We start from the raw sequence: 113,554 nt of genomic DNA, 5'->3' as shown, positions 1-113,554 counted from the left end.
CGGCCGGCGCAAGGACGGCTCGCTGTCCTGGCTGATCAATCCGTCCTATCGGATCAGCGACGCGGTCCTGGCCTATGCCAGCGTCAGCTATGGCGAGAAGTCCGGCGCGGCCAATCTGGGCGCCCGGCCCGGCGACCGGATCATCATCGACCCCGAGAAATCGACCGACTACGAGCTGGGCCTCAAGACCACCCTGGCCGGCGGCCGTGCGACGCTGAACGTCAACCTCTATCGCAACACGATCGACGGCTATCAGGCGCCCTATATCGACCCGAACGGCGCCACGACCCGCTCCTACCTCGCCAATGTCGGCAAGGTGCGGCTGCAAGGGATCGAGGCCGAGGGCGCGGCCCAGGTCACTCGGCATCTGAACCTGTCGTTCGCCACCGCCTGGGGCGAGTCGATCTACGTCTCGTACAAGAACGCCCCGCCGCCGACAGAGCTGACCTATGCCGGCGCCCCGGTCACGGCGGACCTGTCGGGCAAGCAGATGCCGTTCGCGCCCAACTGGACCGGCAATATCAGCGCCCGCTGGGAGCAGCCGATCGCCAGCGGCCTTTCGCTGTTCGCCTACGCCAACGAGACCTGGCGCAGCCGCACCTACCTGAATCCGCTGTCAGCCTATGGCCGCCAGGAGGGCTACGCCCTGACCAACGCCGGGATCGGCCTGCGCGGCCAGGACGACCGGTGGTCGGTGACGCTGTGGGCCAAGAACCTCTTCGACAAGCGCTACGCCATCGCCTTCACCACGGCGACCGCCGTCACGCCCTACACCGCGATCCTGGGCGACCCGCGCACGGTCGGCGTGACGCTGACGGCGCGGCCGTTCTGAGGGGGAGCGTTTCGACCGGTTCGGACATCTCACTAGACCGACCTCCCCGGCGAACGCCGGGGCCCAGATACATCCGGTGCGGCTGGCGATGACGCGACACAGCTCCGGCGCTGAACGGACGGGCCTGGGTTCACAGGGGTCGCTTCATGTAGTCCATTGGCGCAGCGACGTGGCAGTGGGATAGAGGAACCCTGGGATGGCTGGTTGGCTGGCGGCACTGCGGCGTTCGTTCAAGAAATCATCCGAACTCCGCCGGATCAGCAAACAGATTGGCGGCCCGCCTCCTCAAAGCCCTCTTGACCTCCTGCGAGGCCGTCAGGCGGAGCAGGAGGGATTGTCAAAGCTATGGGATATGGTTGAGGGCGATCCTGATCTCGGGCGCATTCTCCTTGCACATGGAGCAGATCGAGGACGCTTGAACAAGCTAATCAATCAACTGCGCGCCGTGGGTGCTGGTCAATGGACAAGTGGCCATTATGTGCCTGTGAGCACCTTCGCCTTTGGCCCCACTCTCGATTACGTTCTCAGACGAACCTCTGGTGCCGACCTTTCACGCAACGACTTTCTTGATGTCGCATATACGCTCGTTGATTATTTCGAGAAAGGACGAACGGGCCTCGTAGACTGATCGTCTGCAACGACGTCTTTCTCAGCCCGCCCCCGTAGGCGGTATACTCTGATCGGCAAACGCCCGTAGCCCAGATGAGGATAGCCACAGTCGGCGCTCCGTCCGACGCCTTACCCCCTTTCACCTCACCCCTCCCATCGGAGGGGGCGCCACGTCCGCGATCCACACGACGCACGCCAGAGCCGAGCGAGCCAAAGGCCCACGCACGGTCAGACTAAAAAAGGAAGGGGGAATGGTGGACGCGACAGGGATTGAACCTGTGACCCCTACGATGTCAACGTAGTGCTCTCCCGCTGAGCTACGCGTCCGCCGAAGCGATCCGAAGCGCCTTCGTGAAGACGTCCCGGCCGGGAAGGTGTGGGGGTATAGCGGCGGCTTGGCCGGCGCGCAAGCCGCCCGAAAACTTTTTCGAGCGGTTTTTTAGGCCGCCATCATCTTCTCCACCTCGGCGACCAGGTCGCGCAGGTGGACGGGCTTGGACAGCACCTTGGAACCGGCCGGCGCGCGGTCTTGCGCCGACAGGGCCACGGCGGCGAAACCGGTGATGAACATGATGCGCAGACCAGGGTCGCGAGCGGCCGCCTGGCGAGCGACCTCGATACCGTCCATGCCGGGCATGACGATGTCGGTCAGTAGCAGGTCCCAGTTGGTGTCGAGATGCTGGACGGCTTCCTCGCCGTCCGCGCAGGCCTGGACTTCGAATCCGGCGCGTTCCAGCGCGCGGGCCAGGAAGCCGCGGAGGGAGTCGTCGTCTTCGGCGAGAAGGATGCGGGCCATGAGGTCACGTGTCCTGAAGATTAAGAAGTCGTAGCTTTCGGCACCTTAGCAAGTTCAGCGTAAATCGGGGATGAACCTAAACGTCGCGGCTGTGGACGGATCGGCGCGCGGCTTGATCCCCGACAAATCGCCGTTTGACCCCGGGGGCGCGCGCTTCGATGATGGGCCATGAGCGCTGCGCGGCCGATCTCTTCCGAGACGCTGGAAACCCTTACCGGGCCAGCTTTTGAGGTGCTGCGCGCGGCGGCGGCCGGCGCGCCGCCGCCCACGCCCCTGGTGTTTGCTTCGCCGCATTCGGGCGGGGTCTATCCACCGGACATGGTCGAGGCCGCCCGCCTGCCGGTCGAAACATTGCGCGCTTCGGAGGACGCTTTTGTCGACCGGATCATCGCCGGCGCCCCCGCCCTGGGCGCGGGGGTGATTCTCGCGCGCCTGGCCCGCGCCTATGTCGACCTGAACCGCGAGCCGTGGGAACTGGACCCGGCCATGTTCGACGAGGACCTGCCCGACTACGCCCAGGGCCGCACGGCGCGGGTCGCGGCGGGGCTGGGGGCGATTCCCCGCGTCGCCGGCGAAGGACGCCCGATCTACGCCCGCAAACTGACCTTCGCCGAGGCCCGTGACCGCATCGAGCTGGCCCACCGCCCCTATCACGACGCGCTCGACCGCCAGCTGGCGGCGGCGCGGGCGGCGCACGGGTCGGCGATCCTGATCGACTGGCACTCGATGCCGGCCGCCGCCGCGCGCGGCCTGCGCGGCCGCAGCGGCTCGTGCGACATCGTGCTGGGCGACCGCTTCGGCGCGGCCTGCTCGCCCAAGCTTACCGGCCTGGTCGAACGCGAGCTGGAGGCCCTGGGCTACCGCGTCGTCCGCAACGCGCCCTATGCCGGCGGCTACACCACCGAGCACTACGGCCGCCCGGCCAAGCGCACCCACGCCCTGCAGATCGAGATCAACCGCGCGCTCTATATGGACGAGGAAACGCGCGAGCCCACCGAGGGCCTCGTGAAGCTGACGGCCGACGCCGAGACCCTGACGCGGGCGCTGGCGGCGCTGGATGTGGATGAGTTGAAGTAATACCTTCTCCCCTTGCGGGAGAAGGTGTCGCCGTAGGCGACGGATGAGGGGTCGAAAGATCTCTCCGGCAAGGGCGGCGCACCCCCTCACCCGGCGCTGCGCGCCACCCTCTCCCGCAAGGGGGAGAGGGAAATCCCCCCAGAACCCCTCCGCCCACGCCGTGTTGTCATGGATCAACGACGCTCGCCGCCGCTCAGGCCAAAAAAAAGCCCGGCGAAACCGCCGGGCTAGTTCATTAGGGAGGAAACGCCCAGGAAGGGCAGAAGCGGCAGCGCCGCCTCACGAGGATGTTTATAGGGTGCGACGCAAAATTGGGCAAGTAGAAAAATGCAGACCAATCCCTATTTTTTTACAGGGGATTAGAGAAACCCTTTACGTGGCAAGGGTTATACAAGGTCGCTTCAAGATGGTGCGTGATTTTTAGTCATGTTGCGCTGCACAATTTGTTGCGACTGAAACCGTCTCTATCGAGAACACCTCGCAAAGCCAAGTCCGGTAAGGGTTTGGCGATGACACCGGTTACCCGCGACAATGCTTTCCTAGGGGTGGGGGTGGATAAATGCAGCGCAGTCGCGTAAAAGCCGCGCGCCTGACGCTTGACTCGTCATCCCTATTTCTCCCGAAAGTCCGTCCGTTCCCATGTCCATGCGAAATATCGCCATCATCGCGCACGTCGATCATGGCAAGACCACCCTCGTCGACCAGCTGCTGGCTCAGTCCGGCGTGTTCCGCGCCAATGAAGCCACGACCGAGCGCGCCATGGACTCCAACGACCAGGAGCGCGAGCGCGGCATCACCATCCTGGCCAAGTGCACCAGCGTCCTGTGGAACGGTGAAGCGGGCGAAACCCGCATCAACATCATCGACACCCCCGGCCACGCCGACTTCGGCGGCGAGGTCGAGCGGATCCTGGGCATGGTGGACGGCTGCGTCCTGCTGATCGACGCCGAAGAAGGCGTCATGCCGCAGACCAAGTTCGTGCTGACCAAGGCGCTGAAGATGGGCCTGCGCCCGATCCTCTGCATCAACAAGGTCGACCGCGCCCACGCCGATCCGGATCGCGTCCACAACGCCGCCTTCGACCTGTTCGCCGCCATCGGCGCCACGGACGAGCAGCTGGACTTCCCGCACATCTACGCTTCGGGCCGCTCGGGCTGGGCCACGCTGGACATGAACGTGCCCAGCGACAACCTCGGCCCGTTGTTCGACCTGATCGTCCGCCACGTGCCGGAACCCAAGCAGATCGCCAAGACGGACGCACCGTTCCAGATGCTGAACGTGCTGATCGAAAGCGATCCGTTCCTGGGTCGCCTGCTGACCGGCCGCATCGAGAGCGGCAAGGCCGTCCCGGGCATGGCCATCCACGCCCTGGACCGCGACGGCAAGGAAATCGAGCGCGGCCGCATCACCAAGGTGCTGGCCTTCCGCGGCCTGAAGCGCCAGCCGATCGACGAGGGCGCCGAAGCCGGTGACATCGTCGCCATCGCGGGCATGTCCAAGGCGACCGTGGCCGACACCCTGTGCGCCATGGACGTCACCGACGCCCTGCCGGCCCAGCCGATCGACCCGCCGACCATCTCGATGACGGTCTCGGTCAACGACAGCCCGCTGGCCGGCCGCGAAGGCGACAAGGTCCAGTCGCGCGTCATCCGCGATCGCCTGCTGAAGGAAGCCGAGAGCAACGTCGCCATCAAGGTGACCGAGAGCAAGGAAGGCGACGCCTACGAAGTCTCGGGCCGCGGCGAACTGCAGCTGGGCGTGCTGATCGAGAACATGCGCCGCGAAGGCTTCGAGGTCTCGATCTCGCGTCCGCGCGTCGTGTTCCAGCAGGACCCGGAAACCGGCAAGCGCCTGGAGCCGATGGAAGACGTCATGATCGACGTGGACGACGAGTTCTCGGGCATCGTCATCGAGAAGCTGTCGCTGCGTAAGGCCGAGCTGAAGGACATGGGTCCGTCGGGCGCGGGCAAGACCCGCATCCAGCTGACCGCTCCGTCGCGCTCGCTGATCGGCTACCAGGGCGAGTTCCTGACCGACACCCGCGGTTCGGGCGTGCTGAACCGCGTGTTCAGCCACTACGAGCCTTACAAGGGCGCCATCGACCAACAGCGCAAGGGCGTGCTGATCTCGAACTCGGACGGTGAAACTGCGGCCTACGCGCTGTGGAACCTGGAAGAGCGCGGCGTCATGTTCGTCGGCGCCGGCGAGAAGACGTACCAAGGCATGATCATCGGCGAAAACAGCCGCCAGGATGACATGGACGTCAACCCGATGAAGGCCAAGCAACTGACCAACGTCCGCGCCTCGGGCAAGGACGAGTCGATCCGCCTGACCCCGCCGCGCAAGATGACCCTTGAACAGGCCATCGCCTATATCGAGGAAGACGAGCTGGTCGAGGTGACCCCGAAGAACATCCGCCTGCGCAAGCAGACCCTGAACCCCTCGTTCCGCAAGAAGCGCGTCAAGGAAGACTAGTCTTCCGAGGTTCATGATTGAGGCCGCCGTTCGCAAGAACGGCGGCCTTTTTCGTTGGGCGATTACGGGGCTTCCACGATGCGCCGAAGGGCGTCGAAGCGCGATCGCCACAGCGAACGCTGTAGCTGCGCGAAGGCTTCCAGACGTTCAAGCCCAGCGGGATCAATCGCGCATCGCCGCTCCCGCCCCACCTTCCGGCTACTGACGAGCTGGGCGGCCTCGAGCACCCTGATGTGCTGGCCAAGGCCAGTCAGGGTGATGCCCAAGGGGGCGGCGAGCTCCTTGATCGACTGCTCGCGCTCCATCAGCGAAAAGAAGATGCTGCGCCGGGTGCTGTCTCCCAAGGCGACGAAAATCCCTTCGACAGCGCTGGGTGAAAGGGTTTGGACGTCGAGCGCCATGGTCAGCCGGCCAGATGGCGTCGCAGTTCGGCCAGCAACTGCTCGTGGCCGCGCCGGCGCAGCTCGGGACCATCCGAGCCGTCCAGATAGGTGCCCTGCTGGGTCAGGCGCAGGCGCGCCCCCGCGCCGTCGCTCATGAACTCGAAGGTCTCATTGGTGATGGAAACCACGTCGCCGCGCGCGATCATCCGCGAGGAATAGACCAGCAGCGCATTGTCGACACGCGCCACGCATTCTCCCATCATTTCGATCTCCAGGCCTGGAACGGGAGTCTTGTCGTTCAGGACGACGCGAAAGACCTCTTTACCGCCGACCTCCGGATCGAGCGTGTACTCCAAGGTGTCGTGCGTCGGGGTGTGGGCGCCGTCGGCGTACCAGGCTCGCTTCGTGACGGGGTCGGTGAACGCCGAGAAAAGCTTCTCCAGCGGACAGGCGAATGCCTCCTCCATCTCGAAACTGTCGAACTTAATGACCATGACGTCCTCGCGGGTTAGTGAAGTTTGTGCTTCACTAACCCGTCCGCTGAAAAACAGTCAAGTACAGACTTCACTTTATGGGCAAACAAGGCAGCGGCGGCTCGGCCTCACCTTGGTCGCCTCTTGGTCGCCCCGGCGCCGAGACGGTCTGCGGGCGTCGCGCAAGCGCCTGCCGCGCGGCCGGTCCGCGCGGTCACACTTAACCGCCAGTTTACATAAACAACCGATATCTCTTCGCTTGGGGAGCGGACCGCCCCCGGGGGATCAGGGCACTTGCGTTCCACGATCAGCTTCGTCGGTCGAGAAACGACCGCGCTTATGTCTCGACTGCTGCCGGCGCCGCCCGAGGCGATGGCCGGCCGCGTCCGCATGGAGCAGGTGCAGAGCATCCTGCGCATGACGCCCGTGATGATGGGCGCCAACATCATGATCGCCATACTGGTGGCCCTGGCGGGATATGGCAGCCCTCGCGCCGACGCCCTGATCATCTGGGCGTGCCTGGTGGTCAGCTATGCGCTTCTGGGCCTGCGCGGCTGGGTCGCTTCACAGCGCCGCCGCGGCCCCAACAAGGCCGTGTCCGCGCGCGGCGTGCGCCGCATCACCTGGCAAGCGGGCCTTCTGGGTCTTCTGTGGGCCGCCCTGCCGATCATGACCATGCCGGCCGAACAAGGCTTCAAAGACTCCATGCCGATGATGGTCGCCTCGGTGATCGCCGGCATGATCGGTTGCGGCGGCTTCGCCCTGCTGACCCTGCCCGCCGCCGCCATCGCCTATTCGACGCCGATGGCCCTGGGCGCGCTGTGGGCCCTGTCGACCAGCCACGACCCGATTCTGTACGCCCTGGGCGGCCTGCTGATGTTCTGCCACGCCGTGGTGGTGGCCTCGTGCCTGTCGCACGCCAAGATCTTCGTCGACCGCCTGATCGCCTCCGAAGAGCTGGAGACCCAGCGCCAGGTGGTCAGCCTGCTGCTCAGCGACTTCGAGGAAGGCGCCAGCGACTGGCTGTGGGAGGTCGATTACCAGGGTCGCCTGACCTATGTCTCCGAGCGCATGGTCGCCGCGGCCGGCGTGGAGCGCTCCAAGCTGCTGGGCCAGCCGATGTCTGACCTGTGCGGCGCGGCCGAGGGGCCCGACGGTCCGGTCGCCGCCCTGTCGGCCCTGTTCACCGAACAGAAGACCTTCCGCGACGTCGTCGTCTCGATCGAGGTCGGCGAGCAGACCCACTGGTGGTCGCTGTCGGCCAAGCCCGTCCACGACCTGGACGGCCACTTCACCGGCTTCCGCGGCGTCGGCGCCGACATCACCCAGGCGCGCGAGGACCAGGCCCGCATCTCGCGCCTGGCCCACTACGACGTCCTGACCCAGTTGCCCAACCGCTTGTCCTTCCTGCAGGCCCTGAGCCGCGCCTGGACCGAGCATGGCCGCGCCGACCGCGAGCCGCGCGGCGCCGGCTGCGCCGTGCTGTGCCTGGACCTCGACCACTTCAAGGGCGTCAACGACAGCCTGGGCCACCCGATCGGCGATGATCTGCTGGTGCAAGCCTCGGCTCGCCTGCGCGCGTGCGTGGGCGAGATGGGTCTGGTCTCGCGGCTGGGCGGTGATGAATTCGCCGTGGTCGTGGCCCCCTCCCCCGGCGCCGAGGCCCTGGGCGAGCTGGCCCGCGAGATTGTCGATAGCCTTTCGCGTCCCTACGACGTGCGCGGCAACCACGTGCTGATCGGCGCCAGCGTCGGCATCGCCGAGGCGCCGCTGCACGCCGACGACCCCGACGGCCTGCTAAAGAACGCCGACCTGGCCCTCTACCAGGCCAAGGGCGACGGTCGCGGCGCCTATCGCTTCTTCGAGACCTCGATGGATCTCTGGATCCAGCAGCGCCGCGAGCTGGAGATGGATCTGCGCGACGCGTTGGAGAACGACGAGCTGAAGCTGTTCTTCCAGCCGCTGATGGGCCGCGACGGCGAGCAGATCATGGGCTTCGAGGCGCTGCTGCGCTGGCAGCATCCGCGCCGGGGCCTGGTCGCGCCGAACGAGTTCATCGAGTGCGCCGAGCAATGGGGCCTGATCGGCAAGATCGGCGAATGGGTGCTGAACCAGGCCTGCCGCACGGCCGCGGCCTGGCCCGCGCCCATGACCGTGGCCGTCAACCTCTCGCCCCATCAGTTCGTGTCCGGCGACCTGGTGGCTCAGGTGCGCAAGGCGCTGAAGGCCTCGCGCCTGGTGCCCGCCCGCCTGGAACTGGAGATCACCGAGGGCCTCTTGCTGCAGGACAGCGCCAAGATCCTGAAGCAACTGTCGGAACTGAAGCGCCTGGGCGTGAAGATCGCCATGGACGACTTCGGCACCGGCTATTCCAGCCTCTCGTACCTGTGGCGGTTCCCGTTCGACAAGATCAAGATCGACCGCTCGTTCGTGGCCGAGATGCAGGATAATCCGGCCATCGCCGACATTCTGCGCACCATCGCCCTGCTGGGCCGCACCTTGAACCTGGAGGTCACGGCTGAGGGCGTCGAGACCGTCGACCAGGCCCGGATGCTGACGGAGATGCGCTGCGACCGCTTCCAGGGCTTCCTGTACGGCCGCCCGATGCCGGTCAGCGACATCCCCAGCTTCCTGATGGCCGCCACCGCGCGCCGCCTGCGCGGCGATGACGATTGGGACGACGGCGACTGGGGCGACGAAGTGGCGGTGGGGTAGACGCGGAGCAAGATGCTCCCCCGCGATGCGGGGGAGGATATGCATCAAACGCCGTGCTAACCCTCCCTCCCATGGCCCATCCCGTCTTCGACAACCTGCCGACCACGATCTTCGAGCGCATGAGCGGCCTGGCCCGCCAGCATGGCGCGATCAACCTGGGCCAGGGCTTTCCCGACGACCAGGGCCCCTTGCCCGTCCGCGAGGCCGCCGCGCGGGCGCTGATCGAGAGCTCGAGCCAATATCCGCCGATGCGCGGTCTGCCGGAGCTGCGCGCCGCCGTCGCGGGGCACTATGGGCGGACGCAGGGCCTCTCGCTCGATCCTGACGCGGAGATCACCGTCACCTCCGGCGCGACCGAGGCCCTGGCGGCGGCGTTTCTGTCGCTGATCTCGCCCGGCGACGAGGTGGTGCTGTTCCAGCCGCTGTACGACGCCTATCTGCCGCTGGTGCGCCGGGCGGGCGGGGTTCCGCGTCTCGTGACGCTCAAGCCCCCACACTGGCGCTTTGACCGCGCCATGCTAGAGGCCGCCTTCTGCGACCGCACGAAGATGGTGGTGCTGAACAGCCCCCTGAACCCCGCCGGCGTCGTCACACCCGACCAGGACCTGGCCCTGCTGGCCGAGTTCTGCGTCCGCCACGACGTGCTCGCCGTCTGCGACGAGGTCTGGGAGGCCGTGGTGTTCGATGGTCGCCGCCACCGGCCGCTGATGAACTTCCCCGGCATGCGCGAGCGGACGGTCAAGATCGGCTCGGCCGGCAAGCTTTTCGGCATGACCGGCTGGAAGGTCGGGTTCCTCTGCGCCGCCCCGCCGCTGACGCGCGCCCTAGCCGCCGCCCATCAGTTCCTGACCTTCACCACGCCGCCCAACCTGCAGGCGGGCGTGGCCTGGGGCCTTGAGCACCACCGCGCCTGGTTCGATGAGATGCCCGCCGCCCTGCAGCGCTCGCGCGACCGCCTGACGACCGGTCTGCGGGCCGCCGGCTATGTCGTGCTGGAAAGCCAGGGAACGTACTTCCTGAACGTTGATCTGGCCGCCTCGGGCCTAGCGATCGACGACGTCACCTTCTGCGAGCGCTGCGTCACAGAGTTTGGCGTGGCGGCGATCCCGGTCTCGGCCTTCTTCGCGGAGGACTCGGTCAGCACCGTCGTCCGCCTGTGCTTCGCCAAGGCCGACGCCACGCTGGACGCGGCGATCGAACGCCTGGCGAGGGTGCGGACGGCGATGGCGGCCTAAACCCGGCGCTTGCCCTAGATCGCGAAGCCGTGCTCGCCGGACACCCGGATCTGGCAGGCCTGGCCCTGCTGGATGTGTTCGCGCGCACGCCGGGCCGCCGAGGCCTTGGCGATGTCCTTGTCGGCCGAGGCGCCGAAGAACACCCCGCCCTCCTCGGCCGCCCATAGGCCGTCGCTGCGGCAAACGGTGATGACGATGCGATGGATGTCGGGCTTGCTCATGGGGTGCTTTCTAGGATTGGAGGCGCGTCGCGAGCTTGCCAGCCGCGTGGCGCGAAGGATTTTCGATGTCAGGGCTTGGACGCGTCGTCGTCCGGCGAAGCCTCGGGCCCGCCTCGCTGCAGATAGGCCAGCCCCTCGGGCGTCGGACGCCAGCCGCCGGGTCCATGCCGCGCGAGGCCAAGCTGGGCCAGAGCCTGGGCGTCGCGGATGTTCACCGCGTCCAGATCGCCGGTGCGGGTCCGCCGCTCCAGCTGGCGCAGCGCCCGCAACGCCTCCACCGACAGGCCGCGATCGCCAAGGTCGCGCTCCGGCGCGGAGACAAGGCTGAGCCCAACGGGGCGGGCGCGGTCGTCGTCGGGGTTGGACATCATGGCTTCCGGCGTCGGCGTCAGGCCGTCGCCGATGCGCTGGGCAGGGCGCGGAGCCGCGCGGCCATGTCCAGGCGCAGGCCGCTCTCCCGGTCGGCGGGCGAGCGCGCGTCAGCGGGCATGGCGAAGGCGCTCATCAACGTCTCGTGCACGAGGAAGCGAGAGGCGTTGCCGTCCAGCTGGAAGCCCTCGGCGAGGCAATGCAGATCCCGCGACAGGCGCACGATCTGCAGAGGGTCTTGATGACGGGCCAGCATGGTCGGTTTCCTTCAATCGCCTACCATTGCGGAGTTTTGTCCGCACAATCTTCGCGGCGTCGAAACACTCTCGGCTTCGGCGCGGGAAAATTGTTCCGCGAAAGCGGAAAATAATCTGGGGCGTAAATTCTCAAGAACCATGCGCCCTATTGCGCCAGAATGATACCTAAACCCATCCGGGCGACGTTTTTATTTGGCTTTGAACCTTGAAGCGCCTGATGAATTGATGAGGGACGTCGTCGCGATTGACACTCCCTTTTCCCGGATACGCCATGCTCTTCGAGGTCGAAGCTTCGCTGACCTATGATTTCCCAGAGCCCTGCGAGGTGCTGCTGCTGGTCGAGGCCGCGCAAGGGTCCGGACAGACCGTGGTGTCGGACGCCCTGACCTTCTGGCCGCCGGTCCAGGCCGTGCGCGTCGACGATCCGGTGACCGGCGAACGGCGCACCGTCTTCTCCGCCTCGGGCCGGGTGAACGCCCTCTATCGAGGCAGGATCGAGGTCGCGCCGGACAGCCAGCCCCTGACGGACGCGGCCGAGATGGCGATCCGCGATCTGCCCAGCGACGTGCTGCCCTTCCTGCGCGCCAGCCGCTACAGCCCCTCGGATCGGCTGCTGAGGTTCGTCGAGCGCGAGTTCGCGACCTTGAGGGGCGGCGCCAAGGTCGAGGCGATCCTGGCCTGGATCGGCCAGCACGTGGACTACGAGGCCGGCGTCAGCCACTCGGGCACCACCGCGATCGACACCTTCATCGACCGGGCCGGCGTGTGCCGTGACTTCAGCCATCTGGTCATCGCCCTGTGCCGGGCGGCCAATGTCCCGGCCCGGGCGGTCAGCGCCTATGCCTGGAAACTCGACCCGCCCGATCTTCACGCGGTGGCCGAGGTGTTCGTCGGCGGGCGCTGGCGGCTGGTCGACGCGACGGGCCTGGCGCCCATCGACGGCCTGGTCCGCGTCGCCACGGGCCGCGACGCCGCCGACATCGCCTTCATGACGATCTTCGGCGGCGCGCTCCTGGTCGAGCAGCACTTCAGGATCGACAAGGTCGGCGGCTAGGCCATGACCCGGCGCCCCCAGGAAAAGCACGATCCGCTTCTTGGCCTGGGCCCCTTCAGCTACAGTTTTCGGCCCAGCCCCGCCGGCCGGTTCGGCACGATCCTGATCAAAGGCCCCAAAGGCGCCCCCGCCCCCGCGCGCGGCGACCTCCTTACCCTGACCCTAGACGACGACGCCGCCGCCCAGTTCGAAGTCACCAAGGTCGCGCGCGCGTCCGAAGGCTGGTGGGCGAGCTGCGAGCGCCGGGGGCAGACGGGGGAGGATGGCGACTGAGCGGGCGGCGGGCGGGCTTGGGGGGAGTTAGCGGACTTTGGCCTAGAAGCGCCCCCTCCGTCTCGCTGCGTATCCGCAGCGATCCACCTCCCCCGCAAGCGGGGCAGGAGGATGCGGCTTCCTCCTCACCCGCGTCGCGGGGGAGGTGGCGCGGCGCCGATAGGCGACGTGACGGAGGGGGCGCTACAAGGTCCGCAACGGGGCGAAAGCGACCGTCGCCCTCCCCCTACCCCGCCGCCGGCTCGCGGGTGCGGCTGAGGCAGCGGTCCATCGCCGACAGCAGGTTGCGCAGGTCGATCGGCTTGGCGACGTGGGCGTCGCAGCCGGCGTCGAGGCAGGTCTTGATCTGGGCCGACATCACGTCGGCCGTCAGGGCGATCACCGGCAAGCGGTAGAAGCGCGGATGCATGCGCAGGCGGCGCGTGGCCTCCAAGCCATCCATCACCGGCATGTTGACGTCCATCAAGACCAGGTCGATCGGCTGCTGGGTCAGGATGTCCAGGGCGATCTGGCCGTTCTCGGCCTCGATCAGCTCGCAGTCGAACGGCTCGAGGAACAGGCGGATGACGCGACGATTGACGGGGTGGTCGTCGACCACCAGCACGCGGCGTCCTTGCAGGGCGGCGAAGCCCTCGGGCGCCTCGGCGGCGTCCTCCGCGCCCGCCGGCGCGTCCGCCGGTTCGGCCGGGTCGACCAGCATCTCGATCGTGAAGACCGAGCCTCGGCCCTCCTCGCTCTCCACCTTGATCTCGCCGCGCATCATCTTGACCAGGCGGCGGGTGATGTTGAGCCCAAGCCCCGTGCCGCCGAAGTTGCGGGTGGTCGAGGCGTCGGCCTGGGTGAACGGGCGGAAGAGCTTGGCGATCGTCTCCTGGCTCATGCCGATGCCGGTGTCGGAAACACGAAGCCGCACCCGCACCCGGCCGTCCTGTTCCGGATAGCAGGCCAGGCCCACCTCGACCTTGCCCTCGTTGGTGAACTTCAGGGCGTTGGAGACGAGGTTGGTCAGGCACTGACGCACCCGCACGCCGTCGAACATCAATGGGCCGGGCGGCTCGCTTTCCAGCCGGAACGACAGGGCCACGCCCTTCTCCCGTGCGGTGGGCTGGTAGCCGCCAACCAGTCGCGCGCAGCTGCCGATCAGATCGCCGGTCGTGGGCGCGATCTCCAGCTTGCCGGCCTCGATCTTGGAGAGGTCCAGAATGTCGTTCAGCAGCACCAGAAGGGTGTCGCCGCTGTCGAGGATCAGGTCGATCTGCTCGCGCTGCTCCGGGGTGAGCGCGTCGGTCCGCAGGGCCTGGGCCAGGCCCAGCATGCCGTTCAGCGGCGTGCGCAGCTCGTGGCTCATCACGGCCAGGAAGGCGGACTTGGCCTGGTTGGCGGCCTCGGCCCGCTCCTGGGCGCCTTTAAGCCGCTGCGAGGCCCGTCTCTGGTGCAGCGCCCACCCGATCCCGCCGGCCACCAGCACCGCCAGTAGCAGGACGATGATGACCGAGGCGCGGACCAGACTGCGCGACAGCTGGACCTGCTCGGCCAGACGCCGGCTTTCGTCGCGCTTGGCCCGCAGCTCGCCATCCAGAGCCGCCGACATCTCGGCGACGTTGCGGGCGTTCTGCCGGGCGACGCGCAGGGCCTCGGCCTTGCGCCAGGCGTCGAGATCGCGGAAGGCCTGGGTCGAGCGCCCCTCGGCCTGATCGACATAGGCCTTGATCAGGGCCTCGCCGGACAGGTCGCGCGGCCCCAGGGCGTCGGGGATCGACTGCATCCGCGCAAGGTCTGCGCGCGCCGCGGACGCTTGGCCCAGCTGAGCCTGGGCGGTCGCGCGCAGACCCAGCATAACCACCTGCAGTCGTCTTTCCGGACGGTCGATCAGCGCCCGGGCGCCAGCCAGGCAGCTCAGGACCTCTCGAGGCTGGTCGGCGAGATTGGCGATCTTGGCGCACAGATAGCGATCCCAGGTCACCAGGTCCGCATTGCCCGAACCGGCCACCCACCGATGGTGCAGGGCCGCGAACCGGCGCGCCTGCTCGATCGCTCCGAGGTCGGCGGCGGTGTAGGCGATGTCGTAGAGCCGCTCGGTCTTGCGCAGAAAGAAGGTGTCGCCCTCGTCCAGCTCGGCCGCGCGGGTCATGTGCTCCAGCGCGCCTTCCTTGTCGCCCATGTCGGCCAGCGTGTAGCTGTGAATTTGGTGCAGTTCGGCCAGGACCGGCTGGGCGATCTTGTCCTGGCGCTCGGCCTCGTTGGTCAGTTCGGTCGCCAGCCGCGCCGCCTCGCGCCAACGCCCCACCTGCCCCAGGTGCCGCACCTGCTCGATCCCGGCCATCAGGCGGATGTCGGGACCCGAGCGATCCATGAACCGGGTCCAGTCGGCGTCGGTGAAGGCGCGGAAGCCTTCTGTCTCGTGCCGAAGGGCAAGGGTCTGCAGATCGACCAACGCCGCCAGGGCCGGATCGTTGTCGCGTCGCGCCACCACGCGCGCGCGCTCGGCCCAGGGCTCGAAGCGGCGTCGGATCTGGTTGCTCTTATAGGCGTACAGCACCCGCCAGGCGTCATAGAGCCGCTGGCGGCCGCGCTCTTCCAGCGCCGCCTGACCGGCGCGCTCGACGTCCTGATTGTCCGAGTTCGGGCGCAGCGCGTCGACGCCGATCTTGCGGCTCAGCTGGTCGAGGCGCTGATCCAGGGACGCGCCTGACTGAGCCTGGGCGGCGCTCGCCGCCAAGGCCCCGATCAGGACGAGAAAAAGCAACAAACGCCGCACGACCGACTTCCCCGGAATCCCGGGCCACCCTTCGCGGGAACTGATGTAGGACGCGTTAAGCCTAGCGATCCGGACAGGCGTCAGATGGTCGCCCCGCCGTCCACCACCAGCGCCTGCCCCGTCATGAAGCTGCCGGCCTTCGAGGCCAGGTACACCGCCGCGCCCGCCAGCTCGTCCGGCTCGCCGATCCGGCGCAGCGGCACGCCCTGGGTCGAGCGCTTCAGGGTCTCGGGATTCTCCCACAGCGCGCGAGCGAAGTCGGTGCGGATCAGGCCCGGCGCGATGCAGTTGACCCGCACATTGTCGGGGCCGAACTCGTGGGCGAGGTTCCGGGCCAGCTGGAAGTCGGCGGCCTTGGAGATGTTGTAGGCGCCGATGATGGTGTTGCCGCGCAGGCCGCCGATCGACGACACGATGATGATCGCCCCGTCCTTGCGCGCCCGCATCTCCGGCGCGACCATGCCGATCAGCCAGTGATTGCTGATGATGTTGTTGTCCAGGATCTTGCGGAACTGGTCGTCGGCGATCCCTTCCATCGGCCCGTAATAGGGATTGCTGGCGGCGTTGCAGACGCAGATATCGACCTGGCCGAACGCCGCGCGGGTCTTATCGACCAGGTTCTGCAGCTCTTCCTTCGAGGCGATATTGGCCGCAACCGCGATGGCCGTTCCCGCGCCATGCCGAGCGTTGATCGCCGCCGCCACCTCCTCGCAGGGCCCCGCCTTGCGCGAGGAGATCACCACCTTGGCGCCGTGCTCGGCCATCCGCTCGGCGATCGCCTTGCCGATCCCGCGCGAGGACCCGGTGATGATCGCCACCTTGCCGGAAAGGTCGAAGAGGTTCACGGCGCGCTCCATAAACACTTGTTTGAATTACGGGCACACTGCGGCCGGGCGCGGCGAGGGTCAAGCGTGCCGCAAATCCTCCCCCCAGCGGGGGAGGTGTCGACGCGAAGCGGCGACGGAGGGGGAAGAGGCAAGGCCGGTAAGGCTTCCCCCTCCGGCCTTCGGCCACCTCCCCCGCTGGGGGGAGGATTTTTCTCAACGCCGCTGTCGGCTCTCGCGCCAACGTCGCGTCCTTGAGGAAAGATCGCCCTCAAGCCGGAGAAGCCCATGCCCCTCGACACCGCCCCCGCCGCCCCAAACCTAGACCTCGTTCTGGAGCGGATCATTGATGCGCCGCGCGAGACCCTCTACCGGTGCTGGACCACGCCCGAGCTGCTGCCCCAGTGGTTCTGCCCCAAGCCCTGGTATGTCTCGGACGTGCGGCTGGACGTGCGCGCCGGCGGGCAGAACGCCATGGTCATGAACGGCCCGAACGGCGAGCGCATCCCCCAGGCCGGTGTCTATCTGGAAGTGGTCCCCAACCAGAAGCTGGTCTTCACCGACGCCTTCACCGAGGCGTGGAAGCCTTCGGCCAAGCCGTTCATGGTCGGGATCGTCACCTTCGAGGACCTTGGCGGCGGCAAGACCCGCTATCGCGCCGTGGCCCGCCACTGGACGGTCGAGGACCGCGACACCCACGAGAAGATGGGCTTCCACGAAGGCTGGGGGATCGCGACCGACCAGCTGACGGCGCTGGCCAAGACGCTTTAGCCGCGCCGCGCGAAATCCCCTTGGCTCGGGCGGTGAAAGCGGCCATGTGGCGCGCCATGACCGTCCCTGCTCCGTCCGCGCGCCTGATCGACAAGGCCTTGGCCCCGCGCTTCGCCCTGCTGTGCCTGGGCATCTGGCTGAACGCCGCCGACACCCTGGTGACGGCGACGATCATGCCCAGCGTGGGCGGCTACGCCTATTTCGGCTGGTCGGTGGCGGCCTATCTGACCGGCTCGATCGTGGCCGGCGCCTGTTCGGGCAAGCTGTCCCTGGCGCTGGGGCTGCGGGCGGCCACGGCCCTGGGCGGGCTCGTCTACGCGATCGGCTGCGCGATGAGCGCGCTCGCGCCCGAGTTCGTGACCTTCATCGTCGGACGCCTGGTCCAGGGGCTGGGCGCGGGAGCCGTGGTGGCCCTGTGCTACGTGGCGATCACCGCCCTGTTCCCCGAGCGGCTGTGGCCGCGCGTCTATGGCGCGGTGGCGGGCGTGTGGGGCGCGGCGACGCTGCTGGGGCCGACGCTGGGAGGCCTGTTCGCCGCCGTCGGCTTCTGGCGCGGGGCGTTCTGGATGTTCGTCATCCAGGCGGCGATCTTCATCGGCGCGGTGATGGTCATGCTGCCGGCCGAGCGGCGCGAGGCGGGCTCGGGCCGCATCCCGGGTCGGCAGCTTGTCCTGCTGACGGTGGGCGTCAGCCTGATCGGCGCGGCCGGCGTCGTGGCCTCGCCGCGCCTGGCCATCCTGCTGGCGCTGGGCGGCCTCTTGGGCATGGCCGCCATGCTGGCGGTCAACGCCAAGACCCACGATCGCCTGCTGCCGAAAAGCGCTGCTGACCTCTCGACGGCCACGGGCCTTGGCCTGCTGACCATCTTCGCCACCGAGGCGGCGGTGATCGGCTTCACCGTCTATGGCCCCGCTTTCATCCAGGCCCGGCACGGCGCCTCGCCGCTGCTGGCCGGCTATGTGGTTGGGGCCATCGCCGCAGGCTGGACGACCTGCGCGATCCTGGTGGGAAAGGTCCCCGCCCAGAAGGACGGCGTCTTGGTGCGGGCCGGCGCTGTCGTCATCCTGCTGGGCGCGCTGGCCAGCGCTTGGGCGACGCCGCGCGGGACGCTGGTCGAGACCGCCCTGGCCTTCGCCGTACTGGGGGCCGGCTTTGGCCTGTGCCACGCCTTCATCGCCCGCCGGACCATCGGCGGCGCGCCGGCCGACGAGCAGGCCATGGCCTCGGGGGCGGTGCCGACCTCGCAGCTGATCGGCGGCGCCATCGGCGCGGCCGGCGCGGGGGCCCTGGCCAACCTGCTGGGCTTCAGCCACGGCATGGACCCGTCGCTGGCCTACAGCCAAGGCCCGCTGCTGTTCGCCGCCTTCGCCCCGCTGGCGATCATGGGCGTGCTGGCGGCGTGGCGGCTGGGGCGGCGCTAGGCCTAAAGGCAGGCGGCGATCCGCTCGGCCGCCTGACGCAGGGCCGGCAATTCGACCACCACGATCGACCAGACGATCGAGAAGCTGATGCTGCTATAGCCGTGGGCGATGCGATTGCGCAGGTCGATCACCGCCCGCCAGTCAATGTTCGGCTCCAAGTCGCGAATGGGCGCTGGCAAGCGCCCCGCGCTTTCGCCGATCACCAGCAAGTTCATCGCGACCGCGTCGCGCCGCATCCGGTCCGCCAGGAAGCCAGCTTGGTCGACGCCATCGACATAGGCCTCAATCTGCCCGATCGCCTCCAAAAGCTCGGCGACATAGGTGACGGCCGATGCCTCAGGCAAAGACCACTTCCCGCAGGACGGGCTCCTTGATCAGGCGGTACAGGCCGTCTTCGGTGACGAGATCGACCGGCCGCCCCAGCACCTCGACCAGATCCCGCTCGAGCCGGAAGAAGCCAAAGCCAGGCAATACCTCCGGCGCGAACTCGACCAGCACGTCCACGTCGCTGTCCGGCCCCGCCTCGCCCCGCGCCGTCGAGCCGAACACGCCGACGCGCGCTACGCCGTAGCGGTCGAGCAGCGGCTTGGCCGCGCGCAGTTTGGTCAGGGCCTCGTCGAGGGTCATGGGGTGAGCATAGCACGAAAGGGTTTATCGTCGCGCAAACGCGCTTCAGGCGAAGACTGGCGACCAGCCCCATGGCTCCGGATCACCGCTCGCCTCTTGCTTCCGTGGTGGACGCGGACTGGACCTCCGCTCGCGCGGCGCAATTCTCCGCGCCAGCCAGGCGGCTCCGCGCTGGAACGCGCGCCTGACCAGAAGCCCCGTATCGCGCAGGCGGGTCGTGGTCGCGATGGCGATGCTGATCATCAGCGCGTCAAGGAACAGCGAGACTTCGAACATGCCAAGCCAGATAGCGATCTCCGGCGCCATCATGCCGAAAAGTCGAAGGCCTTCGGCCTCGAACAACCAGAACATGATAACGCCGCAGCCCCCCAACAGGCCGAAAAGAGCGATCTTTCCGGGCGTGATTTCGTTGAGGCGACGGGCTGGAAACTCCACCAGGTATCGGCGCAGCAGGCGTCCGATAGACGACGCCGGAAACGCCACGAGGGCCAGCACACAAGCCAAAACGAAAAGCAGCATCCCAAAGCCCCTGCCCGAACAAGTTTCACTTGGGGACTTGGCAAAGGCTTCACAAGCGCCGCTTGGGCAAAGACCACTTCGCGCAGGACGGGTCCCTCGACCCATTGATGCGCGCCGTCGATAGTCGCCCGGAAAGCCCTGTCAGCCGTAGGTCTCCACCTTGCCGACGTCGGGCAGATCCGTCGCGCCTCGGATCGGCAGGACGACGCCGTTCGAGATCCAGGGCCGGATCGGAAGCTCTGGCCTGAACGCGCGCAGGGCGGCCAGAGCCTCGTCCGGAAACAGCCCCGTGGGCGGGAGCGCGACGGTCAGCAACGCGCCGCGCCCCGCAGCCTCGGCGGCCTCGTCGGTCAGCGCGAGACGAAGCTCCCGCGATCGGCTGGGCTGGACGGCGAAGGCGATCTCGTCCCAGGCATAGGTCCGCCGCCAAGAGGGAGCGAACACCCCCGTCGCGTCGATCCGCAGTTCGACGCGCGAGCGCCAGGTCCGCCAGGCGTAGGAGACCATGGTCGCGAGCAAGCCGGCGGCGATCGACAGCGACACCGCCACGCGAAGAAGGTCGCCGATCAACCAGAGCTCCCAGCTCAGCCTCAGGAGCGGTTCCAGCCCGCAGCACAAGATCACCAGCGGTCCCAGGCGACGAATCCGATCGGCCCGCGTCGTGCGCCAAGCGCCCGTGTCATCCAGATTGACGCGCCCCAGCCAGTCCTCGACCCGCTGCCAGGACGCCAGTCTCCAGACGCCCCAGATCGCCACCAGCACCCAGAAAAATGGAAACGCCTGGCGCGTCTTCAGCGGCCACTGCAGCCAGTTGGAGACGATCGTCACGCCGATCAGCGCCGCGAGCAGCCTCGCCCAGCCTAGCCGATCAGAAGCCAGGAACGTCCAAAACTGAGAGAACCGGCGTGCCATGCCCTCAATCTAAGCGCGTATCGCCGCCCTTGTCACGCTTCCGCCAGCGCCGTCGATTCCACCAGCCGCACCACATCCCCCATGATCTCCGTGATCCTGAAGTCCTTGGGCGTGTAGATCCGCGCCACGCCCATCTGCTTCAGGATCAGGGCGTCGGCCTCGGGGATGATGCCGCCGGCGACGACGGGGATGTGGCCCAGGCCCTCGGCGCGCATCACGCGGATCACCTCCTGCACCAGATCCAGGTGCGAGCCCGACAGGATCGACAGGCCGATCACGTGGGCGCGGGTCTCCTTGGCGCGGCGGACGATCTCGTCCGGGGTCGAGCGGATGCCGTCATAAACGACCTCCATGCCGCAAGCGCGGGCGCGGGTGGCGATCTGCTCGGCGCCGTTGGAGTGGCCGTCCAGGCCGGGCTTACCGACCAGGTAGGTGAGCGTGCGGCCCAGCACCTGAGAGACCCGCTCGACCTCCTTCTTCACCGCCTCGACGTCCTCGGCCTCGCCGGTGGAGACGACCACCGCCACGCCCGTCGGGCCGCGATATTCGCCGAACACCTCGCGCAGGGCCCCGGCCCACTCGCCGGTGGTGACTCCAGCCTTGGCGGCAGAAATCGAGGGTTCCATGATATTCGCGCCAGACGCGGCGGCGGCCTTCAGGGCGGCGAGCGCGGCCTCGACGGCGGCCGGGTCACGGGCCTCGCGCCAGGCCTTGAGGCGGGCGACCACCTCGGCCTCGAGCCGGGGATCGACCGTCTCGATCGCGCCCTCACCCGCGGAGAGCGGGGAGACCTCCGTCTCGGCCCAGCGGTTGACGCCGACCACGGTCAGGTCGCCGGTCTCGACGGCCCGCACCCGCTTGGCGTTCGAGGACACCAGCTCGCCCTTCATGTAGTCGATGGCGCTGGCGGCCCCGCCCATCTCGTCGATCAAGGCGAGCTGCGAGAGCGCGCCTTTCGACAGCTCGGCGACCTTGGCCTCGACCACGTGGGAGCCGTCGAACAGGTCCTCGTATTCCAGCAGGTCGGTCTCGTAGGCCAGCACCTGTTGCAGCCGCAGCGACCACTGCTGGTCCCACGGGCGCGGCAGGCCCAAAGCCTCGTTCCAGGCCGGCAGCTGCAGGGCCCGGCAGCGGGCGTCCTTGCTGAGCGTGACGGCCAGAGCCTCGATCAGGATTCGGTAGACGTTGTTCTCGGGCTGCTGCTCGGTCAGGCCCAGGCTGTTGACCTGCACGCCATAGCGGAAGCGGCGGGCCTTGGCGTCCTGGACGCCGTAGCGCTCCAGCAGGATCTGGTCCCAGAGCTTGGTGAAGCTGCGCATCTTGCAGAGCTCGGTGACGAACCGGACGCCGGCGTTGACGAAGAAGCTGATCCGCGAGGCGACGATCTCGAAGTCCTCGTCGGGGACCTGACCGCCGGCCTTGACGGTGTCGAGCACGCTGATCGCGGTGGCCAGGGCGAAGGCCAGCTCCTGCTCGGGCGTCGCGCCGGCCTCCTGCAGATGGTAGCTGCAGACGTTCATTGGGTTCCACTTGGGAACCTCGCGATAGCACCAGGCGATCATGTCGCCGATCAGCCGCAGGGACGGGCCCGGCGGGAAGATGTAGGTGCCGCGCGACAGATACTCCTTGATCAGATCATTCTGCGTCGTGCCCTGCAGTTTCTTGCGGTCCGCGCCCTGCTCGTCGGCCAGGGCGACGTACATCGCCAGCAGCCAGGCGGCCGGCGCGTTGATGGTCATGGAGGTGTTCATCTTCTCCAGCGGGATCTCGCTGAAGAGGGCGCGCATGTCGCCGAGGTGGCTGATCGGCACCCCGACCTTGCCGACCTCGCCCCGCGCCAGGATATGGTCGGGATCGTAGCCGGTCTGGGTGGGCAGATCGAAGGCCACCGACAGGCCCGTCTGACCCTTGGCGAGGTTGGCCCGATACAGCGCGTTCGACTTCTCCGCCGTCGAATGTCCGGCATAGGTGCGGAAGATCCACGGCGGATCGGGCGCATGCTGGTGCGGCGTGGTGGTCATGATCGCTCCCGGGTTGGCTCTGGCGGCCTTTGATTATCGGCGATCATGATCCCGGATTTGCTGCGATGCAATATCCGTTTCGCGGGTGCGAATTCCCTCGCCCCTTGCGGGAGAGGGTGGCCGCCGGAGGCGGTCGGGTGAGGGGTCGCGCCGCGTCGCCGAGAAACCCCTCATCCGGCGCTTCGCGCCACCTTCTCCCGCAAGGGGAGAAGGATCACCGCCCCACAAACACCGCCGCGCGCTTGCCCACGAACGCCTCGCGCGCCTCTCGGTGATCGGCCGTCGCGGCCAGCGCCGGGATCTCGGCCTCGGTCGTGGTGAGCCCCGACGCCACGCGCTTGGTCGCCGCAACGGCGTGGATCGGCCGCGAGGCGATGACCCGCGCCATCCCCAGCGCCGCGTCGAGCAGCGCCCCCGCCGGATGCACCTCCGCCACCATCCCATCGGTCAGCGCCCGCGCGGCGTCGAAGGGCGCGCCGGTCAGCAGGTGGACCTTGGCGCGGCTCTCGCCGATCAGCTTGACCAGCCGCTCGCCGGAGGCCGTCAGCCCCATCCGCACCGCCGAGCAGGCCAGGCTGGCGCGGTCGCTGGCCAGGCGGATGTCGGCGGCGAGCGCCAGCTCCAGCCCGCCGCCGATGCACCAGCCGTCGATCGCCGCGATCACCGGGACACGGCAGGCGGCCACGCGATCGCACATCTCAAGGAAGTTCAGGATCGCCGCCGTCTGGGCCGCGACGTCTCGCGTCAGGGACTCCACGAGGTCATCGCCGGTGCAGAACGCCCCGTTGCGGCCCGTCAGCACCACCGCCCGGATCGCCGGATCGGCCTCGATCACGGCGAAGGCCTCCAGCAGCCGCGCGCGCTCGGAGAGAGCCAGGACATTGGCCGGCGCGACGTCGAGCTCGACGAGGGCGATCGAAGGTTCGGGATGGGAAAGATGGATCATCGGCCGCTACCCTGGCCCGCTCGCGCGGCCGCCGCAACCTTCCCCGCGCGGCGCCCGCGATGTCGATGCTGCGCCGCACAAGATTCCGCTTGCCAGTTTCAAACATCTGTCTCAGCGTAGGGGTCTTCCCGGACGTTTTTTGCGCCAGGAAGCCAAAAATGACCCGAAGGGGAGGTGTTTTTCGCGCCTTTACCACTCGGGCGCGCAGCCGAGTTTGGCCTTCATGCGTTGTTGCAACGCGGAAGAACGGGGAGTGAGATGACGTTTCAGACGCTTGAGAAGACCGAGCTGAAGGACCTGTACGAGATCGGTGAGATCCCGCCGGCCTTCCACGTGCCGAAAACCATGTACGCCTGGAGCATCCGCAAGGAGCGCCACGGCCCGCCCGCCACGGCCATGCAGGTCGAGGTGGTTCCCACCTGGGAGATCGGCGAGGACGAGGTGCTGGTTCTCGTGATGGCCGCCGGCGTCAACTACAACGGCGTCTGGGCCGCGCTGGGCGAGCCGATCAGCCCGCTGGACGGCCACAAGCAGCCCTTCCACATCGCCGGCTCCGACGCCTCGGGCATCGTCTGGAAGGTCGGCGCCAAGGTCAAACGCTGGAAGCTGGGCGACGAGGTCGTCATCCACTGCAATCAGGACGACGGCGACGACGAGGAGTGCAACGGCGGCGACCCGATGTTCTCGTCCAGCCAGCGCATCTGGGGCTATGAGACGCCGGACGGCAGCTTCGCCCAGTTCTGCCGGGTGCAGTCGCGCCAGCTGCTGCCGCGTCCCAAGCACCTGACCTGGGAAGAGGCCGCCTGCTACACCCTCACGCTCGCCACCGCCTACCGCATGCTGTTTGGCCACAAGCCGCATGAGCTCAAACCCGGCCAGAACGTGCTGGTCTGGGGCGCTTCCGGGGGCCTGGGCGTCTTCGCCACCCAGCTGGCCGCCGTCGCCGGCGCCAACGCCATCGGCGTGGTCTCCAGCGAGGACAAGCGCGAGTTCGTGCTGTCGATGGGCGCCAAGGCGGTGCTGAACCGGGGCGACTTCAACTGCTGGGGCCAGCTGCCCAAGGTCAACGGCCCCGAGTTCAACGACTACATGAAGGAGAGCCGCAAGTTCGGCAAAGCCATCTGGCAGCTCACTGGCAATCGCGACGTGGACATGGTGTTCGAGCACCCGGGCGAGCAGACCTTCCCGGTCTCGGTGTTCCTGGTCAAGCGCGGCGGCATGGTCGTGATCTGCGCCGGCACCAGCGGTTTCAACCTGACCATGGACGCCCGCTTTCTGTGGATGCGCCAAAAGCGCGTGCAGGGATCGCACTTCGCCAATCTGATGCAGGCCAGCGCCGCCAACCAGCTCGTCGTCGACCGCCGCGTCGATCCGTGCCTGTCGGAGGTGTTCCCCTGGGACCAGATCCCGGCCGCCCACGAGAAGATGCTGGCCAACAAGCACCTGCCCGGCAACATGGCCGTTCTGGTCTGCGCCCAGCGCCCGGGCCTGCGCACCGTCGAGGAGGTGCAGGAGCTGAGCGGGGCGCGCTGACCCCGCCGCCAAGTTTCCCCCGGCCAAAAGACCGTGTTACGGTTTCACCCTAAGAGGCGACCCAGGGAGCGCTCGCGATGGCCTTGAAGCTTTCCACCTCGTTCGTCGCCTTGGGCGCCGCCGCCTTGGGTGCGGCCTGCCTGGCCACCACCGCGCCGGCCTTCGCCGCCGCCCCGCCCAGCCTGGAGGGCGACTGGCTGCAGAAGGTCAGCTGCCCCGCGCGCGGCACGGTCTTCAACAACCAGATGCGGATCTACCGCGAGGGCGACGGCCTGAAGTTCGTGGCCCGCGCGCCCGTCCTCAACATCGCGCCGACGGACGAGAACCCCGCCTTCCCAAGCGTCTATTACGGCAAGGCCGATCTGAACGGCGATCTTCTCACCCTACGGATCAGCGATCGGTACAAGCGCCAGTACCAGGAAGAGCGCTTCGGTCAGAGCGGCCAATTCGTCGCCCAGGACGCCACGTTCCGGGTGACGCCGCAGGGCGAACTGGTCGCCTTGAGCCAGGGCGCCTGCACCGCCACGCCATTCCGGGCGGTTGGCCGCCCAGTCGACCGCCCAGTCGACCGCCAAGGCTGAGCCCTCGGGCTATTTACGAAATACTCAACTCCGACTGGCATGGTCGCGACGCCTCGCCCGGAGGCTCATAGGGGGCTGCATCCGGGTCGCGAGACAGGGACAGAACCATGAAGATATCCATCGAGACCTTGACCGCCATAGCCAAGGCCGGCGGCGGCTTCGAGATCGACGCCAAGCACTATAGCCCGGCGGCGCTCATGACCTTCATCGGCCAGATGAACGTGACCTCGGTGCTGCGGATCCGCAATGCAAGCTTGTGGACCCCGGAAGACCTTGAGTCCGTGGCCCGGACCGCCCCTCCCGGGGTCACCGAGTTCGTTTTCTAGACAGAGAATAGTCACCCGCTGGAGCGGTGTGGGGTCGCGGCTCTCCTATGAGCGCGACCCTGTGTCGGGCCGTCGTTAGAGTGCGATGCTCCCGGGGCGCGGGGGTCGCGCCTGACGACGCGCCTCGCGGCGCGATTGCGCCGCCAACGTCTTCCCGATCGGCGTCAGACAGCCATCGGACCAACGAGCGCCAACCCTTTGCGTTAGAAAGCTACAATCGCCCTCGCGCGCCACCCTTCAGGCGGTGCAGGGCCCGCATGGGCGGGGCATCGCCCTGCCCTTCCGAGGCCGGAGCCGGAAGCGAAAGCCCCGCGGAGGGCCTCGCAAGCCGGGGCGCGGGGGTCATGGCGGCGATCCTGCGGGCCTGGGCGGCGAACTCGCCGCAGGCCTTGGCTCGCTCGCGGGCGCGCTTGATCATGGCGGGATCGTCGCTGGTGGCGATCGTCTCCCAGGCGGCGTCCAGGGCGGCCATCAGCTTGGCTTGCAGGCGGTCGCACCAGGTTTGGGCTTGGACTTGGGTCATGCCCCGAGTTTGAGGTCGCTTCAGACCCCCGTGCGTAGAAAACCTGCGTTTTCCTATAAGACATTGAATAAATGAGACTTGATCTCGAAAACTACGGGAATTGAGCCGCTAGCGCCTCCCACCCTGTGGATAAATTTTCGCGTTCTCCCAATTGCCAGAGCGCGCGCGCGACCCCACAGTCGCCCTCGATCTTCGGGGGAAGATCGCGGGGGTGATCGTCATGGGCTGGGGTGGAAGGGTCGCTTTGACGGCCGTGGGTCTGTTGCTGGGCGTGGCGGCCGTCGTCGCCGTGCGCACCGCGACGTTCGAGGCCCCAGCCCAGGCCGATCCGGCCTCGGCGCGCCTGGCGGCCGCTCGGCCGGTCGATGTGGCCAAGGCCGCAGACCACCTGGCCCAGGCCGTGCGCTTCCAGACCATCAGCCACCAAGAGCAGGCGCAGGACCAGCCGGCCGAGTGGGACAAGCTGCACGCCTGGCTGCAGGCGACCTACCCCGAGACGCACAAGGTGATGACCCGCGAGGTCGTCGCCGACCATACCCTGGTCTACACCTGGACGGGTTCCAACCCCGCACTGCCCCCGATCCTGCTGATGGCCCACCAGGACGTGGTGCCCGTGACGCCGGGCAGCGAGAGCCAGTGGAAGCACCCGCCGTTCGCCGGCGTGGTCGCCGAGGGCGCGGTCTGGGGCCGGGGCGCGATCGACGACAAGGGCTCGCTCGTCACCCTGTTCGAGGCGCTGGAGGCGGTGGCCGCCGGCGGCTTCAAGCCGCTGCGCACGGTGATCATCGTCAGCGGTCATGACGAGGAGGTGCGCGGCGTCGGCGCACGGGCGGCGGCGGCCTTGCTGAAGTCGCGCGGGATCAAGGCTCAGTTCGTGCTGGACGAGGGCATGATCGTGGTCGCCGACCATCCGGTGACCGGCAAGCCCGCGGCCATCATCGGCACGGCCGAGAAGGGCTATGCGACGATGAAGGTGGTCGCGCCGGCGACCGGCGGCCACTCCTCGGCCCCGCCCAAGGACGGCGGCGGCGTCGTGACCCTGGCCCGCGCGGTCGAGGCCATCCACGACGATGGCTTCCCGATGAAGTTCCAGGGCCCCGGCGCCGACATGCTGAAGGCCCTGGCCCCGCACGCCTCGCCGGTGGTCAAGGTCTTCGCGGCCAACACCTGGCTGTTCTCGCCGGTGCTGGTGCAGGTCACCGCCAGGAGCCCAGCCGGGGCGGCCATGCTGCACACGACGATCGCCCCGACCATGATCAAGGGCTCGCCCAAGGAGAACGTCCTGCCCCAGGACGCCACGGCCTGGATCAACTACCGCATCGCGCCGGGCGACAGCTCGGAAACCGTGATGGCGCGAGCCAAGGACGCGGTCGGCGGCCTGCCGGTCGAGCTGTCCTGGACCAAGACCCCGGACGAGCCCACCGCCGTCTCCTCGACCAGCTCCGACGCCTGGAAGATGCTGGCGGGCCTGGCCGGAGACGAGAGCGAGGCCCCGGTCGTGCCAGGCCTGGTCACCGCCGGCACCGACAGCCGCTACATGGGCGGGGTGGCCAGCGACGTCTACCGCTTCCAGCCGCTGGTGCTGAAGGTCGACGACACCAAGATGATCCACGGCACGAACGAGCACCTGACCCTCGCCAATGTCGAGCGGATGGTCCGCTTCTACCAGCGCCTGATCGAGACCGCCGCGTCCCGCTAGTATCCAGCGTCAGCACGATTGTCGCATTGCTCCGCCAATAAGACCTCTGGAAACCCGCCGATGCCCGCCGACGACGCCCAGATCCTGCCCCGCACAGCCAAGCTTCCCGACCGGTTCGGCGAAGGCTTCGTCCGCGACGCCTGGTACGTGGCGGGCCTGTCGCCCGACCTGAAGCCCGGCAAGACGGTCCGGCGCGAGTTCTTGGGCGAACCGGTCCTGATGGGCCGCACCCGCAAGGGCGAGGCCTATGCGCTAGGCGACCTGTGCCCGCACCGCGCCGCCGCCCTGTCGGCCGGGCGCGTGCATCGCGAGGCCGACGGAACCGACAGCATCGAATGCCCCTATCACGGCTGGCGCTTCGGCGCGGACGGGGCCTGCAAGGCGATCCCGTCCCTGACCGCCGACAGCGAGTTCGACATCTCCAAGGTGCGGGTGCGGCGCTATCCGGTGGTCGAGAGCCAGGGCCTGGTCTGGATCTGGATGGCCTCGGATCCGCGCCGCGCGACGTCGCCGCCAGAGCCCCCGCCGACCATTCCCGGCGTCGTCGGCGGCCGCCCCAAGCTGGTCGACCACCTGGACTACGACGCCCATATCGACCACGCGGTGCTGGGCCTGATCGACCCCGCTCACGGGCCTTACGTCCACCAACAGTGGTGGTGGCGAACCAAGGCCAGTCAGCACGAAAAGAGGAAGACCTTCCGCCCCTCGGAGGCCGGCTTCACGATGGTCCGCCATGAGCCCTCGAAGAACTCCAAGGCCTACGCCATCCTGGGCGGCGAGCCGCTGACCGAGATCACCTTCCGCCTGCCGGGCCTGCGCTGGGAGCATGTGACGGTCGGCAAGCGCCAGGTGCTGGCCCTGTCGGCCATGACCCCGATCAACGCCGGCAAGACCCGGATGAACCAGATCATCTGGTCCGACCACTGGGCCTTCGTCGCGCTCTATCCGATCATCCGCCTCGCGGCCCGCGCCTTCCTGCGCCAGGACGGCAAGATCGTCGACTGTCAGAGCCCAGGCCTGAAGCACAATCCGCCTCTGATGTGGGTGGGCGACGCCGACGCCCAGGCCCGCTGGTACCACCAGTGCAAGCGCGAGTGGGCCGGCAGCCGGCTCGAGGGTCGTCCGTTCCGCAACCCGGTGCAGGAACAGACGCTGCGCTGGCGGACGTGACATCCCTCCCCCCCTTGTGCGCGAGGGGAAGACGCGATTGATCGGGGACATGGTCCAGAGCCCCAAGATCTACGCGACGAGGCTGGTGAGCAGCCTGCGCGCCGTTCCCTCCGCGCGGGGCTGGGCGTCCTGCCTCGCCGTCTCGCTGGTCACCCTGGCGGCGATGGCCGCCCTCGGCTTTTCCACCGGCCTCTACCACATCACGCCGACCCAGCCTGGCCTGCCGCTGCGGATGCTGACCGTGCTGTTCATCCCGGCGCTGGGCGAGGAACTGGCGTTTCGCGGCCTGCTGACTCCCGGCCCGGGCGAGAGCCGACGCCCCTGGCTGGAGATCGGCGCGGCGACCGGCCTCTATGTGCTCTGGCATGTGGTCGAGGCCCTGACCTTCCTGCCCGGCGCGGCGGCGGTGTTCCTGCGGCCGGACTTCCTGGCCTGCTGCGCGATCCTGGGTCTGGGCTGCGCGGTGATGAAGCGCCGCACCGGCTCGGTCTGGCCGGCCGTGGCCCTGCACTGGGCCCTGGTGGTGGTCTGGCAGACCTGGCTGGGCGGCGTCAGCGCGCTAAAGCCCCCACCGCTCTGATCGGCTGAACGCGCGAAAAAGCCCGCCCAGCTTGGGGCTGGACGGGCTTCCTCCTCGGAACGCGCCTTGAGGGACGGGTTGGTCGCGCCCCGAAAACTCACGAGGGTGACAGCCGAAAGTGGAAGCCGGTTTCGGCGGCCGTCACCCTCGCAATACTCGCGATCTCTAGACCGCGTTAGGCGCGGTAGACGTAGGCGCTGGAGACGTAGCCGACGCCGACGCCGTCCTGTCCGACCAGGATCCACTTGCCGTCACTGGTGCGGCCCAGGGCCTGGAAGGTCTGGCCCGAGCTGACAGCGCCCAGACGGGGAGCGCGGGTCGTGGCGGAGGCGCGCAGGTTCAGGGTCGAGCGGGCGACGTACTTGTGGTCCATCTTGACCAGCCGCTCGGCCTCGACGTTCTGGGCGTAGCGGTAGCCGCCCGACTTGTAGATCCCGCCGACCGCCTGAGCCGCCTCGGTCTTCTGCATGTTGCAGCCGACCGCCGAGCCGGCGCCCGCACCGATCACCGCGCCGATGGCCGTGCCCGTCCCGCGATCGCCCTTGCCGGCGATCTGATTGCCGGCCAGGCCGCCGATCAGGCCGCCCACCAGAGCGCCGACTTCCTGCTTGCCGCCAGAAGCCTTGCAACCGGTGACGCCGGCGCTGGCCTGCGGGGCGGCGGCCATGCTCAGGGCCGCAGCGGCGGCGCCGATGGTCAGGGTGATGATCTTGGTCTGCTTGAAAGCCATTTGGCCAAACATGAGAAAACTCCTTCGTCCCTTGGAATGCGTCCGGGGTCATCAACCCCGTGAGACAGACCATGGCAGGGTGAAGCTGAACGGTGTCGGCGACAGGGCTGACAGGGTTCGTTCATCTTCGACATCGCGCGCCGGCCGTCGCAAAATCCGGGCGGACAGCCAAGCCTTAGCCAGCGATCATCGCGTCATGACCCATCCCGCCCGCCTCTTTCTGGACCGCGCGCCCTCGCCGATCGGCGAGCTTTTGCTCGTCACCGACGAGACCGGCCTGCTGCGCGCGGTCGACTTCCACGACTTCGAGTCCCGGCTGCGCCGGCTGCTTCGTCTGCACTACGGCGATCTGGCGCTGGAGACGGGCGAGGCGCCGCGCTCGACCAAGGTGGCCTTCGCCCGCTACTTCGCCGGCGAGGTCAACGCCCTTTCAGCCCTCGCCTGGGACACCGGCGGCACACCGTTCCAGCGCGCGGTCTGGCGCGCCCTGACCGCCATCCCGCCCGGCCAGACGGTCACCTATTCGGAGCTGGCCAGGCGCGTGGAGCGCCCCGCTGCGATCCGCGCGGTCGGCGCGGCGAACGGCGCCAATCCGCTGAGCCTGGTCGCCCCCTGCCATCGGGTGATCGGCATGGACGGCGCCCTGACGGGCTATGCTGGCGGGATCGAACGCAAGCGTTGGCTGCTCGCCCACGAGGGTGTGGTTCAGGCGAAGCCCATGCCCCTGGCGACATAGGGACCGACATTGAAGAACGGCAGGCTGAGCGTAATCCCGATCAGAGCGTTGAAGACGATCGAGCCGGCGTTGAAGCGGCCCGCCTCGCCGTCGATGACCGCCGACACCGCCCGCGCCGCCGCCGCGCCGATCCAGCCGACCGCCAGAACCAGGGCCATGGCCGCGCCAAGCCTGGGCTGATAGCCCAGATAAAGGGCCGCGATCCCGTGCGAGGCGATCAACATGCCGCCGAACGCGCGGCCTTCGGCGAACAGCGGCGACTTCGCCGTCTCTTCGTCGGCCAGCCCCGCCAGGCCCAGCATGGTCTGCGGCCGCGCCAGGATCATGCCGCCCAGCGCGCCGCCGAGGATGCAGGCCACCACCGCCAGGAACAGGGACAGGACGTAGCTGGACATGCTTGGAGCGCTCCTTCGTTCCGGCGCGGACGCGTCGTCATAGTCTTAATCCAGATAAGGGCGAAGTCCGGCCGCGTCATGGTCGGCTGCGCCAAGCTCTGGAAATCGCCGCGCGAGCGCCCCATGTTGAAGGCCATCGGAGGCCTCCCGCCCATCCCGCCGAAAAAACTTCATCCCCGGCGTTCTTGACTCCCCGAAGGGCGGCGCCTAACTGACGCTCGTCGTTAGCACTCGGAGGGAGCGACTGCTAACAGCACCGCTCCCCCTGCTGACGAAGCCTTTAATTCAAACCGTTCCGACGGAGAACCACAATGAAGTTTCGTCCCCTGGGCGACCGCGTCCTCGTGAAGCGCGTCGAAGAAGAAACCAAAACCAAGGGCGGGATCATCATCCCCGACACCGCCAAGGAAAAGCCGCAAGAAGGCGAAGTCGTCGCCGTTGGCCCGGGCGCCCGCAACGACAAGGGCGACGTCGTCGCTCTGGACGTCAAGGCTGGCGACCGCATCCTGTTTGGCAAGTGGTCGGGCACCGAAGTGAAGGTCGACGGTCAGGACCTCCTGATCATGAAGGAAAGCGACGTCCTGGGCGTGGTCGAGGCCTAAAGCGCCTCCCTGTTCCCAACCGCTTTTCGAACGCAACTCTCTTTTAGAAGGGCTCCAACATGGCCGCTAAAGACGTCTATTTCTCCTCCGACGCGCGCGACAAGATGCTGCGCGGCGTCAACATCCTCGCCAACGCGGTGAAGGTCACCCTGGGTCCGAAGGGCCGCAACGTCGTCATCGAAAAGTCGTTCGGCGCTCCGCGCACGACCAAGGACGGCGTCTCGGTCGCCAAGGAAATCGAACTGGCTGACAAGTTCGAGAACCTCGGCGCGCAAATGATCCGCGAAGTGGCCTCGAAGACCAACGACAAGGCCGGCGACGGCACCACGACCGCCACGGTCCTGGCCCAAGCCATCGTCCAAGAAGGCCTCAAGTCGGTCGCGGCCGGCATGAACCCGATGGACCTGAAGCGCGGTATCGACAAGGCCGTGCTGATCGCCATCGAGGAAATCAAGAAGTCCTCGAAGAAGGTCACCACCAACGCTGAAATCGCTCAGGTCGGCACCATCTCGGCCAACGGCGACAAGGAAGTTGGCGAGATGATCGCCAAGGCGATGGACAAGGTCGGCAACGAAGGCGTCATCACCGTCGAAGAAGCCAAGACCGCCGAAACCGAACTCGACGTCGTCGAAGGCATGCAGTTCGACCGCGGCTACCTGTCGCCGTACTTCATCACCAACGCCGACAAGATGGAAGTTCAGCTGGAAGAGCCGCTGATCCTCCTGTTCGAAAAGAAGCTGTCCTCGCTGCAGCCGCTGCTGCCGGTGCTGGAAGCCGTCGTCCAGTCGGGCCGTCCGCTGCTGATCATCGCTGAAGACGTCGAAGGCGAGGCCCTGGCCACGCTGGTCGTCAACAAGCTGCGTGGCGGCCTGCGCGTCGCCGCCGTCAAGGCTCCGGGCTTCGGCGACCGCCGCAAGGCCATGCTGGAAGACATCGCCATCCTGACCGGCGCTCAAGTCGTCAGCGAAGACCTGGGCATCAAGCTCGAGAGCGTTTCGCTCGACATGCTGGGCCGCGCCAAGAAGGTCTCGATCACCAAGGACGACACCACGATCGTGGACGGCATTGGTGAGAAGGAAGCCATCGAAGCTCGTATCTCGCAGATCAAGCGCCAGATCGAAGACACCACGTCGGACTACGACAAGGAAAAGCTGCAAGAGCGTCTGGCCAAGCTGGCCGGCGGCGTCGCGGTCATCCGCGTCGGCGGCTCGACTGAAGTCGAAGTGAAGGAAAAGAAGGACCGCGTTGACGACGCCCTGAACGCGACCCGCGCGGCCGCCGACGAAGGCATCGTCCCGGGCGGCGGCACGGCTCTGCTGTGGGCTTCCAAGGCCCTGGCTGGCGTGGTTGGCGACAACGACGACCAGACGGCCGGCATCGCCATCGTCCGTCGCGCCCTGCAATCGCCGATCCGCCAGATCGCCGAGAACGCCGGCGTCGAAGGTTCGATCGTGGTCGGCAAGATCCTGGAAAACGCCAGCAGCTCGTTCGGCTTCAACGCCCAGACCGAGCAGTACGTTGACCTGGTCACCGACGGCGTCATCGACCCGGCCAAGGTTGTCCGCACCGCTCTGCAGAACGCCGCTTCGGTGGCCGGCCTGCTGATCACGACGGAAGCCGCGATCGTCGAAGCCCCCAAGAAGGGCGGCGGCGCTCCGGCCGGCGGCGGCATGCCGGGCGGCATGGGCGACATGGACTTCTAAAACTGTCATCCCGGCCCACGGAGGGACCGCGCAGCGGTCCCGAAGGCCGAGCCGGGAACAGTTCGAAGTGCTGATCGAGGGCGGGGCCGAGAGGCTCCGCCCTTTTTCTATCCACCGCCTATCCACCGGAATTCGCGGTAAATGCGAAACCGCACGCATTCAAGCGCCGCCATCGGCGTTAAGCTACGGCTTTACTGGCATGGAGGCTGTTATGTCGTTCGTGCGTGAGTACCCCGCCCCGCGTCGTAAGCGCGCGCCGCGGACACCCCTGAGTATTGTTGTGCTGGGCTTGTCGGCTTGGCTTGTCCTCGGTCTGCTGAGCCAGGCGGCCTTCCAGCTGATCGGCTGATCGGCGCCGAAGGCCCTTACAGTTTCCGCCGGAACGCCCTAAGTGCGGAGCCATGTTCCGCCAGCGCCCCGACGCCGATCTGATCGTTCAAGGCTGGGTCATCGGCGTCATGGTCGAGGTCCCGGGCGAGCGCACACCTGTCCGCCACTACTTCGCCGTCGGCAAGGCCGACCGCGCCCAGGCCGAGTGGACCGCCACGGACCTCGCCCAGGCCGACGGCGCCATCGCCTCCAGCCCTGTCAAAGGCCAAGAGCCCGTCGAGGCGGTGCGCGAGTTGGTCGCCTATCGGATGCGGGACCTGGGCCTCAAGTCCGGCGAGGCGCGGCGGCTGGGCGACAAATATCCCCGCCGCTGGCTGTTCTGACGCGGAATATCCCTCCATTTCAAAGGGGTAATACCCGCGCCCCATTTTACGGCTAGAGCGGGGCCATGCCTCAAATGTTCTCCGCCAATCGCCGTCGCGTGCTGGCCTTGGCCGCCCTGGCGCCCGCCGTCGCCCTGCCCGTTTCGGCCCACGCCGACGCCCTGGTGCTGACGCCGCAGGTCACCCAGGGACCCTACTGGTTCGATCCCAAGCTGCTGCGCGCGGACATCACCGAGGGCCGCCCCGGCGTGCCAGCGCGCGTGCGTATGACCGTGCTGGACCAGGCGGGTGCGCCGATCCGAGGCGCGCGGGTCGAGATCTGGCACTGCGACGCCTCGGGCCTCTATTCCGGCTATGAGGGCCAGGGCGATGACCGCAAGGCCGGGACCAAGGGCCAGACGTTCCTGCGCGGCGGCCAGCTGACAGACGCCAGCGGCGTCGCCGTCTTCCGCACCATCTGGCCAGGCTGGTACGAGGGCCGCACCCCGCACATCCACGCCAAGGTCTTCCTCGACGCGCGCACGGCCCTGACCTGCCAGCTGTTCGTGCCCGACGCGCTGAGCGAGTACCTGTACGAGAACGTCCCGGCCTACCACCGCCCCCGCAAGCGCGACACGCTCAACAGCAATGACGGCATCGCCCTCCAAGGCGGCGAGGCCATGGTCGCGGCGGTGAAGGAGGGCAAGGACGCCTACGAGATCGCGCTGACCGTCGCCATTGACCCCCGCGCCGACTGGAAGGACATGGGCTTTGGTCCGGACCGCCCCGGTGGCCCGGCCGGAGGACCCCCGCCTGGACCACCGCCAGGCGGCATGGGACCGCCCGGCGGGCCGCCGCGCGCGAACGCCCTGACCGGCGAGGCGCGGCTGAAAGCGATCATCCCGGGTCTCTAGGATGTTCCCCCTTGGCGCGGGCGCCGGTTTGAGGCCATGCTCCGCGCCAAACGGGCGTTCGAACGCCGCGCGAGGGGAAGAGCATGACCAGGATGAGGCTGGCCGCCATGGGCTTGGCGGCGATCTTGACGATGAGCGCGTCGGCCTGCGCCCAGACGACGCCCGTCCCCACCACGCCGAACGACTACGCCAAGGCCGACAACTGGCTATGCCTGCCGGGCCGCCAGGACGCCTGCGCCTCGGACCAGACCACGACCATCGTCGAAGCCGACGCCAAGACCTCGGTCGAGCCCTTCAAGGCCGCGGCCGCGCCGGCCTATGACTGCTTCTACGTCTATCCCACCGTGTCGACCGACTCCGGCGGCAACAGCGACATGGTCATCGACGCGGCCGAGCGCCGGGTCGTCGACCAGCAACTGGCGCGCTTCGCCTCCACGTGTCGCGTGTTTGCGCCGATGTATCGCCAAGTCACCCTGGCGGCGCTGCGATCGGTCATGCTGGGACGCCCGTCGCCCGGCGACGCCGAGCTGGCCTACGCCGACGTCCGCGACGCCTGGCGCTGGTATCTCGCCAACGAGAACAAGGGCCCCAATAACCAGGCAAGAGGCGTGGTCCTGATCGGCCATAGCCAAGGCTCGCGCATCCTGCTGAACCTGCTGAAGGGGGAGATCGACGGCCAACCGGTTCAGAAGCAGATGATCTCGGCCCTGGTGTTGGGCATGAACACGCCGGTGGACGCGGCCGGAAAGTACGGCTCGATCCCGCTGTGTACGAAGGCCGATGAAGCCGGCTGCATCGTCACCTATGTCTCGTTCCGCGCCGCGAGCCCGCCGCCGGCGAACAGCCGCTTTGGCAAGACAGATCCGGAAGGCCATCGCGCCGGCTGCGTGAACCCCGCCGCCCTGCTGGCGGGCAAGGCCTCGTCGGACGAGGCGCCGCTGCACGCCTATCTCAGCAGCAAGGGCTTCGGCGCCGTTGAAGGACAGTCACCCAAGCCGTTCGCCAAAGGCCTCCAGGTGACGACGCCGTTCGTCTCTACGCCCAGCCTGCTGTCGGGACGCTGCGTCAACGACGGCGAATTCACCTACCTGTCGGTGAAGGTCAACGCCGACCCGGCCGACCCGCGCGCCGATGACATCAGCGGCGACATCGCGGTCGCGGGCGTCGTGCTGAAGGATTGGGGGCTGCACCTGATCGACGTGAACCTGGCCATGGGCGACCTGGTGGCGCTGGTCGATCGGCAGGCGGCGACCTACGGGGCCAAATAGATGCTCCCCCGCATCGCGGGGGAGCATCTTGATTGAACCCTACTTCGGCCCCGCCACGGTCTTGAACACCGTGGCGCCCAGCACCAGCACGATGACGAAGCCGATCAGGAACAGGAAGAACAGCAGCTTGGCGACGCCCGCGGCGGCGCCGGCGATGCCGGTGAAGCCCAACGCGCCGGCGATGATGGCGACGATGGCGAGAATGATGGCCCATTTGAACATGACGGTTTCCCTCCGTGAGCGCCCAAGCGGCGCATTCGGAAAATCAACGCCGCTTCAGCGCGCGGCGTTCCTTGTCTTCGCCGCCCGAGGTCGGTAACCCAGTCGCCATGGCCTCCAAGCCCGAAAGCCCGACCGAACCCTTCAAGCGCGCGCTGGCCCACGCGGCCCGTTCGCTCGCCGAGACGCCTGACCTGGAGGTGGTGTTCTCGGGCGATGGTCCGCAGCTGTTGGGCAACCGCGCTGTGCTGCCGCACCCCCCGCGAGACCTGTCCTCCAAGGAAGCTGCGCGTATCCGGGGCCTGGCCGACCAGATGGCCCTGCGCCTGGCCCACCACGACCCCATCGCCCACGCCCGCGCCCGCCCCGCCTCGCCCGACGGCCAGGCAGCGTTCGAGTCGATCGAGCAGGCGCGGCTGGAGGCCATCGGCGCCAACGCCCTGGGCGGCGTGCGCGCCAACCTCACCGCCGCCCTCGAGACCCGGCTGGAAAAGCAGGGCCTGACCCGCGCGGTCGCCACCGACACCCAGTCGGCCCCGATGGCCGAGATCCTGGGCCTGCTGGTCCGCGAGCGCCTGACGGGCGATGCGCCGCCGGACGGCGCCAAGGCCCTGGTCGACATCCTGCGCGCCGACATCGAGGCCAGGGCTGGCAAGGACCTGGACCGCCTCGCCGCCGCCATCGACGACCAGGCCGCCTTCGCCCGCGTCAGCCGCGACATCCTGCGCGACCTGGACCTCGGCGAGGAGATGGCCGACGCGACGGAGAGCGCCGACGAGGACGACGGCGAGGAGGACGACTCCCCGACCGAAGGTTCCGACGACGAACAGGGCGAGGGCGAAGGCGAACAGCCCGAGGGCTCCTCGCCGCAGGAGAGCGAGAGCTCCGACCGCGAGTCCGAGGCCGGCGACGAGGAGATGGTCCAGTCCGACCAGGACGGCGAGGTCGAGGAGACCGACGAGGCGCCCGACATGGGCGACGGGGCCAAGCCCGCCCGCCCCGACCCCGGCCAGGCCCAGGGCGGCGAGCCTCTGTACAAGATCTTCACGACCGAGTTCGACGAGATCGTCCAGGCCGAGGACCTGTGCGACGCCGAGGAGCTGACGCGCCTGCGGGCCTATCTGGACCAGCAGCTCTCGGCCCTCTCCAGCGTCGTCTCGCGCCTGGCCAACAAGCTGCAGCGCCGCCTCTTGGCCCAGCAGAACCGCGCCTGGACCTTCGATCTCGAGGAAGGGATGCTGGACGTCGCCCGCCTGACGCGGGTGATCATCGACCCGACCGCGCCGCTGTCCTTCAAGCAGGAGGAGGACCAGGAGTTCCGCGACACGGTCGTGACCCTGTTGATCGACAATTCCGGCTCGATGCGCGGGCGGCCGATCATGGTGGCGGCGATCTGCGCCGACATCCTGGCCCGCACCCTGGAGCGCTGCGGAGTCAAGACCGAGGTGCTGGGCTTCACCACCCGCGCCTGGAAGGGCGGCTCCAGCCGCGACGCCTGGATCAAGTCCGGCAAGCCCGCCGCCCCGGGCCGCCTGAACGACCTACGCCACATCGTCTACAAGGCCGCGGACGCCCCCTGGCGGCGCGCGCGCAAGAACCTTGGCCTGATGATGCGCGAGGGCCTGCTGAAGGAAAACATCGACGGCGAGGCCCTGATGTGGGCGCACCAGCGCCTGATCGGCCGGCCCGAAGCTCGCCGCATTCTGATGGTGATCTCCGATGGCGCTCCGGTGGACGACAGCACCCTGAGCGTCAATTCGGGCCACTATCTGGAGCGCCACTTGCGCCAGGTCATCGGTGAGATCGAGGGCAAGAGCCCCGTGGAGCTGATCGCCATCGGCATCGGCCACGACGTCACCCGCTACTACCGCCGCGCCGTCACCATCGTCGACGTCGAGCAACTGGGCGGCGTGCTGGTCGAGCAGCTGGCGGCCCTGTTCGAGGAAGAGCCGCGCCAGATCGCGCGCGCGCGCGGGTTACTGGCGCCGCTTCCCGTGGTCACCCCGCAGGCGGCCAAGCCCGCCAGGACGCCCGCGTGAGGGCTCGGCTGGCGCTGGCGCTTATGCTGGCCGGCGGCCTGGTCGCCGGCTGCGCCGAGCGCGCCGCGCCGCCGCCCGTCGTCCCCGCCGCGCCGGTCAAGGCCGGGCCCGAGATCACCGTCGTCGCCACGCCCATCCCGATGGACGCCGCCGATCCGACCAAGGTCACGGCCGAAGGCGGCTTTAGCTATGCCGGCGGCCTGGTGCTGACCAGCCCCGACACCACCCGGCTGCACGGTCTATCGGACCTGCGCATCGGCGCCGGCGACACCCTGACGGCGATCACCGACGAGGGCGACGTCTTCGAGGCCAGGATCCAGCTGGACGCCGCCGGACGCCTGGCCGGCCTGGCCGACGGCAAGCTGTTTCCGCTGCCAGGTCCCGACGGCTTGCCGCTGCAGGGCAAGCATAACGCCGACGCCGAGGGCCTGACCGTGATGCCCAACGGCGACCGCCTGATCAGCTTCGAGCGCGACCACCGCATCTGGCTCTATCCCGCCCAGGCCGACGGCGGCTGGCGCGCGCCCCGCCCAGCCCCCAAGCCCGCCACCATCTTGCCCGACAACGAGGGCCTGGAGGCGTTGAGCGCCTATCCGGCCGCCGGCCCCGACGCCTACATCGTCGGCGGCGAGGAGGGCGAGGTCTGGCTGTGCCGCCTGTCGACCGACTGCAAGTCGCTGCCGCCGCAGTCAGGCCCGGACTTCACCTGGGGCCTGACCGCCTTCGCCCCCTTCCAGGGGACGGCCGTCGCCACCCTGCACCGCGGCTTCGACCCGGTCCGAGGCTGGCGAGCCATTGTCCGCTTCATCTCCGACCCCACCCTGCCGCTGGCTCGTCAACGCACGGCCGCCTCGCTGCATGTCGACGGCGCGATGCCGCGCGACAATTTCGAGGGCCTGGCGCTGTCGACCTCGCCGTCTGGCGCGATCCGCGTCTACCTGATCTCGGACGACGGGGCGGTCAGCGCCAAGCAGCGCACACTGCTGCTGGCCTTCGACTGGACGCCGCCCCCACCGCCGCCGCCCGCTCCGGCCAAGCCGCCCAAGAAGCCCGCCCGTAAGCGGTAGGTCTTCGCGGCGCAGCATGAACAACGATTTAGCAACCGCTTGAAATCGTTTCGTTGGCAACGATATGTTACCGCTAACATTTTTTCGTTTGCGTGCGTTTTCGCACTTGCAATAGACACCGGTGTCAGTCATTCGTAAGGCGACGGTCGAGGAGGCGAGAACCCGACGACCGTCAGAGGAACGCGCCGGGAGGCGGTTGAACCCAACCTCCTTTCCGGGACTATCAACATGATCCGTCTGCTCGTTATCGCCGTCAGCGCTCTGATGGCCACCGCCGCCGCCACCTCGGCCAGCGCCGGCGAAATCACCATCAAGGTGCGCGGCCGAGCCGCCGCCGAAGTCCACGCCGACATCGTCCAGGCCGCCAAGCAGCTGTGCCAGGAAGACCTGGTCGGCAATCCCGCCGCCAGCGAGCTGGCCCCCTTCTGCGTGCGCGAGATCACCCGCGACGCGGTGGCCCGCACCAACAGCGCCGAACTGGCCGCCTTCAACAAGACTCAAGGCCGCTCGGTCTACGCCCTGCGCGTCGCGAGCCGCTAACAAGGCAAAGGACCCGCGAGCCCAACGCGCTCGCGGGTCTTTTTCACGCCCGAAAACAGGTTTGCGGCGCGGGCGCCACGATACCGACCCAATTTAGGGTGCGCCGCAACATTATCGTTGATCACCCAATAGAACGCCGCTATATCGACACGGACGGATCAAACGAGCGGAAGACCTCGACGACCGTCAGAGGAACGCGTCTGGAGGTGGTTGAACGCAACCCCCTTTCGGAACATCGACATGATCCGCTCCATCGTTCTGGCCGCTTCGGCCATCGCCCTGGCCGCCGCCGTTCCGGCCTCGGCCACTGAAATGCGCGTCAAGGTCGCCGGCAAGTCGGCCGCCGAAGTCCGCGCCGAAATCGTCAAGGCCGCCTCGACCGTCTGCTGGCAGGACATTCGCGGCGAAGCCCTCGCCGGCTACATGTACCCGGCCTGCATCCGCGCCTCGGTCAACGACGCCATCGCGAAGATCAACAACCCGGCCCTGAGCGCCTACAACGCGGCCAACCCGGCCTCGACCGTCGCGCGCTAAGCCGCAAAAGCTTTAGTACCCCGCGTAACAGTACAGCGTTCCGAGTACCTAGCGTACCAGTACCCAAGCTTACCAAACCCGCCGCGGCCCAAGCCGCGGCGGGTTTTGCTTGTGGGGGTGGGGGCGGCTTCCAGGACGACTGGAAATCCCCAAAGGCCAAGAGCCCGCCGGCTTTCCAACAGGCGGGCCTTGAAGGGCGGTTCAGCGTGGACGGGACGCCAAGGCGCCCCGCCCACCCCAGATCAGAAAGTGTACCGCAGCGTCGCCGAGGCGGTGCGACCCAGGTAGGCGCGGCCGAGCACGACGCCGCTGGCCGGAATCGCGGGCTGTTCGGAGTCGATCAGGGCCAGCTTGTTGAACAGGTTGTTGACGTTCAGCATCAGCTGCACTCGCTCGGTCGGGCGAACCTGCACGAAGGCGTTGACCAGCTTATAGCCGGGCAGCTTCAGCTGGTTGGTGTCCTGCGCGTAGCTGCTGGTGGTGCCGATCACATTGGCGCCGAAGGTCACGGACTTCAGCTCGACCTGCGGGGTCACCGAGTAGATGAAGTCGGCCTGGTGACGCGGCTTGTTGCCGACCAGTTCGGGACGGGAGGCGTCGCTGGTGATCTTGGCGTCCGTATAGGTGGCGCCAGCGGTCACGCTGAACGGGCCCTTGCGAACGGCCGCTTCCAGCTCAACACCCTTGGCCTCGTAGCCACGCACGATATTCACGACCTGAGCCTGGCCATCGGCGCCGCTGCTGACCTGGGTGTTGCGTTCGCCGGTCTTGGCCGAGAAGCCCGTGGCGTTGAAGGTCAGGCCCGCGATCCGGTACTTCAGACCCAGTTCGAGCTGCTTGACGGTGTCGTAGGCGCTCGCGTCGTCCACCAGCTTGCCGGTCTTGTAGTTGACCGCTGGCGTGAACAGGATCCTGTCGGCCGAGGCGCGGCCGCCGCGGCTGTAGCGGCCGAAGACGGCCAGCTGCTCGGCGACGCGGTAGTTCAAGCCCGTCGAGTAGCTGAGGTAGTTGTAGTCGTAGTCCACGTGGCCCGGCTGGCCGAGGGGGAGGTACGACACTTTAGTCTCGGCCGTCGAAATCACGCCGTCTCGGTTCATGTCGAAAGACGTCGTGGCAGGAAGACCGCCGCCCAACTCGGCCCCGTACAGCGTGCCGCGAACCTTGCCCATATCGTAGCGCAGGCTACCGCCCACGGCGATCTTGCCGATGCGGTAGTTGATCGACGCGTACGGCGCGTTGACGCCGTAGTTCATGTCGTAGTTACGACGGTGGGTGTTGCCGATACTATAGGCGATATAGCCGTCCTGCGTGAACGGCACGCCGGCCGCCGTCTTGGTGTTGATCAGCGTCGACTGGCCGTTGCCGGCGACGCTGGCCAGGACGTTGAGGAACGCCATGTCCATCGCGTAGTCCTGAGATGACGCGTAGAACCCGGCGGTGGTGGTCAGGTCGCCGCCATTGATATCCCAGACACGGCTGGCGCGGATGTCGTTGGTGACGTTGTCCAGGCTCTTGATCTTGGTGCCGAACTGCAACGAGGAGGTCAGCAGGCCGTTGCCGTTCAGGGTCGCCGGGCTGGTGATGGCCTGACCGGCTTGCGGTCCGGTGGCGTAGCTAAGCATGCTGCCGACGCCGCCGTTGGCCACGGCCAGCACGGACGCCTGGTTCACCGCGATCGGGCGAACGGTCTGGTTGCTGCCACCCACGTCGGAGAAGCGGAACTTCTCGGTGATGGTCCAGCCCTTGACGTCGAACTGGGCGTCCAGGCCCACCGACTTGACCACGGCGTGCTGGCCGCCGCGCGCATCGCTCTGGGTCAGGTTGTTGTTCTCGTCCAACCTGATGACGTTGGTGGTGTAGCGCGACAGCAGCGAGTCGGTCTTGGGGTCGAAGTTGGCGGGCGCGCTGTACGTCGGATCGGCGTTCGTGCCCGAGACCTTGATCGGAACGAACTGGTAGTTGGGCGTACGGTCGTTCAGATACTTGCCGTAGATCCGCACATAGCCGTTGTCGAAGGTCTTGGTGATGTTGGCCTTGAGCTGCCCGCCCTTGTAGGCGGTGTAGCCGACGTCGCGCGGTCCTTCACCTTGGCGGTAGAAGCCGCCGACGTGGAAACGCAGCGTGTCGCTGATCTTGCCGCCGTAGGCGCCATCGACGCGCTTTTCGCCGTAGCCCAGGCCGTACGTGGCCTGAACCGCGCCGCCTTCGCTGTCGCCGGTCTTTGAGATCAGGTTGATCACGCCGCCTGGCGAGTTCGAAGCGAAGGTCGAGGCCGAGCCGCCGCGGATGGTCTCGATCTGCGAGATGTTGAGATCGGCGCGCATGAACATGTCCGTGCCGAACAGGTACAAGTCGCCGAACTCAAGGACGGGCAGGCCCTCTTCCTGGAGCTGCACGTACTTCGAGCCGGTGCTCGACAGCGGCAGGCCGCGGATCGAGTAGTTCGCATTGCCTTCGCCGATCGCGTACTCGGCGCGAATGCCGGGGATGTTGCGTAGGACCTCACCCAGCGAGCGGGCGCCGTAGGTCTCGAATTCGGAAGCGCGCAGGGCGCTGGTGGACGTGGCGCTGTCCAGGCGGTCACGCCCCTTGGCGACGCCGGTCGAGAACACCGCCTCACCCTGGGCCTTGCCGCCCGCGCTCTGAATGGCCTTGTCGGCGGGTTTCGCCGCATCCGCAGCCTGAGCGGCCGCGGGCATGATCAGCAGGAACGGCGCGATCGCCGCTGACAGGTACAGATGCCTCACTAGAAATCCCCGTTTTCTGGAAATTGCCCACCCTCAGTATATCTTATGTATTCTTCGTGATTGATGAGTATATAGTGCATGCAATACAAATGTAATGTGCGACATATTGCGCCTCAGCCTGCGACATATTGTCTCTGAGGGCGTGAGCTCGCTAAAAGGTGCGCCCCAAAACCAGAAATCGAAATCAATTTTACTGATGGCTCGCCCCAGCCTACGCCGCGGGCGTTGTGAGACGTGACAATAGGAGCGACCGCCCGAGCTTCAGCCGCGCCGATCCAAGCCTTCGCGCATCGCACCGGCGAGGCGGCTATCGCGACGGCAAGGCTTCAACCGGTGCTGGGGATTTCGATGATCGCTATTGGGCTTCTGAAGCGCTTCGCGCTTTCAAAGCCAGCGCTCTGGCGTGAGGCCGGGCGGCCCTACTTCGCCATCCCACCGCCAGCGACGAGCGCGGAAACCAAGGCCGAGAAGTTTTGCGCGGAGCGTCCGCCCCCTGAATGCCGGCCGAGGTCCGCCCATGGCGCTGGCCGCCATGATTAGCCGCCTCCGCCCCCACGACGAAAAGCCCGCCGGGGTTGCTCCCGGCGGGCTTTCAAATCTTCAGCCTTGAAGAGCCTTAGGCGGCCGACAGCCTTAAGCAGCCTGAGCGGCGGCCTTGGCCTTGGCCTTCACCTGGGCCTTGATCTTCAGGGCGCGCGGCGACAGCTGCTCGTCCTTGGCGCCCAGCAGGAACACGTCCAGGCCACCCTTGAAGTCCAGGGTGCGCAGGGCCGCGTTGCTGATGCGCAGCTTGAAGGTCTGGCCCAGCGACTCCGACTGGAGCGAGGCAGGCGACAGAGCCGGCAGGAAGCGGCGCTTGGTCTTGATGTTCGAGTGGCTCACATTGTGGCCGACCATCGGACCGATACCGGTAAGTTCGCAACGGCGCGACATGGTGGTTACCTTGGCTTGGGCGAAGCCCCGCCCCCTTGAGAAGAGCCTGGCCCGCTAAGATACGAATTCGGACACGCGAGCCGGACGAGCTGGCCGCGCGAGAGCGGGCGATATAGGCGAAGGCCGCCCCCTGAGTCAAGGCGGACCTGGCTGTTTGTTGGCGCCCTCCAGGGGACCCCGCCGCCCAACCTCCGCCTTCAAGCACGGTTCATCTGGCGCTCTATATATAGGGCCGCATGAAGGAGACCCGCTGTATGCGTTCGACCGCCCTCGCCGCTTCCGTCCTGGCCCTGGCGGCCGCCCTGCCGCTGACCGCCGCAAGCCAAACGCGCCCGGCGACCGCCGCCGCGCCGGCGCGAACGATTCTGCCCGGCCACTGGGTCTACGACTATCGCGTGGGGCCGATTCCCGCCGGCAGCGAGACCAAGTGCCTCAAGCCCGCCGACGCCGAGCAGTTCTCGCGCGGCATCTGCACCCGCAAGTACCGCTGCGACTACACGACCAACGTCGTCTCCAACGGCAAGATCAAGCTGAAGGGCACATGGACCGACAAGAAGGACCGCGTGGCCCCCGTGACCGCCGACGGCTCGTACACGCCCGAGAGCTTCACCCTGAACATCCACATGAAGACCATCAACGGTCTGTCGCTGGCCGGCGTGATGAGCGCCAAGCGCGTCGCGGCCGAATGCCCGGCCGAACAGGCGGCGAAATAGCGCCACAGCCAAGCTTCCGTTTGTGGTTAACGCAAATTGAGATACAATAGATAGTAGGGAACAAACACTGAATCGGCGAACGTCGCTGATTCGGTCCTGATTCGTTTCGCCCCTGTTCGACTAAGGGTTAGCGGGCGTTAAGGGGTGCGAACCCCTCCCCTATATTTCTATCGTCATCCCGGCCGGAAGGCCGCGCAGCGGACTGTAGAGCCGGGAACCAGGGCCGGCGCGCTGCGGTCGCCCCTGGCTCCCGGCGCTCCGCTACGCTTCGGCCGGGATGACGATGCTGTTTAAAGGTGACGCTAAGGAAGCCGCCTCACCCGCCCTTCGGCGGCGCGACCGAGAACTCCAGATCAAACAGCGTCGGGACGGCGTCGGTCTTGGCCTTTTCCAGCGTCAGCAGCCGGGCCTTGGTGGCCGCGCCGCCGGACGCCGAGAACCCGCCGATCCCGCCCGAAGCCGCCAGCACCCGGTGACAGGGCACGACGATCGGCCAGGGGTTCTCGCCCAGGGCCTTGCCCACGGCCCGCGCCGCGCCCGGCTCGCCCATGGCCTTGGCGACCTCGCCATAGGTCGTGGTTTCGCCCGGCGCGACGGCTCGGGCGATCTCGTAGACCCGCAGGTTGAAGGCCGACTGGCCGCCCAGGTCCAGCGGCACGTCCGCAAGATCGTCGTGACCGCCGGACAGCAGGTCGCGGATGCGCTCGATCACGACCTCGACCTCGGGCGGCGGCTCGGACTCGACCGCCTCGGGAAAACGCCGCCGCAGCCGCCCCCAGGCCGCGCCAGGCGTGCTCTCGGGCAACTGCAAGCCGATCAGGCCGCTGGGTCCCCAAGCGAGGCCACAGCGCCCGATGCTGGTGTCGAAAAGGGCGAAACCCTGGGTCGGCATGGGGAAAAACTAGCAGGCCTGTTGCCGCTGGCGAAGAACCGCCCATACGATTTTCCGAAACTTGCTCCGGAGATCGCCCTTGCGCCGCCTCGCTCTCGCCGTTCTGCTCGCCGCCGCATCTCTTTCGACCGCGAAAGCCGGCGACCTGCTGATCCATGGCGGCCCGATCCACACCGGCGTCGACGCCGCGCCGACCGCCCAGGCGGTGCTGATCCGCGATGACCGCATCCTGTTCGTCGGCGACCTGGCCAGCGCCAAGGCCAAGGCGGCCAAGGACGTCCGCGCCATCGACCTGAAGGGCGCGGCCGCCTATCCCGGCTTCGTCGACGCCCACGCCCACCTGACCGGCATCGGCCTGCGCGAGCTGACGCTGAACCTGGACCAGGTGAAGTCGGTGGCCGAGCTGGTCGCAGCCGTGAAGGCCTACGCCGCCGCCCATCCCGAGGGCGCGATCCATGGCCGGGGCTGGATCGAAACCCACTGGCCCGAGAAGCGCTTCCCGACCAAGGCTGACCTGGACGCCGCCGCGCCGGAGCGGATCGTGGTGCTGGGCCGCTCGGATGGCCACGCCAGCGTCGCCTCCAGCGCCGCCCTGGCCAAGGCCGGGATCACCGCCACGACGCCCGCCCCGGCCGGCGGCCAGATCCTGAAGAGCGCCGACGGCCAGCCCGACGGCATGCTGATCGACCACGCCCAGAGCCTGGTGGAGGACGTGATCCCGCCGCCCAGCGAGGCCCTCAAGCGCGAGGCCCTGCGCAAGGCCGGCCAGCTCTACGCCTCGCGCGGCTGGACGGGCTTGGGGAACATGAGCGTCATGGCCGACGACCTGACCCTGCTGCGCGACGAGGCGGCCAAAGGAAGCTTCCACATCCGGGTCGACAACTACATGGACCCCAGCGGCGCGGCCGAGGTGCTGGCCAAGGGGCCGCAAACCGACGCCACGGGCCTGATCCGGGTGCGCGGGATCAAGCTCTACATGGACGGCGCCCTGGGCTCGCGCGGCGCGGCGCTGCTGGAGCCCTACAGCGACGCCGAGGGCCTTGGCCTGCAGCTAACCCAGCGCGACAAGGGCTTGGCCCTGATGAAAAAGGCCAAGGCCGTGAACGCCCAGGTCGCCATGCACGCCATCGGCGACCGCGGCAACCGCATGGTGCTGGACTGGTTCGAAGAGGCCCTGGCCGGCGACACCACCGCCCGCTGGCGCATCGAGCACGCCCAGATCGTGGCCGACACCGACCTGCCGCGTTTCGCCAAGCTGGGCGTCATCGCCTCGATGCAGCCCAGCCACGCGATCGGCGACCTCTATTTCGCCCCCGCGCGCCTGGGCAAGGACCGCCTGCACCAGGGCTATCGCTGGAACGACTTTCTGAAAGCCGGCGTGGTGGTCGCGGCGGGCTCGGACGCTCCCGTCGAGGTGGGCGATCCGCGCATCGAGTTCTACGCCGCCGTTTACCGTCATTCGCTGGACGGCTTCGCCAACGCCGACTGGCATCTGGAAGAAGCCGTCAGCCGCGCCGAGGCGCTCAAGATGCTGACCCTGGCGCCGGCCTACGCCGCCTTCCGCGAGAAGGATTTGGGAACACTGGAAGCCGGGAAAAAGGCGGACCTGACGGCCTTCGACAAGGACCTGATGACCATCGAACCCAAGGCGATCCTGACGGCTCAGCCGGTGCTCACCGTGGTGGACGGAAAGGTGGCGTTCGCGCGCTGAACCGCTTCATCCACAGGCGCTTGAAAAAGGTTCACATCCGGCGGGGGAATTAAGGATTCCTGGTTACGCGGTGGCAACCAGAGTTTTCGAAAAAGTGCGGACCGAAGTGATCCAACCCTAGGGTTTAGCGATGGACCTTACTGAAGAAGCGCACGCGCACGCCAGGATCTACAACGAGCTCGTCGACGCGGTCGCCGACAAGCGCCAGGTCGACGCCGCCAAGCTGCGCGCCGACCGTCAATGCAATACGGGTCAGTGGCTGCACGGACCGCTCCAGCAACGCTGGGCCGGCAACCACACCTATCTGAACTGCGTGGAAGCGCACCGCGAGTTTCACCAGGCCGCCGCCGAGGTGGCTGATCTGATCAACCGCGGCGAATACGCCGAGGCCAATCGCCGGCTGCGCAATGGCAATCGCCTGTCGATGGCGAGTTCGGGCCTGACCACCGCCTTCCGTCGGATACGCCTGGCGCTGGACACAGTCACGGCCTAGCCTACCGGCGTCGGGTCGCCTAGAGCCTGTCCGTTTCTGATGGAAACATCAGAAACGGATAAACAGGCTCTATCTCTATAACTTAGAGCGTGGCGGGCGCCGAAACCGCTCACACTTTCGGCTGCCACGCTCTACGCCTCGTTGGGAAACCGCGCGTGCCGAGGCAGCGACCCGATCGTCTCCCACCAGGTGGGCGCATCGGCGACCTGAATTATCTCTGTCGGCGAGAACGCGCTGGGATCATCGAGCGTCCCGGTGCTGACATCGACCTCACCCGGGAACAGCGACGCGCTGCGATAGAACAGCCCCGTCCCGCAGCGCGGGCAGAAGGCGCGCTCGATGTCGCCCGAGGAATTGTAGCCGGCGGTCTGCCCGGTGATCGTCAGCGACGCTTCGGCCACCGACGCCCAGCCCACGATCGGCGCGCCCGCGCTGCGGCGGCAGTCGACGCAGCAGCACAGCGAATGACGGCGCGGCGGCGCGGCGACCACGTAGCGCACGGAGCCGCACTGGCAGCCGCCGGTCAGCGGCGTGAAGGCTTCTGGGTTCGACACGCTCATGGCGACCTCCATCGACGAAAACCATAGCGCCATCGCGCTCTGGCCTCCACGGCCGCTGCGCCGCTTGCCCCGGCACGATTCCCGCCCCACTTTCGGTCCATGAGTGACCGTTCGACCGGCCTGGCCCCTTCGAAGCTGACCGCGGTCTTGGGGCCAACCAACACCGGCAAGACGCATCTGGCCGTCGAGCGGATGCTGGGTCACGCCTCGGGCATGATCGGCCTGCCGCTGCGCCTGCTGGCGCGCGAGATCTACGACCGGGTCGTCAAGCTGCGCGGCAAGGCCAGCGTCGCCCTGATCACCGGCGAGGAGAAGATCGTCCCCGCCCGCGCGGCCTATTTCGTCTGCACCGTCGAGGCCATGCCGCTGGCGCGCGAGGTTGAGTTCCTGGCCGTCGACGAGGTCCAGCTGTGCGCCGATCCCGAGCGCGGCCACATCTTCACCCACCGCCTGCTGCATGCGCGCGGCAAGTTCGAGACCATGTTCCTGGGCGCGGGGACCATGGCCCCGCTGGTCCGCCGCCTGCTGCCCGACGCCGAGATCGTCAGCCGCGAGCGGTTCAGCAATCTCTCCTACGCCGGCTCCAAGAAGCTGACCCGCCTGCCCCGCCGCACGGCGATCGTCGCGTTCTCGACCGACGCGGTCTATGCGATCGCCGAGCTGATCCGGCGCCAACGCGGCGGGGCCGCCGTGGTCATGGGATCCTTGAGCCCCCGCACCCGCAACGCCCAGGTGGCGCTCTACCAGTCCGGCGAGGTCGACTTCCTGGTCGCCACCGACGCGATCGGCATGGGCCTGAACATGGACGTCGACCATGTGGCCTTCGCGGGGCTTCGCAAGTTCGACGGCAAACGGACCCGCTGGCTCTATCCGCAGGAGGTGGGCCAGATCGCCGGCCGCGCCGGCCGCTACACCCGCGACGGGACATTCGGCGTCACCAGCGACTGCGAAGAGATTGACGAGGACCTCGTCGAGGCGGTGGAGAGCCACACCTTCGAGCCGATCGTCGCCGCCGAGTGGCGCAACGCCCGCCTGGACTTCGGCTCGCTGCCGGGCCTGCTGCGTTCCCTGTCCGAGACGCCCCAGCGCGGGGGCTTGAAGCTCTCCGACGAGGCGCTGGACGAGCGCACCCTGCGAGCCCTGGCCAAGCAGGAAGACATCGTCAAGCGCTGCAAGGCAGACCGCTCGGCCCTGATCCGCCTGTGGGAAGTCTGCCAGACGCCGGACTTCCGCAAGACCACCGACGACGACCACCAGCGCATGGCGCGCACCCTGTTCGACGACCTGACCACGGGCCGCAAGCGCCTGCCCGAGGACTGGGTGAACAGCCAGTTCAAGGCCCTGGACCGCACCGACGGCGAGATCGACAGCCTGGCCGCGCGGCTGTCGGGGGTGCGCACGCTCAGCTACATCGCCAATCGGCCGGACTGGGTGGCCAATCCCGCCCACTGGCAAGGCCTGACCCGCCAGCTGGAAGACCGGATCAGCGACACCCTGCACGAGAAGCTGATGGCCCGGTTCATCGACCGGCGCACCAGCGTGCTCCTCAAGCAACTCGGCGAGCGCGAGACGCTCTATGCCGGCGTCGGCCAGGACGGCGAGGTCACGGTCGAGGGCCATGTGGTCGGCCACCTGTCGGGCGTGGCCTTCACCCCGGTCAAGGCCGCCTCCCCCCTTGAAGAGAAGGCCCTCCGAAACGCCGCCCAGCGCGCGGTCGGCCCCGAGATCGCCCGTCGCCTGGGCCTCCTGGCCAGCGAGGCCGACGACGCCTTCGCCCTGACGCCCGATGGCGCGATCCTGTGGCGCGGCGAGGTGGCCGGGGCGGTGCGCCGCGACCTGCCCCTGCTGTCGCCCCGCGCCCGCCTGCTGGGCGAGCTGGGCCCCGCCGCCGTGCGTGAGCGGGCCGAGCGGCGGCTAGACGCCTTCCTGGCCGCCGAGGTCGACCGGCATCTGGCCCCGCTGCGCAAGCTGGAGCGCGCCCTGGCCGGCGGCGAACTTCGAGGCTTGCCGCGCGGCATCGCCCACCGCCTGCTGGAAGCCGGCGGCGTGCTGGACAAGCGCCCGGTCGATCCGGAGCTGAAGGCGCTCAGCCAGGCCGAGCGGCGAACGCTGAAGAGCCTGGCCGTGCGGATCGGCGCCTTCAGCCTCTATTGCCCGGGCGCGCTGAGGGCCGAGGCGGTCGCCTGCGCGCGGGCGCTCAACCCCTCCGGCTGGCGCGGCGCCCTCACGACGCTGGAGAAACTACCCTCGCCCGAGCCCAGCGCTCGCGAACTGTCGGCCAGCGGCCTGCGCGCCGTGGCTGGCTTCAGCGTCCCGGTCGAGCAGCTCGAGAGCCTCGACGCGCTGTTGCGGGCCGAGCAGCGCCCAGGCGGCGTGGTGCTGACCGATGCGGCGCTGGAAAAGCTGGGCTGGACCGCCGCCCAGGCCTCCACCGTGCTGCGCGCCCTCGACTACACCCCCGCCATCCGCGCCAAACCCGACCAGCCGATCGTCTGGAAGCGGCGGGGCGCGGCCAAGCTGGAACAGAAGCCGGTCAAGGCGCGGCCGGACTCGCCGTTCGCGGCTCTCGCCAAGCTGACCGAGCCGCCGCCTCCGCCCGCGCGCCGCAAGCGTCCTCGCCGCCGGAAACCCGCCGCGCCCAAGCAGGCCGCGTCGTGAGCGAGGCCGGCGCCGACGCCGCTCGCGCCGACGTCTGGCTGTGGCGCGCCCGCTTCTTCAAGACCCGCTCGCTGGCCGCCAAGTTCGTCGACGAGGGCCGCATCCGCCTGACCCGGGCGGGAACCGAGAGCCGCATCGACAAGCCTTCGCGTACGCTGAAGCCGGGGGATCTGCTGGTGTTCGCCCTGGCCGGCCGGCTTATCGCGATCCGCGTCCTCGACTGCGGCGAACGGCGCGGGCCGGCGAGCGAGGCGCGCGGGCTGTACGAGGCGGTGGAGGGGTAAGGATCACTCGCCCCCTCCGGGCCTTCGGCCCTCCTCCCCCAGAGGGGGAAGGAGACACCTTCCGCCCCCTCTGGGGGCGGACGACCTGCGAAGCAGGTCAAGTGGGGGCCTGCTGAGTTAGCCGTCAAACCCCGCCAAAAACCCCGCCACCTCGTCCGCCGGCATCGGCTTGCCGAAGTGGTAGCCCTGGATCTGGTCGCAGCCGTAGCGGACCAGGGCGCCCAGTTGCTCGGCGTCCTCGACGCCCTCGGCCACCACCTTCATGCCCATTGAAGAGCCTAGCGTGATCACGGCCTTCACGATGGCCTCGTCCTCGGCGTTCTGGACGAAGGACTTGTCGATCTTCAGGCGGTCGATCGGGAACTGGCGCAGGTTGGCCAGGCTGGCGTAGCCGGTGCCAAAGTCGTCCAGCGCGATCATGACGCCCGCCGCGTGCAGCTTGCGCACATTCTCGCTGACCAGCTCCGAGCCCCAGCCCATATAGACGTTCTCGGTGACCTCGATGGTCAGGCGCTGGCTGGGCACGTTCCAGCGCGCCAGCCGCTCCTGGATCTCCTCGGCCAGGCGCCCGCTGCGGAACTGGGCGGCCGAGATGTTGACGGCGACGCGGCCGAACTCGACGCCCTGGTCCAGCCAAGCCCGCATCTGGCGCAGCGCCTGCTCCAGCGCCAGGTCCCCCAGGCGCAGCGACAGCTCCTGATCCTCGAACGCCACCAGGAAGCGGGCCGGCGTCAGGACGCCCTGCTCGGGATGCGCCCAACGCATCAAGGCCTCAAAGCCGGCGACGCGGTGCTCGCGGATGTCGATGACCGGCTGATAGAACAGCGTGAACTCGTTGGCCGACACGGCCGCGCGGATGTCGCGCAGGAGCTCGATCCGCCGCTCGACCTCGGACCGCATCGACGGCTCGAACAGGATGCTGCGGTTCCGCCCCGCCTCCTTGGCGCGATAGAGCGCGATGTCAGCGTTCTTGATCACGTGCTCGGGATCGGCGTCAGGATCGCCGTGCAAGACCGCGCCGATGCTGGCGCTGGCGGTAAAGCTGCGGCCGCCATGCTCGATCGGACGACTGAGCAGCCCCTGCAGGTTCTGGATCGGCCGCATCATGTCGGCCTCGCTGTGCAGGCCGCGCAGGATCACCGCGAACTCGTCGCCGCCCAATCGCGCAACCGTATCGCCCGAGCGGAAGGCGTGCTGAAGCATCCCCGCCAGGCGCTTGAGCAAAGCATCGCCCGCGTCGTGACCCAGGGTGTCGTTGATGTCCTTGAAGTGATCGACGTCGATCATGATCAGGCCGAACTTCTCGCCCAGCGTCTCGGACGCGGCGGCCGCCTCATGGAAGCGGTGTTGGAAGAGGGCCCGGTTGGGAAGGCCGGTCAGCGGATCCCTGAAGGCCAGGGTCTCGATGGCCTCGGTCTGGCGGCGGCGATCGGTGATGTCCTTGAACAGGTTCACCAGCTTCTCGGGCTGGCCGTCCTGGTCGACGAAGACCTTGCCGACCGCGCGGATCCAGGTCTCGATCCCGTCGTCGCGTTTCAGGCGGAACTCGAACACCCGCGCCTCGCCGATCTTGCGCGTGGCCATCACGTCGGCGCACCGCTGGCGGTCGTCGGGATGAACAATCTCGAGCGGATCGTCCTTGAACGCGCACCACTTTCGCAGCTCAGGCGCGGTGTCGGAGAAGTACATCTCGCCGGTGCGCAGATCGTACTCACGCACCAGCAGGTCGTCGAGCTCCAGCGCCATGCGCAGGCGCTGCTCATCGCGCTCGGCCCGCAGGACGCTCTCGGCGTAGCCGGTGACGTCGCGGACCGAGACCATCACCGCATAGACCTCACCGTCCGGGTCCTTGCAGGCGTTGAACTCGGTGCGCCAGAACTGTTGCGACCCGTCCTGGGCGAGGGTCGGCAGGAAGCGCGAGAAGTCCGCGCCCTCGTGGACGCAGGCCAGCAGGGCGACACGATCCTCGGGCGCCACAAGGCCGCCCGCGTCGCCGCCGACCGCCACCGCTGGCGCGATCGCCTGCGCCGTCCAAGCCGGGCTCACCGCCAGCAGGCTCAGGTCGCGATGCAGCAAGGCCGCCGGGAATGGAACCTGACGCACGAAATCGCCAAACGCCCGCGCGCGCGCTCGGGCCTGAGCGCGCGCTTGCGTCTCGTCCTTGATACCGGTCGGGACAACCAGGGCGTCACTCGTCATTCAGTCGGCTTTCCGACGTTGTTTTTGCTTAGTGTTTCAGATCAACGATAGTCGCGTTGGTTCCATAAGAAATGGTTTGCGGCCGGTCGCCCGCGACCAAAAGGCGAGCGCCCTGGCCACACCTTCAGAATTCCTGGGGCCCACGCGATCACGCCGCATTGACAAGCCGCCCCCAGACTTCGAAAACGCGCGCGCCGAACTCCGTCCCGATCTCATTCGAGTTTTCGATGACCTATATCGTCACCGACGCCTGTGTCCGCTGCAAGTTCATGGACTGCGTCGAGGTGTGCCCGGTCGATTGCTTCTACGAAGGCGAGAACTTCCTCGTCATCAATCCCGACGAATGCATCGACTGTGGCGTCTGCGAACCCGAATGCCCGGTCGACGCGATTAAGCCCGACACCGAGGACGAGGCGGACGGCAAGTGGCTGCGCGTCAACGCCGACTACGCCAAGGTCTGGCCCAACATCACGGTCAAGGGCGTGCCCCCGGAAGACCGCGAACAGTTCGAGCGCGAGACCGGCAAGTTCGAGAAGTACTTCAGCGAAAAACCCGGCAAGGGCTCCTGATCCCTCGCGAATTCTGAGGCTTGCAACCCCGCCGCGATGCGAAAGCTTGACGGCGCGCGTCCGCGTGTCTGGACGCAACCCTTTCTTCGGGCTGAATTTTATGCTATTGTCTTCGCCGACGTGACGGTTGCGGCTATTCGCGATGGTCCGTCTTGGCGAACAGGCCGGCTTCAGAGTTCATTCTGGCCGGCTCGCCCGATGAAGGCGAAGGGTGTCTTAGAGCTCTATTCCAAATCCTGACAGGCTTGGCCCCGCGACCAGTATTCCGCGGAGCGGGAAGCTGTCGCCTTTGGTTTGGGACAGAAGACGGCGTTCGGACCCCGTGGGTCCGTATTGATGAGGACGAACATGAGCAAGACTGGTCTGGAATTCTCGGTCGGCGATCACGTCGTTTATCCCGCGCACGGCGTGGGCACCATTCAGGCGATCGAGACCCAGGAAGTGGCCGGTATGTCGCTCGAAGTCTACGTCATCACCTTCGACCACGAGAAAATGACCCTGCGCGTGCCGACCAAGAAGGCCAAGACGGCCGGTCTGCGCCCGCTGGCGGAAGGCAATGTCGTCAGCCAGGCGCTGACCACCCTGAAGGGCCGCGCCCGCGTGAAGCGCACCATGTGGTCGCGTCGCGCCCAGGAATACGAAGCCAAGATCAATTCGGGCGACCTGATCTCGATCGCCGAGGTGGTCCGCGACCTGCACCGCGCCGAGAACCAGCCGGAACAGTCCTACTCGGAACGCCAGCTGTATGAATCGGCCCTGGACCGCATGGCCCGCGAAGTCGCCGCCATCGAGCGCATCGACCGCGAAGCCGCCATCGGCATCCTGACCAAGTCCCTGGTCAAGGCCGCCTAAGACCTCCGGCCCACCGGATCGAAAACGCCCCTCCCTCGCGAGGGGCGTTTTTGTTTGTGGAACAGTCATCGCCGCGACGCCTTGGACTCTTGGCGCGGCGCGCCAAGGCGCCCATAAGAGCCTGACCGCCCTATCGCCGCCGAGAGTCGATCGCCCGTGCCAGACCCGCAGGACCCGATCTCCGCCCCGAAGATGTCGCGCCGCAAGTGGCTGGCGGCTGGCGGGCTGAGCTTGCTGATCGCCTGTGGGGCCGTGGCATTCCATTTCCGCGCCGCGACGCCGGTCGCCACCCTGACCTCGGCCCACGCCTCCTCGCCGACGCCGATCGTGCTGCCGACCAAGCCCGAGGACTGGCGCGGCCGCATCGACTATCGCGCCTTGGATCAGCGCCTTGCGGACCTGACGGCCCACCACTCGATGGAGGGCCTGGCGGTGGCGGTCGTCGAGGACGGTCGCCTGTCGTTCGTGCAGGGCTACGGCCTGACCTCGGCCAAGGACGGCGAGCCCGTGGACGCTCACACCGTGTTCCGCTGGGCCTCGCTGTCGAAGACGGTGGCGGGAACCCTGACCGCCAAGCTCGCCGCCGACGGCCTGCTGTCTCTGGATGAGCCTCTGGAGACCTTCCACACGACCTTGCGCCTGCCGCGCGACGCTCAGCGCGAGCTGACCGTCGAGCAGCTGCTGTCGCAGCGCACGGGCCTGCCCAAGAACGCCTATGACGACCGGCTCGAGGATGGCCAGGACCCGGCGCAAATCCGACACGCGCTGGGCGACGTGCCGGTCGCCTGCGCGCCCGGACGCTGTCACACCTACCAGAACATCGCCTACGACACGATCACCGAGATCCTGGCGACCCGCACCCACGAGGCCTATGACCAGACCGTCCAGCGGCGGCTGTTCCAGCCGCTGGGCATGACCAGCGCCACGATCGGCCAGGCCGGCCTGGTCAGCGCCGCGCGTTGGGCCAGGCCGCATCGCGAAGGCCGGCTCCTGCCCATGTCCGACGCCTATTACCGGGTGCCGAGCGCTGCGGGCGTCAATTCGACCATCGTGGACCTGGCCATCTGGATGCAGGCGCAGATGGGGCTGCGGCCCGACGTCCTGCCGCCGGCGGTGCTGGACGCCGCCCAGCGCCCGCGCATCGGCACTGCCCCTCCCTACGGCCGCGCGCCGTTCGCCCGCGAGATCAAGCACGCCGGCTATGGCCTGGGCATGCGCAGCTTCGCCTATCGCGGCCATCGCGTGATCGGCCACAGCGGCGCCGTCTCGGGCTATCGCTCGACCATGGTGTTCGATCCGGCGACCAAGACGGGCATCGTGATGCTGTGGAACAGCGACGCGGGCCTGCCCTTCCGCTTCCAGGCCGAGTTCCTCGACCGCGCCTACGGCCTGCCCTTCACCGACTGGCTGGACCTGAAAACCGTCTCCGATCAGCGGCTGGCTCAGGCGCGCCATCTCCGATTGCGGGGGATCGACGAAGCGGGCTAGCTGAAGGTCGCCAGAAGCTGCTGGAGACGAAACACGCATGGACGTCACGGCCGAAACCCCATCGACCGGCGGCCGTGTCACCCGCTACCTCGCCTCCGCGCCGCCCTGGCTGTTCGCCCTTTACGGCGGGCTGTCGTCCTTCGCGGTCTATTTCGCGATGTTCGGCTATCGCAAGCCGTTCACGGCCGCCGCCTACGCCCACGCGGCGGGCTGGCCCTTCGCGTTCGACTTCAAGATCGCCCTGGTGATCGCCCAGGTCGCCGGCTACGCCACGGCCAAGTTCATTGGGATCAAGGTCATCTCGGAGATGCGCCCCGGCCGTCGCGCCGGCGCCATCCTGGCCCTGATCGCTGGAGCGGAGCTGTCGCTCGTGCTGTTTGGCGTCGTCCCCGCCATGGCCGGACCGCTGGCCCTCTATCTGAACGGCCTGTGCCTGGGCATGATCTGGGGCCTGGTGTTCGGCTTCCTCGAGGGCCGCCGTCTGACCGAAGTGCTGGGCGCGATGCTGTGCGCCAGCTTCATCCTGTCCTCGGGCGTGGCCAAGTCGGTCGGCAAGACGCTGCTGCTGGCCAATGTCGACGACCGATGGATGCCCGCGCTGTCGGGACTGATCTTCGCTCCGCTGATGCTGGTCGCCGTGGCGGCTCTGGCCCAGTTGCCACCGCCCAACGCCGCCGACGAGGCCGAGCGGGTGCGCCGCGCGCCGATGAACGCCAAGGACCGCGCCGCCCTGTTCACCACCCACGCGCCCGCCCTGATCCTGCTGATCGCGGTCTATGTGATGCTGACGGCGCTGCGCGACTTCCGCGACAACTTCTCGGCCGAGATCTGGGCCGAGCTCGGCTACAAGAACGCCGCCGGAATCTTCACCCTGTCGGAGCTGCCGGTGGCGGCGATCGTGCTGGTGGGCCTGGCCGCCCTTATGGGGGTCAAGGACAACCGGCGCGCGGTGGCCTTCAACATCGGGTTCGTGGCCTTGGGCTTCGTCCTGCTGGGCGGCGCGACCCTCGCCTATCAGCTGCACGTGCTGCCGCCGGTCTGGTGGATGATCCTGGCCGGCGCGGGGCTCTATATGGGCTACACCCCGTTCAACGCCATGCTGTTCGACCGGATGATCGCGGCCACCGGCAAGGTCGGAACGGCCGGCTTCCTGATCTATGTCGCCGACTCATTCGGCTATATAGGCAGCATATCGCTGCTGCTGGCCAAGTCGTTCGCTCGCCTGGACATCCCGTGGGAGCAGTTCCTGGCCGGTGGCGCTTACGTCGCCTGCGGGCTTGGCCTTGTCGGCCTGATGGCCGCCCATCGTTTCCTGAAGAGGCTTTAGTGAGATGGCGTTACGAGTGATCCGTCGCCGCGCCCGCGAGGCGCTGGCGCAGTTTCTGAAGAACGAGGCCGCCGGCGGCTACGTGCTGATGGCCGCTGCGGCGTTGGCGCTGATCGTCGCCAACTCGCCGCTGGCGCCCGCCTACTTCAAGGCCCTGAACGCCCACTTCGGCTTCGCGCTCGGCCCGATCCATCTGGACGAAAGCGTCCTGCACTGGATCAACGACGGACTGATGGCGCTGTTCTTCCTGCTGGTGGGACTGGAAATCAAGCGCGAGGTGCTGGACGGCCAGCTGTCGCGCCCCGCCGACGTGATCCTGCCTGGCGCGGCCGCCCTGGGCGGGGTGATGATCCCGGCGGCGATCTATCTGGCCTTCAATCTTGGTCATCCCGAGAGCGTCGCCGGCTGGGCGATCCCTGCGGCCACCGATATCGCCTTCGCCCTGGGCGTTCTGGCGCTGCTGGGATCGCGCGTGCCGACGTCCCTGAAGGTGTTCCTGACCGCCATCGCGATCATGGATGACCTGGCGGCCATCGTGATCATCGCTCTGTTCTACACCGAGCAGCTACACCTCGTGGCCCTGGCCGGCGCTGGCGGGGTGCTGGCCCTGCTCGTGATCCTGAACCGTCTCAAGGTCATCAGCCTTTGGCCCTATCTGCTGCTGGGCCTGGTGCTGTGGTTCCTGGTGTTGAAGTCGGGGGTTCACGCCACCCTGGCCGGCGTCGCCCTGGCCCTGACCATCCCGTTGCGGGCTGACGACCGCTGCCCGCTGCACCGGCTGGAGCATGCCCTGCACAAGCCCGTCGCCTTCGGCGTCACCCCAATCTTCGGCTTCGCCAACGCCGGCCTGTCGTTCGCGGGGATCGGCCTTGCGGCCCTGCTGGATCCCGTGCCGCTGGGCGTCGCGCTGGGCCTGTTCCTGGGCAAGCAGCTGGGGGTGTTCGGCGTGTCGTTCAGCCTGGTCCGACTGGGCTGGGCGCGCCTGCCCGCCGGGGCCTCGCTTCTCCAGCTCTATGGCGTGGCGGTACTGTGCGGGATCGGCTTCACCATGAGCCTGTTCATCGGCGGCCTGGCGTTCGGAGACCCCAAGCTGGTCGACGAGACCAAGATCGGCGTGCTGGTCGGATCCGTGACCTCGGCGCTGCTGGGCCTGATGATCCTGCGCCTGGCGAAACCGGCGCCCCCCGCGGAGGCTTGAGCCGCAGGCGGTTTGGCGCGGAATCTCGCCCCCCGGGGGCCTCGCGGGTTTGGGCGCGGGTCTATTGCGGCCTGTCGCGCAGGGCGTCCAGGATCACGCGATTGGCGGCTTCGCATCGGCTCTCGCCAAACTCGCGCTCGATCTTGATGGTCGGCGCCAGGCGAGCCTCCAGCTCGGCGGCCGTCGCTTGCGCCCGGCCAGCCGCCTGACGCGTCTCGGCCAACCGCGCGCGGGTCAGAGCCAGCTCGGCCAGGACGCTGTCGCGGTGCGCCGCCATGCCGTTGGCCTCCTGGAGAGCCTCGGCCAGCTGTGCGCGCAGGCGCAGGACATAGGCGCTCAGCCACCCGGCCATGCCCGCAGCGATGAACGCCAAGACCACGGCGGCCGTGAAGACCACGGGGCTGTCCAGGACGGTCAACAGGGCGGACATGTCGTTCTCCAGCAATAAGATCGTTCAGCCGAGCTGCGAAGAACCCGGACGGCGCGGCCGCCCAGGCTCTCCTTGACGAACATCACGTCGCAGCGCGAGCGATGGCGTTCGTCGACTACCGCCCCAATCCCCACCAGGGCGGCATGTCTCAAAATGGGTGAACTAGGCCCGCCGGCCCACACCCGAGCGGTTTCAGGCGCTCAACGCTTGACGGTGATCGCCGTCGCGAACGGTCGCTTGCGCGAAGTCCAGGACATCGCGGCTGACGGCGGAAAGGTTGGCTTCGGCCACCCCCTGCTCGCGCGCCCAGATCATCAGGGCGTGCTTGAGAAACGTGTTGCCGACTTCAGTCTTGGCGAATGGCGCATCGCTCAGAGAGAGTTTGTTGAAGGACATCGCGCGGCTCCCGATCCGACCGGGACGCGAGCCCCGGAAAGGTTTGAGAAAATGGACCCGACCGGCGGGTGGCCGGGCCCCAGTCTGTTCACGCGGCCGGTGGCTGCAGGGCAAAAGCGCCTGACGCCGCCGGTCGACACGCGGAACATCTCCGCTGCGGCGCTGTTTGGATGTGCGGATTTTCACATCGAGAAAAATAGCGGTTTTTCTTTGGGCCTCGCCGAGCCCTTCAAGCCCGAGAAAGGTTGAAGATCGGCGTCGCCGGGAAGCCCTTCCGTCCCTGTGTTCGGCCCACATAGCCGCACCGCACGCGATCTCCGTGGAACGTCGCCAGAGCGCCAGCGAGCGCCTCGCTGACATAGGCTGATCCCGGCGCGGCGTCCGGCTCGATGCGAGCGGCGACAACCACGTGCGCGCCAACCACCGCAGGGGCCTTGGTCAGGGGATTGGTCCGCAGGTGCACCGGACCGTAATGCCCCCCGATGCGGAGGCCCAGGCTCCGCGGCAACCCAAGACCGCGGAGATCCAAAGCGCGATAGGCCTCAAGCAGGGCCAGGGCCGCGAGCGCGGCGTCAATCGGCTGATCGAAAACAAGGAACAGACCGTCGCCCCAGGTCTCGATGTGACGCGGCGCGGCCTCCAGCGCCTCGACCACCTGAGCCAGCCGCCCCATCACCGAGTCCATGAAGGCGGGAATCTGGTCGTCCCTCAGCGCTCCGAAGCCCTGGACGTCCGCGAACAGCATGGCTTTCATGGCTCGCGCGCCGGTATCCGGCGGCTGGGAGACGCGCACGGCGGGCTGCGGTCGCTCGACCGGAACCACCAAGCCCCGACGCCCGCTGAGCGCCCAGTAGGCCATATCGGCGGCCACTCCGGCGGGGCCGCTCGCAGGACGGCCGTCCCACGCCGCCACCTGCACCGCCTCGGTCGCCAGGGTCTGGGCCCGCAGCACCGCGCAGCCCATGGCGAACTGGCTGGCGTAGGCGAACACCTGCTCGTCGCCGAGATACGGATCCTGCGAGGCGTAGCGGATCGAGGCCGCGCGGGCCATGCAGCGCTCGAAGCGCTCCACCCAGGCCTGGCCAAAGGGCGCGACCGAGACCTCGACGAAGGCGGCGCGGTTGATGGGCAGAACGACGTGCAGCTCCCCGCCCGCCTCCAGCAGCGCCTCGGCGAAGACAATGTCGGCGCCGGCCGCCAGGCCACAGTAGCCAAAGCTGATCCGCTCGGCGCGAAGCGTCTCTTCGAACTGCGGGCGAAGGGCCTGGTCGCGGACATTCTGGATGTGACCGGTGAAATGCGCGCAGACCGGCGGGCGAAACGGCTCGAGCCAGGCCATGTCGGCGCCGACCTCGCGGCACAACATCTCCATCTGGCGGAGCGTCGAGGCGTGGGCGGCGTAGGCCCGAGGCGCGAAGGCCAGGGCTCGCTCCATGCGCTGGCGCGCGGCCTCAAGGTCGCCGACAAGGAACAATGCCTCGGCCTGACTGGCGGCCTCGTAATAGGCGGCCTCCCCGACCGATCCCTGCGGGGGGGCCTGCAGCACCGTGGCGGCGCGCATCGCCGCGCCCGCGAGGTCGCCCGCGACAAGGGTCATGGTGGCGGCGTTGATCGCCCCGTAGACGCCGCCAAAGCGTTGCGACAGCGCTTCGTATCGCCGCCGGGACGCCTTGGCGAAAGCAGTTCGCCGCGCGCCCTTGCTGGCCAGCGCGACATCCTTCAGCAGACGCGCGCCCAAGGCGATCGTATCGGCGTCTTCGGCGGTGGCCAGGCCAAGCCGGACATACTCGGCGCGGGCGAAGTCCAAGGCCCCCGCCCGCGCCAGACACAGCACCGCCGCATAGGCCGCCCCGGGCGGCGCCGAGGCGGCGCTCAGGGCGGCATGGGCGATGTCGTAGGCCGCGAGAATCTCGCCGCGCCGGATCAGCGCGGCGATCTCCTCGCGGTCAAACGGTTGGCCCGTGATCAGGGAACCACGCCCGTACCGTTCTCGACGTCGGGGTCGAGCGTGATCTTCTGGAGGAGGGAGTCGAGCATGAACAGGCTGTAGGTGTAGATGCCCATCCGCGCGCACTCGTAGATAATCTTGAAGCCCGTGTGAGCGGGAAGAGCCTCGCCCGAGGGTCCGGTGGTGACCCAAAGATAGCTAGAGAAATTCACCCCATAGTCGTTGTCGACCTTGATCGGCCGGGACTGGAACTTCCAGCCGGACGCGATCAGCTCGTCGCTGAGCCGGAAGAACAGCTCGCAGCGCTCGGTCAGATCCAGCCTCAGCGGCACCGGATTCTCCGGGTCGCGGACGTTCATGAAGTTGAAGTTGTCGCAATGGTTGATACCGATCACGATCTCGACAAAGGTTGTAGGTGTAGGTTCGGTCAATTTTGCGCCTCCCGAGTGGAAGCTCCACCAGAAAGAGAGTCTCTCCAAAACGCAAGGAATCCGGGGTGCTGATAGCCGTGTTTTGCAAGATCGCGCACGATCGCGGCGGCGTCTTCCTTGCGACCGACCGCCGCCAGGGCGCGGGCCAGGATATCGCTGCTGCTGGATGAGAGCGCCGCTCGCCAAGGCCAGAGAACCTCGACAGCCGCAGCGGGTCGTCCCGCCGCCCACTCGGCGAAGCCGTAGAAGGTGGCGACATTGGCGTCCTTACGCCAAGCCGCGCTCTTCAAGCGGGCCGCCAAGGCGTAGGCCAGCGCCCGCGCATCCTGCGCCCGCCCAGCCTGTCGCGCCAGAATGATCGCCTGCTGTTCAAGGCGTCCATCGAACTGCTCGCTCCAGGCCCGCGCCTCGGGACCCGAGCTCAGACCCGCCACGATCCTACCAGCCTCGGCATGAGCCGCTTCAGCCTGGGCCGAGCGCCCGGACCACAGCGCCAGATCCGCAGCGTCGATCAGGCTTTGGGCCAGATACTCGCGCCAGCGCGCGTTCGTCGGGTCCAGCGCCGCCAGACCGCGCAACCGGGTGATGTTCTGCTCGGACAGGGCCTGGGCCGAACTCGCCCGGCCAAGGTCGAGCTCCAGCCGGGCCAGCGCGACCTGCGCCGCCACGACGCGGGCGGTCAGAGGTTTGTCTGCGGTATTATGGGCGAGCGCGCTCTCCAGAAGGCTGACGGACGCTTCGCGGTCGGCATAGGCGTCCTGGGGGCGCCTCATACGCAGCAAACAGTCCGCCGCCCACGCGTGGGAATTGGCGAGCCCCTGGACCAGTTTCTGGTCTCCCGGCTTTCCGGCCAGCTCCGCCTTGAAGACCGAGGAGGCGACGCGGAAAGCCGCCAGAGCCTCGGCGGGCCTGGCCTGTTCGTGCAGCAGCGTGCCGAGGTTGTTCTTGGCGTAGGCGACTTCGATCCGCCAGTCGGAGCGGCTGGGATTTAGCGCCACCAGCCGATCGGCCAGCTCGCCATAGCGCTTGAAGCCGCGCTCGGCGCCCGCCACGTCGTCCCGTCGCCACTGGACATAACCCAGCCAGAAGACGTTCTGGGCCTCGTCGAACACATAGTCGCCGTTCTGGGGATTGCGCTCGACCAGCGTATGGGTGGTCGCCGCCGCCTGCGAGAAGGCGTGCTCGGCCCCGGCGAGGTCGCCGCGCTGCTCGCGGATCGTGCCCAGCAGGGTCTGGGCCTTGGCGCGCTGGAGCAGGGCCTTGTCGTCGAGGCGATCCGCCTGCGTCTTGGCGTAGTAGGCCAGGACCTTGGCGCTGACGCTGTCGAGCACGTCCAGGCGTCCGACGGGTTCAAGCTGCTGGCGCAGGTCGCCCAGCATGAAGGCCACCAGGGCCTCGGTCTCGTCGCGTTGCTGCCGGGCGATCTGGCGGGACTTGAGGGTCACCACCGTCATCGCGCCCATGCCGATCGCCAGGACGACCGCCGCCGTCGTGAAGGCCGCCATGATCTGAAGACGCCGGCGCGCGTCGCGCTGCACCAACTGATCAAGGGCGACCCCCAGCAGCCGCGCGGCGATCTTCAGCCGCGCCAGACGCCGGCCGTCGCCATCCTCGCGGGGGTCTACCGCCAACGGCTCGACGCCGGGCGGCAACGCCGCGCGTAGCGTTGGAGGCAGGATCGTCGCCAGATCGGCCTCTGGCGGGACATCGGGCGAGATCACGCAGATGATCCGCTCGGGCGAGCTTGCCTTCAGGAAATATTCGACCTCCTGATCCACCCAGCGAGAGGCTGCGGCCGCTTCGGAGCAGAGCACGATCAGGGCGTCGGAATGTTCGAGCGCCGTCCGGATCGCGCCGTTGAGGTCGAGGGAGGCGCTTAGCTCGTCCCGGTCCCGAAAAATGGGACGCAGGGTGGCTTTTGAAAGATCAACACCCCCCTTGGACAGCAGGCGCGGCGGGCGATAGGTCTCTAGCGCGCGATGAAGCCATTGAGCGGCTTTGCGATCGCGGTGACTATAACTGATAAAGGCCTTGTACCGCTGTCGGCTATCCATCCATCGCCCCCGATCGACAGCAGGAGCGTCTCTCGATGAAAACGATTTCTCCATCGCTCGCCCCCTCGCCGACCCATACGCCGAAAGAAGCTTGGCCTAAAGACTATCGCGCAAATCGAGTGTTTCGGCACATGTGCATATCAGAGGTGGAATCGCTAAGCGCCTCCATCGAGCAACTGAGCTATGGCAAGGGCGAGATGATCCTCCAGCGCCACGACCAGGAGGGCGGCATCTACCTGCTGCTGGAAGGGGTCCTGCTGGCCAATCAGTACGCCAAGTCCGGCCGTGAAGTCGGCTACAGACGCATCACGCCGGGCAGCTATTTTGGCGAGATCTCGGCGATCGACGGCCTGCCCCGGTCGGTCAACATCGTGGCGCTGGAAGACGTCCGTATCGCCCGTCTGCCCCAGTCGCTGGTGCGACGCCTGTTCGAGGAGTCGCCGCGTTTCATGAAGGCGCTGCTGGAAGACATGGCGAGCCTGGCGCGATCATTGACCGACCGCCTCTTCGAGCTGACCGCCGTGTCCGTGGCCTGTCGCGTCGACATCGAGCTGTTGCGGATGGCCAGCGCCGCCAGCCCCGACGGGCGGCAGGCGGTGATCAACCCCTGCCCCACCCATGCCGAGCTGGCCGCCCTGCTGGGCAGCCAGCGCGAGCCGGTGACCCGCGAGCTGAACCGCCTGGCGAACCTTGGCATTGTCCGCCAGACCGGCCGGACCCTTCACGTCATCGACCTGCCGGCCCTGGCCGACGAGGTCGAACGCATCGGCGGCGAGGTTTAGAGCGCGCTCTCGGCCTTGAGCCTACGCTGGCGGTCAATGGTCAGCGCCACCAGGGTCGCGATCGCGCCCGACGCCAGATAGAGACCGATGGCGGGCAGCCCCCAGAGGGTGGCCAGGCCCAGCGCCACCAGGGGCGCGAACCCGGCGCCGATCAGCCAGGAAAGATCCGAGGTGAAAGCCGCGCCGCTGTAGCGGTAGCGTCTTGAGAAGCCGGAGCTCACCGCGCCGGCCGCCTGGCCGAAGGACAGGCCCAGGATGATAAAGCCGACGATCACATAGATCGTCTGCCCAGTCGAACCGCCGTCCAGAAGGCTCGGCGCCAGAAGGCTGAAGACGCCGATCAGCAGGGCCGAGAGGGCCAGCTGGTTCTGGCGCGTGATGCGGTCGGCGATCCAGCCCGAGGCCAGGATGCCCGCGACGCCGAACAATGCGCCGATCACCTCGATACGAAGGAACGCGAGAGCCTGGCGAGGATCATGCAAGGCCACCCAGGACAGCGGGAAAACCGTCACCAGGTGGAACATGGCGAAGGTGGCCAGCGGCGCGAACGCGCCAATCAGGACATTGCCCCCTTCGGCCCGAAGCAGGCTGATGATCCGGACCGGACGCAGCTCGCCCGCTTCGAACAGCGCCCCGAACTCCTCGGTCGCAACGATGCGCAGCCGCGCGAACAGAGCCACGACGTTGATCGCGAAGGCCGCGAAGAACGGATAGCGCCAGCCCCAGTCCAGGAAGTCGCCCGGCGCGAGGGTCGCGACGAAATAGGCAAAGAGGCCGCTGGCTAGCATGAAGCCGAACGGCGCGCCCAGCTGGGGCAGCATCGCGTACCAGCCGCGCTTGTTTTCGGGAGCGTTCAGGGCGAGCAGCGAGGCCATGCCATCCCAGGCGCCCGCCAGGGCCAGACCCTGGCCGATCCGGCAGATGGCAAGCGCCCAAATCGCCAACGGGCCGATCACGGCGTAGCTGGGCAGGAAGCTGATGATGGCGGTTGAGCCGCCGAGCAGGAAGAGCGCGATGGTCAGCTTGACGCCCCGGCCATAGCGCCGGTCGATGGCGCCGAAGATCACCGAGCCGAAGGGCCGGGCGATGAACGCCAGCGAGAACAGCCCGAAGGCCAGCATGACGCCCGTCAGCCGATCGACGAACGGAAACACCAGCTGCGGGAACACCAGCACCGAGGCGATGGCGTAGACGAAGAAGTCGAAGAACTCCGAGGTGCGACCAATGACCACACCTAGGGCGATCTCGCCGGGGCGCGCGCCCTTGTGGTCGACGTGAAGTCGACGCGCGTCGCGCTCAAGCCCTGATGATGTGGGGACTGCGAATTCGTGGGCCATATGGTAACGCGCCTCTATCCTTGGTTTCCGTCCCAGCATTTCGCCGCCTTGACGGCGGTCTAAAGACGAGAATGCAACCAACGGAGCTGTCTGACAAACGCCTTTCAGGGCCTGCCGGCTCCGCCTCGCCGCCCTGCTCGCCGAACAGGCGGCTTGATCACGGTCAAACACGCGATTGACCTAGGACAAACGGTCCAATGTTGCGCCGCGGCGCCCGAGCGTATGAGCGCGCTCATGCGACCAAATTCCAGGCCCCAATCACGCTCGACCCCGCTGAAAATGCTCGCCCTGGCGCCGCTGTTGCTGGCGCTGGGCGGTTGCGACTGGGTCGTCATGAACCCCTCCGGCGACATCGCCGCCCAGCAGCGCGACCTGATCATCCTCGCGACCGTGCTGATGCTGCTGATCATCATACCGGTGATCGCGCTGACCCTGTTCTTCGCCTGGAAGTACCGGCGCTCTAACGAGCAGGCCAAGTACGACCCCGAGTGGCACCACTCCACGCGCCTGGAGATCGTGATCTGGGCCGCACCGCTGGTGATCATCACCATCCTGGGCGCGGTGACCTGGACCAGCACGCACATGCTGGACCCCTACCGGCCGCTGGATCGGATCGCGCCGGGCCGCTCGGCCGAGAACATCAAGCCCCTGAGGGTCCAGGTCGTGGCTCTGGATTGGAAATGGCTGTTCATTTATCCGGAACTCGGGATCGCCACGGTCAACGAGCTGGCCGCGCCGGTCGATCGGCCGCTGAACTTCGAGCTGACCAGCTCGTCGGTGATGAACTCGTTCTACTTACCGGCCCTGGCCGGGCAGATCTACGCCATGCCCGGCATGACGACCAAGCTGCACGCGGTGATCAACAAGGCCGGCGTCTATGACGGTTTCTCGGCCAACTACAGCGGCGGCGGCTTCTCGCACATGCGCTTCAAGTTCCGCGGCATGAGCGAGGCTGATTTCGCGCGCTGGACTGAGGAGGTCCGCAAGGGCGGCGGACGCCTGGACGGATCGCGCTACCTCGTCCTGGAAAAGCCCAGCGAGAAGGTCCCGCCCCAGCGCTTCGCCGCGGTCGACGCCGATCTCTTCCACAAGGCCGTCAACCGCTGCGTCGAGCCGGGCAAGATGTGCCAGCACGACATGATGACGATCGACGCCAAGGGCGGCCTCGGCATGGCCGGCGTCTACAACGTCACGACCCTCGAATACGACAAGCGCACCCGGCGCGGCGAGCAGGGCGGTGGTTTCCGCTCGTTCGTGGCCGCCCTGTGCGCTCCCTTCACCGGCTCCACGGCCCGCTGATTTCCTCCTAGAGACGCCAAATGTCCCCGGACCTCGTCAAATTCATCTTCGGCCGTCTCACCTGGGACGCCATTCCGCTCCACGAGCCCATCCTGCTCGTCACCTTCGGCATGGTCGCCTTGGGCGGCCTGACGGTGCTGGCGTTGCTGACCCGCTACAAGCTGTGGGGCTATCTGTGGCGTGAGTGGCTGACCAGCGTCGACCATAAGAAAATCGGGGTGATGTACATCATCCTGGCCATCGTCATGCTGCTGCGCGGCTTCGCCGACGCGCTGATGATGCGCGCCCAGCAGGCCATGGCCTTCGGTGAGGCGGCTGGCTATCTGCCACCGCACCACTACGACCAGATCTTCACCGCCCACGGCGTGATCATGATCTTCTTCGTGGCCATGCCGCTGGTCACGGGCCTGATGAACCTGGTCGTGCCGATGCAGATCGGCGCCCGCGACGTCGCCTTCCCGTTCCTGAACAACTTCAGCTTCTGGATGACCGTGGGCGGCGCGGTGCTGGTGATGGCCTCGCTGTTCGTGGGCGAGTTCGCGCGGACCGGCTGGCTGGCCTATCCGCCGTTGTCGAACATCGCCTACAGTCCAGGTGTCGGGGTCGACTACTACATCTGGGCGCTGCAGGTCGCGGGCGTGGGCACCACGCTGTCGGGCATCAACCTGGTCGTGACCATCATCAAGATGCGCGCGCCGGGCATGAGCCTGATGAAGATGCCGGTCTTCACCTGGACCTCGCTGTGCACCAACGTCCTGATCGTGGCGACCTTCCCGATCCTGACCGCCACCCTGGCCCTGCTGACCGCCGACCGCTACCTGCTGACCAACTTCTTCACGAACGACTTCGGGGGCAACCCGATGATGTACGTGAACCTGATCTGGATCTGGGGTCACCCAGAAGTCTACATCCTGATCCTGCCGGCTTTCGGCGTGTTCTCCGAGGTGGTCTCGACCTTCTGCGGCAAGCGCCTGTTCGGCTACAGCTCGATGGTCTACGCCACCGTCGTCATCACGATCCTGTCGTACATCGTCTGGCTGCACCACTTCTTCACGATGGGCTCGGGCGCGAGCGTGAACTCGTTCTTCGGGATCACGACGATGATCATCTCGATCCCAACGGGCGCGAAGATCTTCAACTGGCTGTTCACGATGTACCGCGGCCGCATCCGGTTCGAGGTCCCCATGATGTGGACCGTCGGCTTCATGGTCACCTTCGTGATCGGCGGCATGACCGGCGTGCTTCTGGCCGTCCCGCCCGCCGACTTCGTGCTGCACAACAGCCTGTTCCTGATCGCTCACTTCCACAACGTGATCATTGGGGGCGTCGTGTTCGGCATGTTCGCCGGCATCGTCTACTGGTTCCCCAAGGCCTTCGGCTTCAAGCTGGATCCGTTCTGGGGCAAGGTCTCGTTCTGGTGCTGGCTGGTCGGCTTCTGGGTCGCCTTCACCCCGCTCTACGTGCTGGGCCTGATGGGCGTGACCCGTCGCGTCAGCCAATTCGAGGACCAGTCCCTTCAGATCTGGTTCGTGATCGCGGCCTGCGGCGCGGTGATCATCCTGTGCGGCATCGTCGCCTTCCTCGTCCAGATCGTGGTCAGCATCATGAACCGCGAAGCCCTGCGCGATGAGACCGGCGATCCCTGGAACGGCCGCACCCTGGAGTGGTCGACCTCGTCGCCGCCGCCGGCCTACAACTTCGCCTTCACCCCGGTGGTGAACGAGCTCGACGCCTGGTGGGACATGAAGCAGCGGGGCTATCAGCGCCCGACCAGCGGCTTCATCCCGATCCACATGCCCGCCAACACCGGCGCGGGCGTGGTCCTGGCGGGGATCAGCACCCTGCTCGGCTTTGCGTTGATCTGGCACATCTGGTGGCTGTCGGCCGTCGCGTTTATCGCCCTCGTGGCCAGCGCGATCGCTCACACCTTCAACTTCAAGCGTGACTACTACATCCCGGCCGAGGAGGTCGTCCGCGTCGAGGACGCGCGCACCGAAGCCCTGCGGAGCCTGACCTGACCATGGCCTCTCAAGCCCATGCCCTGACGGAAGCGGACAAGAACCGCTTCTACCTGACCAAGGAGCATCATCCGGAGAACGGGACCCTGCTGGGGTTCTGGATCTACCTGATGAGCGACTGCCTGATCTTCGCGGTGCTGTTCGCCTGCTACGCCGTGCTGGGCCGCAACTACGCGGCCGGCCCGTCGGGCGCGGACCTGTTCGACCTGCAGCTGGTGGCCATCAACACGGGCCTGCTGCTGTTGTCGTCGATCACCTACGGCTTTGCGATGATCTCGGCCCAGGCCAAGAAGGTGAAGCCCGTTCTGATCTGGCTTGGGATCACCGGCCTGCTGGGCCTGGGCTTCCTGTCGCTGGAGCTCTATGAGTTCCATCATCTGATCCAGGAGGGCGCGGGCCCGCAGCGCAGCGCGTTCCTGTCCTCGTTCTTCGTGCTGGTCGGCACCCACGGCCTGCACGTGACCTTCGGGATCATCTGGCTGGTGACGCTGATGGTCCAGGTCGCCCAGCGCGGCCTCGGCGCCGAGATGAAGCGTCGCCTGATGTGCCTGTCGATGTTCTGGCACTTCCTGGACGTCATCTGGATCGGCGTCTTCTCGTTCGTCTATCTGCTCGGAGTCCTGAAATGAGCGCGGCCAGCCACGACGCGCACCACGCGCACGAGGAACACGAAGATCATGGCGAGGCTCACGGCTCGCTGAAGGACTATGTGATCGGCTTCGTCCTGGCCGTGATCCTGACCGCCATCCCGTTCTGGCTGGTCATGGGCAACGTCCTGCCCAACGCCCAAATGACCGCCGTGGCGGTGATGGGTCTGGCGGTGATCCAGGTGCTGGTCCACATGATCTACTTCCTGCACATGAACTCGCGTTCGGAGGGCGGATGGACCCTGCTGGCCCTGATGTTCACCCTGATCCTGGTGATCATCACGCTGAGCGGCTCGCTGTGGGTGATGCACAATCTGAACACCCACATGATGCCAACGACGGCGCACGACATGCAGCAGATGCCGTGACCCAGGGCCTGCGCGGGCGGTCGATCCTGCTGATCGGCCTCTGCCTGGCCTTCACGGCAATCTTCTCCGTCCTAGGCGCGTGGCAGATCCAGCGGCGCGCCTGGAAGCTCGACCTGATCGCCCAGGTCGAGCAGCGCATCCACGCAACGCCCGTCCCGGCGCCCGGACCGGCGCTTTGGGCGGGCCTCTCGAAAGAGGCCGACGCCTATCGCCGCGTCCGCCTGAGCGGCGCCTACGACCACGACCGCGAGGTCCTGACCCAGGCTGTCACCGACCTTGGTCCGGGCTTCTGGGTCATGACGCCCTTGCGGACCGAGCAAGGCTTCACGGTCCTGGTCAACCGCGGCTTTGTTCCCACGGCCCTGAAGACCCCCGCCGCGCGCGCCGCCGGCCAGCGTCCGGGCTCCGTCACCGTCGTCGGACTTCTGCGTCTGAGCGAACCGGGCGGAGGCTTCCTGCGGACCAACCGGCCCAGCGAGGGACGGTGGTACTCCCGCGACGTCCAGGCCATCGGCCAGGCGGAGCGGATCGCGACCCTGGCGCCCTATTTCGTCGACGCCGACGCGACGTCCAATCCCGGCGGATGGCCCCGCGGCGGATTGACCGTCGTGCGTTTCCCCAACAGCCATCTTATCTATGCCTTGACCTGGTTCGGCCTTGCTGTGCTGACAAGCGGCGCTGCGGCCTATGTTGTGATCGACGCGCGCCGAACCCAGCGGAAAGAGGACGAATGACGCCCAGCGCCAGCATCCTGATCTCCGGCGTCTCAGGCTGGCTGTCGGGCGCCCGCGCGGCCGAGAACGCCAACGGACCGTCTGACGCGATCGCCCGCCAGAACATGCTGCAGTTGATCCACCTGCGCTGGATCGCGGTGGTCGGCCAAGTGATGACGATCCTGGCGGTCAATTTCGGCCTCGGCTTTAAGCTGCCGCTGATCGAAATGATGCTGGTCCTGGCGGCGCTGGTGGCCCTCAATCTCTTCAGCCTGCTCCGGCTCAAGCGCCCCGAGCCCCTGGGCCCCTACGACCTGTTCGCCGCCCTGGCCCTGGACGCGGTGGCCCTGACCGTCCAGCTGTATTTCAGCGGCGGCGCGACCAATCCCTTCACCACCCTCTATCTCCTCCACGTGATCCTGGGCGCGGTCCTGCTGGAGGCCTGGGCGACCTGGGCGATCGTGGCTCTGATCAGCTTCTGCTTCGTGGGGCTGATCGCCTTCAACCGCCCGATCATCGCCTGGGGCCTCAGCGACCAGGCGTTCTTCGAACTGTTCATCATGGGCATGCTGATCGGCATTGTGCTGGACGCGCTGCTGCTGGTGACCTTCGTCAGTCGGATCAACGCCAACCTGCGCCAGCACGACGCGAGGCTGGCGGAGCTGCGGCAACGGGCGGCCGAGGAAACCCATATCGTCCGGATGGGCCTGCTGGCCTCGGGGGCCGCCCACGAGCTGGGCACGCCGCTGGCGACGTTGGACGTGATCCTCGGCGACTGGCGGCGCATGCCGTTGTTCGCCTCCAACCCCGAACTGGCCCAGGAGCTGGAGGACATGCGGGGCGAGGTTCGGCGGTGCAAGTCGATCGTGACGGGCGTGCTCCAGTCGGCCGGCGAGGCGCGCAGCGGTGAGGTTCGCGTCAGCACGCTGCGCGGCTTCATGGACGAGGTGATCGCCGAGTGGCGCGAAACCCGGCCCGACGTGGCGCTGAGCTACGAGACCGCCCTGCTGACGGCGACGCCCATCGTGGCGGAATCGACCTTGAAGCAGGTGATCCACAACGTGCTGGATAACGCGCTGGAGGCGCCCGCGCGGAACATCCGGCTGACCGCGACCGTGCGAAACGACTGGCTGCGGATCGAAATCGAGGACGACGGTCCGGGCTTCTCGCCCACCGCGCTGGCCGATTTCGGCAAGCCCTACAACTCGACCAAGGGACGCGCGGGCGGGGGCCTTGGCCTGTTCCTGGTGGTGAACGTGCTGCGTAAGCTCGGCGGGGGAGCCGAGGCCGAGAACCGGCCCGTCGGCGGCGCGCGGGTCGCGTTGGCTCTGCCGATCTCCACGCTGGAGGTAGCGCGGAATGGCTGAGCGCAGGCTGATGCTGGTCGAGGACGACGCCAAGTTCGCCGCTACACTCAAGCGGTCCTTCGAGCGGCGCGACTATGTGGTGCGGCACGTTCGTGGCCTCGACGAGGCTCAGGAGGCCCTGAAGGACTTCGCGCCGCGATACGCGGTGGTCGACCTGAAGTTGGCCGGAGAGTCGGGCTTAGCCTGCGTGCGGGCGCTAGCGGCGCATGATCCCGAAATGCTGATCGTCGTGCTGACGGGCTTCGCCAGCATCGCCACCGCCGTCGAAGCCATCAAGCTGGGCGCCTGCCACTATCTCGCCAAGCCTTCGAACACCGACGACATCGAAGCCGCGTTCCACAAGCGTGAAGGCGACATCGACGCGGCGATCATGGGCAAGGCGACCTCGATCAAGAACCTGGAATGGGAGCGAATTCACCAGACCCTGGTGGAGACGGACTTCAACATCTCCGAGACGGCCCGGCGACTGGGCATGCATCGCCGGACCCTGGCCCGAAAGCTGGAAAAGCGTCGGATCGACTGACGTGGACCGCCGGCCCGAGGGGTGGCCCTAGCGGCGCTGGAGGCGCTGTCGGATGATCGGCAGATGGCCTTAGGCCGCCGAAGCGGGCGCGAGCTGCGAGGTCGTCATGGGAAATCCAATGAGACGCCGGCGCGGCGGGCGCGCCGGCGTTCTGAAGTCAGTAGCGGAACGTCACGCCCGCGAAGACGGAACGGCCGATGACGTCGTAGAGCTGAGCGTTGGTCGGATAGAAGGTCCCCAAAGTTCCGATCGGCGCGATGGGCGGGGTCTTGTCGAACAGGTTGGTGACGGTCGCGAACAGCTTCAGGCCTTGGCCCTCGCCACGCGACAGATCGTAGGTCGCGGTGAGGTCGGTATAGGCCATCGCGCGTATGTGGTTGTCCTCGATCGTCACGCCCTCGACCAAGGTCTTGTCGTAGGCGCCCGCGCTGACGAACCGCTCCTGAGCGCTGAGCTCAAGCGGACCACGGCGCCAATTGACGCTCGCCGTGGCGGTCCACCGCGGGTTCGAGGACAGACCGACCTCGCCCGCGCGGTCCACGGTCCCCGCGCCTTCGTAGCGATAGAGCATCTTGGCCAGGTGCGAGGCCATCACGCGGAAGGCCAGGGTGTCGCCATTGGCCAGCCGCGCGCCATAGCTGGCCTCGACATCGACGCCCTGGCTCTTCAGGCCGTTCAGGTTCAGCTGCGGCGTGAAGATGCGGACGATGCCCCCCGAGGTGTTGCGCACGATGTTCGCGCAGCTCTGGCTGGATCCCCGCGCGCAAAGGTCCACGGTCTGTTGCGCGGTCAGGGTGGCGATCACATCGGCCACGTCGATCGCGTAGTAGTCGATCGACGCCGTGAAGCCCGCAAGCCAGGAGGGCTTGTAGACCGCGCCGGCGGTGAAGGTGTCGGCGATCTCGGGCTTCAGGTCCTTGTTGCCCACGGCTGAGCCGATCACGGCGGTCGAGACGCCCCCGCTGGCCGTGTCCCTGACCGTCACCAGGCTCTGCACCGAGCCCGAGAACAGCTCCGAGACATTGGGCGCGCGGATGTCGCGCGAGCGAGTGGCGCGCAGCCGCAGGTCGTTGATCGGCTCCCAGCTCAGCCCGGCTTTCCAGGTCGTGACCGAGCCGCTGGTGCTGTAGTCCGTCAGGCGCACCGCGCCGTTCAGGTCGATCGCCCGGGCGAGCGGCAGGTCGCGAACCAGCGGAACCTGGGTCTCGAGGAAGGCCTCTTTGACTTCGTAGCTGCCGCTCACCGGCTGGACGTTGGTCAGCTGATAGCCGCCCACTGAATAGCTGTAGGCGATCGGAAAGCCCCGGATGCCGGTGGCGTCATTGGCTTGCTGAGAGATGGCGTCCGAGCTTTGGTCGGCTTCCTCGCGCCGATATTCACCGCCGAACGCGACGGCGATCGGCCCGGCCTTGGTCGAGAAAGGCTCGCCGCGCAGGCTGAAGGACGCCACGTCCTGGGTCAGGACCGCCGTGTACTGCGAGGTCCCCGTCACATAGTCCTTGGCGGCCTGGGAGGGCGAGCCCTCGCCGAACAGGTTGATCGGCGTGCAGCCCGGATAAAGGCCAGGGTTGGTCAGGGTGACGCGGCAGACGATCGACTGGCTCGACGGATCGTATACGGCGTCCGCCGCCGCATAGAAGTTTTCGAGGATCAGATTGTTCTCGGTACGGATGGTCTGCTGATTGCGGCCGCGCTCGTAGTAAGCCGACAAGGACCATCCGCGCCCCAGCTCGGCTTCCAAGCCGGTGATCAGATCGCTGGTCCGGTTGCGCGCATCGGCCACCGAGGGGCCGAAGTCGAAGTTCATCCGCCCCAGGGTGAAGGCGGAAATGCCGCCCTGGGTCATCAGCCCCTGAACGGCGGCGGGCAGATAGGCGTTGCCGGAATAGATCGTCACGCCGTTGAGGCCGGGAATGGCGAACGGCTGCACCTGATTGTAGCGGTTGTGAGAGGCCCCGTATTGGCCTTGGGCGTAGACCTTGAGATTGGACGAGAGATCGTAGGAGACGCGGCCAAACAGGCTTTCGGTGGTGATCGCCGCCGAAAGGTTGGTCAGCGGGCGCGCGCCGTCGCCGCCGATCTGGTTCAGGGTCGATCGCAGGCTGCCGGTGTTGAACGCCGACACGCCGCCGCCAGACAGAAACTGGATTCCCGACAGGGCGTTGGCCGGCGCCGCCGTTCCCGCCGCCGAGGTCACAATGACGCCGCCGCGCGAGGTCAGCGAACTGTTCAGGTTGGAACGGATCAGCAGCTTGGTGGGGTTGGCAGGATCGGTGATCGTGCCCCAACCTTCGGCGGACCAGTCGCGATCGTTCAGGCTTTGCAGACCCGGCGTATGGAAATAGCTGCCCGAAAGCAGGATATGGCCACGCCCTTCCGCCCAATCCTGGCCGAACGAGAGCGAGGCCTTTTCGGAGCGCGCGTCTCCATGGGTCGAGACACCGCCCTGCACCAGGCCTTTGACGCCGGTGAACTCGCTGTCGAGGACGAAGTTGACGACGCCCGCGACGGCGTCGGAGCCATAAGCGGCCGAGGCCCCGCCCGTGACGACGTCCACACGCTTCACCAATTCCTGGGGCAGCACATTGATGTCCGTGGCGCCGCTGAGGGCGGAGGGCGCCGCGCGGCGCCCGTCGATCAGGACCAGGGTCCGCTGCGCGCCGAGATTGCGCAGGTTGAGGAACGAGCCGGAGTTAGGCCCCGTGGCCGAGACATTGCCCGTCGACGGGCGGCTCGATCCCCGGAAGCCGGGCAGCTGGGTCACAGCCTCGCCCAGTTGACCCGGCGAGGCCTTCTGCAGTTGTTCGCCGCTGACGACGGTGACGGGGGTCGGCGCGCGCGAGCCGTCCTTGACCGCGCGCGAGCCCGTCACGATGACCGCTTCGACGGTTTCGGACTCGCTGGCCGGAGCGGCGGTTTGAGCCTGCGCATGAGCCGAGGCGGCGGTCAGCAGGGCGAGCGCGGCTCCCGACAGCAGGCCGCGACGGAAAATTCCCTGGTCCATGTCCCCTCCATGGCCCCTTTTCGGGGCGCTTGTGATGGCGAGGCGAAACGCGGCTTGACGCCGCTCTCGCATCGTTCATTCATGAATGAATAAAAATGCTGCCGTGACAAGATGAAATTGGGGAGCGCCGCATGCGATCTGTAACCGTGGCCGCCGCCGCGGCGGCTCTTATGGTTTCAATGGGAGGCGTCGGACATGCCGATAGCGCGGGTCTCGTCGTCGCCGTGGAGAGTGGCCGACTGGGCGGCGAGACCTCCGATGGCGTCGCGATCTTCCGAGGCGTGCCCTATGCGGCGGCGCCCGAGGGCGCGCTGAGGTGGCGCCCGCCCGCCCCGCCCAAATCCTGGCCCGACGTCCGGGACGCGCGTCAGTTCGGCCCCGCTTGCCTTCAGCGCGGCCCCACGGGGGCCAAGGACCTGACGCTGTATGGGGGCGCGCCCGAGCCCACGAGCGAAGACTGCCTGACCCTGAACATCTGGGCCCCGGTCGCGGCGACCGCGCAAAAGCGCGCGCCGGTCATGGTGTGGCTGCACGGCGGCTCGGGCCGCATGGGCGCCGGATCACTGCCCTTCTACGACGGAACCGCCTTCGCGCGCAGCGGGGTCGTCATGGTGACGATCAACTATCGACTGGGCCATCTCGGCGCCTTCGCCCACCCGGCCCTGGCCGGCGAGGTGGGCGGCGGGGACTACGCCTTGATGGATCAGATCGCCGCCCTGCAATGGGTTCGGCGGAACATCGCGGCCTTTGGCGGCGAGCCAGGCAACGTCACGGTAATCGGCGAATCCGCCGGCGGGATCAGTGTCTTCAACCTGGCGGCGTCGCCTGCGGCCCAAGGGCTTTTCCATCGGGCGATCATCCAGTCTGGCGGAGGCTGGCTGCCGCCGCCTCCCGGACGCAAGGCCGCCCACGCATCGGGCGAAGCTGTCGCCCGCTCGGCTGGCGCGCCCGAGAACGCCGACGCCCGGGCGCTGCGCGCCTTGCCGGCCAGGATGCTGGCGGGCGCCCCGGGCGACTTCAAGCCCGAACCGAACACGATGCTCAGGCCCGACAGTCCAACCGTCATGATCCGCGGCGGATGGTTCGCCAAGGTCCCCCTACTGATCGGGATCAACGACGGAGAAGACTCCCTGTTGGACTATGGCGACCTGGGCGCGACGCTGCGCAAGAGCGTCAAACCCGCCACCCTGGAGGAGACCCAGCGCCGCTACGGACCCGGCACGACGTCAGACCAGGCGCTGAGGTTCTACTTCCGCGACGGTGTGGGCACCGCGCCAGCACGCTGGGTGGCGCGCCGCTGGTCACGTCACGCGCCGGTCTATCTCTACCGCTTCGAGCACGTGGACGAAGGCGCGCGGAAAAGCGTGCCTCGGGCCCCGCACGGGGGTGAGATCGCCTATGTCTTCAAGACGCTGGGGCGCCAGCCACAGGCGGCGGCGCCCACCGCCGCCGACCAAGCGCTGGCCGACGATATGCACGCGCGCTGGGTGGCCTTCGCCAAGGATGGATCGCCCAATGTGGTGGGAAAGACCGTCTGGCCGGCCTACGACGCCGTCACCGATCCCTGGATGGTGTTTGGACAATCGGATGTCGCCGTGAAGCATGGCGTCCTGTCCGAACAGCTGGACTGGTACGATCGCCGAACGGGCTGGATCATCTGGTTGGCCTGGGCGAAAGCCCGCATCGCTCGCCTGTTCTAGCGGTCTAACCTTGATCAACGGGATGTCTTAAGCTCGCGCGATGACGACTCTCTCCACGGCTCCTCGGCAACGGTTGCGGAAATCGGAACAGCGCGAGCAGACGATCACGCGCATCCTGGATGCGGCCGAAGCGCTGTTCGCCCGCAACGGACTGCACGGGACCACGATCAAGGATGTCGCCAAGGCGGGGGGCGTGGATCCGGCGCTGATCCATCACTACTTCGGCGACAAGAAGCAGCTCTTCGACGCCACGTTCGGCCGCCGCGCGGCGATCGCCAATCAGGTCCGCATGGAGGCGCTGGAGCACTACGAGCGCACCGCCGTGGGCGGCATGACCATCGAGGGCGTGATCGACGCCTTCGTGGGCGCCACCTTTGATCTGCTCAAACGGCCTGAAAAGGGCTGGCTGAACTACGGCGTGCTGGTCGCTCAGGTGAACAACACCCCCGAATGGGGCGGCGAGACCATGCGCGCTCACTTCAATCCGCTGGTGAGCCGGTTCATCGCCATGCTGAAGTCATTGGCGCCGACCCTGCCGGACGAGGACCTCTACTGGTTCTACCATCTCCTCTCGGGCGCCTTGACACTGACGCTGGCGCAAACCGGGCGCATCGACACCCTATCGGGAGGGCTCTGCCGCTCCGACGACATCGCGGCGGTTCGCCAAAGGATGGTTCCGGTGTTCTCCGGCGGATTTCGCGGTTTGATGAACGGAATGCGGCCTGACTGACCCGACAGGCGCCTGACGAGCGCGCTTGGCGGCTCGTGGGCTGAGACCCTGCGTCGGCGCTGCTTGCGTTGCGCGCGGCGCCAAATCGGACCAAACCGGTGGCGCCCACCTCACTTCCACCCCACAGACGATCAGTAGCAAGTTCGCCCCGCCTGAGGACCTCGATGACCTTTGCAGCCCAAAGTGAAGTCAAGAGGCGGTACAAGGACGTCGCGGACCATAAGGCCGGGGGCGCGACCTACACGCCATCGGCGCTCGCCCAGTTCGTTGCGCGCAAGATCGTGGAAAACGCGGCGCTGGTCGGATCGCCGACCGTACAAATCCTCGATCCTGCGATTGGCGACGGCGAACTGGTTCTAGCCCTTCTCGAACAACTATCGGGAGAGGCGGTCACGCCCATCGTGACCGGCTTTGACACCGATCCCAACGCCGTGAGGCTGGCCAAGCAGAGGATCAAGGCCGCCTTCCCGGGCGTCAGCCTTCGGCTAGAGCAAGCAAGCTTTTTGGATTTCGTGCTGGCGCAAGCGTCAGCCACGCTAGGCGTCTCGGCGCCCCGCGAAGGCGCGGAGTTCGACCTGGTGATCGCGAACCCGCCGTACGTGCGGACGCAGATCATCGGAGCTGACCACGCTCAGGCTTTGGGCCAGCTCTTCAATCTGTCAGGACGCGTTGACCTCTATCATGCGTTCCTGATGGGCATTGCGCGTGTGCTAAGGCCAGGCGGCGCTGCGGGGATAATCGTCTCGAACCGCTTCATGACCACAAAAGGCGGCGCAAGCGTAAGAGCAGCGCTCCGCACCAGCATGAGCCTGCGGCATATCTGGGATTTCGGCGACACGAAGCTGTTCGACACGGCGGTTCTCCCAGCGGTGCTGCTTGCGCATGGCGGACCGCCCTTGGAGACCGCCGCGCCGGGGTTCACCTCCATTTACGAGACAAGGCGGAAACCCACGACCAGCGCTGCCGACCCCGTCGAGGCCGTGGAACTGAGCGGCGTGGTCGCCACCGGCGGCGATCGGCGCTTCGAGGTCAAACACGGGGCTCTAGACACCTCCGGAGCCGCCCACGATGTGTGGCGCCTTGCAACTCAGTCGACCGATGACTGGCTGAGGACAATCGCCCAGCACTCCTGGGGCGTTTTCCGCGATATCGGCAAGGTGCGGGTAGGCGTCAAAACCTGTGCGGACAAGATCTTCATCCGCACGGACTGGTCCGAGTTCGAAGCCGAAACTCGGCCCGAAATCCTCAAGCCGCTCATCACACATCACACGGCCGGACGATTCCGAGCCACCCCCGCCAAGAAGCACCGTTCGATCCTCTACCCGCATGAAGTTCGACAGGGGCGCAGGCGGGCTGTCGATCTGGCCCACTACCCCAAAGCGCGAGCCTATCTGGAGCAGCACAGGGCGGCGCTCGAGGCCCGCACCTACGTTATGGAAGCGGGGCGTAACTGGTATGAGCTGTGGGTCCCCCAAGACCCGGCGGCTTGGCCAGCCCCCAAGCTGGTCTTCCGCGACATCTCCGAGCGCCCGACGTTCTGGGTTGATCTTGAAGGCGGCGTCGTCAACGGGGACTGCTACTGGCTGGCCCCAAAGGCCGGCAATAGCGAAGACCTCCTGTGGCTTGCGGCGGCGGTCGCCAACTCGACCTTCATCGAGGTGTTCTACGATCGGCGTTTCAACAACAAGCTCTACGCAGGCCGGCGGCGGTTCATCACCCAGTATGTCGAGCTGTTTCCCCTGCCTGACCCAAGTTCGAAGATCGGTCGCCAGCTGATCCAGCACGCCAAGGCGATCCACTCGACCACCGATCCGAACCTGGCGCTTGAGCTTGAAGGTGAACTGGATGGACTGGTCTGGCGGGCGTTCGGCCTACCCGTCGAAGAAATCGCTCGGTAACGGGATCTGGAGCTTCGCGTTTAGGACCTTGCCTTGAAACTGAGGAAACCTGCCAAGAAAGGCTTCCCCTGTTGAAAGGAACAGGTGCGTCAGCTCGACCTGGCCGCTCACCACCCTGCCATAGAGAACCGCGTAGCGGACATCGCAGTGCCTAATCTGCGTTCCATGCAGCATCGGAACGTCCAAGGGTTCGGTGCTGCTTGGAAGCACCAGACCAAGATCCACCGTAGGCGAAGTCTGTAGTTTGACCTCAAGCAGCTGGTGGCGGACATCAGGGAACTGTCCATCGTCCTGATAGCTGGCATAGCCGAGCGCTTCGCATACCAGTCTATGCAGGGCGGCGCCTCGGTTTCGCTCTTGGTCAAAGCCCGCATCTTGGAAGCTATGGCCGATCAGCGGGCGGAGTCGGTCATAGATTCTGGCGATCGGCAGCAGCTCGCCTGCCGCGGGATGTTTGACAGGAGATGCGCCGCGCACCTCGGCGACCTCCGATGTGAAGGGCCGAAGCGCGTCGGTATCCTGCGCGGCGACAAGCTCCGCAGCTTCCCGCCCCGGTATGCAGCGCGCCTGATACTTCCGCGTTAGCGTACCAGTCGTGTCTAAGACAGCAAGCGTGTCCCCCGAAACCACCTTAACGCGGGAGACCATGTCCTGCTCAGAGACGCGGATTAACACGTACCGACGAACGCCAGAGAGCTCTTCATTCCAGATCTGAAGGTTATTGGCCTTCTGTGCGTAGGTGTCGAAAAGCTGCCCCGGGAAGCGCGGCTGCGTCTTTCGGAAGGACCTTGGAACCGGGTAGCCCAAGGCGTTGCAGACGCTCTCCTTGACCACCTTGGATCGTGTTCGGAGCGGCAGCCCAGCCAGCGAGAGCCCTTTGAGTTTCCGGTCCAGCAGGTCTTCCAGCTCTGGCGTCGGGATCCAATAGGTGGGATCGCCAACCGGGATGGGATCATAGATGGACTTCCCGCTCTCGCGGATAGCCTCGACAAACCTTTGCGGATCAAGGGGCGAACGTTTCGTCATTCCGGCTAGCCTCTGCGTCGCCTGAACGTCGCCGCTGTGATGCTGTGATGTCGACAGACAATAGTAAGTGGCGAGCGCCCTCGCCACGACGGTTCGGCGCCTTGGAACGGCGTGACCGAAAGCTTGGCGTCAGTGGGCGCGCTCCGCTGGTGTCCTGGGCGGGACGGCCTCGCCGTGTCACGCAATCCGCGAAAATGCTGGAGCCCTCTCAGGCGGACCGTCAATGTCCTACCAAGGCGTCGACGCTGCGGGAGGAGCCAATGGGGACTATCTCTTCAACACTGCTGGACGAGCGCATTGAGGATCGCGGCCAGACGGCCCAAGAGCCGCCCGTCGACTCGCGCCTAGGCTGGGTGGACCAGCTGCGGGGCCTGGCCATGATCGTCATGGCGCTGGACCATGTTCGAGACTTTATCCACAGGGGCGCCATGTCGGCGCTTCCGACCGATTTGGCCACGACGACGCCGCTCCTGTTCGCCACACGGTGGATCACGCATTTCTGCGCGCCGACCTTCGCGCTGACGGCGGGCATCGGCGCCTTTCTCTGGTGGCGCAGGGGCCGCAGCCGATCCCAGCTCTCCTGGTTCCTGGTGTCACGCGGGCTCTGGCTCATGGTCCTCGAGCTCGTCGTCATGCGCCTAGCCTACTATTTCTCCTGGTCGCTTCAGAGCCCGATTCTGCTCCTTGTCCTGTGGGCGCTAGGGCTCTCGATGATCGTTCTGGCCTTGCTGGTTTGGCTGCCAAGGCCGTGGCTCGCTCCGCTGGCCATCGCAGTGCTGCTGCTTCACCCCGTTCTGGATGCGATCCCGGCCGACGGGTTCGGCGCCGGCGCGGGGCTGTGGACCGTGATCCACGACGTGGCCGTCTTTCAGGTCCTGGGCGCGACCGTGGTGAGCCCATACCCGATCGTCCCCTGGGCGGCGATCATGCTGCTTGGCTTCTCGCTTGGTCCGATGATCGAGGAGGGGCGCATGCCCGCCCGATGGCTCGCAGGCCTGGGCCTGGTCGCCTTGGGCGTCTTCGGGGTGCTGCGCCTGATCAACCAATACGGCGATCCCGCGCCATGGAGCCCACAGAGTTCGGCGGTCTACAGCGTGATGTCATTCCTAAACGTCACGAAGTATCCCGCTTCGCCCGACTTCGTCCTGTTGACGCTAGGCTTGATCTTCCTGTTGGCGGCTTTCCTGGGCCAGACACCGAGCCGGCCAACCGGTTTGAGGGCGCCTCTCGAAGTGCTGGGACGCGTGCCGCTGTTCTACTATCTTCTGCACTTCTTCCTCGCCCACCTGATCGCAACGGGACTTGCGCTGGCGACCTACGGCTGGCGAGCTTGGACTTTCATCTTCACGCCCTATCCCTCCCTGGGCGGGCCGCGCGAAGCGTTTCCCACGGACTTTGGTTATGGCCTTCCCGCCGTCTACGCGGTTTGGGTGGTCGTTGTCGCCATATGCTATCCGGCCTGCCACTGGTACGCGCAGGTCAAGGCGCGTCGACGCGCATGGTGGCTAAGCTATCTCTAGAGGGGGCTGGCGCCCAGAGACAAAGCCTGTCGCGACAGCTGACGCCTGAGACAGTCAAGTATTCGCCCCTCGCGACCCGCTACGGCAAGCACAACAACCCAACGTAGAATACCCGCCCGATCGCGCACTATGCTTTAGTTGGGCGTACAATTTGTCGCACCCAATACAACGTCGATTCCAACAATTATTCATCCATAAGTTACCCAGACACCCCCAATTCCAGCCACCAAAGCAATTCTTCTAGTACTGAAATCGGGGATCAAGAATGAAGTATCTGTACGTGTCGGCGGCGATCGCGCCGTTCTTGCTGATCATGCCCATGGCCGCTCAGGCTGCGGATGCGGCGAAGCCCGCCGACAAGGCCGTTCAGAGCGCGGGCGGCAAGGCCCACGGCGAGGCGGTGTTCTCGACCGGCGTCGCCAAGGGCCGCGACCGACTGGACAGCGCCACGTCCACCAGCGCCCTGCGCGCTTCCGAATTCGAGACCTATGGCGCCCGCTCGCTGGGTGAGGTCCTGCGCAACATCCCCGGCATTCGCGCCGAGTACGCGATCGGCGAAGGCAACGCGAACTACTCGATCCGCGGCCTGCCGTTGTCGGGCACCGGCTCGAAGTACGTGCAGCTCCAGGAAGAGGGCCTGCCGGTCCTCGAGTTCGGGGACATGTACCAGTTCACCACTGACATGTTCATGCGCGCGGACCTCAACCTCTCGCAGATCGAGACCATCCGCGGCGGTTCGGCCTCGACCTTCGCCTCGAACTCGCCGGGCGGCGTGATCAACCTGATCTCAAAGACCGGCGATGTCGAAGGCGGCGCGGTTCAGGCCACCTACGGCCTGGGCTATGGCGAAAAGCGTCTCGACGCCGACTACGGCGGCAAGATCAGCGACACCTTGCGCTTCCACGTCGGCGGCTTCTATCGCCAGGGCGAAGGGCCGCGCGACGTCGGCTACACCGCCTACAAGGGCGGGCAGATCAAGGCCAATGTCACCAAGACGTTCGACAATGGCTATGTGCGAATCTACGGGAAGTATCTGAACGACCGCACGCCCAACTACCAGTTCGTTCCGATCAGGGTCTCGGGCACGAACGCCGATCCGACGTTCTCCAGCCTGGCCAACTTCAACGTGAAGACCGACTCGCTGCTGTCGCGCTACGTCAGCAACGTCATCCGGCTGGACGAGAACAACAACCTCACTCAAAGCGATCTGCGCGGCGGCCAACACGCCGTGGTGAAGTCGATGGGCCTGGACGCCCAGTACGAGGTGAAGGGCTGGACCATCACCGAGAAGTTCCGCTTCTCGGACGTGGGCGGCAGCAACCAGACCATTCGTCCGATCGCCGTGAACCAGGCGTCCGCTCTATCGGTGGCCTATGGCGGCCCAGGCGCCACCCTCAGCTACGCCACGGGCCCGCAAGCGGGTCAGGCCATCACCAGCCTGTCGACCCTGAGCGGCAATGGCCTGATGACCTCGTCATTGCAGCTCAACACCAATATCAAGAGCTTGAACAACGTCACCAACGACCTGCGCGCCAGCCGCGTCTGGGATATCAACGGCGGCAACCTGACCACCACCGCCGGGTTCTACGTCGCGTCTCAGGACTACGCGGTGGATATGGTGTTCCCCAACGTCCTTGCGACCGTGGCGGGCGACGGCCAGTCGACGCTGATCAACACCAGGACTGCGGCCGGCGTCCCGTTCACGCAGGACGGTTACGTTTCCTACGGTCTGGGCAACACCTTCCGCCGCAACTACGACATGAACTACGGCGTCAACGCGCCGTACGCGTCGGTCAACTACCACATCGGCAAGATCGCCGTCGGCGGCAGCCTGCGCTACGACATGGGCAAGGTCCGCGGCACGCTCTTCGGCGCCGAGCTGGGCGGCGGGCGGCAGGGTACGACGTCCTTCGATATCAACCGTGACGGTACGATCTCGACGGCGGAAACGAAGGTGTCAGTCCTGCCCCTCGGTCAACCGGGGGATGTCGATTACGACTACAACTACCTCAGCTACTCGACGGGCGTGAACTACCGCATCGCCGAGCAGCTGGCCGTCTTCGGCCGCTACAGCCGCGGCGGCCGCGCCTCGGGCGACAAAATCCTGTTCACGCCGGCGGTCAACTACAGCACCGGCAAGCTGGTGGACGACGAGAGCGCCTACGACACCGTGAAACAGGCCGAACTGGGCCTGAAGTACCGGATCTCGGGCCTGACCTTCAACGTCACAGGCTTCTCGGCCAAGACCGGCGAGCGCAACACCCAGGTCAGCAGCGGCGCCGATGGCTCGACCCAAATCTACAACATCGTTCGCAGCTACGAAGCCAAGGGTGTCGAGCTGGAAGCGGCGGTTCGCAAGGGTCCGTTCAGCGTGACCGCCGGCGCCACCTATACGGACGCAAAGATCGCCAGCGACGCCCAACGTCCGGAGCTGGTCGGCAACAAGCCGCGTCACCAAGCCGACTTCATCTACTCGGTGACGCCGCAGGTAGAGCTGAAGTACGTGACCTTCGGCGCGAACGTGATCGGCACCACCAGCAGCTACGCGCAGGACGCCAACCAGCTGAAGCTACCCGGCTATAAGTTGGTCAACGCCTTCGTGCAGGTCTATCCGACCGAGCGGGTGCAGCTGATGCTGAACGTCAACAACCTGTTCAACAAGCTGGCCCTGATCGACTCCGAACAAGCCTCGATCCCGGCCAGCGGCGTTGTGCTCGGCCGCGCCTTCCTGGGTCGCACCGCCTCGGCGACGCTGCGGTACTCGTTCTAATCGACCGCGGTCGGGATGCTTACGCGTCCCGCCCCGCACCAACGGCGACACCCCGCCGGTCGAGAGACCGGCGGGGTGTTTTGTCATGCCTCTGGAGGAAGCCGCCCAGCGGGGGCGAGTGGATCTTGATCTTGTCCGGCGGCAAGCCCGAGCGCTTGGCCACGTCGGCGAAAACGCCATGGCGCCATTGCGACCGGAGCGTTTAGCCCGCGCCTCGGCGTCAAAGCGGCTTGACGACCCGCAGGCGCAGCTGCCCCACGCCCTGGCCCGCGGCGCCCCGATAACCGACCTCCATGTCCACCATCCAGCGCGACGGCGTCACCAGGCGCCCGCCAAGCGAAAGGCGGTACTGCTCCCGGCGCCAGTCGACAGTGGAAATCCGATAGGTCGAAGCGCCTTCGAAGTCGGCATAGTCCAGCGCCTGCGCGCCGACGCCGCGGAACTCGTGCAGCCACTCCGCCCCGAGACGCGGCGTAACGACCCCGAAGGGCAAGTCTCGCGTGAATTCGAGCTTGGCCCCCAGCGCGCCCGTCAAAGAGCTGACGTCACGGCCGTCGAAGCGGAGATTATAGCGCTCGGCGCCGGTTTCGGCGTAGGCGTCGAGGTCGCCCTTCAGCCATTCGAAGCGGCCGTAGCTGGACCAATGGATTCCGCCGTCCAGTCGATCGACGCCGAACGACAAGGCCCCAAAGGTCATGTCGCCTTTGCGGTGGCCGAGCGCCGTCATGCCGTTAGCCTCGACCGCCCGGCGGGTGCGGTAGTCGAGAGTCCCGCGACCGATAACTGTATCGATGAAGGCGCCTTGCAGGGGCTGGAAGCTGCCGTAGGCAGCCGCCACCCAGGTTTCGCTCCGCACGCGCGCGGCGCCGGAATCAATGCGGCTTATATCCTCGCCATAGCCGCCGCCGACACCCACCGTCGCCCATTCGGCGAGCTTGACGTCCGCGCCCGTCGATAGGCCCGAGCTGGACAGGGTGATCTTGGCGCGCCCCTTGCGGCGATCCATGGTCCCGATCTCGATCGCGCCGCCGGTCCAGAGGGCGACCTCTCCGACGGCGCGCGGCCCGCCCTGGTCGCCGTCGTCCTCGGCCAAGGCGTCGGACGACGCTGGGCCCAGGGCGTTGTGGCCGGGCGGAGTCTCCGCACCGCGCGACGAGAGGCGTTGCGCGGTCGGCTCTCGCCCTTCGTCGTCGCGCAGCGAGACCGCGTTCGTGCTCGGGCCACGGCGCCAATCGGTGAGCCCGAACTGATCGTCGCGGGCGGCGAACAGGCGGTCATGATGGGGATCAAAGACGTCACGCAGGCTGAGACGGACGCCCATGCCGTCGGCTCCGCCGCCCCCGTGAAGCTGTTGGGCGCGGTCCATGAAATTGGCGGTTTGAGAGCGCGCGAAGCGCCGAGCGGCCTCCACTTGCGTATCGGAAAGCGCGCGTACGGCCGGGTCCAGCGACGGGTCTGGCCGGGCGGTGACGGTGATCGTCACGGTGGCTGGCGCGGACTCGCCGAAGGCGTTGACCAAGCGGTATCCCACCATCAAGACGCCCGAAAAATGCGATCTGGGCGTCACGTCCAGCCTGAAGGTCGGCTCGTCTGCGGTCCCGCCCTGGACAATCTTGCCGGTCGCCGCGCCAGTCGGATTGATCGACACGATCTCCGCCGAGGTGATCGGTCCGCCCGTGGCCCCGGCCAGGAGATCGACCGAGATGGTCTGGCCGTCGTCGGCCGTGGCCGTCTTGGACTGGGCGATGGGAACGCTTCCGCCGACCAGGATGGTCACGGTCGCGGGCGCCGAACGACCACCTGGTCCAATCGCCACGAACTGGAAGGTGTCCCTGCCGATGAAGCCAGGCTTCGGCGAATAGACCGCCGTCCACCCGCCGCCGCTATCGGCAAGCGGCGCGCGGTTCGCGCCCGAGGACCTGGCTGAGGAACTGGCCGCCGAGCTGGCCTCGGCGCCTCCGGGGCCAATCAGCCTCACCGTGCCGTTGCTGGGCGGCGTCGCGATTTCCAAGGTGTTGAACACGCCCACGACCAGCGTGGAGAGATTGACGTCGACCGAAGAGCCGCCCTCCACGGTTGCGCCGGCGGTGTTGACGTTGGTGGGCTGCGGGGTCGGCGGCGGCGGCGGGGCCGAGACCGTGATGCTGACCCCGGCTGTCGCCGATGTTCCCCCCGGACCGACCGCCACATAGCTGAAGCTATCGCTTCCGGTGTAGCCGCTATTGGGCGTGTAGGTCGCCGAGGCGCCGCTGATCGTCACCGAGCCATTGCTGGGTGACGAGACCACATTGACGCTGGTGAACACGCCGGAAATCGCAAGGCCGATCGTCTGGCCGGCGCCGTTGGAGAAGACCTCCGCGCTGACATTGCCGGCGACAGGCGCCGACGGCGCCGTGACGGTCAAAGTCACTGTCGCCGCCTCCGACGCGCCGCCGGGTCCTGTCGCCAGGTAGGTAAAGCTGTCGCTTCCGAAATAGCCCTGGTTGGGCGTGTAGGTCGCGGTCGATCCATCGAGGGAGACCACCCCGTTCGCCGGCCCCGTCCCGATCGACAGCGAGGTGACCACGCCCGAGGCCTGCAATCCGATGGCTTGGCCAGAGGCGTTGTAGGCCACGGCGACCGACAGGTTGGTGACGGTTGGCGCGGCCGGAGTCTCCACGGTCAGAGTCACCGTCGCCGGGGACGACGTGCCGCCGGGGCCGGTCGCCGTATAGGTGAAACTATCAGCGCCGAAGTAGCCGCTTGTCGGGACATAGGTGACCACATCTCCGGCCACGGTCGTCGTCCCGTGGGCGGGCGCGGTCGCGACGGCGATCGAGGTATGGGCGGGCCCCGTGATGCTGGCGCTGAGATCAATGGCCAGGCCTGAGCTGTTATAGGGCACGCTAACGCCGGACCTCGCCGCGACGACCGGCGCGCCGGCCACGCTGATGGTCTGACTGACGGCGGTGGCCGGATCGTAGTTCGCGTTGCCAGCCTGGTCGGCGGTCACGACACAGCTGCCGATCGCGACAAAGCTGACCGTCGCGCCGCTGATCGTGCAGATCCCGCTGCTGCTGCCGGCGATGGAATAGGTCGGCGTCAGGCTCGCGCTCGAGGTGGCCGCCACCGTATAGGTCGCGCCCCCAACGCTCGCGGAGGTCGGCGCGGTCGAGGTGAAGGTCAGGGTCTGGCTGCCCTTGGCGATCGTTCCGGACACCGTGGTCCCGCTCACCGATCCCACCGGGCTGTTGGAGTCCGTCAGCGACAGCGCATAGCTGAACGCGCCCGCGGTCGTCGGCGTACCGCTGATGGTTCCGGTGGCGGCGTCCAGGCTGACGCCGGCGGGCAGCGCGCCGGCGCTGACCGTGAACTGATAGGGCGAGACGCCGCCGGTCGGCGTATTGGCCTGGCTGAAGGCGACGCCGACCCTGGTCGTCCCCGTCGCTCCGGTCGACAGCGCCAGGGTGGCCGGCATCACCGTGAAGCTGCGGCTCACGGTCGGCGCGGCGTTCCAGGTCGCATTGCCCGTCTGGTTGGCGTCCACCGAGCAGGTCCCCTGGGCGACCAGGGTCAGGGTGACGCCCGAGACGGTGCAGATGCTCGTCGTGGTGCTGCTGAAGGCTACGGCGAGGGCGGCCGTGGAGGTGGCGCTCAAGGTCAAGGGCGAGGCTGAGATCGCGACATTGGACAGCGCGCCGAACGTGATCGTCTGATCGCCCTTGGCGACGCTGAAAGACTGCTGAACCTGGCTCGCCGCGCCATAGCTACCGTTGCCGGCCTGATTGGCGTTCACGAGGCAAGTCCCAACCCCCGTGAAGCTGATCACGCCGCCGGAAATCGTACAAACCGCGCTGCTGCCGCTGTCGATGCTGAAGGTAGCCGACAGTCCCGACGTGGCGGTCGCGGCGGGCGTGTAGGTCGCGCCGCCGACCTTGGCGCCCCCCGGCGCGCTTGAGGTGAAGCTGATGGTCTGGGTTCCCGCGCCGACCGTGAAGGACTGTTGCGCCTGAGGCGCGGCGCTGTAGCTGCCGTTACCCGCCTGGTTGGCGTTCACCAGGCAGGTCCCTGTGCCAGTGAAACTGACGACACCGCCGGAAATCGAGCAGACCGCGCTGCTGCTGCTGTCGATGCTGAACGTCACGGTCAGGCCGGAGGTGGCGCTGGCCGAAGGCGTGTAGGTCGCCCCTCCCACCACCGCCGAAGAGGGCGCGGAGGACAGGAAGCTAATCGTCTGGCTCGCATTGGCGACCGCCAGGCTGAAGGTCTGGGCGGCGGTCTGCGACAGGGCGTCGGTCGCCGTGACGGTAAAGGTCGTCGACGACAACGCCGTGGTCGGCGTGCCGGACAGCTGTCCGGTCGCGGTGCTGAACAACAGGCCCGTGGGTAGGGTCCCGCCGCTGAGCGCATAGGTGATGGTTGGCTGGCCCCCGCTCGTCGTGACCGGCTGGACCGTCGTCAACAGCGTGTTGATGGTTCCCGAGATCGAGGACACCGCCTGGGTCGCTGTCAGCACCGCCACCGCTGTGAAGGTGTTCGTGGCGGAGTCGGACGAGGTGTTGCCCGCCGCGTCGGTGGCCCGCGCCCTCACCGTATGGGAGGCGGCCGTCAACGTGTTGAGCGTGTAGCTCCACGCCCCCGCCCCGTCGGCCGTGGTCGTGCCGTCGGCGGAACCGTCGAGATAGACGGTCACCGTGCTGTTGGCCTCGGCCGATCCGGTGACCCCCTTCTGCGAGACGACGCGCGACGAGCTGTTGGCCGGCGACGAGACCGTCGGCGCGGCGGGCGCCGTCGTGTCCACGGTCCAGCTATGGCTGGCGGCGGCGCTGTAGACTCCCGAACTGACGGCCCTGACCTGGAAGGTGTGGCTGCCGTCTGAAAGGCCCGTATAGGCCTGAGGGCTGGTACAGGCCGAGAACGCGCCGCTGTCGATCGAGCACTCAGCCGTTCCCGAGGCGAGGCTGAACTGGAAGCTGGCGCTACTGCTGTTCGACAACGACGGCGGCGAGGCCGTGATGGTGGGCGTCGCGGGCGCGGCGACATAGGTGAACTGGTCCGCCGCACCCGTCCCGCTGGTTCCGGACGGGGTCGTCACCGTGACATCCACGACGCCGGCCGCCCCCGCCGGCGAGGTTGCGGTGATCTGGGTCGCGCTGTTGACCGTGAAGCCGGAGGCTGCCGTGGCCCCAAAACTCACCGCCGTCGCGCCGGTGAAATTGGTCCCCGTGATGACCACCGACGTCCCGCCTGCGGTCGTGCCAGAGGTCGGCGAAATCCCGGTCACCGTCGGCGGCGTCGCCGCGGCGTTGTTCGTCAGACTGAAGCTGGTCGAGGCCGAGCCGGCCGTCGCCGTCACCGAATAGCTGCCCGTCGTGGCATTGGCGGTGAAGGTTCCCGCCGACGCGACGCCCGAACCATCGGTGGTCACCGTGATGCTGTTGCTGGAATTGGAGAAGGTCCCGCTGGCGCCCGAGCCAGGGGCCGCGAAGGTGACGGAGGTGTTGGCGATCACCGCGTTCGAGCCGTCCCGCACCGTCACGCTGAGCGGCGTAGTGAAGGCCGCATTGACTGATGCGCTCTGGCTGTTGCCGCCAGCGACCGTCACCGAGGCCGGTGTCTGAACCACGGATATTGTTGTCGGGTCGCTCGCATTGGCTGAACTGCCTGCGTTGCCGCCCGAAAGCGTGACGCTAGGCGTCAGACTCGCCGCCGCGTTGGCGGCGACATTCAGGCGCAAGGTGAGCGGATTGCCGCTGGCGCCGTTGGCGATGGTGTTCGAATAGACGCAGCGCGTGGACGTGCAGGCCCAGCCCGAACCGGAGCCGGAGTCGTAGCTCAGGCCCGAGGGCAAGCTGAACGTCAGGGTCAGGTTCGAACCGGTGGCGGCGCCGCTTGCGCTAGGCGTGATGGTGTAGTCGACCGTCCCGCCTTGGGCGGGCGTGCCGACGTGCGACATCGACACGCCGAGCGACAGGCTGGAATCGGTAAAGGGCGTGCAGGTGACCGTAATGCTGGTCAAGCTATTGGAGGTCCCGCCCAGATGGTCGAGCGTCATGCCGATACCCTGCAAGCCGCTGGGTACGTTGTAGTAACCGGTATAGGTGCCGGTGCTGGTCGGGTCCGGGGAGACTCGCGCTCCCGCAGGAAGGCTGAGGTAGCTATTGTTGACCCGGAAGCGAATGCGCATTCCAGCCGTACCGCTGTACTGGCTGACGACGGCCGTGAAGTCGAGTCTGTCGCCAACAGTAAAGGGGCGCGTGCCGGAGACGAGGTTTGACGAGATAGTGTCCGTATAACCGCCAGCGGCGGCGATGACCGAAAGCGCCGCCGTGCTCGTCACGGTACGTGCCGTCGTCTCTGGCTGGCGGGGGTCCTGCGCGACGACTTTCGCGGTGAAATTGATCTCGCCGTCGTTGACGGCGATACAACCGAGACTTTGTGCAAGCGCAGCCGCTGGCGTCAAACCAGCCGCCATCAGCATGACAGCAGCGGCCGCGCCGTGAACACGACGCATCGACTTCGCGCACGCTGCGCCAAGCTCGCGACCGATCTTCGCGAACATCCCTTCCCCCCGGGCCGCGCCGAAAAGCAAAACTCGCTCAGCGGTCGCTTTAAAATGAACTGAATACTGCTGGCTTACGCGCGCCAAACGCTGGAACTGAAGCGAGAAAGCTCAAGAGGCGGCTTTTGCCAGCCTCGACGCTACCGTCCTACATATTGTGATCTGCGAAGGACCACGATGTGCATTTTATCACATACCGCAGCCTACGGTCGCCGCACGGTTGTAGTCAACACCGCATCAGGAGACGCCTGGACAGGCGCCGCGTGGCGTTTCGGCTTCTTCCAGACCTCCAAAGACGCCCCAAAAGGCCCATCCCCGTTTTGGGGACGAGATTTCGGATAACCATCAGGGAGGATTTCATGTCGGATCCGTTTATCGGTCAGATCATGCAGGTCGGTTTCGCCTACGCGCCGATCAACTGGCTGAATTGCAAAGGGCAGATTCTGCAGACGTCCCAGAACCAGGCCCTCTTCGCCCTTCTCGGCAACCGGTTTGGCGGAAACGGCACGACAAATTTCGGTCTCCCCGATGCGCAGGGACGGGTCTTCATCGGTACGGGAAACGGCGCAGGGCTGACCCCTCGCAATATGGGCGACAAAGGCGGGCTCGAGCAGCAGAGCCTTTCCCTCGCGAACTTGCCCGTGCATACGCACGCAGCCACGGCTGTAGGCGGCAGCGTCAACGTCGGCGGAACCATAGGTGCGATGACGGGCGTGAGCGCCACTGATGAAATGGCCGCTCCCACGCCAGGCGCATTCTTGGGCACGGTCCTCGAACAGGACACCTCGCCCGTGTTCTATGCGCCGGCAAACGCCTCCGGCACGCCCATTCCGCTCGGCGGCTTGCACATCAGTTCGCAATACCAGCCGCCCACCGTCTCCATTCAAAATGCGGGGTCGAGCTCGCCCATCTCCCTGATGCAACCGTTCCAGGCCGTGACGACAATCATATCGACGGCCGGCATTTGGCCCGAGAACCCGAACTAAACCGCGCCGAAGACGGGCGCGTCGGATCAGGTGAAAACCGCCTGGTATCGACGCGCCTTCGGGGTCGGCATGACCTGATTGATATGGATCTGATACGGACCGCCCCGCCCACAGTCGAACTCGTAGGTGGCGTCCATCAGCATGATGTGGAGCGGCGCCTCGAACATAAGGCTGAAGCGCTCACGAAAATCGAAGCCGATCAGTCGAGGCATTCGCTCGATACGCGCCAGCAGCACCTCAACCGGTTGAGGCACGGTGTTGATGCGCACCGAACGACCAAGCCAGGGCTCGAAATCATCAGGGGTCAGCAGTCGCAAAACCTTCTCCCTAGGCGCGAAAATTGATGCAGAGACACCTTGGCGCGCAAAATCACCACGTCGCACCTAAGGGCGCAAGCCATGCAGCGCTGGCCGCGCCTCGGCTTTCCGATCTCCCGCCATTTCCGAAAGTCGAAAGGCGTGCGCAGGCCGTCCCGCCAGGCCTCGCGCTACGATCGGCGCGAAGCGGAGACCTTCAGTTCTTGCTAAGACTGTACGGCGAGACGCGCACGGCGGAACTGAGTTTGACGCCGTGGTCCGAGGCGCAGAAGCAAGCCTTCATCACGGACCAGTTCAGCCTACAGCACCTGCACTATGTGCAGCGCAATCCCCATGCGGACTTTTGGCTGATCGAGCGGATCGGCCTGGACGGCCGTCACGAGCCCATCGGTCGCCTGTATCTCGATCGCAGCGAACGCGAATGGAGAGCCATAGATCTGTGCTTGCTGACCAAGGCCCGCAGCGCGGGTATCGGCGGAGCCGTTATTCGGTCGATCCAGAAAGCAGCTCTCGAAACGGAAGCGGACTCAGTGACCCTTTACGTCGAGAAGACCAATCATGGCGCACGACGTCTCTATGCGCGGCTTGGGTTCGAGGAGGCGCCCTCTCCCTTCCCTGGCCATTGCCGAATGCGCTGGAGCCCGTAGGACCAGCCATCGCCGCGCTGGCGTCTGGATGAAATGATCTGCCGAATTGGCGGCAAGCACGTCGATCTCTGGCGCCTCGACCTCATCGTTCAGCGGCGCCGAGACGCCGGCGCGGCCCGGAAGTTGCGTGACGCCAAGAAACTGGGCGGTCAAGTGTTCACCCTGTGCGACTTGGCGCGACTAACGGTGACAGCCCCATCCAACCAGTCGATTGCATGCCCCAGCTTCGTGGCCTTGGTGGAGAGATAGCCCTGGTTCTCTGGGCGCGCCACGCTGCGCATCGGCACGCGCTCGACGACGCGGATGCCCGCAGCCTCAAGCGCTTCCAGCTTGCGTGGGTTATTGGTCATCAACCGGACGGCAGCAACGCCAAGATCCGCCAGCATCTCCGCGGCGATGTCGAAGCTGCGCAGGTCGGCAGCGAACCCAAGTTCGAGGTTCGCCTCCACCGTATCGAGCCCACGGTCTTGCAACGCATAGGCCCGAAGCTTGTTGGCTAGCCCAATGCCGCGCCCTTCCTGCCGGAGATAGAGAATGATCCCCGCGCCCTGCATGCCGATCCGCGCACGAGCGGCGGCGAGCTGGTCGCCGCAGTCGCACCGCAGCGAACCGAAAAGGTCGCCCGTCATACATTCCGAATGAATCCGCACCAGCGGCGGCGCGGTGACAACATTGCCCATCACCATTGCCACATGCTCACGCCCGGTTTTCTTTTCTAGATAAACAGCCATCGAATACTTTCCCTCATCGGTCGGTATTGATGCTTCGCACAACCTATCTAGCCCGTACTGATCTTTGATCATTGCGCTTCCTTCCCCGTTAGCCCGTGCCCTTACCGAGTATGTTCCTGCAGGCCTCCATACGTCACCACCTTGACGGTAGTTGATGGCAAAATACAAACTATGCTATACATGAACTCATGTACAGTTTCGTCGTCGGCAGTTGAGATCGCATCGCTTCAAATTCGAGCCACGGGGAATGGACGGGGCGAATGAGACGGCCTTTCATCCACGTCAATTTCGCCACGCAGAGCGCTGGCGGTTCCGGCGAAGCGCTGAGCTATGCGGGGAACATCTCCTGCCTCGCCGACTGGAAGCGCGTTCATGTCTTGCGCGAACGCTATGATGCGATCGCCGTCGGCGGAAGAACCTGGAATCTCGACCGCCCGCGCCTCACGGCCCGAGCCGATCGGCTCGGCCGCGAACCCCGCCGCCAGCCACGGCGCGTGATCTTCGCGGGCTCGCATCCGTGCGAGGCGCCGCAGCCCGGCGCGCCGGCGTTCGTCGTCAGCACAAGCCCGACGGCCGGGCGGGATGTGGTGGCGCTGGCGATGACTGGGCGCGATCTGCATGCGCCGCTGGCTTGCCTCCACGACCATGGGATCGAGAGCCTGCTCGTTGAAGGCGGGCCGACGCTGCTGCGATCGTTCCTCGGCCAGGGCATGGTCGACACGATGACCGTGTTCGTGCGCGCAAGCAGCGCCGAAGCGGCAGATCGTGGCGTGCGCGAAAGCCTTGGTCCGCTGCCTGAGAACAGCCGCGTCAGCGCCTTTGGCGAAGGCTTCCTGCTGGAGGCGGGCCCCGTCGAGGCGATGCTGTCGTGACCGCGCCCATCCGCTTTGTCATCTTCGCGGCGCCGCGAACCGGCAGCAATCTGCTGTGCGGCCTGCTCGGCGCTCATCCAGACATCCTCTGCCATCACGGGCTGTTCAATCCCGCCGGTGTCCACTCGGCGCGGGGTCGGGCGTGCGAGCCATTGGGCAGCGCGGCGGCGCGCGACCAAGATCCGTCTGCGTTCCTGAAGCGCGTCTGGAGCTCGGCCGGCGGCGCGCGGGCGGTCGGGTTCAAGATCAACCTGGGTGAGAATGAAGCCGCGTCGGCGGCGTTATTGCGCGACCCATCGGTGCGCAAACTGCTGCTGCGGCGCCGCAACCGCCTGCGCGCCTTTGTCTCGGAGGAGATCGCCGCGCGCACCGGCGTGTGGGAGAGCTACGATCCGCCCCATAAGGCCGGGCTCCCCAGGATCCGCGTGGCCATCGACGACCTTGTTCGCCATGCGGATCGTAACGCCGCCTACTATGCAGGGCTGGAGTCTGTACTCATCGCGACCGGGCAAGATTGGCTCGAGACCGAATATGAGTCGCTGTCGGATCCCGCCGAACTGCGGCGCGTCCTCGCCTGGCTTGGTGTCGGTTCGCGCTATCCGCTCGCCCCCCCATCAAGCAAGCGGGCCCCGGCCGATCTCGGCGCCGTGGTGACCAATCTTCACGAACTCGCCGCGGCGCTCGCGGACACGCCGTTCGGAGCCGAACTCTTCGAGCGCGACCTGCCCGACCTCCGCTCCCCGCTCCTCGCACCCTAGGCGCCGCCGATGCTCGATATGCCCCTCGCCCCCGTCGCCGCCGACTGCTTCACGCGCCACCGTGGTCCAGTCACTTCGGTCGCCGCGGTCCCCGGGCGCGCGGCGGCTGTCGCGGCGGCTTATGACGGCGCCGTTTCCCTGTTCGACCTCGACGCCGGCGCCGCCGAGTTGCTCGGCTATCACGGTCATCTGGTCAACCACGTCACCGTCAACGCCCATGGCAGCCTCGCTGCGTCCTCGTCGTCGGACTACGATATCCGCATCTGGGACCTGCGCGAACGCCGCCTGGCGCGGGTGCTGCGCGGGCACAGCGACGACGTCGAATGCTTCGCGTTCGTCGATGCCGAAACCGGCGTCTCGGCGTCGCGCGACCGGCGGATCCTCGTCTGGGATCTGGCGAGCGGCGCGATCCGGCGCGTGATCGAGGGGCACGAGAAGGACGTCCTGTCGGTCGCCGTCCATGACGGGCTGATCCACTCATCGGGGGACGACAGGACGCTCCGCCAATGGGACCTCGCTACGGGCAAGCTGCTGCGCACCTGGGGCCCGTTCGAGACCGAGACCGACACCTGTGCGATCGACGGACGCAACCATCGCGTCGTGCTGGGCTGCGACGACGGCGTGATCCGCATCTTCGACAGCCGGAGCGGCGCCTTCGTCGCCCAGATCACGGCGCACGGATCGGGGATCAAGAAGGTGGCGGTCTCGCCCGTCACCGGTGACATACTGTCCTGCGCCTATGACCAGAAAATCCTTGTCTGGGATGCGCGGAGTTTCGCCTGCAAGGTGACGCTTGAGGGCCATGCCGCCAAATGGGAGCGCTCTTTCAGCTGGTCGCCCGACGGCAAGACGATCGTCGCCGGAACGTTCGATGGAACCGTGGTGCGATGGGACGCGGCGTCGGGCGGGCTGATCGCCGAAATCGGCGGCGGGATCGGTGATCGCGGCAATGCCTGCTTCAACGAAGGCGCGGGCGCGGCGGACGGCAGTGTAGCCCTGGTCGCCGATGACGGGCTGGTGCGGATGATCCGCTTCACCGACGATGACGCTTGGCTGACCGCCTCCCTCGAGCCGCGCGGCGGCCGCGTGCTGATGAATGCGGTCGCCCGCGACGAAGAAGGCGACCGCGTCTTCGGAGGAGCCCATGACCATCGGCTGCACATCTTCAGCGGCCAGGGCCTGGAGACTGTCGCGCAGTTGGCGCTGGGCCAGGGTCCGATCAATTCGATCCGCGTCGCAACCTGCCCGGGGCACGAAGGCGCCGCCTTCGCCGCCTGCTACAGCGGCGCGATCGTCCGTATCGCGCCGGACGGGCGGCAAGCACGCGCGCACGCGCTGCATGATGGCGCGGTAAAGGCGCTGCGCCTTCACCCGCGCGCGGCGCTGGGCGTGAGCTGCAGCGCCGACGGCGGCCTGCTCTCGTGGACGCTCGACGGCGAGATCGTCCACCGTTTCCCCGGCCACACCGCGATCGTCGACGACGTCGACATCTCGCCCGCCGGCGACCGCATCGCCAGCGCCTCGCGCGATTTCACGCTCAACGTCTACGACCTCGCCGATGCGCGGCTGATCCAGTCGATCGAGCTCGGCCGGCGCTCGCCCAAATCCTTGTGCTTCTGGGACGCCGAGACGGTGATCGTCGGCGACTATTGGGGCGCGCTGGTGAAGGTCGATCTCGCCACTGGCGGCGTCACGCGCCGGACGATCGCCGCGAACGGGCTGAGCTCGCTGACCCGCTGCGGCGAAGCCCTGGTCGCGACCTCATACGACGGCGGCGTCTATCGCGTGTCGGTCCACGATCTCGACGTGACGGGCGTCTATCGCGCGATGACCCAGAGACTGGTCCCGGCGACAGCCGTGAAATGACGAAGGGTTGATAACGAACAACTAGCAGGGAGAGCGCGCAATGGCACGCAAGTCATGGATGATCGCGTTGAGTATGTCGCTGGCGCTTGCCGGCGCCGGATGCACGGCGAAGAAGGCCGTGGTCGCCGGTTCCGACAGCGCCGCGGCGCTGTGCGCGTTGACTCAGTCGGAGTTCAGCAGCTGGCAGGCGACCGGTGGGGCCGGCTTCGTCGCGCCGGACAGCGCGGCGACCAACCTGAACACCAGTTGCGGCTTCTTCAAGTGGGGCTCGCAGATGTTCCTGTGGCTGACCAGCCAGGACGCGACGGGAACCATGAACATGTTCTCGCCGACCTTCTACACCGCCGTTGAGTCGACCCAGACGGGGAGCTTCGAACTCGTCCGCAATCCGGGCGGGACCGTCAACGCGCTCGGGTCCAGTCGGCCCGCGACGATTACGTTCCGCGCCCGCGTCAACAAGCCGGTGATCCTCAAGACCCACACGCCCGCGCAGCTCGCTGCGGCGAGAGCCGACCTCGACAATCTCACCGATTCGACCGGCCAGGCGGGCGGCGGCGGGGTGCTGGTGCTCGACGGCGCCCCCGTCCAGGTTCCCGGCAAGGCGGGCTACGCGACCTATCCGGTGACCTACTATACGATCCAGGTGAACGACGTGTTCGCCGGGCTCCAGGCGAACCAGACCAAGGTGCCCTATTACAACGCACCCGGCTCGACCAAGACCTTTCCGACCACGTTGAACGAAGCGCAGCAAATCCAGACCGCCTCGGGGACGACCTTCGCCGACCTCAATCAACTCGCGCTCGAGCTCAAGAGCAGCTGGGTCGACGTCGCCTATCTGACGCCCCAGCAGGCGAAGGGGCTGATCACGATCCAGGGTCAGGTTCCCGCCTTCACGCAGAGCACGACCTCCACCGGGTTGCTGACGCTCGCCTGGGACGGCGTGACCACCGCGACGCGCACGCTGGCGCTGGTCGGCATCCATGTGGTCGGCACGGTTCCGGGCCGTCCGGGGATGGTATGGTCGACCTTCGAGAGCGTGTTCAACTCGCCCGACAACACCTATTCGTACATCAACGGCAACTACAATACGCAAACCAACAGCTGCCCAAGCGGCGCGAACTGCCTGTCCACCGTGCCGTTCAGCACCAGCAACAGCACCCCGACGATCTTCTATCATGGCCAGGCGGGGACCTCGACGCTGCCAACATCGATCGTGACCACGGCGACGTCGAGCGACTACAACACCGCGATCAATTCGACCTCGGCCAAGCTCGTCGCGACCAATGTCGTGCGCTACAATCCGTGGGGAAACCAGCAGCCTGCGAACCCGACGGTGACCGACCCGGTGGTCCAGAACAACACCATGCTGCTCTCGCTGATGCAGACGCTCAATCCCCAGCTCAAATCGGCAGGCGGCCGGGGCGTGACACTCGCCAACTATTTCCAGTCGGGCTCTATCTGGAGCAACAATCTGATCCCGAACCAGACCGGCGCCCAGCAGTTCGGCTCGCTCTTCGCGGCGAATACGACAATGGAGACTTTCCAGCAGGTCTCGCCGAGCAATAGCGATCCCAATGCCACCGCTCAAAATTGCTTCAGCTGCCACAGCATTCCCACGCCCCCGCCTGGGTCGACGCCCTCGGCGGGGACCGGGGTAAGCCACGTCTTCCCGCATGTGACGGCATCGACGGCCTCGGCGACACAAGCAAAGAAATAGGCGTTGGCCCCCTCCCCGCTCGCGGGGAGGGGGTGACCGCCGATCAAGCTCTAGAAGCGGATCGCTTGGCGGTGGAAGGACCGCGCGCTCAGCGGGTCGCCGCCCTCGGCGAAATAGCGCGCGCGATACTCTCCCGCGGTGATGGCGTTCACGCTGCTGTTGCTATGGTCCGATCCGTAGAGAAAGATGCCGGGGGCCCGCTCGGCCAGCGCTTCGATCCAGCCCGCATAGATCCGGCGCTTCTCTTCGAGACTATGGCGCGCCGCACTGTAGATCGTCGAGAAGGCGTTGCTCCACCAAATCACGCTCCCCGGCGCATCCTCGACCCGCGCGAGCAGCGCATCCGGCGCGAGGATGTTGCACGCCAGATACTCGTGTCCGATCGCCTGGAACGCGCGCCAATGCTGGGCGAAAGCCTCCGCGCCGCCCCAGCGCGCCAGCTCGGCCGCCCACAATCGTTCGAGTTCGCCCCAGTCCATGTCTTCGGGCGTGGCGCCGGGCCAGAGATAGTAGTGCGTGCTCCCGCCACGCTCGAACAGCGTGCGGAGATAGCGAGGATAGTCCCGCCCATCCCACTCGCTGTTGAGCCTACGCCGAAAGTCGAGCGCGTCGGCGCTGTAGTCGAAGAACACTACCCGGCTGTCTGCGCCGATTCCGTGTGTCGCCAGGATGCGGTTGGGCTTGAGACCGGCGGCGACGCAGTAGAGCGTCGAGACAGGCGCGACGAAGCCCGGCGGCGGCTCGACGACATCGTCATAGGATTCATAGTTGAGCACGAAGACGCCGCGCCCGGCCTTGTCGCACATCTCGTCGAGGAAAGCCTCGAAAGGCGCGGCGGTGGAAAGATCGGCGCCGAGATCTATCAGATGCCCTTCAAGCACAGGCCCGAAGGGCATGGGCGCACACTGTCCTGGCTCGCCCGCGCGCGACCACGCCGCTAGGTCGATCAGCACGCAGCGGCCGGCGACGCCCGCGAAAATGAAATCGTGCGCGCCGACCCATTGCTCGAGCGCTTCGAAGAAGCCGCGCGCCTTGCCGCCGTCGGGGCCTGCGTGCTCGGCGACGATGTGGCCATAGCCCTGAACAAGGCAGTAACGACGCCCTGCCGCCTTTGCGCGCGTCAGGATGCCCGCGAAATCGCGCTCTTCGATGATCGCACCGAAATAGTGCCAGCGCAGCCAAGCGACGCTGAGGTCGCGTGCGCGGCCTGTCGCCGTCCCCGCGCCGGCCTCGGCGCGATCCCCTAGCAGTCCACAGACGATATCGAGCACGCTCACCTCCCCCGCTGACGTCGAAACCTATTCCGCCGGGGTGGTAAGGTCTATTAGCATCAACCAAGAATTGAGCGGCATCTTGACCGCGGATCGCGCCACGGGGCCTTATCGTCGCGATGGCCCCGCGAATTCTTCTTCTTCAGGATGCCGCCCATCTGCCGTCGTTCGGCGGAGGCAACAAGGCTAACCGATTGCTGCTCGAGGCGCTGGTGAGCCGAGGATTCGACTGCCGGATGGTCTCGCGCGTTCCGGGCGAGCGCAGGCTGCTCGCCCATGAGTTTGGCGCGCAGGGGCTGGCGGCGCGGGGCGTAGAGGTCGAAGCCGATGGCGGCTATCGCTATCGCGGGGTGGGCGTCACGCCTCTGGACTTCGCCGCGCCCGACGCCCGCAACCGCATTGCGGCGCTTATCGCTGATTTTGATCCTGACTGGACCCTCGCCTCGGACGATCGCCCCGGCTTGTTCCTTGGCGCCGCGTTGCGCCACGCGCCCGCGCGGACCATCGCCCTGGTCCACACCCACTACCACTTACCCTTCGGCCCCGAAGCCGAGCGGCTCGATCCCGCCAGGCATGACCAACTGCGGCGGGCGCGGAGCGTCGTCGCCGTGAGCGACTATAGCCGCGCCTATCTGCGGGAATGGGGCGGGATCGTTTCCAAGGTGCTGCACTTTCCCGTATTCGACTCTGGCCCGTTCGCTTCGCCCGCGCCGCCCGACGGCTTCGTCGCGATGATCAACCCCTGCCGCGCCAAGGGTCTGCCGATCTTTCTGGCGCTCGCGGAGCTTTTCCCCGAAACGCCCTTCGCTGCGGCGCCCACCTGGGGCGGAGACGCCGCGGTGCTCGACGCGCTGGCGCGGCTTCCCAATATGACGATCCTCAATCCCGCCGACGATATCGGCGAGCTGCTGGCTCGTGTGCGCGTTCTATTGGCGCCATCCCTGGAGCCCGAGACGTTCGGCTATGTCGCCATCGACGCGATGCTGCGCGGCGTCCCCGTGCTCGCCGGCAATCTCGGCGGTCAGCCCGAAGCCAAGCTCGGCGTGGATTTTGTGCTGCCCGTCAGCGGCTCGATCGAGCCTTGGGTCGACGCACTCAAGGCGCTGCTCGTCGACCCACACGCCTGGCGCCGGCTGTCCGAGCAATCGCGGGCGGCGGCGCACTGCTTCCTCCCCAAAACCGATGCGGACCATTTCATCCGCCATCTGGATGCGCTCAGCGCCCCAGCGCGTGAAGCTCCGCTTCCAGATCACTGCCCCGCAGCGCGCGGCTGAGATCGTCAAAATTCTCCACCGTATCGCGCAGCGACGTTGGCGTGAGTTTCCAGGTCTGTCCCTCCGGCCGGGCCGGTTCGCCTTCGAGACCGAGCAGCGCCAGCGCTGGATCGATCCCGTCGGGCGTGAACAGGTCCTCGTACCAGAGCTGCGCATAGCCCTGGCCGGTCTCCGCCAACCATGCCTCGGTCTCGCGGTAGAAGCGCTCGTGCAGCTCGATATTCTCCAGCAGCAAGTCGCGATCCACCGTCACCTTGGGCCGCGCCCCCGGCGCGCCGCGATCGTCATAGACCACCCATTCGCCGGTCTGCCGCGCCAGCAGCAACGACACGAACGCCTTCACCCGGTTGCGGCGCCTGAGGAGGATTTTGCGCACCGACTGGTCCGCCAGCACCGCGCGCCACGCCGGCTCGTGCTGCCACAGGCATAGCTTGAACCCGACCGCCACGCGCCCCAGAGGGGTCCCCCATACGCGCTCGAGAAACTCCTCGGGCGCGCGCTCGCGTTCCTCGATCGTGCCGAGCGTGAAGCCGCTTTGCTGGAGGTGCCGCGCGACGCCGACGACATGCGGATTGAATATCTCGTGATGGCACAGGATGTCGGGGTGCGAATTGAGCACCGTACACAGATAGTTACTACCGGTGCGTGTCGCATGGAGGATGACGAAACGAACCGCAGCCTTGAGTTCCGTCATCCGCCATTCCATTGATAGAGCGTCGGCGGAAGCGTAGCTTGTCCACACGACAATTCTAGTCCCGTGTCCCTCAACAGAACAGGATCTGAATTCTTCATGGCGTCAGACCAGGACTATGCCGCGATCAGCTTCCGGTGCGCCGGAGGTGCTTTGCGCCGCCACGCCGTCTGGGCCAGCTGATTTCCGATGCGCATCGTCGCGATCGTTGATCCGTACGACGCCGGATCGATGCTCGCGCCCGCCTTTGCTAGTCGTGGTGTCGCTGCGGTGATGATCGGGAGCACGCCCGAAGTTCCGGCCAGCGAAGCGGTGACGTTCGATCCCGCGAGCTTCGCGCATCTGCCGCCCTGGTCGGCGGATATCGCGCAGACCATCACCATGCTGCGCAGGCTTGGTGTGGCGCGGGTGATCGCCGGCTCCGAACGCGGAGTCGAACTCGCCGACCGGCTGGCTGAAGCGCTCGCGCTGCCCGGCAATGGCACGCGGCTGAGCACAGCCCGGCGCGACAAGCTGCGGATGAGCGAGACGGTGGCTGCGCAAGCCATCCGCACGCCGCGCCAGATCGCCTCGAACAGCCTCGAAACGCTGCTCGCCTGGATCGACACCGAGGGTGGCTGGCCGGCAATCCTAAAGCCCCGTCGCGCCAAGGGATCGGAAGGCGTGCGGCTGTGCGCCACGCCCGACGAGGCCGCGCGCGCCTTCGCCGCGATCAGTGGCCGCACTGATCGACTGGGGTCGGCCAACGAGACGGTGCTTGCCCAGCAGTTTCTTAAGGGGCGCGAATATGTCGTCGACACCGTCAGCCTCGACGGCCGCCATCGCCTCGCGGCTCTATGGGCTTATGGCAAGCCGACCCCCGATTTCGCCACCGTTGGGCTGCTCGCGACCAAGCAGCTGCTGCCCGCCGAGGGACCGCTTGCCGAGGCGCTGTTCGACTTCGCGGCCCAGGTGGTCGACGCGCTGGGGATCCGGCATGGCGCCGGGCATTGCGAGATCATCGTCGACGAGCATGGCCCGGCGCTGGTCGAGATTGGCGCCCGGCTCCATGGCGGCCCGCCCGCGCACCTCATGTCCCGCGCGGCGACGGGAACCAGCCAGCTCGACCTGCTGGTGGAATCCCACGTCGATCCCGACCGCTTCGCCGCCGATATCACCTCGCGCTACGTTCTGACGGGGAGCACCGCGATGGCGCTGCTGCGCGACGACCAGCTTCGCGGCGAGATCGAAACGTTGCCTTCGATCCAGCATCTTGTCTGGAACGCGGCTCCCGGCGCACCCCAGCCGCCGGTTGCGGGCCTCGCCACGCTGATCCATGCGGATCCGGCGGAAGTCGCCGCCGATCTCGAGATCGCGACCGGCGGTATCATCTGTAGACTGATCACTGATCGTGATGCGATCGAAACGCTCGCCCCCGAATGGCGCGCGCTGCTTGGCCGCTCGCGCGCAAACCGCGCCTTTAGCGGCCCGGACTGGTATCTTGCGGCGCTTGACGCGACGCCCGGGCTTTCGCCGCAGCTCGTCGTCGCCTCGCGCGGCGGGCAGCTCGCCGGCATCCTGCCGCTCGCAGACGACGCGTCGCGCGGAAGCACGGGCTTCGCAACGCCGCTGGCCGACTACAACGACGTGATCGTTGCTTGCGGCGACCTCGCGACGGCGCGACGGCTGATGCGGTTCGCCCGCCACCGCTTTTCCGCTCTTGAAGTGGGGTGTGTTCGCCGCGATGCGGATGGCTTGCGCGCCGAGCCCCGCGCCGTCCTGACGGAAAAGAAGTTCACCTGTCCCTTCGCCGATCTATCGTCCGGCTACGACGCCTGGCTTGCCTCGCGCACCCCGCGTTTCCGCCGTGACCTCGCCCAGCTTGAGCGCCGCGCCGCCCGCGCGGGCCTGAGCGCCGCCCCACTTGAGCGCGCGCCTCCCGATCTTGCCGCGCGCTTTCTCGACTTCCACCAGGATCGGTTCGGCGAACGCAGCCTGTTCGCGCGCGATCCCACCGCCCGCGCCTTCGTCGAGCAGGCGCTGCCAAGGCTGTGCCAGACGGGCGTCGTCGTCCCATTCGCGCTACGCGCCGGAGACCGGATTCTTGGCCTCAACCTGTGCATGCGCGGCGCTGATAACCTTGGCTATTGGAACGCGGGCTTCGACGCCGCGTTCGCCAGCTTCTCCCCGGGTGCGCTGATGATCCATGCCGCCCTGCGCGAGGCCTGCGCGCTCGGCCTTGCCGAGCTCGATTTCCTACGCGGCGCCGAAGCCTACAAGGCGCGCTGGTGCACGGGCGCGCGTGAGATCGGTACGCTCGCATGACCCTGTCGCCGCTTCCCGGAGACCCCTGGTCAATCGGTCTCTATGCCGGGCCCGATCCACTTCATCTCGCGCCGATCCCCGGCCTTTTGAACCCGATCCTGACTCGCGAGCAGGTCACCGACGCCCCCGCCGCCTTCGTCGCCGATCCGTTCCTGCTGCCGCATCGGGACGAATGGCACATGTTCTTCGAAGTTCTCCACCATGGCCGTGGCGTCGGCGAAATCGGCTGGGCCAGCAGCCGCGATATGCGCGCGTGGCGCTATGGCGGGATCGTGCTCAGCGAGCCCTTTCACCTCTCCTACCCGCACGTCTTCGCCTATCGCGGGGACATCTACATGACGCCCGAGACGCTCGGCGCCGGCGCCATCCGCCTGTACCGCGCCGATCCTTTCCCCAACCGCTGGACGCCGGTCGCCGAGTTGGTTCAAGGTGAACTGGCCGATCCGACGCCGTTCCGCTTTGAAGAACGCTGGTGGATGTTCGCCTGTCCGGCGCCGTCCCGGCACGACATGCTCGCGCTCTTCCATGCCGACGCCCTCGAAGGGCCCTGGACCGAGCATCCCGCCAGCCCGCTGATCCAGGCCGACAAAAGCCGCGCGCGTCCCGGCGGGCGCGTCGTCCTGTCCGGCGGCCGGCCGATCCGCTTCGCCCAGGATTGCGGCGCGCGTTACGGCGGAGGCGTCCGAGCCTTTGAGATCACTGAGCTCACCGTAGATCGCTTCGCCGAGCGCGAGCGTGGCGAAAACTCAATCCTCGGCGCTTCCGGCTCGGGCTGGAACGCCAAGGGCATGCACCATGTCGATGCGTGGCGGATGGCCGATGGACGATGGATCGCCGTCGTCGATGGCATAGGTCCGTAGCGACGACCAGGAACGGTTTTGTTCCATTCTGCCCCTGTCGCGAAAACACCTGAACGCGCATTGCGGCGGCTCTACGCCGATGATACAATTCATGCGCGATTATTTTATCGGAGCAACCCTTACGTCTATTTCAGGAGGTTGAGTTGAAGGCAGCGTCTCTATTGATGGTGGCCGGCGCCATCACGACCGTGGGCACCTCGCTTTGGAGCGCGACCCTGCAGACCGCGCCGACGTCCAACCCGCCCCCGACCGCCAGTTCGGCGTCAGTCCCCGCGCCTCCGCCGTTCGGGCCGACCGTCACCGCTGGACGAACACTCGCCACCGCCGACATGACTGCGGCCAGTCCGCTGATCCCGGCCGACATCTATCGCACCTCGGACAACACCGTCGATCATGGCGATCTCGCCACCTTCGCCTGGCTGTCATTCATTTCGGCGGTCTCTCCCGCCTCGTCGAGCAACCGCGGCGTCCCCGGCGGCAGCTTCTCGGCTTCGGGGATGAGCAGCGCCGCAGGGCCGCTGGTGTGGGAGACCTACCAGCACCGCACGGAGTTGCTGCCTTGCAATATCCCCGGCGGCAACGCGTCTCCGACGCCGCCACAGCCTTGGAACGCCCCGCCCACCTATGTCATCGCCAACACTGGCGGCACAGCCTGCAGCACGCTCTCGATATCGGGGACCCCGTCGCTGCCGTACAACAATCTCGACGAGGCCACCCAGATTGGCCAGAACAGCCTCTTCTATCCGGCCACGCCCGGCGCGAGCCCGAACCCGGCCACTGACACACAGGTGCTGTTCGAGGCGCGCGCCAATCAATACGAGTGGAGCTTCGTCAACCAGAACTACGCTTCGCTACAACCGAAGTTCGCGCCCTTCCGCTTCTCGCCCGCCATCACCCTGCCGACCGGCACGGTCGAGGTTAAGGCGGCGTGGCGCCCGCTCTCCTCGATCCCCTCAGATCAGCAATATCGCTATCATACCGCGACGGTGATCACCTATGGCGGCACTGACGCCGCCCCGGTCGCGCGAACCCAGACCTACGCGCTGATCGCGCTGCATCTGATCCACAAGACGCCCAACTATCCCGCGTTTATCTTCGCGACCTTCGAGCAGGTCGACACGCTCACCAATCAGGTCACCAACAAGCCATCCGGCGTCTACTATGTGCCGTCATACAGTGCGGTCGGCTATTCCACGCCCGCGACGACGACTTTCCCGCCAAGCGGGACCACCGTGCCGAATCCCAACATCAACTTCTCCGTCACCGCGCCCACCGCCTCGCCTAACGGCGTTTCGACGCCGCTTCCGCTCGGCGCGACGACAGGCTTCCAGGGCGCTAAGGTCGTCGCCGGACTGGTCACCATCCCGGTCACCCAGCCGGTGACGGTCGTCCCCGATGTCGCGAAGGTCAACGCCCAGGCGCTGGCCGCGATGCAGGGCATTCCCGGCTTCAACAACCAGTTTGTCTGGCAATATTACAGGCTCGCCGGGGTCCAGGCGATCCCGACCAATGATGAGACGACCAAGGACTTCTATCTCGCCAACATCGTCGTCGAGAGCAGCCAGCCGGGCATCCAGCTGTTCCGCGGCTTCCCGCCGATCACGAAGGGGACGCTCACCAACCTGCGAAACCAGGTCAACGTGATCGACTATCACTTCTCCGGGGGCCAGAACTTCTCGATGGGCGGGTGCCAGGGTTGTCACGGCGTCGCGCAGACGCAGAACGGGTTCGATTTCAGCTTCCTGTTCTTCGGCGCGGGCGGTGGGGGCTTCTCGCCGGAGACGGTCGGCATCGTGCCGCCAACAATGGCCGCAGCGCGGATGGCCGCAAAGCGGTACATGCTGCCGAGCTCCAGTAGCTCGCCGGCGGCCACGCCGAGCCCGCCCATGAAGAAATAGGGCCGGAGAAGCTGTCACATTAATCGCGCCACGCCGCTCGGGGAGAATCCTTGACCGTCTCAAGCGGTAGCGGTCGCCCATACGGCGTGAGCCTCGGCGCGGAAGCGCCGAGGCGTTGGGCGACCGGCCCGGAACACTGTGAGTAGAAGGCGTCGCGACCACTCAACGCGGTCCCGAAAAGCGGGGCCCGATCCCGAAACGCCTCTCGGTCAAGCGTCATCGGCTTCCGCCCAAGATCATGGTGTGAGGTGCTCGATGTCCGGACGGCGTCCACCGCCAGAGGCGATCAAGCATTCACCCCCCGCGACCGTCGGCGCAAGAAGTAGAGGCCCGCCAGGACCGTGCATGCAGCGCCCATGAAGCTTGTGACATAAATGCTGGCGATGAAAAAGTTGAGCCAGTCGAGAGCGACCATGGCCAGGTTGCGCCAGACCAGCAGCGCGACGCTACCCAGATAGCCAGAGGCGTCCGCAACATAGATCAGGAAGCCGGCGGTGCCGACCTGCCCACTATAGGCGAGCATGCGGTCGAACAGCATGGCGTTGAACGGCGTGTAAGCCATGTACAGGCCCGCGCCCGTCAGGATCATCCAGACCAGCGGAGACAGCATGTGCGCCTGGAAGGCCAGGGTCGACAGGCCCAGTATGGCGAAGCCAGCCAGGATGACACCGTGCATGACCAAAAGAGCGCGCAGGTTGTCCCGCACCAACATCACCGCGCCCAGAACGCCCAGGGCGATTACCGCCACCGGCAGCTCGCTGGCCGTGAAGACGTCCGAAGCCTGACCAAAGCCCAAGGTCGTCCAGATTTCGGCGGCGAAGTTGTCCCGGAAATCCCTCAGCGCGGTCAGTAGGACGTAGGACAGCACCAGGAGAACAATTCCTGGGGCGTAGGCCGCCAGGAACGCATGGCGTTGGGCGCGATCCATGGGCTGCCGACGCACGCGGGCGGCCTCGTCGTCGGCGCTGGGCGGCGGAAGCTGGGTCAGCGCCCAGACCGAGACGGCCAGCAGCGGCATGAAGACCGCGCCCGTGGCGGCCGGCATCCAGAAGGCCGAGATGTCGAGATCGCTCATCAGCCACTTGCCGACCGACTTCACCACGCCGGACGACAGGATGAAGCTGGCGCAAAGGATGGCGCCCAGCACCTCGGAGGTCCGCCGGCCTTCCATATAGCCGAACACCAGGCCCCAGATCATGCCCAGCGGCAGTCCGTTCAGGAACAGGGCAAGGACGTTCCAAGGCGCGGGGACCACTGCAAAGGCTAGCAGCGCGAGCCACGATGCCCCGATGAGGGCCAGGATGGCCGCCCCCCGGCGCGTAGGGGCGATCTCCGAGATGACCTTGACGCCGATAAACTTGGACGCTGCGTAGCCGATCACCTGAGCCAGGACGAGGGCGATCTTGTAGTCGATCGCAAAGCTCCACCCTTCGACAACGCCGAAGGTCGCCGCCGCAAAGGGCTTGCGGAAGGCGTACATCGAGAAGTAGGCGCAAAAGCCCGCGAGTCCGGCGAACAGGGCGAACGCCAGAGGATGGGCGCGTTCGAGCCAGCGCCGAAAACCAAGTGCCATGGAACCGCCCTCATTGAGAGCGACTTGGTCTATACCACGGACATGTCGACTCGATGACTGTCGACGCTCTACCGGATGCGTATGTCCACGCTCACGGTCAAGGCGTCATGACGCCAGTATTCGCGGTCGAACTCGACCACATTGCCTTTGCCGTCGTAACAGGTGCGAACAAGGCTCAGTCCTGGCAGGCCAGACTTCACGCGCAAGGCCTCGGCCTCGCCACGGGTTAGGGCGCAGGGTCGCATGTCGACCTTGTTCCGCGCGACACCAACGCCATAGACCGACTTCAGGACGCTGGTCAGGGAGCCGTTCAGATCGTGCTCGATCAGCCCAGGCGCGCGGGCCGCGTCGACGATGATGCTTTCGATCAGAACAGCCCGGCCGTCAATCGAGCGACGCCGGTGGATCCAGTACATCGGCGCTCCAACGGGGCGCGAGAAGATCTGGGACAGCACGCCATCACAGGCGATCTCGACCTTGCTGAGCGTTTCGGTCTCGGGTCGCCGCCCCTGGGCTTCGACATAGGACATGAAGCCTTCCCAGCGGGTCGGATCATAGACCACCGGCGGCGGCGAGACGTACCAGCCGCTCCTATCCTTCCGATAGATGATCCCCTCGGCTTCCAGTTGGAAAAGGGCCTCGCGCACCGTGCCGCGAGCCACGCCGCCGCCAAGCTGCAACTGACGCTCGGAGGGGAGCCGTTCGCCTGGCTTGAACTCTCCAGCCACGATGCGGGCGGCGATGTCATCGCGCACGCCGATATACTGGAGACTGTCGGGCTGTTGCATCGAACGACCTAGCCAGCGGTCGAATCCCGCCGGGCGCAAGGATGGGAGGGGGGGCGGCCCGGGTCAAGGAACCGGATCGGCCCTCATAGGGGCGCCGCGCCCCATGTCACGAAAGGTTCGTCATCAAGCACTTCAATCTGGTCTATACCAAATATGATTGGAGAGGATGGATCATGGCGACCGACCGACGTTCGTTCCTGCGCGCCGCAGCGGCCGGGGCCGTTTCTGGCCTATTGCCCGCGACCGTCGCCCGCGCCTTGGCCATCCCGCGCGCCATCGGACCGGCACGATCATGGACGTCGAGCACGTCGTGATCTTCATGCAGGAGAACCGCGCGTTCGATCACTATTTCGGGACGCTGAACGGCGTGCGCGGGTTTGGCGACCCGCGCCCACAGCGCCTGCCCGGCGGGGGCTCGGTCTGGCGTCAGCCTAGCCGTGAGCACAAGGACGGCTTCGTCGCCCCGTTCCATGGGGACGCCTCAGCCACCAACGCCTATACCGTCGACGGCTCCGAACAGGGCCACCAGGGGGCGACCACCATCGTCAACGGCGGCCGCTACGACCAGTGGGGCCACTCAGGCGAGCTGCACAAGCGGATGGTCTACTACAAGGCCTCCGACCTGCCTTTCTATCACGCGCTGGCCAGCGCCTTTACGGTCTGTGACGCCTACCACTGCTCGACCCTGACCCAGACCTACCCCAATCGCCTGCACCTCTGGACCGGCTGCAACGGCGGCGGGAAGGTCGGCGGCGATCCGGAAATGACCAACTACGGCGAGGATGAGACGCCCAGCGCCGACATGGCCACGGACAAGGCCATGGCCAAGGGGCCCTATGACTGGACGACCTACGCCGAACGCCTGGAGGCCGCCGGGATCAGCTGGAAGGTCTATCAGGAGTACGACAATTTCGGCGACAACATCCTGTCGGTGTTCAAGCCGTTCCGCCCCTGCGCCAAGGACTCGTCCTTCTACGCCCGGGCTCGATCCTGGGTGTCAGAGCACAAGACCGGTCCGGATCGCACGCGCTCGGACGGGGAGCAGCTGGTCGAGGCTTTTCGCGCCGACGTCGCCGCCGACCGTCTGCCCCAGGTCTCCTGGATCGTCACCGCCGCCGACCTGTCCGAACATCCGCAGGCCGAGCCCTCCAAGGGCGAGCACGTCTGCGCCGAACTGATCAAGGCGCTGGTCGACCATCCCGAGGTCTTCGCCAAGACCGTCTTCATCGTGAACTACGACGAAGCGGGCGGCTTCTACGACCACATGCAGCCGCCCATGCCGCCGCTGACCCCGGAGCAAGGCTGGAGCTCAGTCTCGGTCGCCGGCGAGAGCAAGGACTACGGCCAGAGCGACGTCGCGAACAAGGGCGCGCATCCGCTGGGCCTGGGCATCCGCGTGCCGGCCATTATCGTCTCGCCCTGGACGCGTGCGCTTTCGTCTGCTCGGAGGTCTTCG

The 113,554-nt window shown here is 66.9% G+C and carries 98 protein-coding genes, 1 tRNA gene and 4 pseudogenes (1 of these 103 cut by a window edge); 63 read left to right on the top strand and 40 right to left on the bottom strand.

The window, feature by feature from the left end:
* Positions 1-832 carry the end of a TonB-dependent receptor gene (locus tag CSW59_RS05425; RefSeq protein WP_236632157.1) on the top strand. It extends 1,472 nt beyond the left edge of the window, so the window shows 832 of its 2,304 coding nt (coding positions 1,473-2,304); its start codon lies off the left edge, out of view; the stop codon is at positions 830-832.
* Between the two features lie 32 nt (positions 833-864).
* On the opposite strand, the pseudogene CSW59_RS21185 reads toward CSW59_RS05425, so the two are convergent.
* Positions 865-939: pseudogene (locus tag CSW59_RS21185) on the bottom strand (hypothetical protein); the annotation flags it as partial.
* Positions 940-1,028: 89 nt separating this feature from the next.
* On the opposite strand from CSW59_RS21185, the gene CSW59_RS20550 reads away from it, so the two are divergent.
* On the top strand, positions 1,029-1,460 hold the full coding sequence (locus tag CSW59_RS20550) for a hypothetical protein (RefSeq protein WP_143754955.1): 432 nt from the start codon (positions 1,029-1,031) through the stop codon (positions 1,458-1,460).
* A gap of 233 nt (positions 1,461-1,693) precedes the next feature.
* Here the strand turns inward: CSW59_RS20550 and CSW59_RS05420 are convergent.
* Both CSW59_RS05420 and cpdR read right to left on the bottom strand, forming a co-directional pair.
* Positions 1,694-1,768 (bottom strand) — tRNA-Val (locus CSW59_RS05420).
* A gap of 112 nt (positions 1,769-1,880) precedes the next feature.
* Positions 1,881-2,237, bottom strand: coding sequence for a cell cycle two-component system response regulator CpdR (gene cpdR / locus CSW59_RS05415; protein ID WP_099443077.1), 357 nt, complete (start codon positions 2,235-2,237; stop codon positions 1,881-1,883).
* Between the two features lie 168 nt (positions 2,238-2,405).
* On the opposite strand from cpdR, the gene CSW59_RS05410 reads away from it, so the two are divergent.
* Positions 2,406-3,314 carry an N-formylglutamate amidohydrolase gene (locus CSW59_RS05410; protein WP_201722723.1) on the top strand — a complete coding sequence of 303 codons (909 nt, stop codon included), beginning with the start codon at positions 2,406-2,408 and terminating at the stop codon, positions 3,312-3,314.
* Positions 3,315-3,953: 639 nt separating this feature from the next.
* Positions 3,954-5,789, top strand: a complete 1,836-nt coding sequence (gene typA, locus CSW59_RS05400; protein ID WP_099443075.1) for a translational GTPase TypA — start codon at positions 3,954-3,956, stop codon at positions 5,787-5,789.
* A 62-nt stretch (positions 5,790-5,851) separates the two neighbouring features.
* On the opposite strand, the gene CSW59_RS05395 is transcribed toward typA, so the two are convergent.
* Positions 5,852-6,190: a helix-turn-helix transcriptional regulator gene (locus CSW59_RS05395; RefSeq protein ID WP_099443074.1), complete on the bottom strand. Its 339-nt coding sequence runs from the start codon at positions 6,188-6,190 to the stop codon at positions 5,852-5,854.
* A 2-nt stretch (positions 6,191-6,192) separates the two neighbouring features.
* Complete coding sequence (locus CSW59_RS05390; protein WP_099443073.1) at positions 6,193-6,666, bottom strand: SRPBCC domain-containing protein; 474 nt, start codon at positions 6,664-6,666, stop codon at positions 6,193-6,195.
* A 318-nt stretch (positions 6,667-6,984) separates the two neighbouring features.
* Here CSW59_RS05390 and CSW59_RS05385 point away from each other — a divergent pair, with 318 nt between their 5' ends.
* Together CSW59_RS05385 and CSW59_RS05380 are read left to right on the top strand one after the other, a co-directional pair.
* Entirely contained in the window at positions 6,985-9,360 is a 2,376-nt protein-coding gene (locus CSW59_RS05385; protein WP_099443072.1) for a bifunctional diguanylate cyclase/phosphodiesterase, read from the top strand.
* Between the two features lie 71 nt (positions 9,361-9,431).
* On the top strand, positions 9,432-10,595 hold the full coding sequence (locus tag CSW59_RS05380) for an aminotransferase (protein ID WP_099443071.1): 1,164 nt from the start codon (positions 9,432-9,434) through the stop codon (positions 10,593-10,595).
* A gap of 14 nt (positions 10,596-10,609) precedes the next feature.
* Here the strand turns inward: CSW59_RS05380 and CSW59_RS05375 are convergent, their stop codons facing one another.
* The 3 genes from CSW59_RS05375 to CSW59_RS05365 form a co-directional block, all read right to left on the bottom strand.
* Entirely contained in the window at positions 10,610-10,816 is a 207-nt protein-coding gene (locus CSW59_RS05375; RefSeq protein ID WP_013080696.1) for a hypothetical protein, read from the bottom strand.
* A 68-nt stretch (positions 10,817-10,884) separates the two neighbouring features.
* On the bottom strand, positions 10,885-11,184 hold the full coding sequence (locus CSW59_RS05370; RefSeq protein ID WP_236632156.1) for a hypothetical protein: 300 nt from the start codon (positions 11,182-11,184) through the stop codon (positions 10,885-10,887).
* Positions 11,185-11,204: 20 nt separating this feature from the next.
* Positions 11,205-11,441 carry a hypothetical protein gene (locus CSW59_RS05365; RefSeq protein ID WP_099443069.1) on the bottom strand — a complete coding sequence of 79 codons (237 nt, stop codon included), beginning with the start codon at positions 11,439-11,441 and terminating at the stop codon, positions 11,205-11,207.
* 272 nt (positions 11,442-11,713) lie between these two features.
* Here CSW59_RS05365 and CSW59_RS05360 point away from each other — a divergent pair, with 272 nt between their 5' ends.
* The 3 genes and pseudogenes from CSW59_RS05360 to CSW59_RS21180 form a co-directional block, all read left to right on the top strand.
* The gene (locus CSW59_RS05360; protein ID WP_099443068.1) at positions 11,714-12,496 is read left to right on the top strand and encodes a transglutaminase family protein; all 783 of its coding nucleotides are present in this window, start codon (positions 11,714-11,716) and stop codon (positions 12,494-12,496) included.
* A 3-nt stretch (positions 12,497-12,499) separates the two neighbouring features.
* A complete protein-coding gene (locus CSW59_RS05355; protein ID WP_099443067.1) occupies positions 12,500-12,769 on the top strand; it encodes a hypothetical protein in 270 nt (89 codons plus the stop codon).
* A gap of 50 nt (positions 12,770-12,819) precedes the next feature.
* Positions 12,820-12,932, top strand: a pseudogene (locus CSW59_RS21180) (hypothetical protein); the annotation flags it as partial.
* A gap of 63 nt (positions 12,933-12,995) precedes the next feature.
* Here the strand turns inward: CSW59_RS21180 and CSW59_RS05350 are convergent.
* The 3 genes and pseudogenes from CSW59_RS05350 to CSW59_RS05340 all read right to left on the bottom strand — a co-directional run.
* Entirely contained in the window at positions 12,996-15,527 is a 2,532-nt protein-coding gene (locus CSW59_RS05350) for an ATP-binding protein (protein WP_099443066.1), read from the bottom strand.
* A gap of 80 nt (positions 15,528-15,607) precedes the next feature.
* Positions 15,608-16,372, bottom strand: coding sequence for an SDR family oxidoreductase (locus CSW59_RS05345; protein WP_099443152.1), 765 nt, complete (start codon positions 16,370-16,372; stop codon positions 15,608-15,610).
* Positions 16,373-16,444: 72 nt separating this feature from the next.
* A pseudogene (locus CSW59_RS05340) lies at positions 16,445-16,564 on the bottom strand (peptidase); the annotation flags it as partial.
* Between the two features lie 75 nt (positions 16,565-16,639).
* On the opposite strand from CSW59_RS05340, the gene CSW59_RS05335 reads away from it, so the two are divergent.
* Both CSW59_RS05335 and CSW59_RS05330 read left to right on the top strand, forming a co-directional pair.
* Positions 16,640-17,122, top strand: coding sequence for an SRPBCC family protein (locus CSW59_RS05335; RefSeq protein ID WP_099443065.1), 483 nt, complete (start codon positions 16,640-16,642; stop codon positions 17,120-17,122).
* A gap of 56 nt (positions 17,123-17,178) precedes the next feature.
* Positions 17,179-18,543: an MFS transporter gene (locus CSW59_RS05330; RefSeq protein ID WP_201722722.1), complete on the top strand. Its 1,365-nt coding sequence runs from the start codon at positions 17,179-17,181 to the stop codon at positions 18,541-18,543.
* Positions 18,544-18,545: 2 nt separating this feature from the next.
* Here the strand turns inward: CSW59_RS05330 and CSW59_RS05325 are convergent, their stop codons facing one another.
* The 6 genes from CSW59_RS05325 to CSW59_RS05300 all read right to left on the bottom strand — a co-directional run bounded on the left by CSW59_RS05325 (position 18,546) and on the right by CSW59_RS05300 (position 23,568).
* Positions 18,546-18,887, bottom strand: coding sequence for a DUF86 domain-containing protein (locus CSW59_RS05325; RefSeq protein WP_099443063.1), 342 nt, complete (start codon positions 18,885-18,887; stop codon positions 18,546-18,548).
* A complete protein-coding gene (locus CSW59_RS05320) occupies positions 18,880-19,170 on the bottom strand; it encodes a nucleotidyltransferase family protein (protein ID WP_099443062.1) in 291 nt (96 codons plus the stop codon). Before CSW59_RS05320 ends, CSW59_RS05325 begins: the two co-directional genes overlap by 8 nt.
* 45 nt (positions 19,171-19,215) lie before the next feature.
* Complete coding sequence (locus CSW59_RS05315; RefSeq protein ID WP_099443061.1) at positions 19,216-19,689, bottom strand: hypothetical protein; 474 nt, start codon at positions 19,687-19,689, stop codon at positions 19,216-19,218.
* A gap of 141 nt (positions 19,690-19,830) precedes the next feature.
* A complete protein-coding gene (locus tag CSW59_RS05310; RefSeq protein WP_099443060.1) occupies positions 19,831-20,601 on the bottom strand; it encodes a hypothetical protein in 771 nt (256 codons plus the stop codon).
* Between the two features lie 32 nt (positions 20,602-20,633).
* The gene (locus CSW59_RS05305) at positions 20,634-22,622 is read right to left on the bottom strand and encodes a protein meaA (RefSeq protein ID WP_099443059.1); all 1,989 of its coding nucleotides are present in this window, start codon (positions 22,620-22,622) and stop codon (positions 20,634-20,636) included.
* 214 nt (positions 22,623-22,836) lie between these two features.
* Positions 22,837-23,568, bottom strand: coding sequence for an enoyl-CoA hydratase/isomerase family protein (locus CSW59_RS05300; protein ID WP_099443058.1), 732 nt, complete (start codon positions 23,566-23,568; stop codon positions 22,837-22,839).
* 258 nt (positions 23,569-23,826) lie between these two features.
* Between CSW59_RS05300 and ccrA the strand changes: the two genes are divergently transcribed.
* The 3 genes from ccrA (at position 23,827) to CSW59_RS05285 (ending at position 26,008) form a co-directional block, all read left to right on the top strand.
* Positions 23,827-25,101 carry a crotonyl-CoA carboxylase/reductase gene (ccrA, locus tag CSW59_RS05295; protein WP_099443057.1) on the top strand — a complete coding sequence of 425 codons (1,275 nt, stop codon included), beginning with the start codon at positions 23,827-23,829 and terminating at the stop codon, positions 25,099-25,101.
* Positions 25,102-25,178: 77 nt separating this feature from the next.
* The gene (locus tag CSW59_RS05290) at positions 25,179-25,682 is read left to right on the top strand and encodes a hypothetical protein (protein WP_099443056.1); all 504 of its coding nucleotides are present in this window, start codon (positions 25,179-25,181) and stop codon (positions 25,680-25,682) included.
* A gap of 107 nt (positions 25,683-25,789) precedes the next feature.
* Complete coding sequence (locus CSW59_RS05285; RefSeq protein WP_099443055.1) at positions 25,790-26,008, top strand: hypothetical protein; 219 nt, start codon at positions 25,790-25,792, stop codon at positions 26,006-26,008.
* A 211-nt stretch (positions 26,009-26,219) separates the two neighbouring features.
* Here CSW59_RS05285 and CSW59_RS05280 read toward each other — a convergent pair whose 3' ends face one another.
* Positions 26,220-26,531 carry a hypothetical protein gene (locus tag CSW59_RS05280; RefSeq protein ID WP_099443054.1) on the bottom strand — a complete coding sequence of 104 codons (312 nt, stop codon included), beginning with the start codon at positions 26,529-26,531 and terminating at the stop codon, positions 26,220-26,222.
* A 220-nt stretch (positions 26,532-26,751) separates the two neighbouring features.
* Between CSW59_RS05280 and CSW59_RS05275 the strand changes: the two genes are divergently transcribed.
* The 3 genes from CSW59_RS05275 to CSW59_RS05265 are packed head-to-tail and all read left to right on the top strand — an operon-like array spanning position 26,752 to position 29,980.
* A complete protein-coding gene (locus CSW59_RS05275; protein ID WP_099443151.1) occupies positions 26,752-28,230 on the top strand; it encodes a M20 family peptidase in 1,479 nt (492 codons plus the stop codon).
* Between the two features lie 60 nt (positions 28,231-28,290).
* On the top strand, positions 28,291-29,400 hold the full coding sequence (locus tag CSW59_RS05270) for an aromatic ring-hydroxylating dioxygenase subunit alpha (protein ID WP_099443053.1): 1,110 nt from the start codon (positions 28,291-28,293) through the stop codon (positions 29,398-29,400).
* Between the two features lie 49 nt (positions 29,401-29,449).
* A complete protein-coding gene (locus CSW59_RS05265) occupies positions 29,450-29,980 on the top strand; it encodes a type II CAAX prenyl endopeptidase Rce1 family protein (RefSeq protein ID WP_099443150.1) in 531 nt (176 codons plus the stop codon).
* Positions 29,981-30,155: 175 nt separating this feature from the next.
* On the opposite strand, the gene CSW59_RS05260 is transcribed toward CSW59_RS05265, so the two are convergent.
* Complete coding sequence (locus CSW59_RS05260; protein ID WP_099443052.1) at positions 30,156-30,722, bottom strand: SH3 domain-containing protein; 567 nt, start codon at positions 30,720-30,722, stop codon at positions 30,156-30,158.
* A gap of 184 nt (positions 30,723-30,906) precedes the next feature.
* On the opposite strand from CSW59_RS05260, the gene CSW59_RS05255 reads away from it, so the two are divergent.
* Positions 30,907-31,446: a methylated-DNA--[protein]-cysteine S-methyltransferase gene (locus tag CSW59_RS05255; protein ID WP_099443051.1), complete on the top strand. Its 540-nt coding sequence runs from the start codon at positions 30,907-30,909 to the stop codon at positions 31,444-31,446.
* On the opposite strand, the gene CSW59_RS05250 is transcribed toward CSW59_RS05255, so the two are convergent.
* Entirely contained in the window at positions 31,416-31,841 is a 426-nt protein-coding gene (locus CSW59_RS05250; protein WP_099443050.1) for a DUF4345 family protein, read from the bottom strand. The genes CSW59_RS05255 and CSW59_RS05250 overlap by 31 nt on opposite strands.
* A 311-nt stretch (positions 31,842-32,152) precedes the next feature.
* Here CSW59_RS05250 and groES point away from each other — a divergent pair, with 311 nt between their 5' ends.
* From groES to CSW59_RS05225, 6 genes are all read left to right on the top strand, one after another.
* Positions 32,153-32,443 (top strand): co-chaperone GroES, encoded by a 291-nt coding sequence (gene groES, locus CSW59_RS05245; RefSeq protein ID WP_010918572.1) that lies wholly within the window; start codon positions 32,153-32,155, stop codon positions 32,441-32,443.
* Positions 32,444-32,502: 59 nt separating this feature from the next.
* Positions 32,503-34,146 carry a chaperonin GroEL gene (gene groL, locus CSW59_RS05240; protein ID WP_099443049.1) on the top strand — a complete coding sequence of 548 codons (1,644 nt, stop codon included), beginning with the start codon at positions 32,503-32,505 and terminating at the stop codon, positions 34,144-34,146.
* A gap of 211 nt (positions 34,147-34,357) precedes the next feature.
* Positions 34,358-34,495, top strand: a complete 138-nt coding sequence (locus CSW59_RS20915) for a hypothetical protein (RefSeq protein ID WP_201722721.1) — start codon at positions 34,358-34,360, stop codon at positions 34,493-34,495.
* 52 nt (positions 34,496-34,547) lie between these two features.
* Positions 34,548-34,859 carry a hypothetical protein gene (locus CSW59_RS05235; protein ID WP_099443048.1) on the top strand — a complete coding sequence of 104 codons (312 nt, stop codon included), beginning with the start codon at positions 34,548-34,550 and terminating at the stop codon, positions 34,857-34,859.
* A 65-nt stretch (positions 34,860-34,924) separates the two neighbouring features.
* Positions 34,925-35,752, top strand: a complete 828-nt coding sequence (locus CSW59_RS05230) for an intradiol ring-cleavage dioxygenase (RefSeq protein WP_099443047.1) — start codon at positions 34,925-34,927, stop codon at positions 35,750-35,752.
* 92 nt (positions 35,753-35,844) lie between these two features.
* The gene (locus CSW59_RS05225) at positions 35,845-37,020 is read left to right on the top strand and encodes a DUF3089 domain-containing protein (protein WP_369825747.1); all 1,176 of its coding nucleotides are present in this window, start codon (positions 35,845-35,847) and stop codon (positions 37,018-37,020) included.
* A 39-nt stretch (positions 37,021-37,059) separates the two neighbouring features.
* On the opposite strand, the gene CSW59_RS05220 is transcribed toward CSW59_RS05225, so the two are convergent.
* Positions 37,060-37,242: a DUF1328 family protein gene (locus tag CSW59_RS05220; protein ID WP_099443045.1), complete on the bottom strand. Its 183-nt coding sequence runs from the start codon at positions 37,240-37,242 to the stop codon at positions 37,060-37,062.
* 107 nt (positions 37,243-37,349) lie between these two features.
* Here CSW59_RS05220 and cobT point away from each other — a divergent pair, with 107 nt between their 5' ends.
* The 4 genes from cobT to CSW59_RS05200 all read left to right on the top strand — a co-directional run bounded on the left by cobT (position 37,350) and on the right by CSW59_RS05200 (position 41,419).
* Positions 37,350-39,278, top strand: a complete 1,929-nt coding sequence (gene cobT, locus CSW59_RS05215; protein WP_099443044.1) for a cobaltochelatase subunit CobT — start codon at positions 37,350-37,352, stop codon at positions 39,276-39,278.
* A gap of 23 nt (positions 39,279-39,301) precedes the next feature.
* On the top strand, positions 39,302-40,345 hold the full coding sequence (locus tag CSW59_RS05210; RefSeq protein WP_099443043.1) for an esterase-like activity of phytase family protein: 1,044 nt from the start codon (positions 39,302-39,304) through the stop codon (positions 40,343-40,345).
* 228 nt (positions 40,346-40,573) lie between these two features.
* Positions 40,574-40,885: a hypothetical protein gene (locus CSW59_RS05205; protein WP_099443042.1), complete on the top strand. Its 312-nt coding sequence runs from the start codon at positions 40,574-40,576 to the stop codon at positions 40,883-40,885.
* A gap of 240 nt (positions 40,886-41,125) precedes the next feature.
* Complete coding sequence (locus tag CSW59_RS05200; protein WP_099443041.1) at positions 41,126-41,419, top strand: hypothetical protein; 294 nt, start codon at positions 41,126-41,128, stop codon at positions 41,417-41,419.
* A 242-nt stretch (positions 41,420-41,661) separates the two neighbouring features.
* On the opposite strand, the gene CSW59_RS05195 is transcribed toward CSW59_RS05200, so the two are convergent.
* A complete protein-coding gene (locus CSW59_RS05195) occupies positions 41,662-44,118 on the bottom strand; it encodes a TonB-dependent receptor domain-containing protein (RefSeq protein ID WP_369825746.1) in 2,457 nt (818 codons plus the stop codon).
* 681 nt (positions 44,119-44,799) lie between these two features.
* Positions 44,800-45,099, bottom strand: a complete 300-nt coding sequence (rpmB, locus tag CSW59_RS05190; protein WP_099443039.1) for a 50S ribosomal protein L28 — start codon at positions 45,097-45,099, stop codon at positions 44,800-44,802.
* A 254-nt stretch (positions 45,100-45,353) separates the two neighbouring features.
* Here rpmB and CSW59_RS05185 point away from each other — a divergent pair, with 254 nt between their 5' ends.
* Positions 45,354-45,812, top strand: coding sequence for a DUF3617 family protein (locus tag CSW59_RS05185; protein ID WP_099443038.1), 459 nt, complete (start codon positions 45,354-45,356; stop codon positions 45,810-45,812).
* 316 nt (positions 45,813-46,128) lie between these two features.
* Here the strand turns inward: CSW59_RS05185 and CSW59_RS05180 are convergent, their stop codons facing one another.
* On the bottom strand, positions 46,129-46,704 hold the full coding sequence (locus tag CSW59_RS05180; protein WP_099443037.1) for a methylated-DNA--[protein]-cysteine S-methyltransferase: 576 nt from the start codon (positions 46,702-46,704) through the stop codon (positions 46,129-46,131).
* A 79-nt stretch (positions 46,705-46,783) separates the two neighbouring features.
* Between CSW59_RS05180 and CSW59_RS05175 the strand changes: the two genes are divergently transcribed.
* Together CSW59_RS05175 and CSW59_RS05170 are read left to right on the top strand one after the other, a co-directional pair.
* The gene (locus tag CSW59_RS05175) at positions 46,784-48,415 is read left to right on the top strand and encodes an amidohydrolase (protein ID WP_099443036.1); all 1,632 of its coding nucleotides are present in this window, start codon (positions 46,784-46,786) and stop codon (positions 48,413-48,415) included.
* A 130-nt stretch (positions 48,416-48,545) separates the two neighbouring features.
* On the top strand, positions 48,546-48,908 hold the full coding sequence (locus CSW59_RS05170; RefSeq protein ID WP_099443035.1) for a CZB domain-containing protein: 363 nt from the start codon (positions 48,546-48,548) through the stop codon (positions 48,906-48,908).
* Positions 48,909-49,039: 131 nt separating this feature from the next.
* Here the strand turns inward: CSW59_RS05170 and CSW59_RS05165 are convergent, their stop codons facing one another.
* A complete protein-coding gene (locus CSW59_RS05165; protein WP_099443149.1) occupies positions 49,040-49,468 on the bottom strand; it encodes a GFA family protein in 429 nt (142 codons plus the stop codon).
* Positions 49,469-49,567: 99 nt separating this feature from the next.
* Here CSW59_RS05165 and CSW59_RS05160 point away from each other — a divergent pair, with 99 nt between their 5' ends.
* On the top strand, positions 49,568-52,126 hold the full coding sequence (locus tag CSW59_RS05160) for a helicase-related protein (protein WP_099443034.1): 2,559 nt from the start codon (positions 49,568-49,570) through the stop codon (positions 52,124-52,126).
* Positions 52,123-52,410, top strand: a complete 288-nt coding sequence (locus tag CSW59_RS05155; protein ID WP_099443033.1) for an RNA-binding S4 domain-containing protein — start codon at positions 52,123-52,125, stop codon at positions 52,408-52,410. Before CSW59_RS05160 ends, CSW59_RS05155 begins: the two co-directional genes overlap by 4 nt.
* Positions 52,411-52,527: 117 nt before the next feature.
* Here the strand turns inward: CSW59_RS05155 and CSW59_RS05150 are convergent, their stop codons facing one another.
* The gene (locus tag CSW59_RS05150) at positions 52,528-54,609 is read right to left on the bottom strand and encodes a bifunctional diguanylate cyclase/phosphodiesterase (protein ID WP_099443032.1); all 2,082 of its coding nucleotides are present in this window, start codon (positions 54,607-54,609) and stop codon (positions 52,528-52,530) included.
* 227 nt (positions 54,610-54,836) lie between these two features.
* Here CSW59_RS05150 and fdxA point away from each other — a divergent pair, with 227 nt between their 5' ends.
* The 5 genes from fdxA to nhaA all read left to right on the top strand — a co-directional run bounded on the left by fdxA (position 54,837) and on the right by nhaA (position 60,043).
* Complete coding sequence (fdxA, locus tag CSW59_RS05145; protein ID WP_099443031.1) at positions 54,837-55,178, top strand: ferredoxin FdxA; 342 nt, start codon at positions 54,837-54,839, stop codon at positions 55,176-55,178.
* 348 nt (positions 55,179-55,526) lie between these two features.
* Positions 55,527-56,030 carry a CarD family transcriptional regulator gene (locus CSW59_RS05140; RefSeq protein WP_099443030.1) on the top strand — a complete coding sequence of 168 codons (504 nt, stop codon included), beginning with the start codon at positions 55,527-55,529 and terminating at the stop codon, positions 56,028-56,030.
* Between the two features lie 156 nt (positions 56,031-56,186).
* Positions 56,187-57,518 carry a serine hydrolase gene (locus CSW59_RS05135; RefSeq protein WP_099443029.1) on the top strand — a complete coding sequence of 444 codons (1,332 nt, stop codon included), beginning with the start codon at positions 56,187-56,189 and terminating at the stop codon, positions 57,516-57,518.
* A 37-nt stretch (positions 57,519-57,555) separates the two neighbouring features.
* Positions 57,556-58,845, top strand: coding sequence for a DUF5690 family protein (locus CSW59_RS05130; RefSeq protein WP_099443028.1), 1,290 nt, complete (start codon positions 57,556-57,558; stop codon positions 58,843-58,845).
* Positions 58,846-58,849: 4 nt separating this feature from the next.
* A complete protein-coding gene (gene nhaA / locus CSW59_RS05125; protein WP_099443027.1) occupies positions 58,850-60,043 on the top strand; it encodes a Na+/H+ antiporter NhaA in 1,194 nt (397 codons plus the stop codon).
* A 61-nt stretch (positions 60,044-60,104) separates the two neighbouring features.
* On the opposite strand, the gene CSW59_RS05120 is transcribed toward nhaA, so the two are convergent.
* The gene (locus CSW59_RS05120) at positions 60,105-60,473 is read right to left on the bottom strand and encodes a hypothetical protein (protein WP_099443026.1); all 369 of its coding nucleotides are present in this window, start codon (positions 60,471-60,473) and stop codon (positions 60,105-60,107) included.
* 207 nt (positions 60,474-60,680) lie between these two features.
* Between CSW59_RS05120 and CSW59_RS20545 the strand changes: the two genes are divergently transcribed.
* Positions 60,681-61,118 (top strand): hypothetical protein, encoded by a 438-nt coding sequence (locus CSW59_RS20545; protein WP_143754953.1) that lies wholly within the window; start codon positions 60,681-60,683, stop codon positions 61,116-61,118.
* Here CSW59_RS20545 and CSW59_RS05110 read toward each other — a convergent pair.
* The 3 genes from CSW59_RS05110 to CSW59_RS05100 all read right to left on the bottom strand — a co-directional run bounded on the left by CSW59_RS05110 (position 61,099) and on the right by CSW59_RS05100 (position 65,302).
* Entirely contained in the window at positions 61,099-62,760 is a 1,662-nt protein-coding gene (locus CSW59_RS05110) for an adenylate/guanylate cyclase domain-containing protein (RefSeq protein WP_369825745.1), read from the bottom strand. The genes CSW59_RS20545 and CSW59_RS05110 overlap by 20 nt on opposite strands.
* 74 nt (positions 62,761-62,834) lie before the next feature.
* A complete protein-coding gene (locus CSW59_RS05105) occupies positions 62,835-63,248 on the bottom strand; it encodes a hypothetical protein (protein ID WP_099443024.1) in 414 nt (137 codons plus the stop codon).
* The gene (locus tag CSW59_RS05100) at positions 63,245-65,302 is read right to left on the bottom strand and encodes a toll/interleukin-1 receptor domain-containing protein (RefSeq protein WP_099443023.1); all 2,058 of its coding nucleotides are present in this window, start codon (positions 65,300-65,302) and stop codon (positions 63,245-63,247) included. The genes CSW59_RS05105 and CSW59_RS05100 overlap by 4 nt, the downstream gene beginning before the upstream one ends.
* A 35-nt stretch (positions 65,303-65,337) precedes the next feature.
* On the opposite strand from CSW59_RS05100, the gene CSW59_RS05095 reads away from it, so the two are divergent.
* On the top strand, positions 65,338-66,084 hold the full coding sequence (locus tag CSW59_RS05095) for a Crp/Fnr family transcriptional regulator (protein WP_099443022.1): 747 nt from the start codon (positions 65,338-65,340) through the stop codon (positions 66,082-66,084).
* Here CSW59_RS05095 and CSW59_RS05090 read toward each other — a convergent pair.
* Entirely contained in the window at positions 66,081-67,421 is a 1,341-nt protein-coding gene (locus tag CSW59_RS05090; protein WP_099443021.1) for an MFS transporter, read from the bottom strand. The genes CSW59_RS05095 and CSW59_RS05090 overlap by 4 nt on opposite strands.
* Before the next feature lie 234 nt (positions 67,422-67,655).
* Here CSW59_RS05090 and cyoA point away from each other — a divergent pair, with 234 nt between their 5' ends.
* From cyoA to CSW59_RS05055, 7 genes are read left to right on the top strand one after another with little or no spacing between them, the layout of a single operon-like run.
* Entirely contained in the window at positions 67,656-68,720 is a 1,065-nt protein-coding gene (cyoA, locus tag CSW59_RS05085) for a ubiquinol oxidase subunit II (RefSeq protein WP_099443147.1), read from the top strand.
* A 20-nt stretch (positions 68,721-68,740) separates the two neighbouring features.
* Complete coding sequence (gene cyoB, locus CSW59_RS05080) at positions 68,741-70,738, top strand: cytochrome o ubiquinol oxidase subunit I (RefSeq protein ID WP_099443020.1); 1,998 nt, start codon at positions 68,741-68,743, stop codon at positions 70,736-70,738.
* Positions 70,739-70,740: 2 nt separating this feature from the next.
* Positions 70,741-71,367 (top strand): cytochrome o ubiquinol oxidase subunit III, encoded by a 627-nt coding sequence (gene cyoC / locus CSW59_RS05075; protein WP_099443019.1) that lies wholly within the window; start codon positions 70,741-70,743, stop codon positions 71,365-71,367.
* Positions 71,364-71,753 carry a cytochrome o ubiquinol oxidase subunit IV gene (cyoD, locus tag CSW59_RS05070; RefSeq protein ID WP_099443018.1) on the top strand — a complete coding sequence of 130 codons (390 nt, stop codon included), beginning with the start codon at positions 71,364-71,366 and terminating at the stop codon, positions 71,751-71,753. Before cyoC ends, cyoD begins: the two co-directional genes overlap by 4 nt.
* Positions 71,750-72,487: an SURF1 family protein gene (locus CSW59_RS05065; RefSeq protein ID WP_099443017.1), complete on the top strand. Its 738-nt coding sequence runs from the start codon at positions 71,750-71,752 to the stop codon at positions 72,485-72,487. The genes cyoD and CSW59_RS05065 overlap by 4 nt, the downstream gene beginning before the upstream one ends.
* Positions 72,484-73,833 (top strand): ATP-binding protein, encoded by a 1,350-nt coding sequence (locus CSW59_RS05060; RefSeq protein ID WP_099443016.1) that lies wholly within the window; start codon positions 72,484-72,486, stop codon positions 73,831-73,833. Before CSW59_RS05065 ends, CSW59_RS05060 begins: the two co-directional genes overlap by 4 nt.
* On the top strand, positions 73,826-74,356 hold the full coding sequence (locus tag CSW59_RS05055; protein WP_099443015.1) for a response regulator transcription factor: 531 nt from the start codon (positions 73,826-73,828) through the stop codon (positions 74,354-74,356). The genes CSW59_RS05060 and CSW59_RS05055 overlap by 8 nt, the downstream gene beginning before the upstream one ends.
* Before the next feature lie 157 nt (positions 74,357-74,513).
* On the opposite strand, the gene CSW59_RS05050 is transcribed toward CSW59_RS05055, so the two are convergent.
* Positions 74,514-77,360, bottom strand: a complete 2,847-nt coding sequence (locus tag CSW59_RS05050; protein ID WP_099443014.1) for a TonB-dependent receptor domain-containing protein — start codon at positions 77,358-77,360, stop codon at positions 74,514-74,516.
* Positions 77,361-77,491: 131 nt separating this feature from the next.
* Here CSW59_RS05050 and CSW59_RS05045 point away from each other — a divergent pair, with 131 nt between their 5' ends.
* The 3 genes from CSW59_RS05045 to CSW59_RS05035 all read left to right on the top strand — a co-directional run bounded on the left by CSW59_RS05045 (position 77,492) and on the right by CSW59_RS05035 (position 81,688).
* Positions 77,492-79,060, top strand: coding sequence for a carboxylesterase/lipase family protein (locus CSW59_RS05045; protein ID WP_099443013.1), 1,569 nt, complete (start codon positions 77,492-77,494; stop codon positions 79,058-79,060).
* Positions 79,061-79,100: 40 nt separating this feature from the next.
* On the top strand, positions 79,101-79,790 hold the full coding sequence (locus CSW59_RS05040; RefSeq protein WP_099443012.1) for a TetR/AcrR family transcriptional regulator: 690 nt from the start codon (positions 79,101-79,103) through the stop codon (positions 79,788-79,790).
* Between the two features lie 164 nt (positions 79,791-79,954).
* Positions 79,955-81,688, top strand: coding sequence for an N-6 DNA methylase (locus CSW59_RS05035; RefSeq protein WP_099443011.1), 1,734 nt, complete (start codon positions 79,955-79,957; stop codon positions 81,686-81,688).
* On the opposite strand, the gene CSW59_RS05030 is transcribed toward CSW59_RS05035, so the two are convergent.
* Entirely contained in the window at positions 81,662-82,714 is a 1,053-nt protein-coding gene (locus tag CSW59_RS05030) for a restriction endonuclease (protein ID WP_099443010.1), read from the bottom strand. The genes CSW59_RS05035 and CSW59_RS05030 overlap by 27 nt on opposite strands.
* A gap of 260 nt (positions 82,715-82,974) precedes the next feature.
* Between CSW59_RS05030 and CSW59_RS05025 the strand changes: the two genes are divergently transcribed.
* Positions 82,975-84,234 (top strand): DUF1624 domain-containing protein, encoded by a 1,260-nt coding sequence (locus CSW59_RS05025; RefSeq protein WP_099443009.1) that lies wholly within the window; start codon positions 82,975-82,977, stop codon positions 84,232-84,234.
* A 265-nt stretch (positions 84,235-84,499) separates the two neighbouring features.
* Positions 84,500-87,004 (top strand): TonB-dependent receptor domain-containing protein, encoded by a 2,505-nt coding sequence (locus CSW59_RS05020; protein ID WP_099443008.1) that lies wholly within the window; start codon positions 84,500-84,502, stop codon positions 87,002-87,004.
* Positions 87,005-87,224: 220 nt separating this feature from the next.
* Here the strand turns inward: CSW59_RS05020 and CSW59_RS05015 are convergent, their stop codons facing one another.
* Positions 87,225-93,497 (bottom strand): autotransporter domain-containing protein, encoded by a 6,273-nt coding sequence (locus CSW59_RS05015; RefSeq protein WP_161495018.1) that lies wholly within the window; start codon positions 93,495-93,497, stop codon positions 87,225-87,227.
* Positions 93,498-93,904: 407 nt separating this feature from the next.
* Here CSW59_RS05015 and CSW59_RS05010 point away from each other — a divergent pair, with 407 nt between their 5' ends.
* A complete protein-coding gene (locus CSW59_RS05010) occupies positions 93,905-94,531 on the top strand; it encodes a phage tail protein (RefSeq protein WP_099443006.1) in 627 nt (208 codons plus the stop codon).
* Between the two features lie 26 nt (positions 94,532-94,557).
* On the opposite strand, the gene CSW59_RS05005 is transcribed toward CSW59_RS05010, so the two are convergent.
* On the bottom strand, positions 94,558-94,848 hold the full coding sequence (locus tag CSW59_RS05005) for a hypothetical protein (RefSeq protein ID WP_099443005.1): 291 nt from the start codon (positions 94,846-94,848) through the stop codon (positions 94,558-94,560).
* Between the two features lie 26 nt (positions 94,849-94,874).
* Between CSW59_RS05005 and CSW59_RS05000 the strand changes: the two genes are divergently transcribed.
* The gene (locus tag CSW59_RS05000) at positions 94,875-95,495 is read left to right on the top strand and encodes a GNAT family N-acetyltransferase (RefSeq protein ID WP_099443004.1); all 621 of its coding nucleotides are present in this window, start codon (positions 94,875-94,877) and stop codon (positions 95,493-95,495) included.
* A gap of 149 nt (positions 95,496-95,644) precedes the next feature.
* Here CSW59_RS05000 and ribA read toward each other — a convergent pair whose 3' ends face one another.
* Positions 95,645-96,298, bottom strand: coding sequence for a GTP cyclohydrolase II (ribA, locus tag CSW59_RS04995; RefSeq protein ID WP_099443003.1), 654 nt, complete (start codon positions 96,296-96,298; stop codon positions 95,645-95,647).
* Positions 96,299-96,486: 188 nt separating this feature from the next.
* Here ribA and CSW59_RS04990 point away from each other — a divergent pair, with 188 nt between their 5' ends.
* From CSW59_RS04990 to CSW59_RS04975, 4 genes are read left to right on the top strand one after another with little or no spacing between them, the layout of a single operon-like run.
* On the top strand, positions 96,487-97,098 hold the full coding sequence (locus CSW59_RS04990) for a RibD family protein (protein WP_099443002.1): 612 nt from the start codon (positions 96,487-96,489) through the stop codon (positions 97,096-97,098).
* Positions 97,095-97,856 (top strand): hypothetical protein, encoded by a 762-nt coding sequence (locus tag CSW59_RS04985; RefSeq protein WP_099443001.1) that lies wholly within the window; start codon positions 97,095-97,097, stop codon positions 97,854-97,856. The genes CSW59_RS04990 and CSW59_RS04985 overlap by 4 nt, the downstream gene beginning before the upstream one ends.
* Before the next feature lie 9 nt (positions 97,857-97,865).
* Complete coding sequence (locus tag CSW59_RS04980) at positions 97,866-99,722, top strand: WD40 repeat domain-containing protein (protein WP_099443000.1); 1,857 nt, start codon at positions 97,866-97,868, stop codon at positions 99,720-99,722.
* 40 nt (positions 99,723-99,762) lie between these two features.
* The gene (locus tag CSW59_RS04975) at positions 99,763-101,439 is read left to right on the top strand and encodes a hypothetical protein (RefSeq protein ID WP_143754952.1); all 1,677 of its coding nucleotides are present in this window, start codon (positions 99,763-99,765) and stop codon (positions 101,437-101,439) included.
* A 50-nt stretch (positions 101,440-101,489) separates the two neighbouring features.
* Here the strand turns inward: CSW59_RS04975 and CSW59_RS04970 are convergent, their stop codons facing one another.
* Positions 101,490-102,710, bottom strand: coding sequence for a hypothetical protein (locus CSW59_RS04970; protein ID WP_099442998.1), 1,221 nt, complete (start codon positions 102,708-102,710; stop codon positions 101,490-101,492).
* Positions 102,711-102,829: 119 nt separating this feature from the next.
* Here CSW59_RS04970 and CSW59_RS04965 point away from each other — a divergent pair, with 119 nt between their 5' ends.
* A complete protein-coding gene (locus CSW59_RS04965) occupies positions 102,830-103,984 on the top strand; it encodes a glycosyltransferase family 4 protein (protein ID WP_099442997.1) in 1,155 nt (384 codons plus the stop codon).
* Here CSW59_RS04965 and CSW59_RS04960 read toward each other — a convergent pair.
* A complete protein-coding gene (locus tag CSW59_RS04960) occupies positions 103,926-104,678 on the bottom strand; it encodes a hypothetical protein (protein ID WP_099442996.1) in 753 nt (250 codons plus the stop codon). The two genes, CSW59_RS04965 and CSW59_RS04960, sit on opposite strands and share 59 nt — an antisense overlap.
* Before the next feature lie 186 nt (positions 104,679-104,864).
* On the opposite strand from CSW59_RS04960, the gene CSW59_RS04955 reads away from it, so the two are divergent.
* The 3 genes from CSW59_RS04955 (at position 104,865) to CSW59_RS04945 (ending at position 109,737) form a co-directional block, all read left to right on the top strand.
* A complete protein-coding gene (locus tag CSW59_RS04955; RefSeq protein WP_099442995.1) occupies positions 104,865-106,979 on the top strand; it encodes a GNAT family N-acetyltransferase in 2,115 nt (704 codons plus the stop codon).
* Positions 106,976-107,839, top strand: coding sequence for a hypothetical protein (locus CSW59_RS04950; RefSeq protein ID WP_099442994.1), 864 nt, complete (start codon positions 106,976-106,978; stop codon positions 107,837-107,839). The genes CSW59_RS04955 and CSW59_RS04950 overlap by 4 nt, the downstream gene beginning before the upstream one ends.
* A gap of 143 nt (positions 107,840-107,982) precedes the next feature.
* Positions 107,983-109,737: an exo-alpha-sialidase gene (locus tag CSW59_RS04945; RefSeq protein WP_143754951.1), complete on the top strand. Its 1,755-nt coding sequence runs from the start codon at positions 107,983-107,985 to the stop codon at positions 109,735-109,737.
* A gap of 286 nt (positions 109,738-110,023) precedes the next feature.
* Here the strand turns inward: CSW59_RS04945 and CSW59_RS04940 are convergent, their stop codons facing one another.
* A complete protein-coding gene (locus CSW59_RS04940; RefSeq protein WP_099442992.1) occupies positions 110,024-111,310 on the bottom strand; it encodes a DUF5690 family protein in 1,287 nt (428 codons plus the stop codon).
* Positions 111,311-111,378: 68 nt separating this feature from the next.
* Positions 111,379-112,098 (bottom strand): UTRA domain-containing protein, encoded by a 720-nt coding sequence (locus CSW59_RS04935; RefSeq protein WP_099442991.1) that lies wholly within the window; start codon positions 112,096-112,098, stop codon positions 111,379-111,381.
* Between the two features lie 173 nt (positions 112,099-112,271).
* Here CSW59_RS04935 and CSW59_RS04930 point away from each other — a divergent pair.
* A pseudogene (locus tag CSW59_RS04930) lies at positions 112,272-113,554 on the top strand (alkaline phosphatase family protein); the annotation flags it as partial.

This window comes from Caulobacter sp. BP25 (assembly GCF_002737755.1).
Classification (GTDB): domain Bacteria; phylum Pseudomonadota; class Alphaproteobacteria; order Caulobacterales; family Caulobacteraceae; genus Caulobacter.
This window is presented reverse-complemented; position numbering and strand designations above follow the sequence as displayed.

What these genes read in the sequence shown, in the direction of transcription:
- CSW59_RS05280 (WP_099443054.1), bottom strand. Translation starts at nt 26,531, where the DNA reads ATGACCCAAGTCCAAGCCCAAACCTGGTGCGACCGCCTGCAAGCCAAG.
- CSW59_RS05100 (WP_099443023.1), bottom strand. Translation starts at nt 65,302, where the DNA reads ATGGATAGCCGACAGCGGTACAAGGCCTTTATCAGTTATAGTCACCGC.
- CSW59_RS05170 (WP_099443035.1), top strand. Translation starts at nt 48,546, where the DNA reads ATGGACCTTACTGAAGAAGCGCACGCGCACGCCAGGATCTACAACGAG.
- CSW59_RS04965 (WP_099442997.1), top strand. Translation starts at nt 102,830, where the DNA reads ATGGCCCCGCGAATTCTTCTTCTTCAGGATGCCGCCCATCTGCCGTCG.
- CSW59_RS05130 (WP_099443028.1), top strand. Translation starts at nt 57,556, where the DNA reads ATGGACGTCACGGCCGAAACCCCATCGACCGGCGGCCGTGTCACCCGC.
- CSW59_RS05165 (WP_099443149.1), bottom strand. Translation starts at nt 49,468, where the DNA reads ATGAGCGTGTCGAACCCAGAAGCCTTCACGCCGCTGACCGGCGGCTGC.
- CSW59_RS05305 (WP_099443059.1), bottom strand. Translation starts at nt 22,622, where the DNA reads ATGACCACCACGCCGCACCAGCATGCGCCCGATCCGCCGTGGATCTTC.
- CSW59_RS05040 (WP_099443012.1), top strand. Translation starts at nt 79,101, where the DNA reads ATGACGACTCTCTCCACGGCTCCTCGGCAACGGTTGCGGAAATCGGAA.
- rpmB (WP_099443039.1), bottom strand. Translation starts at nt 45,099, where the DNA reads ATGTCGCGCCGTTGCGAACTTACCGGTATCGGTCCGATGGTCGGCCAC.
- ribA (WP_099443003.1), bottom strand. Translation starts at nt 96,298, where the DNA reads ATGATCAAAGATCAGTACGGGCTAGATAGGTTGTGCGAAGCATCAATA.
- CSW59_RS05285 (WP_099443055.1), top strand. Translation starts at nt 25,790, where the DNA reads ATGAAGATATCCATCGAGACCTTGACCGCCATAGCCAAGGCCGGCGGC.
- CSW59_RS05380 (WP_099443071.1), top strand. Translation starts at nt 9,432, where the DNA reads ATGGCCCATCCCGTCTTCGACAACCTGCCGACCACGATCTTCGAGCGC.
- CSW59_RS04975 (WP_143754952.1), top strand. Translation starts at nt 99,763, where the DNA reads ATGGCACGCAAGTCATGGATGATCGCGTTGAGTATGTCGCTGGCGCTT.
- CSW59_RS05205 (WP_099443042.1), top strand. Translation starts at nt 40,574, where the DNA reads ATGATCCGTCTGCTCGTTATCGCCGTCAGCGCTCTGATGGCCACCGCC.
- groL (WP_099443049.1), top strand. Translation starts at nt 32,503, where the DNA reads ATGGCCGCTAAAGACGTCTATTTCTCCTCCGACGCGCGCGACAAGATG.
- CSW59_RS05235 (WP_099443048.1), top strand. Translation starts at nt 34,548, where the DNA reads ATGTTCCGCCAGCGCCCCGACGCCGATCTGATCGTTCAAGGCTGGGTC.
- CSW59_RS05395 (WP_099443074.1), bottom strand. Translation starts at nt 6,190, where the DNA reads ATGGCGCTCGACGTCCAAACCCTTTCACCCAGCGCTGTCGAAGGGATT.
- CSW59_RS05250 (WP_099443050.1), bottom strand. Translation starts at nt 31,841, where the DNA reads ATGTCCAGCTACGTCCTGTCCCTGTTCCTGGCGGTGGTGGCCTGCATC.
- CSW59_RS05120 (WP_099443026.1), bottom strand. Translation starts at nt 60,473, where the DNA reads ATGTCCGCCCTGTTGACCGTCCTGGACAGCCCCGTGGTCTTCACGGCC.
- cyoC (WP_099443019.1), top strand. Translation starts at nt 70,741, where the DNA reads ATGGCCTCTCAAGCCCATGCCCTGACGGAAGCGGACAAGAACCGCTTC.
- CSW59_RS04935 (WP_099442991.1), bottom strand. Translation starts at nt 112,098, where the DNA reads ATGCAACAGCCCGACAGTCTCCAGTATATCGGCGTGCGCGATGACATC.
- CSW59_RS05030 (WP_099443010.1), bottom strand. Translation starts at nt 82,714, where the DNA reads ATGACGAAACGTTCGCCCCTTGATCCGCAAAGGTTTGTCGAGGCTATC.
- CSW59_RS04950 (WP_099442994.1), top strand. Translation starts at nt 106,976, where the DNA reads ATGACCCTGTCGCCGCTTCCCGGAGACCCCTGGTCAATCGGTCTCTAT.
- typA (WP_099443075.1), top strand. Translation starts at nt 3,954, where the DNA reads ATGTCCATGCGAAATATCGCCATCATCGCGCACGTCGATCATGGCAAG.
- CSW59_RS05370 (WP_236632156.1), bottom strand. Translation starts at nt 11,184, where the DNA reads ATGTCCAACCCCGACGACGACCGCGCCCGCCCCGTTGGGCTCAGCCTT.
- CSW59_RS05150 (WP_099443032.1), bottom strand. Translation starts at nt 54,609, where the DNA reads ATGACGAGTGACGCCCTGGTTGTCCCGACCGGTATCAAGGACGAGACG.
- CSW59_RS05095 (WP_099443022.1), top strand. Translation starts at nt 65,338, where the DNA reads ATGAAAACGATTTCTCCATCGCTCGCCCCCTCGCCGACCCATACGCCG.
- CSW59_RS05390 (WP_099443073.1), bottom strand. Translation starts at nt 6,666, where the DNA reads ATGGTCATTAAGTTCGACAGTTTCGAGATGGAGGAGGCATTCGCCTGT.
- ccrA (WP_099443057.1), top strand. Translation starts at nt 23,827, where the DNA reads ATGACGTTTCAGACGCTTGAGAAGACCGAGCTGAAGGACCTGTACGAG.
- CSW59_RS04980 (WP_099443000.1), top strand. Translation starts at nt 97,866, where the DNA reads ATGCTCGATATGCCCCTCGCCCCCGTCGCCGCCGACTGCTTCACGCGC.
- CSW59_RS05255 (WP_099443051.1), top strand. Translation starts at nt 30,907, where the DNA reads ATGACCCATCCCGCCCGCCTCTTTCTGGACCGCGCGCCCTCGCCGATC.
- cobT (WP_099443044.1), top strand. Translation starts at nt 37,350, where the DNA reads ATGGCCTCCAAGCCCGAAAGCCCGACCGAACCCTTCAAGCGCGCGCTG.
- CSW59_RS05050 (WP_099443014.1), bottom strand. Translation starts at nt 77,360, where the DNA reads ATGGACCAGGGAATTTTCCGTCGCGGCCTGCTGTCGGGAGCCGCGCTC.
- cyoD (WP_099443018.1), top strand. Translation starts at nt 71,364, where the DNA reads ATGAGCGCGGCCAGCCACGACGCGCACCACGCGCACGAGGAACACGAA.
- CSW59_RS05270 (WP_099443053.1), top strand. Translation starts at nt 28,291, where the DNA reads ATGCCCGCCGACGACGCCCAGATCCTGCCCCGCACAGCCAAGCTTCCC.
- CSW59_RS05330 (WP_201722722.1), top strand. Translation starts at nt 17,179, where the DNA reads ATGACCGTCCCTGCTCCGTCCGCGCGCCTGATCGACAAGGCCTTGGCC.
- CSW59_RS04940 (WP_099442992.1), bottom strand. Translation starts at nt 111,310, where the DNA reads ATGGCACTTGGTTTTCGGCGCTGGCTCGAACGCGCCCATCCTCTGGCG.
- CSW59_RS05410 (WP_201722723.1), top strand. Translation starts at nt 2,406, where the DNA reads ATGAGCGCTGCGCGGCCGATCTCTTCCGAGACGCTGGAAACCCTTACC.
- CSW59_RS05335 (WP_099443065.1), top strand. Translation starts at nt 16,640, where the DNA reads ATGCCCCTCGACACCGCCCCCGCCGCCCCAAACCTAGACCTCGTTCTG.
- CSW59_RS20915 (WP_201722721.1), top strand. Translation starts at nt 34,358, where the DNA reads ATGTCGTTCGTGCGTGAGTACCCCGCCCCGCGTCGTAAGCGCGCGCCG.
- CSW59_RS20550 (WP_143754955.1), top strand. Translation starts at nt 1,029, where the DNA reads ATGGCTGGTTGGCTGGCGGCACTGCGGCGTTCGTTCAAGAAATCATCC.
- CSW59_RS04955 (WP_099442995.1), top strand. Translation starts at nt 104,865, where the DNA reads ATGCGCATCGTCGCGATCGTTGATCCGTACGACGCCGGATCGATGCTC.
- CSW59_RS05200 (WP_099443041.1), top strand. Translation starts at nt 41,126, where the DNA reads ATGATCCGCTCCATCGTTCTGGCCGCTTCGGCCATCGCCCTGGCCGCC.
- cyoA (WP_099443147.1), top strand. Translation starts at nt 67,656, where the DNA reads ATGCGACCAAATTCCAGGCCCCAATCACGCTCGACCCCGCTGAAAATG.
- CSW59_RS05365 (WP_099443069.1), bottom strand. Translation starts at nt 11,441, where the DNA reads ATGCTGGCCCGTCATCAAGACCCTCTGCAGATCGTGCGCCTGTCGCGG.
- CSW59_RS05025 (WP_099443009.1), top strand. Translation starts at nt 82,975, where the DNA reads ATGGGGACTATCTCTTCAACACTGCTGGACGAGCGCATTGAGGATCGC.
- CSW59_RS05375 (WP_013080696.1), bottom strand. Translation starts at nt 10,816, where the DNA reads ATGAGCAAGCCCGACATCCATCGCATCGTCATCACCGTTTGCCGCAGC.
- CSW59_RS05230 (WP_099443047.1), top strand. Translation starts at nt 34,925, where the DNA reads ATGCCTCAAATGTTCTCCGCCAATCGCCGTCGCGTGCTGGCCTTGGCC.
- CSW59_RS05220 (WP_099443045.1), bottom strand. Translation starts at nt 37,242, where the DNA reads ATGTTCAAATGGGCCATCATTCTCGCCATCGTCGCCATCATCGCCGGC.
- CSW59_RS05265 (WP_099443150.1), top strand. Translation starts at nt 29,450, where the DNA reads ATGGTCCAGAGCCCCAAGATCTACGCGACGAGGCTGGTGAGCAGCCTG.
- CSW59_RS05290 (WP_099443056.1), top strand. Translation starts at nt 25,179, where the DNA reads ATGGCCTTGAAGCTTTCCACCTCGTTCGTCGCCTTGGGCGCCGCCGCC.
- CSW59_RS05020 (WP_099443008.1), top strand. Translation starts at nt 84,500, where the DNA reads ATGAAGTATCTGTACGTGTCGGCGGCGATCGCGCCGTTCTTGCTGATC.
- CSW59_RS05275 (WP_099443151.1), top strand. Translation starts at nt 26,752, where the DNA reads ATGGGCTGGGGTGGAAGGGTCGCTTTGACGGCCGTGGGTCTGTTGCTG.
- CSW59_RS04960 (WP_099442996.1), bottom strand. Translation starts at nt 104,678, where the DNA reads ATGACGGAACTCAAGGCTGCGGTTCGTTTCGTCATCCTCCATGCGACA.
- CSW59_RS05300 (WP_099443058.1), bottom strand. Translation starts at nt 23,568, where the DNA reads ATGATCCATCTTTCCCATCCCGAACCTTCGATCGCCCTCGTCGAGCTC.
- CSW59_RS05160 (WP_099443034.1), top strand. Translation starts at nt 49,568, where the DNA reads ATGAGTGACCGTTCGACCGGCCTGGCCCCTTCGAAGCTGACCGCGGTC.
- CSW59_RS05315 (WP_099443061.1), bottom strand. Translation starts at nt 19,689, where the DNA reads ATGCTGCTTTTCGTTTTGGCTTGTGTGCTGGCCCTCGTGGCGTTTCCG.
- CSW59_RS05015 (WP_161495018.1), bottom strand. Translation starts at nt 93,497, where the DNA reads ATGCGTCGTGTTCACGGCGCGGCCGCTGCTGTCATGCTGATGGCGGCT.
- CSW59_RS05060 (WP_099443016.1), top strand. Translation starts at nt 72,484, where the DNA reads ATGACGCCCAGCGCCAGCATCCTGATCTCCGGCGTCTCAGGCTGGCTG.
- CSW59_RS05140 (WP_099443030.1), top strand. Translation starts at nt 55,527, where the DNA reads ATGAGCAAGACTGGTCTGGAATTCTCGGTCGGCGATCACGTCGTTTAT.
- CSW59_RS05320 (WP_099443062.1), bottom strand. Translation starts at nt 19,170, where the DNA reads ATGACCCTCGACGAGGCCCTGACCAAACTGCGCGCGGCCAAGCCGCTG.
- cpdR (WP_099443077.1), bottom strand. Translation starts at nt 2,237, where the DNA reads ATGGCCCGCATCCTTCTCGCCGAAGACGACGACTCCCTCCGCGGCTTC.
- CSW59_RS05210 (WP_099443043.1), top strand. Translation starts at nt 39,302, where the DNA reads ATGCTGGCCGGCGGCCTGGTCGCCGGCTGCGCCGAGCGCGCCGCGCCG.
- CSW59_RS05045 (WP_099443013.1), top strand. Translation starts at nt 77,492, where the DNA reads ATGCGATCTGTAACCGTGGCCGCCGCCGCGGCGGCTCTTATGGTTTCA.
- CSW59_RS05055 (WP_099443015.1), top strand. Translation starts at nt 73,826, where the DNA reads ATGGCTGAGCGCAGGCTGATGCTGGTCGAGGACGACGCCAAGTTCGCC.
- nhaA (WP_099443027.1), top strand. Translation starts at nt 58,850, where the DNA reads ATGGCGTTACGAGTGATCCGTCGCCGCGCCCGCGAGGCGCTGGCGCAG.
- CSW59_RS05195 (WP_369825746.1), bottom strand. Translation starts at nt 44,118, where the DNA reads ATGCCCGCGGCCGCTCAGGCTGCGGATGCGGCGAAACCCGCCGACAAG.
- CSW59_RS05185 (WP_099443038.1), top strand. Translation starts at nt 45,354, where the DNA reads ATGCGTTCGACCGCCCTCGCCGCTTCCGTCCTGGCCCTGGCGGCCGCC.
- cyoB (WP_099443020.1), top strand. Translation starts at nt 68,741, where the DNA reads ATGTCCCCGGACCTCGTCAAATTCATCTTCGGCCGTCTCACCTGGGAC.
- CSW59_RS05225 (WP_369825747.1), top strand. Translation starts at nt 35,845, where the DNA reads ATGAGGCTGGCCGCCATGGGCTTGGCGGCGATCTTGACGATGAGCGCG.
- CSW59_RS05035 (WP_099443011.1), top strand. Translation starts at nt 79,955, where the DNA reads ATGACCTTTGCAGCCCAAAGTGAAGTCAAGAGGCGGTACAAGGACGTC.
- CSW59_RS05000 (WP_099443004.1), top strand. Translation starts at nt 94,875, where the DNA reads ATGCAGAGACACCTTGGCGCGCAAAATCACCACGTCGCACCTAAGGGC.
- CSW59_RS05260 (WP_099443052.1), bottom strand. Translation starts at nt 30,722, where the DNA reads ATGTTTGGCCAAATGGCTTTCAAGCAGACCAAGATCATCACCCTGACC.
- CSW59_RS05385 (WP_099443072.1), top strand. Translation starts at nt 6,985, where the DNA reads ATGTCTCGACTGCTGCCGGCGCCGCCCGAGGCGATGGCCGGCCGCGTC.
- groES (WP_010918572.1), top strand. Translation starts at nt 32,153, where the DNA reads ATGAAGTTTCGTCCCCTGGGCGACCGCGTCCTCGTGAAGCGCGTCGAA.
- CSW59_RS05010 (WP_099443006.1), top strand. Translation starts at nt 93,905, where the DNA reads ATGTCGGATCCGTTTATCGGTCAGATCATGCAGGTCGGTTTCGCCTAC.
- CSW59_RS04990 (WP_099443002.1), top strand. Translation starts at nt 96,487, where the DNA reads ATGAGACGGCCTTTCATCCACGTCAATTTCGCCACGCAGAGCGCTGGC.
- CSW59_RS05090 (WP_099443021.1), bottom strand. Translation starts at nt 67,421, where the DNA reads ATGGCCCACGAATTCGCAGTCCCCACATCATCAGGGCTTGAGCGCGAC.
- CSW59_RS05360 (WP_099443068.1), top strand. Translation starts at nt 11,714, where the DNA reads ATGCTCTTCGAGGTCGAAGCTTCGCTGACCTATGATTTCCCAGAGCCC.
- CSW59_RS05355 (WP_099443067.1), top strand. Translation starts at nt 12,500, where the DNA reads ATGACCCGGCGCCCCCAGGAAAAGCACGATCCGCTTCTTGGCCTGGGC.
- fdxA (WP_099443031.1), top strand. Translation starts at nt 54,837, where the DNA reads ATGACCTATATCGTCACCGACGCCTGTGTCCGCTGCAAGTTCATGGAC.
- CSW59_RS05310 (WP_099443060.1), bottom strand. Translation starts at nt 20,601, where the DNA reads ATGGCACGCCGGTTCTCTCAGTTTTGGACGTTCCTGGCTTCTGATCGG.
- CSW59_RS05180 (WP_099443037.1), bottom strand. Translation starts at nt 46,704, where the DNA reads ATGCCGACCCAGGGTTTCGCCCTTTTCGACACCAGCATCGGGCGCTGT.